We start from the raw sequence: 100285 nt of genomic DNA, 5'->3' as shown, positions 1-100285 counted from the left end.
TTCCCCGTCGAGATCAGCCTCAGCCCCCTGGAGACCGCCGACGGCCTCCTCGTCTCCGCCGCCGTACGCGACGTCAGCGAACGCAAGGCGGCCGAAGAGCGCATCAACGAACTCGCGGCGCTCGTCGAGTCCTCCCAGGACGCCATCCTCGCCAACACGCTCGACGGCCACATCACGTACTGGAACGCGGCGGCCCAGCGGCTGTACGGGTTCACGGCGGACGAGGTCCTGGGACGGCACGTGTCCGTACTGGCGCCGGCCGAGCGCCGGGACGAGATCACGGTGCTCCTCCAGCGGCTGCGCCAGGGCGAGAAGGTCGAGCACTTCGAGACGCTGCGGGTCACCCGCTCCGGGGAACTGCTGGACGTGGACGTCACCCTGTGGCCGACGCGGGCCCGCAACGGCAGGGTGGTCGGGGCCTGCGCGATCGTCCGGGACATCAGCGACCGCAAGCGCGCCGAGGCCGAACTGACGGAACTGTACGAGCAGCAGCGGCACATCGCCCTCACGCTCCAGCGCAGCCTCATGGGCACGCCGCCCGCCATACCCGGTCTCGCCACCGCCAGCCGCTACCGCCCAGCGACCCAGGGCGCCGGTGTGGGCGGCGACTGGTTCGACCTGATCCCGCTGGGCGCCGGCCGGGTGGGCGTGCTGATCGGCGACGTGATGGGCCGCGGCCTGGAGGCCGCCGCCGTCATGGGCCAACTCCGGTCCGCCGCCCACGCACTGGCGAAGACCGGGGTGCAGCCGCGGCAGCTGATGCAGACGCTGGAGAGCGTCGTCGCCGACCTCGACGTCCCCGACCAGCTGGTCACCTGCTGCTATCTGGTGATCGCCGCCGACACGGCGGAGGTGACGATGTGCTCCGCCGGTCATCTGCCGGTCCTCGTCGCCTCCCCCGGCCGCTCCGTCCAGGCGCTTCCGGCGCCCGTGAACGCCCCGCTCGGCGTCGGCGGCGTGATCTACGAGCAGTGCTGCGCCACGGTCGCGCCCGGCTCCACCCTGGTGCTGTACACGGACGGCCTGATCGAGACCCCGGGCACCGACATCGAGGACCAGCTCACCCAGCTGATCGCCACGCTGGACTCGCTCCCGGGCGCGCCGCCCGACCTGGAGGCCGCCGCCGACCACGTCCTGTTCTCGCTGCTCCCGGACGCGGACGGGCACGACGACGTCACGCTGCTGCTGACGCAGCTGCCCGCGGCCCCGCTGGCCACGGTCGCGACGGACCTGCCCGCCGCCGCCGAGTCCGTGCCCGCGGGCCGCGACTTCCTGGACAAGGCGCTCGTCTCGTGGGGCTGCGCGCACTCGGCGGACGACGCGCTCCTGCTGCTCTCCGAGGTGCTGACCAACGCCGTCCAGCACGCGCAGGGCCCGATCGGGGTGCATGTGTGCCGCACCGACACCGCCCTGACCGTGGAGATCAGCGACCGCAGCCTGCACCTGCCCCAGCCGCGCATCGCGGCGGAGGACGACGAGTCCGGGCGCGGGCTGCTGCTCGTCCGCGCCCTGGCCCACGACTGGGGGGTGCGCCCCACGGACGAGGGCAAGACGACCTGGTTCAGCCTGAAGCTGTGAGCCCGGCGCCCGCGGGGTGACGGCCGGGGGGCAGGCGGGTCAGCCCACGGCGGCCGGTACGCGGGCGCGCCAGGGGATCCAGGTCGCGGTCAGCGTCACCACCAGCGCCGAGGCCGCGACCGTCGCCATGCCCGGGGTGAGGCCCGCGGCGCCCGCGACGAAGCCGATCAGGGCCGGCCCGGCCAGCAGTCCCGTGGTGCCCATCGCGGCGACCAGGGCGAGGGCGTCGGAGCCGCGTTCGGCGGCGGCGACGTACACGCACGGCGTGACGGCGGCCGCGCCGAGGCCCACGCAGGCGAAGCCGAGGAGCGTGGGCACCACCCCGCCGGCGAGCAGGGCGAGGGCGAGACCGACGGCGGCCACGGCGCTGCCGACCCGGACCACCTGGCCGTCGCCCCAGCGGGTGCGCCAGCGGTCCGCGCACACGCGGGCCAGCAGCATCATCACGGAGACGACCGCGATACCGAGCGGGGCCACCGTCGCGGACGCCCTGACGACGTCCTTGAGGTAGAGCGTCGACCAGTCGTTCATCGCCCCCTCGGTGATGGTGCCGAACGCCATGGCGCAGCCCATCAGCAGGGTGGTCCCGGAGGGCAGGGCCGGGCGGCGGCGTTGCCGCGGCCCCTTCGCGGGACCGGCCTCGGCGTGGGTGAGCAGGCCCGGTCGGGCGCCGGTGAGCAGGAGCAGCAACAGGGCTCCTGCCACGGTGAAGTGGGCCGGCACGGACGCGGTCAGAGTGGTGACGCCGGAGGCCAGCAGGGCGGCGGCGAGCAGTCCGCCGCTGAACGTGGCGTGCAGCTGGGACATGGCCGTACGGCCGTACTCGGTCTCCAGGGCGGCGCCCTGCGCGTTCATGGCGATGTTCAGGCAGCCCACCGCGACGCCGTCGGCGCAGACCGCGAGCAGCGCGAGCGGGTAGTTCGGCACGACGGACAGGGCCGCGAGCACGGCGACCAGGCCGAGCGCGGAGACGAGGGACAGGCGCCGGGAGCCGAGGCGGCGCATCAGCACGGCGACGAGCGGGAACGCGGCCGCCGCGCCCGCGCCGCAGGCCATCAGCAGCAGGCCCACCTCCCCGGCGCCGAGGTCCAGCCGGGACTTGAGCGCGGGGATGCGGGAGACCCAGGTGCCGTACTGCAGGCCGAGGAAGCAGAACAGCGCCGCGATCGACCACTTGGCGCGCCGGAAGGAGGGGGTGGTCATCGGCCCGCCTTCCGCGCCGCGGCCGGCCGCGCCGACATGTACACCGCGCCGCTGCCGTAGCCCGCGGGCACCCGCGCCTCGGGGTGGGGGCGGTAGCCGTTGGCCCGCCAGAAGGGCTCCTTGCCCGCGACGGCGATCAGCGACATGGTCTCGAAGCCGTGGGTGCGGGCCACGTCCGTCAGATGGCGGACCAGCCGGGTGCCGAGCCCCCTGCGCCGCAGCCGGCCGGTGACGACGAGGTCGTGCAGGTGGAGGTTGGAGGAGCGGTGCACCGCCGGCTCGGACCGGGTCAGGTCGGGGCAGCGGAACCTCGGGTAGGGCAGGGCCAGTACGTAACCCGCGAGCCGGCCGTCGACGTCGAGGACGAAGCAGGTGCCCGCCGCGGCCCGGGCGCGCAGCGCCGCCTCGCCCTCCGTGAGCGAGGTGTCCGCGTACGCCCCGGCCTCCAGGGCCGCGACCCCGGGCCAGTCGGTCTCGGTGACGTCCCGTATGAGGGCTCTCATGTCAGTGGTGTCCTTCCTGGGCGCGGGTGCACACGCACGGCAGCGGGCGGACGCCGTTGAAGCCCTGGGTCATGTAGCTGGTGGCGTACGCGCCGGCGGAGAGGATCCACACGGGGTCGCCGGAGGCGACGTCCCGGGGCACCCGCACCTGGTGCAGGCCGCCGCCGTAGGCGTCGTCGCTGTCGCAGGTGGGGCCCGCGACGATCGCGGGGACGTACTCCCGCGTCCGCGGGTGACCGGGGAAGACCAGGCGGTGTGTCACCTGGTCCATCTCGTAGAGGCCGTTGAACTTGCCGCAGCTCAGGTAGAGCCAGTGCGCCTCCTCCCCGTCCGGCTGCCGGCGCCGGGTCAGCCGGGAGACGTGGGCGCGCACGGCGCCGTGGTCGGCGACCAGGTGGCGGCCCGGTTCCATGACGAGGGCGAGCGGTGCGGGGGTGAGGGAGTCCAGGCGCTCCATGCCCTCGCGGAGCACGGCGAGCATCTTGTCGAGCGGCGGGTCGAGGGGGTTGCCGTGGCGGTCCTGGTAGCCGAGCGCGGGCAGGCCGCCGCCGAGGTTGACGTGGTCGGGTACGATCCCCCGCCCGGCCAGGGCCGTCAGGGTCTCGGTGAGCGTGTCGAGGGCCTGCTGCCAGGCCTCGCACGTCATCTGCTGGGAGCCGACGTGCACGGACAGGCCCGCCGGGGCCAGACCGGCCGCGCGGGCGGTCGCCAGCACCCGGACGGCGTCCTCGGGGGCGCAGCCGAACTTGCGGCTCAGGCCCCACAGGGCGCCCTCCCCGCTGGTGGCGAGGCGGCAGAACACCCGGGCTCCGGGGGCGTGCCGGGCGATCGCGGTGACGTCCTCGACGCTGTCGGTGGCGAAGGTGCGGACCCCCAGGCGGTGGGCCTCGGCGATGTCCCGGTCGGACTTGACGGTGTTGCCGTAGTGGACGCGCTCGGGCGGCGCGCCGGCGCGCAGGGCCTGGGCGATCTCGGCGGGGCTCGCCGCGTCGAATCCGGCGCCCCTGGCGGCCAGGCAGCGCAGGACCTCGTCGACCGGGCAGGCCTTGAGCGCGAAGCGGACCTGGATCCCGGGGAGTTCGGCCAGCAGGGAGTCGTACTGGCCCTCGATGCCGGTGAGGTCGTAGACGATGCGGTCGGTACCGGCCGCGGCGAGTGGTGCGGCGAGTGCGCCCCAGGGCACGCTCATGTGCGGGCCCCCTCCACCAGTGCGGGCCAGGACTCGACCAGGTACGCGAAGTCCTCGATGTCCCGCTCCGCCTGGTCGAGCAACCCGGCGCGCTGTAACGCCAGTTGCTCGGCGAACAACGTGTAGCGGCCACCGAGCTTGCGGTACGCGGTGTCCACCCGGTCCAGGCGCCAGACGTTCTCCGCGCGGTCCAGGATGGTGCTCTCGCGCAGGAGGTCCACGATCCGGCCGGGCAGTACCCGGTGCCGCTCGTCCAGCAGCGCGGCGCCCTCGGCGGTCATCCGGTCGTAGACGTGGTGGAAGTAGAGCATCGACAGCAGGAACTTCACGAAGCGCCGCTGGTAGGCGGGGAAGCCGGTGTCACTGCGCCGCTCGGGGGTGTGGAAGTTCTCGATGTGCCGGTTGTGCAGGATGCCGGGCAGTCCGGCGTCGTGGACGAGGTGGAGGAGGAAGTAGTCGCTGCCGATGGTGTCGGTGGCGGGCGGCAGCGGGACGCGTTCGTACACCGCGCGGTCGAAGGCGATGTTGCACATGTCGACACGCATGGGGTCGACCACCGTGAGGGTCGCCCGATCGCCGGTGAAGGGCGTCGTGCCCGCGCCGGTGAAGGACTCCTCGACCAGGTCCCGTTTGCGGTCCTCGGGCCAGTCGCCGGGCGCCCAGAGGCCGACGACGTCGTGGTACACACCCGCGTCCAGGCCGCGCATCTCGGCGATGTCGACGGAGAGTTCGCCGATGAAGGAGGCCCCGGCCATGGACACCGGGCGGTGGGCGAGGGCCGGGTCGAGGTCGGTGCGCAGACCGGCGGCCGTGGCCTCGGCGGCGGGCCTGCCCAGCCACGGCAGCTCGTGGTGCACGGGGAACACCGGTTGCCCGGCGTGCCGTTGGTAGGCGCTGTCGGAGTCCCTGCGGTGCACCGAGTCGCAGCCGAGGGCGGCGGCGAACAGGAAGGCGCGGTTGGTGCAGGCGCCGTAGGACACGGCGGGCGGGAGCATCATGCGCAGCAGCCGGCCGGGCTCGGGCAGGCCCGCCCGGGCGATCGTGCGCCGCAGCCGGTCGCGCTGCAGTTCCTCGTCGAGGTGGTGGACGCGCACGTGCGGCGCCGGGGGCAGCCCGGCGACCGTGCGGCCGTGTTCCGCGCGGGTGCGGGCGTCCGAGGAGTCGAGGACCAGCAGCTCGACGTCGGCGCCGAGGTGGCGGGCGGCGTGGGCGGCCTCGGCGTGCAGGGCGGTGACGGTGGCGGAGCAGGCCCGGTTGGTGGGCAGGGCGAGGCAGATCCGGTTCACCGTGCCTCGTCCCCGGTGGTCCAGGAGTCCAGGCCGAGCAGCCTGCGGCCCAGGCCGTTCAGTTCGGCGGGGCCGTAGCGCAGGGCCTCCGGCCGGCGGGCGTCGCCGAGCAGGGTGGCGTTCCAGTCGGGGGTGGCGAGGGTGCGCCAGGAGGCCACGCGGGAGTCGCGCAGGGCCGTGTGCTCCTCCAGGGCGGGCATCATCGACAGGTACTGGACGGCTCGGACAGCGTTGTCAGAGAGGTTCGGTGCCACGCCGTGCGCCAGCAGCCCGTTGAAGATCAGCAGGTCGCCGGCCTGGAGGTCGGGGCGGACGACGGGGAACTCGGAGCGGTCGGCGCCGGGGCGGACGGGGTCGCGGCCGGGTGGCTGGGCCACGCGCCACTCCTCGAAGCGGCGGAAGAGTTCCGGCGCGCACTGGAAGCCGCCGAGTTCGGGGCGGGTGTCGTTGAGGGCGATGATGCCCTGGACGCGCTGCGGGAGGACGGCGCGGGTGGTGTCGACGTCCCAGTGCAGCTCGATGTCGAAGCCCTCGTCGGTGGGCTCGATCAGGGAGCGCGAACGGGTGTGCCGGTTGGGCGGGTTGAGGTTGAGCCGGTCGAGGGTGACCCACAGCTCCGCGCAGTCCCACACGTCCGCGAAGGCGTCGTGGACGCGCTGCGTCTGGCGGCTGTCCCAGATGAGCTGGTGGTGGTAGGCCTCGACGAAGCCGTAGATGAAGAGGTGCCGGTCCAGCTCGGAGCGGAACTCCGGCTCCGTGTACCAGGTCTCGGGGCGGTCGGGGTCGAGGCCCTGGAACTGCCAGGCGAGGTCGAGCAGCCCCTTCGCCTCGCCGGGGGTGATGGCCTCGCGGACGACGACGTAGCCGTACGTCTGCCAGAAGGCGAAGTCCTCCTCGGACAGCACCCTGAGGGGCTGGGTCTTGTCGATGTCGCGTAGGGGCGTCGGCGTGAGGTACGTCTCGCCGTCGGCGCTGAAGTAGGGGCGGCCGGACGCCGCTCGGTGGAGATAGGGGGCCTTCGTCTGCATGCGATCACTCCGGGGTGACAGGCGGTGAGACATGTGCCGGTGGCATGCGCGAGGGCGCGGGAGAGCCACCAGGTTCCCTGGGAAACGGAGAGGTCGGCCGCCCGCGACGGGGGCGGGCGGCCGGGGGTGCGGGGGGGGTCAGCCCGCGACGACGGCCTCGGCCGCGGCCGTGCCGCAGACCCGGGCGGCGCCGTAGGTGGCGATGTGCAGGGCGCCGCGCGGCGGTGCCTGCGGCAGGCCCATCTCCACGACGACGGTGTCGGGGCGGGCGGCGAGCAGGGTGTCGAGCGCCGAGCGCATCCAGTCGTGGCGGTGCTCGTCGCGGACCACGGCGACGATCCGGCGGTCGCCGGCGGCGGCGAGGGCGGCGGCGCCCGCACCGGCGCCGCTGAAGGAGCCCGCGGTGCTGCCGGGCAGCAGCCGCGCCAGCTCGTCGGCCACGCCCCAGGGGGTCTGGTCGCCGACGGCGATGTTGGGGGCCGGGTTGAACTGGGCGACGTGGACCGGTCCGTGCACCGGTACGGCGGCGCCGGTGCGGGTCACGCTCAGCGCGCGGCGGGCCGCGACCAGGCCGATCTCGGGCGCGGGTTCGGCGTCCGACGCGCCGCTGCGGGCACCGGCGGTCCAGCGGGCCAGCGCGCGCACCCGGGCGGCCGCGTCGGCGAGCCGCTCCTCGGGCAGTTCGCCGGAGCGCACGGCGGCCACGAGGGCGTCCCGCAGCCCCAGTACCGTGCCCTCGTCGCACAGCCCGCCGCCCACGCAGATGGCGTCGGCACCGGCCGCGATGGCGAGGACCACGCCGTGCTCCAGGCCGTAGGTGCCGGATATCGCGCGCATCTCCATGCCGTCGGTGACGATCAGGCCCTGGTAGCCGAGTTCCTCGCGGAGCAGCTCGGTCAGGATCCGGCGGGAGAGGGTGCCGGGGCGGTCCGGGTCGAGCGCGGGGACGAGGATGTGCGCGCTCATGATCGCGCGGGTGCCGGCGGCGATGGCCGCGCGGAACGGGGGCAGTTCACGCGCGTGGAGGGTCTCGGCGTCGACGTCGATGCGGGGTACGGCGTGGTGGGAGTCGACGTTGGTGTCGCCGTGGCCGGGGAAGTGCTTGGTGCAGGCGGCGACGCCGGTGGACTGCAGGCCCTCGACCCAGGCGGCGGTGTGCCGGGCGACCAGGTCGGTGGCGGCGCCGAAGGAGCGGACGCCGATGACGGGGTTGTCGGGGTTGGCGTTGACGTCGGCGGAGGGCGCCCAGTCGAAGTTGACCCCGCAGGCGGCCAGGCGCCGGCCCAGCTCGCGGGAGACGGCCCGGGTGAGATCGGGGTCGTCGACGGCGCCGAGGGCGTGGTTGCCGGGGAAGGAGGAGCCGGTGCGCACGTCCAGGCGGGTGACGTCGCCGCTCTCCTCGTCGATGGCGACCAGCAGGTCGTCCCGCTCGGCGCGCAGTTGCGCGGTGAGGGCGGTGACCTGCTCCTCGGTGACGACGTTGCGGCCGAACAGGGCGACGGAGGCGAGGCCCTCACCGAGGCGGCGGCGCACCCAGTCGGGCGCGGTGGTGCCGTCGAACCCCGGCTGCAGCACCGCCAGCGCGTCCCGGGTGAGCGCGTCGCCCGCGGCGGAGCCGCTGTCGGAGGCGGTGGTGGCGAGTGTGGTCATCGGGGGCGTCATCCCTTCACGGCGCCGTCGGTCAGACCGCTGACAGCCTTGCGTTGCAGGAAGATGAAGAGGATCAGGATGGGCAGCGCGAACAGGGACGAGGCGGCCATCGTGGCGCCCCAGTCGTCGCCGAAGGCGGTCTGGAACTGGGACAGCCACAGCGGCAGGGTCTGCTTCTCGATGTCCTTGTTGAGGATCAGCACGAGCGGGAACTCGTTCCAGGCGGTGATGAACCCGAACAGCGAGGTGGCCATGAGGCCGGGCGCGAGCAGCGGGAAGATCACCTTGCGGAAGGCCTGGACACGGGTGCAGCCGTCGACCATCGCCGACTCCTCCAGCTCCTTCGGCACGGCGGCGATGTAGCCGCGCAGGGTCAGGATGGTGAGGGGCAGCACCATCATCGTGTAGAAGACGGTGAGGGGGACGAGGCTGTCCAGCATGTCGTCGTCGCGCACGATCATGTAGATGGCGATGATCATGACCTCCCAGGGGGCCATCTGCGCCAGCATGAACGTGACGACGAGTCCGCGCCGGCCCCTGAACCGCATCCGCGCCAGGGCGAAGGCGGCGAACAGGGCGATGAGGAGCGAGCACAGCACCGAACAGACCGTGACGGTGACGGAGTTGCCGACCAGTGTCCAGAAGTGGTCGGCGTCGACCGCCTTCTTGAAGTGGCCGACGGTGACGTTCGTAGGGAACCACACCGGGGTGTCGGCGATGATGTCGCCGGTGGGCTTGAAGGCCGTGGCGAACATCCAGTAGACGGGGAACACGAAGCCGACGAAGAGGACGACGGCGGTCGCGTTGGGCCAGATGCGGCCGATGAGCGAGCGCTTCACAGCTCGTCCTCCTCTTGCTTGAGCACCATGCGCAGGTAGTACGAGGTCATGACGAGCAGCACCAGGATGGTCAGGAAGGAGATCGCCGCGCCGACCCCGAAGTGCTGGTTGCCGACGCCCTCGACGTAGGCGTAGACCGGCAGGGTCTCGGTGAGGCGGTCGGGGCCGCCCTCGTTCATGGCGAAGACCTGCGGGAACGCCTTGAAGACCCAGATGACCTCGAGGAAGGTCGTGGAGTAGAGGAACGGCCTGAGGAAGGGCAGGGTCACGGAGGTGAAGCTCTGCCAGGCTCCGGCGCCGTCCAGGGACGCGGCCTCGTACAGCTCCCTGGGGATGGTCGTGGTGGCGGCGTAGAGGTTGATCGCCACGAAGGGGATCGACATCCAGACGATGAGCAGGGTGATCACGGAGAACGTGGAGAACTGGGTGCCCATCCAGTTGTAGTCGGCCATGGAGTGCCAGCCGAGCTTGTCCAGGACCCAGTTGACGACGCCGTAGCGCTGGGCGAACAGCCACTGGTAGACGGTGGTGGCCGCGATGACGGGCATGGCCCAGGCGAGGACGAGCCCCACCAGGAGCAGCAGCCGCATCTTCTTGCCGAGGCGGGCCAGCAGCAGCCCGATCAGGGTGCCGGCCGCCATGATCAGGACGACGTTGACCGCGGTGAACAGGATCGAGCGCTCGACGACCTTCCAGAAGTCCGAACCGGTCAGGACCTCCTTGTAGTTGTCGACGCCGTTCCATTCGGTGAGGTGCTGGATGAGCTGCCGGGGGTTGAGGTTCTGGAACGACAGCATGCCGTTCTTGACCAGGGGCCAGCCGAGCAGGATGAGTGTGGCCAGCAGCGCCGGCAGCAGGAGCAGGTAGGGGGCGGCGACGGCGCGGCGGCCGGCCGGGGACCCGGAGGTGCGGTCCTCACCTCGTGGCGGCGCCGGTACCCGGGCCCCCCGGACAGCGGGCTCCCCGGCCGTGTCCGTGCCTTCGGTCTGCACTGACATGAGTCGTCATCTCTTCCGTGGCCGTACGAATCCGTGTGCCCTGCGCACGGCAAGGAACGCGCACGGCACATGTGAGCCGGGGGCGTCCGTGCGACGCCCCCGGCGCGGGTCTAGTTCTGCTGGGCCAGGCGCTTGTCGATGTCGCCCGAGACGTCCTTGGCGGCGTCCGCCGGGGACTTACCGCCCAGGACGGCCGTCATGTACGACTTGATCGGGTTGGGGGTGTTCTCCACCGCGGCCCACCCGGGGATCAGCGGGGTGGTGCCGCCGGCGGCGGCGCCGGGAGCCGCGGCCTCGGCTGCGGCGTTGCCCTTGAGGTTGGTCTCCAGGGACGTCTTGTTCGGGACCACGCCGTTGATCTTGGCCAGTTCGCCCTCGTACTGGTCGGACAGGGCGATCTTCAGGAACTCCTTGGCCAGCGACTGCTTCTTGCTGTTCTGGGCGACCGCGAGGTTGGAGCCGCCGAGGAAGACGCCCTCGGGCTTGTCGGCGGTCGCGCCGGGGATGGTGAAGTAGCCGAGGTCCTTCTCGATGGCCTTGTTGGCCTGGATGGCGGTGCCGGCCTCCCAGCCCATGCCGATGATGGCGCCGGTCTTGCCCTTGGCGAAGATGGTGGCCTGCTGCGGGGTGGCCTCGTCCTTGTCCTTGGGGGCCTTGGAGTAGGAGGCGTACTTCTTGTAGATCTCCATGGCCGCGGAGACCTTCGGGTCGCCGAGGTTGGAGACGTACTTGTCGCCCTGCTTCTTCACCAGCTCCCCGCCCTGGCCGATGATCAGGCCGTCGAGGAAGTACCAGTTCTGGCCGGGGAGGTAGATCGGCTCGGCGTCGGTCTTCTTGCCGATGGTCTCCAGGTCCTTGTAGAACTCGTCCCGGGTCTTGGGGGTGTCCTTGATGCCGGCCTTGGCCCAGACGGCCTTGTTGTAGATGACGACGCGGTTGGCGAAGTACCAGGGGGCGGCGTACTGCTTGCCGTCGTAGACGGAGGACTGGGAGACCGAGGGGGTCCAGTCGGCGCCGATCGCCTGCTTGACGTCGCCCAGGTCGGCGAGGCCGCCGGTGGCCGCGTAGGCGGGGGTCTGGGTGTTGCCGACCTCCAGGACGTCCGGCGGGTTGTCCTCGGAGAGGGCGGTGGTGATCTTCTGCTGGATCCCGTCCCACTTCTGGATCTCGAACTTCAGCTTCGCGCCGGTCTTCTTCTCGAAGGCGGCCTGGACGTCCTTGCTCCACTGCGGCGGCGCGGAGCCGTCCATGGTCCAGACGGTCAGGGTCTGGCCCTTCCAGCTGTCCGGGCCCGCGTCCTTGCCGCTGTCGCCGCCCTTGCCCCCGCCACACGCCGAGACGGAGACCATCATGCCCGCGATCACGATCGCGGCCGCAAGCTTGCGCTTCACGCCACCCTCCTCAGGGATGCCACTAACCCCCCACGCCCTCGGCGGTGACCTGCGTACGACGCTGTTGCACGTAGGGCTCGGGACCTGGCCACTAATGGTGTAGACCAGTACGGTGGAGCTTGGCCTAGACCTTTCGGGGTGTCAAGGGTGGTTCGGGAAGCCGGTCGAGGCCGTTACGAGAAAGTCATCGGAGCGCGTCCGTCCGCCCGTCCGTCCATGTCCGCCCCTTTCGCCCGTCCTGTTCAGTTGGACTAGACCATAGGGCAGTTGGTCGCTATAACGGGAGCCCACCGACACAGCCGGAAGGCAGGCATGACCACCGACGTCAGCAGCGCCCAGCCGCGCGGAAGGACGCCCGGCCGCACCGCGCGCGTGCCGAAGTACTACCGGATCAAGCAACAGCTCCTCGCCATGACCGAGGCCCTGCAGCCCGGTTCGGCGATGCCCGCGGAACGTCTGCTCGCCGTCCGGTTCGACACCTCCCGGACCACCGTCCGCCAGGCGCTGCAGGAACTCGTCGGGGAGGGCCGGCTCGACCGGATCCAGGGCAAGGGCACCTTCGTCGCGCAGCCCAAGCTGTACCGGACGCTCCAACTGACCTCGCACACCGAGGACATGAGGGCCCAGGGGCTCACCCCCGCCTCGCGGGTGCTGGACATCGGGGAGGTGCCCGCCGACGAGAGGCTGTCGGGTCTGCTCGGCATCGGCATCGGCGAACGGGTGCTGCGCATCGAGCGGCTGCGGCTGGCCGGCGGCGACCCGATGGCGATCGAGACGACGCACCTGTCCGTCGGCCGTTTCCCCGGCCTGCGCCGGTCCCTGGCCACGTACCCCTCGCTGTACACGGCGCTCTCCGAGGTGTACGGCGTCCATCTCGCGGAGGCCGACGAGACCATCGAGACCTCGCTGTCGACCCCGCGCGAGGCCCAGCTGCTCGCCACCGACGTGGGCCTGCCGATGCTGCTGCTGTCCCGGCACTCGCGGGACGCCGAGGGCGGCCCGGTGGAGTGGGTGCGCTCGGTGTACCGGGGCTCCCGCTACAAGTTCGTGGCCGCGCTGCGCCGGCCGGCGGGCGGCGCCGTGGTCCGGCGGTCGCGCCCCGCACACGAGCGGGGGGAGCTGGGCCCGGGGTGAGCCGGCCGCTGCCCGCGGCCGGGCCAACTATGCTGGTCCGCAACGGCAACGGGGGAAGGGGCAGCCGGTGGACTGGTTCTGGTGGGTTCTCATCGTCTTCTGGACGGGCGGCTTCGCGTGGGCGGCCGACAACGTCCGCGGCGCGCTGCGCAACCGGCACGAGCGCAAGATGCAGCTGCTGGAAGCGGCGAGGCAGGAACGTCTGTCCGTGGAAGCGGCGCACAAGGCGCCCGAGCCGGTGTGCGGATGCACGCACCACCTCGCCAAGCACGACAAGCAGGGCCGGTGCCACGAGCGGGTCGAGGTGCCGACGGCCTGGGACGAGAACAAGAAGCCGCTGCGCTACGAGGCCGGCGAGTGCAACTGCCAGCAGTACGTGGGACCGCAGCCGCTGTCGCAGGTGTTCGCGGAGGATCTGACCGACCGCGCCTGACCGCGGGGCCCGCGGCCGGCCCGGCCGCGGGTCAGTCCAGGAACGCCGTCTCTATCCAGCGGCGTACCGCGCGCGGGCGCATCCGGTGGAGGCGGTCGACCGTGTCGGCGACCTCCTGGGAGCCGCCCACCGACAGGAACTTCTCGCGGACCAGGTCCGCGTGGCCCGCGCGGGTCTCGGGGCCGGCCGCGCCGATCGGGATGAGGCGGGTGCGCGAGGCCGTACGGCCGTCCGTCAGACGTACGGTGACCCGGGCACCGGTGGCCTTGGTGGACCGGGAGAAGTCCCGGCCGTCCGCGCGCACCGCACCCACCAGGTCCACGAGTTCGTCCCCGCCGAAGCCGCGCAGCCACGGCACGGCCCGCTCCCCCGCCTCGCGCACGGCCTCCCCGAACGGCGCGTCGGACAGGAAGAGTTCGCGGGTCATCTCGGTGTCGTGTTCGAGCCGGACGCGCCGCGCCAGCGCCCACCGGCCGGGGTCGTCCAGGTGCGGCGAGGAGAAGTCGTCCACCGAGAACTCCCCGGTGAGCAGGGTGGTGGCCACCGGGTAGGGCACGTCCAGGACCAGCGCGCCCAGCGGGGAACCGGGCCCGGTCACGTACTGGGCGGCCCGCTCCCCCGCGAACAGCGTGTACAGCGAGGCCTCGACGACGACTTCGGCCACGTCCTCTGCCCGTACCCCGCCGAGTTCCCGGTGGATCTCCGCCGCGCAGTCCACGGCCGCGTCGATGCCGGGGCCGCCCGGATGCACCTTGAACGACAGGGTGTCGGTGTGCCAGCGGCGCCCGAGGCCCTTGGCCACCGCCTCGGGCAGGGGCACGGTGGCGAAGCGGGCCAGGAAACCGTCCTGGTGCTCCATGATGTCGGGCGCGCCGCGCAGCCCGGCGTACGCCGCGTCGCAGGCGTCCATGGCGGTGCGCACCGGCGTGAAGGTGTTGAACAGGCGGGCGTCGCTGGCCAGGAAGGCGCGCATCAGCGGCCAGTTGGGCATGGCGAAGGCCAGCCCGAAGGCGTTTTCGAACAGGCTCGCCGACGCCCGGTCGCAGTGCAGCCGGCCCGCCACCGCGCCGGCCAGGTGGGTGTGCACGGCGCTCTGGCCGCGCAGCGGTCCGAGGGTCGCCGAGGCGGTGATACGGGCCGCGCACTCGTTGGCCGCGACCACCGCCGTGAGCAGCGACAGGCCGTCCAGCTGCCGGGCGTAGGCGAAGGCGAGCGGCACGGCGACCGTGGAGTTGGACAGGTGCCCGGCGTATGCGGTGTCGTCCAGGTTGAGCCAGGAGCCGAGCGCGGCGAAGACGCCGGCGGCCTGCCGCGGGTCGCGCTGCATGGGGTGCCCGAAGGCGGCCACCAGCTTTCTGCCGAGCGGGTGCTGGAGCCCGGCCCGGATGGAGGCGATCTGCGACAGCACCTGGCTCGCGGCGAGCTTCAGCACCCGGCAGGGCACGGCCCCCGGGCGCAGGGTCGCGGCCCAGTGCGACAGTTCGCGCAGCGGCGTGTCCGCGGGGGTACGGCCGCGGGCGGGCCGGGGCGTGCTGCGGACCTGCTCGGCCCAGTCGGTGCACAGCGCCCGGGCGACGCTCTCCGCGAGGACGGCGGTCATGGCGGCTACCTTCGGTTGCGTCGGGAGTGAACACGACCGCGGGAGCACCGGGCGGCCCGGTGCTCCCGCGGTGCGTGGGGTGTTACGCGGCCGGGACCTTGTCCAGGAAGCCGTAGACGCCCTTGATCCGGCCGGCCTCGTCGGTGACGAGGACGTCGAAGCCGATGGCGATCGGCTCGGCGCCCGGCTCGGTCACCAGGCCCCACTGGAAGCGGGCCTGGTTGTGGTGGGCGTCGACGGTGCCGTGCAGCTCGAAGAGCAGGCCCTTGAACTGGTCGCGGGCGCCGGCCACCACGGCCCCGAAGCCCTCGGGGCCCTCGACCGCGGCCAGCGGGTCGATGTACGGGGCGTCGGCGGTGAACAGCTCGGCGATGGCCGCGGCGCGCTTCTCGGCGTCCGCCTCGTTCCAGATGTCCAGGTAACGGGTGACGGTGGTGGTCAGGTCGCTCATGCGGGCGTTCTCCTTGGTCGCTTGCTCGGTCGGTTCTTCGGACAGATGGCTTCGTACGTGCTTCAGGGGTTCGCCGGCGCCCATACCGGCAGCGCTCCGGGCAGCACCTCGAAGGTGGCCGAGGCGCCGATGCCGTGCTGGTACTCGCCGTCGTGCTCCAGCGGCAGCCGGCGCCCGTCGGTCCGCTCGACGGTGATCCTGCGGCCGCGCGCGTACACGGTGGCCGCGTGCGCCATGTGCGCGGCGGTCAGCGTGAGTGCGGGCACGTCCGCCGCGGCGACCTCGCCGCCGATCACACAGACGTCGAGCAGTCCGTCGTCGAGGAGCGAGTCGGGCAGTACCAGGTACCGGCCGCCGCGGTAGCGCCCACCGCCGACGTTGGCGAGGACCGTGGGACCCTCGTGCACCACCCGGCCGTCCACCGTGACCCGGCCCGGGTACGGCTCGTAGCCGGCGGCCGTGTCGGCGAAGGCGCGGGCGTAGCGCTCGCGGCCGGACAGCGGCACCTCCCGGGCCGTGATCAGCGCGTCGGCGATCACTCCCGAACAGGCGCCCAGATAGACGTAGTTGCGGGTCTCGGCCAGGCGGGCCAGGTCGAGACGGCGCAGCCGGGCGCTGCCGCCGATGCCGCAGTCGGTCAGAATCGCCTTGAGGGACTCGCTCCAGGGCCGCTCGCCCCACAGCATCTTGTAGCCGGAGTTGCCGGTGCCGCCGGGCACCACCGCGAGGGTCGCGTTCCCGGTGACGGGGACGAGTCCCTGCACGGCCTCCCGGACGGTTCCGTCGCCGCCGATCACCACGACCAGGTCGGGCGCGCCGTCGGGGCGCTGCAGCGCCCGGCGCACGGCGACGGTGGCGTCCCCCGGCCCCGTGGTCAGGTGCACCTCGGTGCGCTCCAGGTAGGAGAGGCACAACTGGCGCACCTCCTCGACCAGTTCGGGCGAATGGCTGCCGGAGGCGGGATTCCCCAGGACGAGGGCCCGGGTGGGTGCCGGAGCTGCGGTGTCTGCCATGTCGGCGTACTCCTTCTCCTCGGACGCTCGTCGGACGACTCCCGCGGGGCCGGGCGGGGGAAGTGCCCGGCGCCGCGGTGATCCCCACTCTGCCGGGGGCCGCTGTCACGGCGCTGACGCGTGACTGACGCCGGGACCGGGGTGACGGAAGGGGCCGGGATCGGGGCCCCGGGGCCGTGGTGGCGGCCGGCCCTGGGGGCTCTCGCCGCCGGGGTGCGGCCGTCACCAGGTGACGGGGAGCTCCTCCAGGCCGTACACGATCGTGTTCTCGCGGAAGCGGATCCGGTCGGGCGCGACGGCCAGGCGCAGCGTGGGGAAGCGGGCGAACAGGGCGTTCAGGCACACCTCCAGCTCCATGCGGGCCAGCGAGGCGCCGGGGCACAGGTGCGCGCCGAAGCCGAAGGCGAGGTGGCCGGAGGCGTCGCGGTGGATGTCGAGCCGGCCGGCGCCGGGGTAGACCGACTCGTCGTGGTTGGCCGCGGGGATGGCGAGGACGACGCCCTCTCCCTTGCGGATCACCGCCCCGCTCAGTTCGACGTCGTCGACGGCGGCTCGCACCTGGTTGTCCTGCGAGATGGACCAGTAGCGCAGCAGTTCCTCCACGGCCGGCTTGAACAGGGCCGGGTCGGAGCGGAGTTCGGTCAGCAGGTCCGGGTCCTGCAGCAGGCTGAGGACGCTGAGGCTGATCTGGTGGGCCGTGGTCTCGTGCCCGGCGACGAGGAAGAACCGGGCCATGGCGACGAGGTCCTGGTGAGTCAGCTCGCCCGTCGCGAGGTAGCGCGTGGCGAGCCTGCTGATCAGGTCGTCCCGGGGGTCGGCGGTGCGCTGGGCGACGAGCCGGTCGAGGAACCGCGTCATCTCGAGGAACGCCGCGTACGTCTCCTCGGGGCCGGCCTCCTGGGAGAGGACGACCTGGCTCTGCTCGGTGAAGTCCGCCTCGTCCTGTTCGGGGACGCCGAGCATCCGGGCGATGACGAGCGCGGGCAGCCGGACCGCGAAGTCGCGCACCAGGTCCACCGGTCTGGGCCCCCGCTCCAGCTCGTCGAGCAGACCCTCGACGAGGAGTTCGACCTCGGGGCGCAGGGCGCGGGTGCGGCGTGCGGTGAACTCGGTCATCGCCATCCGGCGCAGCCGGCCGTGCTCGGGGTCGTCCATGCGGCTGAAGGACATCACGCCGGGCTCGGGCGGCAGCTGGATACGGATGGGGAAGCCGGGCCGCTGGTCGTCGGCGCTGAAGCGGTTGTCGTTCAGCACCTGGCGGACGTCCGCGTGCCGGGTGACCAGCCAGGCCTCGCCGCCGCGGATGCGCACTCTCAGCGGTGGTTCCGCGCGGAGTCTCGCGTACGCGTCCGGGGGTGCGTAGGGGCATGAGCGGGGCATGGGCCACTCCGGCAGCTGCCGCTGATCACATGCGGACATGGGGTTCCCTCCGTTGGCTGGATCTCAGCGTTGGAAGGACATCCTGGTGATCGGGGCTGACGGCGATCTGATGGGTTACTGATGTGCTTTCGGCCAGTAAATGACGGGTTTCCGAAGGGTAAAGGGGGAGTCGGGCACGGGGCCCGGAAACGGCGGAAGGGGGCCGGCGCGGGTGCGCCGGCCCCCTTCGGGGCGTTGCGGGAGGGCGTCAGTCGGCGGTGGCCGGGGCCCCCGCGGCCCCGTCGGCCGCCGTCGGCCGGGGCAGCAGCTGGACCATGCACGCCACCACGACGCAGATCGCCGCCTGGACCAGCAGTCCGGCACCGAAGGCGTGCGAGTAGGAGTGCGCGGTGACGTCGTGCCCGGCGACGCCGAAGAAGACGACACCGATCACCGCGACGCCGATGGCGTTGCCCATCTCCTGGGCGGTGGAGAACACACCGGACGCGGCGGCCGCGTGGTGCGGGGCCACGCCCGCCAGGACCAGCGAGGCCAGCGGGGCGACGACGAGGCCCATGCCGATGCCGGCGAGCACCATGGCCGGGATGCACCAGGCCACGGACCCGGAGCCGCCCAGCTCCCAGGCGGTGGCGGCCAGGGCCACGTTGCCCACCGCCTGCAGCAGCGCGCCGACGGCCAGGACCTGCCTGCCCAGCTTGGCCGCGACCTTCGGCGACTGCGCGGAGCCGAGGAAGAAGCCGAGGCCGAGGGGCATGAACAGCAGGCCGGACCGCAGTGCCGACAGACCGCGGCCCTCCTGCAGGTACAGCGCGAGGACCAGGAAGAAGGAGGCCATCGCGGCGAAGAACACCAGCAGCGAGACGACACCCACGCCGAAGGCGCGGTCCTCGAACAGGCTCGGGTGGACCAGCGGCGACTTGTCGCGGGACGCCTTGCGGCGCTGGGTGTACCAGAACGCGGCCAGCAGCGGGACCGCCGCCCCCAGGCACTCCCAGGTCCAGGTAGGCCAGCCCTGCTCGCGGCCCTGGACCAGCGGCAGCACGATGGCCGTGAGCCCGGCGGTCACCAGGATCACACCGGTCCAGTCGAGTCCGGTGCGGCCCTCGGCGCGGGACTCGGGCACCGTCTTCGGGGTGAGCAGCAGGACGATCGCGCCGATCGGGGCGTTGATCAGGAAGATGGTCCGCCAGTCCCAGCCGAAGATGTCGGCCTTGATCAGCAGACCGCCGATCAGCTGGCCGAACACGGCCGAGGCGCCCATGGTGATGCCGTAGGCGTTGAACGCGGCGACCCGGGCCTTGCCGGTGTAGGCGGTGGTCAGGATGCCGAGGACCTGCGGGATGACCAGCGCCGCGGCCGCGCCCTGCACCGCGCGGGCCGCGATCAGTTCGGCCATGTTCGGTGCGATGCCGCAGGCCAGCGAGGCGAGCGTGAACAGGGCGAGGCCGATGGAGAAGACCTTCCGGCGGCCGTACAGGTCACCGAGCCGGCCGCCGGTGATGAGCATGGCGGACAGGCCGATGTTGAACGTGGCGGCCACCAGCTGGATCTCGGCGCTGGTGGCGTGCATGTCCCGCTGCAGCGAGGGGATGGCGACGTTGACGATGAAGAAGTCGACGTTGGCGATGAACAGGCCGGCCAGCACCACCAGGAGCGCGCCCCAGGCGGGTCTGCCCTCGGGCTCCGCGACGCCTGATGGTGCGGCCGCGGCCGCACTTCCGGTCAGTTCCGCTTCGGTGGTCATGGACGAAACTCCTTCGTGGTGCGTGCTGATGACGCGTCCGCGGGGCGGATGCGCGGGACGGTGCCTGGGCCGCGCGGCTCAGGACGTGGGGGTCTTCCTGGGACGTGGGAACAGCTGGACCAGGGCGGCCACGGCGAGCGCGAACGGCACCAGGAGGTAGACGCTGGCCCGGAAGGCGTCGGCGAAGGCGTCGGGGCCGGTGCCGTGGTTCAGGACGTGGTAGAAGACCACGCCCACCACGGCCACGCCGACGGCGCCGCCCACCTGGTTGGCGGTGGACAGCACGCCGGAGGCCGCGCCCGCGTAGCGGGGGTCGGTGCCCGCGAGGGCCACGGTGGCCAGCGGCGCCATCACCATGGCCATGCCGGCGCCGCCGACCAGCAGCCCCGGCACCAGCCAGGCGACCGGACCGTGGGTGCCGATGTGCTCCACGGCGGCGTACAGCCCGGCCAGTGATGCCGTCAGCACCAGCGCGCCGACCGCCAGGGTCTGCCGGCCGAGGACGGCGGCGATCTGCTTGGCCGTCATCGAGACGGCGAGGAAGCCCACGCCGAGCGGCAGGAAGACCAGTCCGGAGTTCAGCGCGCTCAGGCCGCAGCCCTGCTGGAGGTAGAGCGCGAGCACCAGGAAGAAGGACGCCATCCCGGAGTAGTAGACGAGGGCCGTGGTGACGCCGACGGTGAACGAACGCTGCCGGAACAGCGCCGGGTTGACGAGCGGGCCGCGGTCCGCGGCCGCCAGCCGCCGCTGGTACCAGGCGAAGACGGCGAGCAGCACGGGCGAGGCGGCCAGGCACACCCAGGTCCACAGCGGCCAGCCCTTCTGCTGCCCCTCGGCGAGCGGCAGCACGACGGCGACCAGACCGGCGGAGACCAGCACCATGCCGAGCGGGTCCAGCCGGGACTTGCCCTGCGCCCTGGACTCCGGGACGACGCGGGGGGCGAAGACCAGGGCGGCGATACCGACCGGCACGTTGACGAGGAAGCAGGTGCGCCAGCCGAGCCCGGCGATGTCCGCGTGGATCAGCACGCCGCCGATCAGCTGGCCGAACACGCCGGCGAGGCCCATGGTCAGGCCGAAGGCGTTGAAGGCGCGGAGCCGGGCGGGCCCGCTGTAGACGACGCCGATGATGGCGAGGACCTGCGGGCCCATCAGCGCCGAGGCCAGGCCCTGGGCGACGCGCGCCGCCACCAGCTGCCCGGCGGTGGGCGCGGATCCGGCCCAGGCCGAGGACAGGGTGAACAGCGCGACGCCGATCAGGAACATCTTGCGCCGGCCGTACAGGTCGCCGAGCCGGCCGCCGGTGATCAGTCCGGCCGCGTACGCGAGCGCGTACCCGGCGACGATGAACTCCACGGCGGAGGAACTGGCGTGCAGGTCGCGCTGGGTGGCCGGGATCGCCACGTTGACGATGAAGACGTCCAGGGTGATGACGAAGGTGCCGATGAGGATGATCGGCAGCATCGCCCAGTGCGGTGCCGCGGGCTCCTGCTGTGCGGCAGCAGCCCGCGGTGTGCTCCGTCCGGTCGCCCCGGACGGGTTCCCGTTCTCGTCCGGGGCGGCTTCCCGGGGTTCTTGTAAGGCCATGGCGGCCGTTCCTTTCGTGCGTCGGTGGGGGTTCCCTGGAGCCGCCCCGCCCGTCACCAGGACGGGACGTGCAGAATCTCCAGTACGGCTGCGGAGAAGCTGAAGCCCGCGCCCGCCGCGACGACCAGGACGAGGTCGCCCGGTCCGACGGCGCGTTCGAGGACGAGGTGCTCGATGCCGAGGAACTGGTCACCGGGGCCGATGTGCCCGTAGCGGCGCCCCACCTCCCAGGTGCTCTGCTTCTCGGTGAAGCCGAGCAGGTCGAAGTTCTCGGGCGCCTTGTTGCGGTGCACGTTGGGCGTGACCACGCGGGAGACGTCCTGCGTGCTCACCCCGGCCTCGGCCAGGACGCGCGAGGTGGTGGCCATCAGGGCGGCCTCGTACCGCTCCCAGGAGCCCTCCGCCTCCTTGGTCACCGCGTGCTGGGCGCCGCGCTCGCGCAGCCGCACCTCGGAGCCGGGCGCGACGCCGAACGGCTCCAGTCCGCGGTTCCACCGCTCCAGCGAGTTGTCGGCGCTCAGCGTCGCCGCCACCAGCCGGGCGAACCCCGTGCGCCCGGAGAGCATCAGCGCGCTGCCGCCGTCCGCGAAGATGAAGTTGATCTGGATGTTCCAGCGGTCGACCCAGGGAGCCGCGAACCGGTCGCCGGTGGTGATCAGCACCTCGGTGGCCAGCCCGGAGGCCAGGTAGCCGGCGGCCAGGCTCACCGAGCCCAGGGCGCCGTTGCAGCGCTGCTGGAGGTCGAAGCCGGGCGCGGCGGGACCGACGGTCTCGTTCGCGACGTAGGCCGCGGTGGGCCACATGTCGTGGCCCTGATAGCTGCTGGACGCGTGCAGGACCAGCCCGACGTCCTCCGGGCCGACACCGGAGCGCGCCACGGCCAGCCGTCCCGCGCGTACGGCCATCTCGGGTGCGGAGAGGTCGTCGGAGACGGCGATGTGCTCGAAGCCCAGGTCGCGGTGGTCCTCGTCGAGGAGGCCCTCCGCCATGGCCCGGGTGACCGGGACCGTGTCCGGTAGCCAGGACGCGGCCGACGCGATGTAGAGGTCGTTTTCGAATTTCATGCCGTTCTCTCTCTCGGGTGGGATGGCCTCGGCTGTTCGTCGGGGAGAGACCGACGGACGCCGTGTCGGCGGGCCGCCTTGCAGCTTCTCGCGACCCGCTGACACGGCGCTGACGCGCCTTCGCCCCGGTCAGCTCACGGCGGTGGCCACGGTCCGCTGGAGCCGGTGTGCGAAGTGGGCGGTGACCGCCTGTGCGTGGGTGTCGATGTAGAAGTGGCCGCCCTCGTACTCGTTGTGTCCCAGGTACGACGGGGTGCGCCCGGCCCAGTGCGACATGGCGTCCGCGGCCTCCTGGAGCGGGTCGCTGCGGCCGCCGTAGGAGGCGAGCGGGCAGCTGACGCCGGCGCCGTCGTCGTCGTAGTCCCCGGCGACCCGGAGGTCGGAGCGCAGCGCGGGCACGACGAGCGCGAGCATCTCGGGGTTGTCGTAGACCTCGGCCGGGAAGGACCCCAACTTCTTGATCCACTCGATGAGTTCGGGTTCCGGCATCCGGCTCTGCTCCTCGGTGGGCTTGAAGAAGCCCACCGGCGACCAGCCGGACATGCCGACCATGGCCGGGACCGGGCCGCCCTCCTCCTCCATGCGGATGGCGAGCCGGAACGCCAGCTGGGCGCCGAGGCAGTGGCCGAAGAAGGCGAACGGCCTGTCGTCCAGGTCGTTGAGCACCGCGTCGTGCAGGGCGTCGAGCAGCGGCCAGAAGTTCTCGTACGTCTGCTCCTCCCGGCGGTTGTGACGGCCGGGCAGGGTGACGGCCTGCGGGGAGATGTCCGGCGGCAGCAGGCGTTCCCAGTCGCGGTAGATGATGGCGCCACTGCCCGCGTGGGGCAGCAGGAACAGCCGGATCGAGGCGTCGGGCGAGGGCTCCACGGGGTGGAACCAGTGCCCCTCGCTGGACATCTGGCTGCCGATGGTGCCGGTGGCGGTGGTCACGACTGCGTACTCCCAACGGTGGTGGACGAACCGAGGGCGCGCACGGCGGGCAGCAGCACCTCGGCGATCTCCTTCAACTGCGGTTCCGGGTCGAGGGATCCGATCCGTACGACCAGGTGCCGGGCGCCGGCGCGGACGTAGCCGCCGAGCCATTCGGCGCACTTCTCGGCGCTCCCCCAGGCGTAGGCCTGGATGGTCCGCATCTGCTCCAGGGAACGGCCGTAGTAGTGGCTGATGTAGTGCTCCAGCTCGGCCCTGGCCGCGCTCTCGTCGGCGTTGACCGTGACCGTGGCGTACAGCGCGGGTGTCACCTCGCGGCCCGCCTCCCGGGCGAGTTCCCCGAGCCGGACGCGGGCGCGGGCGTAGGCGTCGACGTCCGGCAGGAACGGCAGCCAGCCGTCGTAGCGGGTCGCCGCGCGGGCGAGCACCTTCGGTGTGTCGCTGCCGGCCAGCCACAGCGGCGGGCCGCCGGGGACGGCGGGGGACGGCAGCCGGTCGAGGTTCTCCGCCTGCCAGAACCGGCCCTCGAACTCGGTGGGTTCGCCGTCGTCGCCGGAGCGCCAGGCGGTGCGCCACAGCGCGGTGATCTCGTCGAGGCGGCCCACGCGGCCCTGGAAGGAGGCGCCGACCGAGGCGAACTCCTCCTCGGTCTCGGGCATCGGGAAGCCCGAGCCGAGGCCGAGGACCAGCCGGTCGGCCGCGACGTGGCTGAGGCTCGCGATCATGTTCGCGCCGATGAGGGGGTGGCGCAGGGCCGGGGTGAGGGCCGCCGTGCCGACCGTGATGGTGCGGGTCGCCGCCGCCGCCGCGGAGAGGACGACCAGGGGGTCGAGCCGGGGGCGGGCGGTGAGCGAGTCACCGGCCCACAGCGAGTCGAAGCCGAGGGCTTCCGCGCGCCTGGCGAAGTCGAGCAGCGGGGCCGCGGCGTAGCTGCCGTTGATGGCCTGCTCCCGGGTGGGCAGGAGGATGCCGATCCGTGGTGAAGTCACACTGTGCTCCCAAGTGGGTCCCTGGCGGGCGTGGTCAGCTGTTCCCGCACCGCGCGGCGGAGGATCTTCCCCGAGGGGTTGCGCGGCAGGGACTCGGTGAAGTGGTAGGTGCCGGGGATCTTGTAGTCGGCGATGCGGCCCCGCAGGGACAGCAGCAGCTCCCGGGGAGTGGCCCTGGCACCGGGCCGCAGCACCACCACGGCGTGGACGCTCTCGCCCCAGCGCTCGTCGGGCAGGCCGACCACGGCCGCGTCGGCGACCGCCGGGTGCGCGGCGAGGGCCTTCTCGACCTCCGCCGGGTAGATGTTCTGGCCGGCCACGATGATCGTGTCGTTGATGCGGTCGCACAGATGGAGGTAGCCGTCCTCGTCGAGGTAGCCGGCGTCGCCCATGTGCAACCACTCCCCCACCAGGGTGCGGGCGGTGGCCTCGGGCAGGTTCCAGTAGCCGAGCATCCGGGAGGGGGCGCGCACGCAGATCTGGCCGATGGAGCCGGGCGGCAGCATCTCGCCGCCCGGGCCGACCACCTTGATCTCGTTGCCGGGGCAGGCCTTGCCCACGGAGGTGAGGACCGCGCTGCCGGGGTGGTGCGCCTCCGGCGGGAGGCAGACCGCGACGCTGCCGGTCTCGGTGCTGGCGTAGATCTGGGCGAACTCGCAGCGGTAGGTCTCCAGGCACTGCTTGAGCAGCGTCTCGGACATGGGCGCGGCACCGTAGGCGATCTTGCGCAGCGAGGTGAACGCCTCGGGCCCGGCCTCGCGTTCGGCGGCCATCGCCTGGAGCATCGCGGGGGCGGCGAAGGTGGTGGTGACGCCGTGGGCGCGGATGAGGCGTACCGCCTCCTGCGGGTCGAACTGCGGCATGATCACGTTGGTGCCGCCGGCGTTGAAGGTGTGCAGGAACCAGCCGATGCCCGCGACCCCGAAGCCCGGCAGGGAGATCAGGGCGACGTCCTCGGGCAGCCAGTCGATCCAGTCCAGCCCCTGTTCGCGGCTCGCGTGCGGCAGGGTGAAGAAGCTGCGGTGGGCGAGGACCGCGCCCTTGGGCAGGCCGGTCGTGCCGCTGGTGTAGATCTGGATGACGGCGTCGTCGGGGCCGGTGCCGGGCGCGAGGTCCGTGTCGGGCTGGTCTGCGGCCCAGGCGAGCAGGCCCGCGCCGCGCGCCGGCTCGCCGTCGGCGTCGGTGCCGTCGACGCGGATCACCCGGCGCAGGCCGCGCAGTTGGTGGCGGACCGTGGCGACGGTGTCCCAGAACTCGTCGTCCACGAAGATCAGCGCGGCGCCGGAGTCGCGCAGGATGTGGTCGACCTCGTTCGGGGTGAGCCGCCAGTTGACCGGCACGAGGACCGCGCCGGCCTTGGCGCAGGCGATCATCACGAGGTAGTAGTTCGCCGACTCGCGGCCCAGGTAGGCGACCCGGTCGCCGCGCCGTACCCCGCTGGTGTGCAGGGCGTGCGCGGCCTGGTTGCTGTCCCGGTGCAGCTTGTCGTAGGTGGTGACGCGGCCCTCGCACACGATCGCCGGGTGGTCGGGGCGGGTGCCGGCGTGGGCGCGGGCGGAGTGGTGGAGCGTCCAGCGCTCCCTCGGTGTCTCGTTCATGGTGGTTTCCCGTCCCTTGCGTGACGTCAGGCGGTCGCTACCGGGCCGAGCTGCCCGTCGACGAAGTTGGCCAGCGCGCGGACCGTGGGGTGGTCGTGGGTGAGGGAGGCCGGCAGGGGCAGCCGGAAGGCCTGTTCCAGCCCGGCCTTGACCTGCTGGGCCATCAGGGAGTCCAGGCCCAGCGAGACGAACTCGTTGGTCATGTCCAGCTCGTCGCCCTCCTCCAGGTGCAGCACGGCGGCGACCTTCTCGCGGACCGCGGAGGTGACGGCGGCGAGGCGGTCGGCCGCGGGCAGCGCGGTCAGCGCGCCGAGGTCGAGGCCGGTGCCGTCGTCGTCGGTTGCCTGCCGGGCGAGCCGGTCGTAGAACAGGTCGCCGGTGACGCTGCCGGAGACATAGCGGTCCCAGTCGAACTCGCCGACGATCCGCTGGGTGCGGGGCCGGCCCCAGAGCCGGGCGAGGGTGTCCAGGGCGCGGGTCGGGGAGAAGAAGCGGACGCCGCTGCGTTCGATCTCCTCGCTGAGGTGCTCCTCCAGGCGGGCGGACATGCCCACCCTCGCCCAGGCGCCCCAGTTGACCGAGAGGCCCGGCACCCCGCGCCGGCTGCGCCACTCGGCGAGCGCGTCGAGCCCGGCGCTGGCGGCGGCGTAGTGGCCCTGGGTGGCGCCGCCGAGCACGGAGGCGATCGAGGAGTAGGTGACGAAGAAGTCCAGCTCGGGGAAGGAGCTGTCGGCGGCCTCGTGCAGCAGCCAGCCGCCGTAAACCTTGGCGGCGAGCTGGGCGTCGATGGACTCCCAGGTCAGCTCGGAGACCAGCTTCTTGTCGTAGGAGCCGGCCGCGTGCACGATCCCGCCGAGCGGGTACGGGCCCGCCTCGATGTGCCGCACCAGCCGCTGCACGTCCTGCGGGCGGGAGACGTCGGCGCGCACGACGTCGATCTCGGCCTCGGCGGCGAGGTCGGCGAGGACCGGTGAGGCCTCCTCGGTGGCCCGGCCGCTGCGGCTGACCAGGGTGAGGTGCCGGGCGCCGAGCGCGGCCAGCTTGCGGGCGGTGACCAGGCCCAGGCCGCCGAGTCCGCCGGTGACCAGGTAGGTGCGGTCGGGGCGGAGCCCGGTGGGGCCCTCGTCCGCCGAATCCGGCCGTCCGGGCTGCTCCTCCGGGTCCTCCGGCAGGGTCACCCAGGTCTGTCCCGCGGGGTCGGACAGGGCGGTGCGCAGGGCCTCGCCGGTCTCGTCCAGCCGGAAGCCGGGCGCGGTGTCGTCGGCTCCGCCGGCGTGCACGACGGCGACCGCGGGCACGGTGAGCGTGGCGCGGAAGGTGCCGTCGTGGCGGACCAGGACCTCGTCGCCGGGCGCGAATCCGGTGCCGTCGGCGGTGGCGAGGACCGTGCCGCGCGCCAGCCGACCCAGCAGCGGCGGGGGTTCCTCCTCGCCCTCCTCCGCGCGTTCGGCCCGGCCGGTGTCCAGGGCCGCGCGGGCGTCCTCGGCGGTCAGGCCGACGCTGCGCACCCGGACCTGGACCTCGTCCGCGCCCGGTGCCCGGTCGGTGACCGGGGCGAGCGCCAGGTCGGACAGGTCGCCGGAGTCGGGGGCGCGCAGTTCGAAGCCGCCGGTCCAGGTGAGCGTGGCGTCACCGGCGAGCAGCCGGCGGACGTAGCGGCGGCCGGGGCGGTGGGCGACCTGGTACTCGCCGGGCGGCTCGGCCCGCCACTCCTCGGCCAGCGGGGCGAGGCCGCTGCCCGGGGCGAGGTCCACCAGGGTGGTCCGGTACTGCGGGTACTCGGTCAGCAGCACCCGGCCGAAGCCCCACAGGGTGGCGGCGCCGAGGTGGCCGCCGTCGCCGGCCGGGTCGCCGGGCAGCCACTGGGCGCCCTCGGTGGCCAGCCACAGCCGGGGCGGGCGGGCCGCGGCCTCCAGGGCGCCGGTCAGCGTGAGGAGTTCGCGGTAGTTGTCCTCGCACTCGGCGCGCAGCCGGTCGGCGGACATCGGCTCCTGGCGCCGGCGCCACAGGCGGCAGACGTCGGTGACGGTGGGGTCCTCCAGGGCGGCCTTGAGGTCGGTGAGGTCGGGGAGCCAGGTCACCCGCAGGCCGGGTTCCGCGGCCAGTTCGGCGGCGCGCTGGGCGGAGGGGTCGATCAGCACGACGTGCCGGGCGGGGGCGCCCTGGCGGGCCGGCAGGGCGCGGCGCACCCAGTCGGGCCGGTGCAGGAACTGGCGGCGGCCGTGCCGGCCCTCGGGGCGGGCCATGCGCACCCCGAGGAGTTCGGCGACCGGGTCGCCGTTCTCCAGCAGCAGCACGTCGGCGAGGCGCCGGTCCTGGTCGCCGCGGACGCGGGCCAGCACCCGCAGGTTCTCGCCGCGCGGCTTGCGGAAGTGCCGTACGGAGGCGATCTCGCGGGGCACGAACACCGGTCCCTCGGGGTCGAGGACGACCAGCGCCTGCACGGCGGCCTCCAGCAGCTCGGCCGGGACGTGCTCGACGGCGGTGGCGTCACGGCCGGTCAGCTCGCCGGAGACCAGGCCGTCACCGTGCCGGGTGGCGCTCAGCAGCAGGCGCATGCGCGGGCCCTGGGGGCGGCCGACGGAGGCGAGGTCGGTGTAGATGTCCTCGTCGTCGATGTGCTGGGCGGCCGGGGCGAGGGTGGCGTCCAGCTCGGCCAGTTCGGAGACCGGCACCAGGGGTTCGGGCTCGGCGGCGACGACGGCGGTGGCGTGCACGTTCTCCTCGCCGCCGACGATCGTGAACACCTCGACCTCGGCGCCGCCGCCGTGGCGGGGCCGCCAGCGGGTGGTGAGCGCGGTGACGGTCTCGGCGGGCAGCTCAAGCGGGGCGAGCAGCCGCAGGTCTCGGACGGCGTGGCGGGCGTGGCCCTGGACCGCGTCCTGCACGGCGAGCAGCAGGTCGACGTAGGCGCCGGCGGGCAGCACCGTGAGGCCGCCGTCGGCGAGGTCGGCGAGCGCGCCCAGTTCCTCGGCGGTGAACTCGGCGGTGAACTCCCGTACCCCGCTGGCGAAGCGCTCCTCGGTGCCGAGCAGCGGGTGGCGTGCGCTGCCGCCGGCGGCGGAGCGGCGCGGGGTGACGGAGGGCAGCCAGTAGCGCTTGCGCTGGAAGGCGTACGTCGGCAGGTCCACGCGGGCGGGCGCCGGGTGGCCGGCGTGGTAGCCGTCCCAGGCGACGGCGAGGCCGGCCGCGTAGTACTCGGCGAGCGCGGTCAGGGTGGTCGTGGTCGTGGTGTCGCGGCGGCGCAGGCTGGCGAGCCACAGGTGGTCCTCGACCGTGACCGAGCGCCGGGCGAGCGCGGTGAGCCCCGCCTGCGGGCCGACCTCGATCAGGGCGTGCCGGCCGCGCTTGGCGACGGCCCGGATGCCGTCGAGGAAGCGCACGGGCTCGCCGATGTGCCGCACCCAGTAATCGGGGTTGCCGATCTCGCGGAAGCGGGCGAGCCGGCCGGTGACGTTGGAGATGAGGCTGATCTGCGGCTCGTGGAAGGCGATGCCGTCCAGGGCGGCACGGAAGTCGGCGTAGACCTCGGCCATCAGCGGCGAGTGGAAGGCGTGGGAGACCTTGAGGCGTTCGACGCGCACGCCCCGGTCGGTGAGGATGGCGCTGACCTCGTCGAGGGCGGCGGTGGCGCCGGAGATCACGGTCTGGTCGGGGGCGTTGACGCCGGCGACGGCCAGGTCGTCGCGGCCCTCCAGGAGCGGGGCGACCTCGTCCAGGGGCGCGCTGACGGCGGCCATGCCGCCCTCGGCGGTGACGGCCTGCATCAGCCGGGCGCGGGCGGCGACCAGCCTGACCGCGTCCGGCAGGCTGAACAGCCCGGCCACGGCGGCGGCGACGACCTCGCCGATGCTGTGCCCGATCAGCACGTTGGGGCGCACCCCCCAGGCCATCCACTGCTGGGCGAGGGCGTACTCGAGCGTGAACAGGGCCGGCTGGGTGTACTCGGTGCGGTCGATGACCTCGGGGTCGTCGGCGGTGCCGAGCAGCAGCTCGCGCACGGAGCGGCCCAGATGCGCGGCGAACAGCTCGTCGCACTCGTCCACATGGGCGCGGAAGACCGGGAGGGCCTCGTACAGGGCGGCGCCCATGCCGGCGTACTGGGAGCCCTGGCCGGTGAACATGAACGCGGTCTTGCGGATGCCGGACGGCCCCTCGTGCTCGGCCTCGGCGGCACGGTCGAGGAGCTTCACGAGCGCGGCCCGGTCGGCGACGGGGGCGGCGGTCCGGTACGGGTGGTGGGCGCGCGTGGTGTTGGCGCTGTGGCAGAGCGCGGCGACGGAGACCTCGGGCCGCTCGTCGAGCAGCTGCCGGTAGGAGGCGGCGAGTTCACGCAGCGCGCCGGCGTTCTTCGCCGACAGGGTGAACAGCGGTGCGGCTCCCGGCGCCCCGTCCCGTACCGCGGTCTGCGGCGCCTGCTCCAGGACCACGGCGCCGATGGTCCCGGCGAACCCGAAGCTGTTGACGACCGCCCGCCTGACCTCGGCCTCCCACGGCTCGGGGGCGGTGGGCACCCGCATCGGGTACAGGTCCCAGGGGATGCGCCCGGAGGGGGTGTCGAGGTTGAGGTGCGGGTAGACCGTGCCGGACCGCAGCTGGAGCACCGTCTTGATGACGCCGACGATGCCGGAGGCGGGCTCCATGTGTCCGAGGTTGGTCTTCACCGAACCGACCAGGACCGGACGGTCCTTGGTGTGGGAGTCGACGAAGACGTCGCCGATGGCGCCGAACTCGATGGGGTCGCCGAGCGGGGTGCCGGTGCCGTGCGCCTCGACGTACTGGATGTCCTCGGGCGCGAGGTGGGCCGCGGCCAGGGCGGTGCGGATGACCTTCTCCTGCGCGGGACCGTTGGGCACGGTCAGGCCGGCGCTGTCGCCGTCCTGGCCGACGGCCGTGCCGCGCACCAGGGCGAGGACGCGGTCGCCGTCGCGCTCGGCGTCGGAGAGCAGCTTGAGCACGACGACGCCGCAGCCCTCGGCGCGCGCGTAGCCGTCGGCGGCCTCGTCGAAGGTCTTGCACTGCCCGTCCGGGGAGAGCATCTGGGCGTTGGAGAACATCACCGGGATGCGCGGGTGGTGCAGGGCGTTGACGCCGCCGCACAGCGCGATGTCGGTCTCGCCGGCGCGCAGCGCGTTCACGGCGAGGTGCAGGGCGACCAGCGAGGAGGAGCAGGCGGTGTCGACGCTCATGCTCGGGCCGCGCCAGCCGAGGAAGTAGGACAGCCGGCCCGACAGCGGGAACATGGTGATGCCGGAGGCCAGATGGCCGTCCAGTTCCTCGAACGGGAGCGAGTCCAGTTCGAGCGCGTAGTCGATGGAGCTGGCCCCGATGTACACGCCGCCGTTGCCGCGGCGCAGCGGGGCGGGGTCGATGCCCGCGTGCTCCAGCGCCTGCCAGGCGGTCTCCAGCAGCAGCCGCTGCTGGGGGTCCATGTAGCGGGCTTCCTTCGGGGAGATGTTGAAGAAGCCGGCGTCGAACAGGTCGATGCGGTCGAGGAACCCGCCGGCCGAGGCGCGGATCTTGCCCTTGTCGTCGGGGCCCTCGGGGGTGAACGCGTCGACGTCCCAGCGGTCCCGGGGGATCGGGCCGATTCCGCTGCGGCCCTCACGGAGGAAGGCGTCGAACTCGTCGGGCGAGCCGCTGCCGCCGGGGAACCGCAGACCGATTCCGACGATCGCTACCGGCTCGGGCGCCTGCTCTGATTCCTTACGCGGCATGGAGCTACTCCTCAAGCTTCCTGGATGGCCTGGGTCAGGTGGTCCACGAGATGGGCGATCGTCGGCTCGTTGAAGAGCACGCTGACGTTGATGGACAGGTCCAGGAGCTGTTCCAGGGTCTGCCGTATCTCGGTCAGGCGCAGCGAGGTGAGCCCGAGATCGAAATAGCTGATGTCGAGGGGAAGATCCTCGGAATCGTCCATGAGGAGAACGGCCTTGAACTTCTCCAGGACGATCGTCTCTATTTCCTCGGCGAGTTCACTGCGCGGCAGCTCGCGCAGTCTCTGGAGGGTGCTGTCGACAGGTGGCATGCGCCTCATGCAAGCAGCGCCGGCTGACGCCCCACTGACGGGTCGGGCCGGCCCGTTTGGCTGGATCAGTCCGGTGTCAGCGCGGGGTCAGATTCCGCTGCCACGCTCGGCCTTGCTTCAAGAAATCCACACGCCATATCCGAAAGGCTGAAGATGCTTCGCGAAGCCGCGCAGGAGGAGAGTGCTGAGGCACCTTCCGGATTGAAGAGTTACGACCTCTACATCGCGGGCAAGGACGTCGCCGGGGACGGCTGGGTCTACACCGTCAGCGGGCGTTCGCTGCTGGAAGACGTGTTCACGAGCGTGAGCCTGAAGCGCTCCCTCGAACAGGACCCGGAGTCCGAGGCGGCCAAGCACCCCTATGTCGTCGGGCGTTGCGCGATCGCGGACGACGCCGCCATCGACGTGGCCACGCAGGCGGCCGCGGCGGCCGCTCCCGAATGGGCGGCCGTACCGCTGGAGCGGCGGATGCGGCTGGGCACCCGGTTCCGCGAGGAACTCATCAAGCACGAGGACGAGTTCCTGCGGATGCTGGTCGCCGAGTCCCACCCGGTCAAGCTGGCCCGCTGGGAGCTGAGCTGCCTGCTGCAGATCTACGCGCCGGGTTCCCTGCGCTGGTACGCCAAGCAGATGCGGGTGGAGAAGGAGTACAACGGGCGCCGGCTGATCCTTCAGCGCCAGCCCGACGGTGTGGTCGCCTTCAACCCGCCGCAGAACGCCCCCCTGCCGAGCGCCGCGCTGTGCGTGCTGGCGCTGATGGCCGGCAACGCCGTGGTGGTGCGGGCGCCGCGGAGCATCGCGCTGTCCACGATGTGGCTGCTGCGGGACGTCGTCGCCCCGCTGCTGGAGGAGATCGACGCGCCTCCCGGGGTGCTGAACGCGGTGTGCTCCAACCCGAAGCAGACCATGGACCGCTGGATCGCCGATCCGCTGATCAACGACATCTTCTACATCGGCGGCAGCCAGGAGGGCCTGCGCTTCGAGCAGAGCTGCGTGGCGCACGGCAAGAAGCCGATCCTCGAACTCGCCGGCAACGACGGGATCGTGGTGTGGAAGGACGCCGACGTGAAGTGGGCGGCCGAGGCGATCACGGAGGCGTTCTACGGCTCCGGGCAGATCTGCATGGTGCCCAACTACGTGCTGGTCCACCCGGAGGTCGCCGACGCGCTGATCGCCGAGGTGAAGGAGCAGGTCAAGGGCATCAGGCCGGGCCTGCCCGAGGAGGAGGACGTGCTCCTGTCGCCGGTGCGGCGCAGCGAGCGGTTCTTCCGGCTGCTGCGCCAGGCCATCGACAACGGCGCCGAGCTGGTCACCGGTGGCAACCGCACCGAGCTGGACGGCACCGTCTCCGAGACGGGTGTGTTCCTGCAGCCGACGGTGGTGCGGGTGGACGGCCTGGACCGGGCGCGGACGTACGACGTGGTGCGTGAGGAGACCTTCTTCCCGCTGGTCCCGATCGTGGTGCCCGAGCGCGACAACGACGACGCCCTCCTCGAGGCGTTCCTGCAGTTCGTCAACAGCAACGACTACGGGCTGCGCAACTCGCTGTGGTCCCGCTCGGACCACGTCGTGGAGACCTTCGTGCGGCGCACGGTCAACGGCGGCCTGCTGAAGGTCAACGACTCCCACATCGGCTTCCTTCCGTACCTGCCGAGCCACGGCGGCACCGGCCGCACCGGTGGCGCGTTCGGCGAGGCCAACTACCCGATGCTCAAGACCTCCCACGTCCAGGGAGTCAGCATCGCCCGCGACGTCAGCCCGTACGACGCGGTCTTCGGCGCCTGATCCACCGCCCTCGAAGTCTTCCGGAGGTTCCCCGTGCGTTCCCTCGATGCCGCCCGGACCGTGTGCGAGCGGTTCCACCCCGGCCTGCTCAAGGAGCTGGAGCAGATTCCGTACGCCGAGCGGGAGCAGCCCGGCAGCCCGGTGATCGACCTGTTCCGCATCCACGGCGGGGTGGGTCTGCTGATACCCGAGTCCTACGGCGGTCACGGCGCGGCCCCGCTGGAGGCGCTGAGGGTGCAGCTGGCCCTCGGCGCGCTGTCGCCGTCGCTGGTCGCTGCCGTGTCCATGCACCACTTCACCGCCGCCATGCTGTACTCGCTCGCCGTCAAGGCGAACCGGCTCACCCGGGCGCAGACCGAACTGCTGCACCGGATCGTGCCCGAGCAGCAGGTGCTGGCCTCCGGCTGGGCCGAGGGCCGGACCGCGCAGAACATCCTCAAGCCGGCCGTCACCGCGCGCCCGGTGGAGGGCGGGTTCCTGCTGTCCGGGTCGAAGAAGCCCTGCAGCCTGTCCCGTTCGATGAGCCTGCTGACCGCGTCCATCGCCATCCACGGCGAGGACGGCGGGGAGCCGGAGCTGGCGCTCGCGCTGGTCCCGGCGGAGGCGCCCGGCCTGTCCGTGCACCCGTTCTGGGGCAACGACCTGCTGGCCGGCGCCGAAAGCGACGAGGTCCGGCTGGAGGACGTGTTCGTCCCCGTCGAGATGGTCGTGCGGGCCGGCGACGACGACCCCACCCGCCTCGACGACCTGCAGTCCGCCGGGTTCGTCTGGTTCGAGATGCTGATCTCCGCCGGGTACGCCGGCGGCGCCGCCGCGCTGGTCGAGCAGGTGCTGGAGCGCAAGCGGGGCGGTGCCGAGGAACGGGCCGCGCTCGCTGTCGACATGGAGGCGGCGCTGGCCCTGCTGGAGGGCGTGGCCCGCGGCACCGGCCAGGAGCCCGGCGACGAGGAGTCGGTGGCCCGCGTGCTGGTCGCCCGGTACGCCGTGCAGAACGCGCTGCCGGACATCGTGGGCCGGGCCCTGGAGCTGCTGGGCGGGCTGGAGTTCATCAGCAATCCGGGGAGCGCGCAGGTCGCCGCCGCGACGCGTGCGCTGGCCTTCCACCCGCCGTCCCGCATCGCCGCGGCCGAGGCGCTTCTCACGTATTTCGACGGGGGGCCGCTGGTCCTGGCATAGCCGACCGTGCCGGTTCGGTCTCGCGCCCCTTCGGGCGCTCCCCCACCCACCCTCTTTGGAGTGAGCGACACGTGACCGTCATCCAGGAATCCCCCCAGGCCGCGGCGGCTTCGGCCGCCGACGACGAGGCGGAGATCCTCAACCTGTACCGCGCCCACCTCAGCAAGGGCCGGGCCACGCTCGCCGAGCTGTTCGGCAGCCACATGGAGACGGCGTCCGAGGGCGCCTGGCTCACCACCAGCGACGGTGAGCGCTTCCTGAACGCGGGCGGCTACGGCGTGTTCATCATGGGCGCCCGCCACCCGATCGTCATGGAGGAGGTGGAGCGCCAGCTGCGCACCCACCCCACCGCGACCCGCATCCTGCTGGAGCCGACGGTGGCCCGCGCCGCCGAGTCGCTGGTCTCCGTGATGCCGGCCGGCCTGGACCGCGTGCACTTCGCGCTGTCCGGCGCGGAGGCGGTGGAGACCGGACTGAAGCTGGCCCGCGCGGGAGGCTTCAAGCACACGGTCTCGATGCGCGGCGGCTACCACGGCAAGACCCTGGGCGCGCTGTCGGCGACCGCGAAGGACGTCTACCAGGCGCCGTTCCGCCCGCTCGTCCCCGGCTTCCAGCACCTGCCGTACGGCGACGCCGACGCCCTGGAGGCCGAGCTGAGGGCCCACCCGGGCGAGGTCTGCGTGATCCTGGAGCCGGTCCAGGGCGAGGGCGGCGTCATCATCCCGCCCAAGGGCTACCTCAAGCGGGTCGAGGAACTGGTCCGCGAGTACGAGGGGTTCCTCATCCTCGACGAGGTGCAGTCCGGTTTCGGGCGGCTCGGCGAGTGGTGGGGCGCCGACATCGAGGGCGTCGTCCCGGACGTCCTGCTCACCGGCAAGGCGCTCGGCGGCGGGGTGATGCCGGTGTCCGCGGCCGTCGCCACCCGCAAGGCGTTCCGCCCCTTCGACAAGGACCCCTACGTCCACACCGCCACCTTCTCCGGGCAGCCGGTGCTGATGGCGGCCGTGCAGGGCGCGATCCGGGCCGTCAAGGAGGAGCGCCTGGTCACCCGGGCCATGGACCTCGGTGCCCGGCTGCTGCCGAGGATCGCGGAGGTCGCCCACCGCAACATCCCCGAGCTGGTCGTGGACGTGCGCGGCCGGGGCCTGCTCATCGGCGTGGAGCTGGTCGAGGCGGGACTCGCCGGCGAACTGCTGATCGAACTGTTCAACCACGGCGTGGTCGCCAACCACTCCATGAACGGCAGCTCGGTGGTGCGGTTCACCCCGCCCGCCGTGCTGGAAGACACCGACCTGGACTTCCTCGTCGACTCCTTCGACCTGGCCACCCGCGACCTGATCAAGGGCGCGGCCAAAATGCCGGAAGGCGGTAACTGATCGTGCGGCACGTCGAACTCGATGCCCTGATACCCGCGGAGCAGGCCGAAACGGTCCTGCACGCCGTACGGCGCTGGGAGAAGTACCCGGACCTCGCGCCCCACGTCAACGCGACCACGGTGCACGCCTCCTACCCCGACCCGAAGGCCTCCTCCAGCTGGGAGCTGCACTTCCGCAGCGGCCTGCTGCGCTGGACGGAGGACGACACGGTGCTGCCGGAGAGCGGCGAGGTCCGCTTCGAGCAGTCCGACGGCGACTTCGACTCCTTCACCGGGGTCTGGTCCTTCCAGCAGTCCGGGGCGGACGTCGCCGTCCGGTTCGACGCCGACTTCGACTTCGGCATCCCGAGCCTGGAGGGCATCCTCGACCCGATCGCCGAGCGGGTCATCAAGGAGACCGTCGCCTGGGCGCTGACCGGCCTGTTCCCGGCCGTGCGCATCCAGGGCGGCATCGAACTCACCACGCCCGCCGCGGTCGGCGCCTAGGACCCGCGCGAGGAGCTGACCATGGACCAGGCGAACCCCTTCGAGACCCCGCGCACCTACTCGCTGCACCGCGCCGAGTACCTGGTGGGCCTCGCCGTCACCACCGGCATGATCGTCTACCACTTCGGCGACATCCGCTGGCTGCCGGCGCTCGGACTGTTCCTCTACATCGACCTGATCGGCTACATCCCGGGCGCCATCGCGTTCCGCAAGAGCGGCGGGCGGCCGATCCCCAAGGCGTACTACGTCCTCTACAACGTCATGCACAGCCTCATCACGCAGGGCGCGGTCGCCGCGCTGTGGTGCTGGCTGGTGAAGCCCGAGTGGGCGCTGCTGGTGCTGCCGTTCCACCTGTTCGGCGACCGCGGCCTGTTCGGCAACTTCATGAAGTCCTTCGCGCTGCCCTTCGAACCGGTCCGCCAGGAGGGCTATCTGCGCCTCCTCGACGACCTGGGGCTGTCCCACCCGAAGCCCGTGGGCCACGCCATGGACCCGGTGCCGGTCGGGCACGTCCCGGCGCGGCCCGCCGTGCGGGAGACGGAGGCCGTGCGATGACCACCGCAACCGTACGCCGTACGGTCCGCCAGGACCCGGCCGAGCGCCGGCGCGCCCTGTACCACCTGGCCTCCCCGGTCTCCGTGCTGACCACGGGCCCCGAGGAGCGGATGCACGGCACCACCGCGAGCACGGTCACCCTGGTCTCGCGGGCGCCGCTGCTGGTCGGGGTCGTCCTGCGGGCGGGCTCGTCCTTCGCCCGGCTGGCGGCCGAGGAGGGCCGGTTCGCGATCAACGTGCTCGGCGGCGAGCAGGCCGACGTGGCCCGCCGGTTCGCCGACAGCGCGCGGCCCGACGGTGCCTCGGCCTTCGAGGGCCTGGCCTGGACTACCGACCGGTACGCGCACGCCCCGCTGATCGCGGGCGCGCTCGGCCACTACGTCTGCCGGTTCCACTCCGCGCACGCGGCGGGCGACAGCGAGCTGCTGCTCGGCCATGTCGTCCGCGCCACCGCGGACGAGGGCCTCCCGCTGTTCAGTTACACCGGCGGTCTGTACGCCGGATCCCTGCGCCCGGCGAAGGAGGCCGCCGCATCATGACCGCACCCGTGGCACCGGAGGCGGACTGGGACAAGGCACCCGGTCTGCTCGACGGCGCGAAGGAACTCACCCTCGGCCCCGAGGAGTGCGACCTCGCCTACTGGATCACCTCGGTGGCCCAGGGCACGCTGCGCGACCGCGGGGTGACCGGCCACCACGAGAACGCGCCCACGCCCGACTTCCTCAAGGCACCCGGCCCGCTGCGGCAGGCGCTGGTGCTGGAGTTCGGCTTCCGGGCGCTGGCGGAGGAGCTGGCCACCCGGCTGCTCGGCCACTACGTCTCGATCGCGCCCGGCATCCCCGAGATGGAGTTCTACGCCACCCAGCTGATCGACGAGGCCCGGCACGCCCGGGTCTTCCGGCAGCACCTGGTGGAGCTGGGCGTCCCGGCGGGCACCCTGCTCAAGGACATCGAGGAGATGGCCCGGGACTACCGCAGGCGGGTGCTGGACCCGGTGGTGGACTTCACCCTGGACATCGTCCGCGACCAGGCCGACTTCCCCGGCGGGGTGGCCGTCTTCGCTATCATCATCGAGGGCGTGCTCGCCCCGGCCGCCGAGCTGAGCGAGCGCAAGTGGACCCCGCTGTCCCCGGCGACCGGCGAGATCTCCCGAGGCACCGCCATCGACGAGATCCGCCACCTCACCGTGGCCAGCACCATCCTGCGCGACCACGTCGCCGCGCACCCGGAGTACAGGCCCAGGCTGCTGGAGATCCTGCGCTCCGGCGTGAAGCTGTGGGACGAGATCCCGGACCGGGAGTTCGTCATCCACCGCGAGGAGCTGTTCCAGGAAGGCATGTTCGAGCACGCCGACCTGATCGGCGACTACGAGGTGTGGCCGGGCGTCCGCCTCCTCGACACCACCGCCGAGCAGCGCTACGACATGGCCGAGCGGTGGACCGACGAGATGGCCGAGGTCCGCATGGCGTACATGGGCCTGCCGGTGGAGGTCCTCGCCTCGGAGGCCGGCGCATGAGCACCGGGCGGGCCGCGGTCATCAGCGGGATCGGATCGTACGTCCCGCCCAACGTCGTCACGAACGACGACCTGTCGCGGCGGCTGGACACCTCCGACGCCTGGATCCGGACCCGGACCGGGATCGCCGAGCGGTGCTTCGTCTCGCCGGGCACCTCCACCGGCGACCTCGCGGTGGAGGCGGGTCTGAGGGCGCTGAAGTCGGCGGGCGACGAGCAGGTCGGGGCGGTGGTGCTGGCCACCACCACCCCCGACCAGCCCTGCCCGGCGACGGCGCCGCAGGTGGCCGCGCGGCTGGGGCTCGGGCAGGTGCCGGCCTTCGACGTGGCGGCGGTCTGCTCCGGGTTCCTGTACGGCCTGGCGTCCGCCGCCGGGCTGATCGCGGCGGGGGTCGCGGACAGCGTGCTGCTGATCGCGGCCGACGCCTTCACCACGATCATCAACCCCGAGGACCGCACCACCGCGGTGATCTTCGCGGACGGTGCGGGCGCGGTCGTCCTGCGGGCCGGCTCGGCCGGTGAACCGGGGGCGATCGGGCCGCTGGTGCTCGGCAGCGACGGCGAGCTGAGCCATCTGATCGAGGTACCGGCGGGCGGTTCCCGGCAGCGCTCGTCGGACCGTCCGGCCGCCCCGGAGGAGTACTTCTTCCGGATGCTCGGACGGGAGACCTACCGGCACGCGGTGGAGCGCATGACCGCCGCGTCCACCGAGGCCGCCGAGCGGGCCGGCTGGCGTCTGGACGACGTCGACCGGTTCGTGGCGCACCAGGCCAACGCCCGGATCCTGGACGCCGTCTCGGACCGGCTCGAGGTCCCCGAGGAGCGGCGGCTGAGCAACATCGCGCGGGTCGGCAACACCGGTGCCGCGTCGATCCCGCTGCTGCTCGCCGAGGCCACCGCCGAGGGACGGCTCACCGCGGGCCACCGGGTGCTGCTCACCGCGTTCGGCGGCGGGCTGTCCTGGGGTGCGGCCACCGTCGTCTGGCCGGAGCTGCAGACCATCTGACAGGCCGTCAGCAATAGTCCGTAACTCATATCGATTCAGCGGTACGCCGGGCGCGTACACCTTCGAAAGGAACCGACATGCTGGAGCAGCTCAAGGAAATCCTGTCCAACAAGCTCAAGGTGTCGCCCGAGGCCATCACCCCGGAGGCCACCCGGGAGGACATCGAGCTCGACTCGCTGGCCGTGGTGGAGCTGTCGCTGCTGCTGAAGTCCGAGCTGGACCTGGACATCAGCGACGACGACCTCCTGGAGGCCGAGACCGTGGCCGACATGGTCCGGCTCATGGAGGAGCGGAGCGCGACGGTCTGATGGCCGGCATGGACATCGCCGTCACCGGGCTCGGTCTGGTCACCCCGGGTGGGATCGGGGTCGGGCCGAGCTGGTCGGCGGTCTGCGACGGCAGGCCGGCCGCCGCCCTCGATCCGGTACTGGCGGACAACCCCGTACAGATCTCCTGCCGGGTGCCCGGCTTCGACCCCGAGACACTGCTGAGTGCGCGGCGCGCGCACCGCCTGGACCGGTTCGTGCAGTTCGCGCTGGTCGCCGCCCACGAGGCGGTGGCCGACGCGGGCCTCGACCCGCAGACCTGGGACGGCGCGCGGGTGGGTGTGGTGCTGGGCTGCGCCGACGGCGGTCCGGGCACGGTCGAGGACCAGCACCATGTGCTGCGCGAGCACGGCGCCGACCGGGTGTCGCCGCTGCTGCTGCCGATGCAGCTGCCGAACATGCTGGCCGGACAGACGGCCATCGAGTTCGGGGCGACCGGGCCCAACCTGGTGGTGGCGACCGCCTGCGCCTCGGGCGCGACCGCCATCGGCACCGCCCGGGACCTGCTGGTCCTCGGCCGCTGCGACATCGTGCTCGCGGGCGGCAGCGAGGCCATGATCACCCCACTGGTCATGGCCGGCTTCGCCCAGATGGGCGCGCTGTCGAAGCGGCACGACGACCCGGCGTCCGCGTCCCGCCCGTTCGACGTCGACCGGGACGGGTTCGTCGCCGGTGAGGGCGCCGGGATCCTCGTGATGGAACGTGTCGCGGACGCGCGCGCCCGGGGCGCGCACATCCATGGCCGGATCATCGGCTACGGCGCCACCGCCGACGCCCACCACATGACGTCGCCGCATCCCGACGGCGCCGGCATCGAGGCGGCGGTACGGGCGGCTCTCGCGGACGCGGGCGCCGACCCGGACGACGTGCAGCACGTCAACGCGCACGGCACGTCGACACCGCTCAACGACCTGTCCGAAGCCCGCATGATCCAGCGGACCCTGCGCGGGGACCCGCTGGTCACCTCCACGAAGGGAGTCACCGGGCACCTGCTCGGCGCCGCGGGAGCGGTCGAGGCCGCGTTCGCCGTGCTGAGCGTGGAGCACGAACTGATCCCCCCGACCGCCAACCTGGTCATGCCCGATCCCCGGGCCGAGGTGAAGCTGGCCCAGTCCCTGACCGAGATGCCTGTCGATCTGGCGCTGAGCAACTCGCTCGGTTTCGGGGGGCAGAACACCGCGTTGGCCATCGCGCCGGCGTGATGCCCGCCGTCCGACCGCGTGGCCGGCCACCGGCCGGCCACGCGGTCCCCGCGCCCCCTTCCGGGGCGCTCCCAGCAGCCGTCCGCAGAAACCCACTGCGGGCGGCTGTTCCCCGTACGTCCCCTTTCTGCTCTGGAGTCCCCATGTCCACCAGTGGTTCCCCGCCCCCGGCCGGCCGGCTCGGCACCGGGCACATCCTCTTCCTCATCGTCGCCGCGGCCGCCCCGCTGTCCGCCATGGTCGGCACGGTCCCGCTCGCGTTCGCCTTCGGGGACGGGGCCGGCGTTCCGGCGGCCTTCGTGTTCGCCGGGGTCACCCTGCTGTGCTTCTCGGTCGGTTACGCGGTCAGCGCCCGGCGCACCGGCGGGTCCGGCGGGTTCTACGCCTCCGTCGCCGACGGGCTCGGCCGGCCGCCCGCGGTGGCGGCCGGCTACGTGGCCCTGCTGTCGTACAACTGCGCGACCATCGGTCTCGCGGGCGCCCTCGGCTACTTCACCCAGCTCGTCCTCGCCGCCCACGGGCTGACGGTCTCCTGGGAGTGGTGCGCGGCCGTCGGCCTGGTGCTGACCGCCGTTCTCGGCTACCGGGAGATCGCGCTCAGCGCCCGGGTGCTCGCCCTGCTGATGCTGGGCGAGATCGGGGTGCTCGCGGCCCTGGACGTGGCGATCCTCGCGCGGCACGGGCTGCACGCGCTGCCCACCGCCTCGTTCTCCCCGCACACGGCCGTCGGCCCGGGCGTCGGTGTCTCGCTGATGTTCGCGTTCGTGTCCTTCATCGGCTTCGAGTCGGCCGCCCTGTACGGCAAGGAGGCGCGCGACCCCGCGCGCAGCGTGCCGCGGGCCACCTACGCGGCCGTCCTCCTGATCGCCGGTTTCTACGCGCTCACCAGCTGGCTGGCGGTGGGCGCGATCGGCGGCGACCGGGTGCGGGAGGTCGCGGGCAAGCAGATGGGCGACCTGTTCTTCGGGCTCGGCGACGACTTCCTCGGCAAGGCGGGCAGCACCGGGCTGCAGGTCCTGCTGTGCACCAGCCTGTTCGCGGCGACGCTGGCCCTGCACAGCGCCGCCAACCGCTACGCCCAGGTCCTCGCCGAGGACGGGCTGCTGCCCGCCTCGCTGGCCGCAGAGCACCCCAGGCACCACTCCCCGCACCGGGCGAGCGTCGCGCAGAGCGTGCTGACCGCGCTGGTGGTCGCGGGCTTCGCGATCGCGGGCCTGGACCCGTACGCCGACCTGACCACCAGCATGCTCGGCCTCGGCACCCTCGGCATCGTGACCCTGCAGGCGCTGGCCGCGCTGTCGGTGCTCGGGCTGCGGCTGCGCGCGGGGCGCGGGCACTGGTGGCGGGAGACCGTCGCCCCGCTGCTCGGCTTCGCGGGGCTCGCCGCCTCGGTCTGGCTGGTGGTCGGCAACTTCGACATGCTCACCGGCTCGCCCTCGCAGGTGATCGCCGCGCTGCCCTGGCTGCTGCCGCTGGTCGCGCTGGGCGGCCTGGTGTACGCGGCCCGGCTGCGCTCGGCCCACCCGCTGCGCTACCGGCTGCTCGGCACCCGGCACACCGCCGTTCCCGTACCCGACCACTCCCCCGCCCTGTCAGGAGACCGTCATGCACGATCCCAATGAGCTGATCGAGGCCGGCGAGGACGCCGTACGGCGCCTGGCCCGCCGCCGCTACGACCTCGACCTCGACGCGGTGACCGGCGCGCTGCGCGCCCGCTCGGCCACCCAGGCGGAGGTCACCCGGCTGCGCACCGAGCTGAACCGGACGGCCAAGGCCCGCCGTTCCGGGCCGCCCACCGAGGCCGAGAAGGAGGCCGCCCGCGCCCTGCGCGCAAAGGTGCAGCAGGCGGAGACCGCCGCCCGCACGGCCGCCGGCGAGCTGACCGGCCTGCTGCTCGGCATCCCCAACCTCCCGCTGGACGCGGTCCCGGACGGCGACTCGGAGAAGGAGGCCGTGGAGATACGGCGGGGCGGCCCCGACCCGCGTCCGGCGCAGGGGGCCCGGCACCACGCGGAGATCGGCGAGTCGCTCGGCATCCTCGACTCCCCCGCCGCGGCCAGGCTCTCCGGCGCCCGGTTCAGCGTGGCCCACGGCGCCGGCGCCCGGCTGGAGCGCGCCCTCGGCGACTTCTTCCTCGACCTGCACACCCGCGAGCACGGCTACACCGAGCAGTCGGTGCCGTTCCTGGTCGGCCGCGACACCATGACCGGCACGGGGCAGCTCCCCAAGTTCGAGGAGGACCTGTTCCGCACCCAGGTCGGCGACCGGGAGCTGTTCCTGATCCCGACCGCCGAGGTGCCGCTGACCAATCTGGTGGCCGGACAGCTGCTGGACGCGCGGGCGCTGCCGTACGCCTTCACCGCCCGCACCCCCTGCTTCCGCGCGGAGGCGGGGGCGTACGGCCGCGACACCCGGGGCGTGCTGCGGCTGCACCAGTTCGAGAAGGTGGAGCTGGTGCGGATCTGCGCGCCGGAGCAGGCGCAGGAGCAGCTGGAGCTGATGGTGGGGCACGCCGAGGAGTGCCTCGGCCGGCTCGAACTCGCCTTCCGCACGGTGCTGCTGCCCGCCGGGGACATGGGCTTCTCGGCGCGGATGACGTACGACATCGAGGTGTGGCTGCCCGGTGGCGGCGCCTACCGGGAGATCTCCTCGGTCTCCGACTGCGGCACCTTCCAGGCCCGCCGCGCGGACATCAGGGTCAAGCGTGCCGACGGCCGCAAGTCGCCGGCCGCCACCCTGAACGGCTCGGCGCTGCCGATCGGCCGCACGGTCGCGGCCCTGCTGGAGCAGGGCGCCCAGGACGACGGTTCGGTGCGGCTGCCCGAGGCGCTGGTCCCGTACACCGGGTTCCGGCGCATCCTGCCGGGCGGCGGGACCGAGTGACACACGGGAAGGGGGCGGGAGCCGGTCCGGCTCCCGCCCCCTTCCCGTCGGCGCTCACGCGCCCATCATGTGCACCCCGCCGTCCACGTGGACGATCTCGCCCGTGGTGCGCGGGAAGAAGTCCGAGAGCAGGGCGACGACCCCGCGGGCGGCCGGCTCGGGGTCGGTGAGGTCCCATCCCGCCGGGGCCCGGCCGGTGGTCCAGACGTCGGCCAGCTCGGAGAAGCCGGGGATGGACTTGGCGGCCATGGAGCGCAGCGGTCCTGCCGCGACGAGGTTGCAGCGCACGCCCTGGCCGCCGAGGTCGCGGGCGAGGTAGCGGCTGGTGGACTCCAGCGCGGCCTTGGCGACGCCCATCCAGTCGTAGTGCGGCCAGGCCACGGCCGCGTCGAAGGTGAGGCCGACGACGGAGCCGCCGCGCGGCCGCAGCAGCGGGAGGCAGGCCGTGGTGAGGGACTTGAGGGAGTACGCCGAGACGTGCACGGCCGTCGACACGTCGTCCCAGGTGCCGTCGAGGAAGGAGAAGGCGCCCTGGGGTCCGTAGGCGATGGAGTGGACGACGCCGTCGAGGGAGTCGGTGTGGGCGCCGATCCGCTCGGCCAGGGTGTCCAGGTGCTCCTGGTCGGTGACGTCCAGCTCGATCACCGGGGCGGGCCGCGGGAGCTTGCCCGCGAACCGCTCGATCAGGGAGAGCCGGCCGAAACCGGTGAGCAGCACCTCGGCGCCCTCCTCCTGGGCGATCCGGGCCACGTGGAAGGCGATGGAGGCGTCGGTGACCAGGCCGGTCACCAGGATCCGCTTGCCGGCGAGGATGCCGCTCATGCCACCGTCACCCCCTTGGGCAGCGCGCTCACCAGCGGCGAGTCGTGGTCCTGGGGACCGACCGCGCCACCGCCGCCGGGCGAGCCGAGATGCGCGAAGAAGGCGGCGTTGGAGGCCGCGTGGTCGCCGCCCCACTCCTCGGGCATGTCGTCCTCGAAGTAGATGGCGTCGACCGGGCAGACCGGTTCGCAGGCGCCGCAGTCCACGCATTCGTCCGGATGGATGTAGAGGGCGCGGCGGCCCTCGTAGATGCAGTCCACGGGGCATTCGTCGATGCAGGAGCGGTCCTTGACGTCGACGCAGGGCAGTCCTATGACGTAGGCCATGTTCAACTCCTCGTGAGGTGGGGTCGGTCGAGCGGGACGCCGGTGGTGCGCTCGCCGAGCGTCAGCACGGTGGCGGCGAGGACGGCCATGGCGGCGGCGATGACACCGAACAGGGCGCCGGGGCCGTGCGCGTCCAGGACCGGCAGCAGGACGAACGGCAGCGCGGCGGCGCTCAGTTTGGACAGCGAGTAGGCGGCACCGGAGGCGGTGGCGCGGATCGCGGTCGGGTACTGCTCGGACAGGTAGACATGGGAGACGCTGGAGAAGACGTTGCTGAACAGGGTGTACGCGAAGCCGCACACGACGATCAGCGGCGCGGAGCCGGCCCAGGCGAAGCCGAGCCCCGCGGCGACCATCGCGGCGGCCGACAGGGCGACGAGCGTCCGGCGCTCCATCCGGTCGACGACCGGCAGGGCGAGGGCGGAGCCCACCGGGTAGCCGAGGAAGGACAGCGCGGTGAAACCGAGGCCGGCGACGATGCCGTAGCCCTTGGCGGCGACGATCTGCGGGGCGAGGGTGCCGAAGCCGTAGTAGCCGACGACCGACAGCACACAGAAGACCCACAGCACGAGGGTGCGGCGCAGCAGGCCGCGCCCGAGGACGTCCCGAAGGCGCGGCTGGTCACCGAGGGCCTCGGTGGCCGGTGCGGGCCTCTCCAGCGGCAGCCCGCGGCCCGCCGCCTCGGCCTCCAGCCGGGCCACCAGCCGCTCCGCCTCCGCGGTGCGGCCGGTGGCGGCCAGCCAGCGCGGGGACTCGATGAGCTGCCGGCGCAGGAACCACACCGCGGCAGAGCCGAGGGCGCCGAGCACGAACAGCCAGCGCCAGCCGGCCACCCCGAGCGGGGTCAGCGGCACCAGCCACAGGGCGGCGAAGCCCACCGCGGGCACCCCGCAGAAGGCGAGCGTGTAGGCCCAGGCGATGAACCGGCCGCGCTTGGCCGCGGGCAGCACGTCGGCCAGGTAGCAGTCGGACAGGGCCTGTTCGGCGCCGATGCCGAGCCCGGCGAGGAAGCGGGTGACGATCAGCCAGGCAGCGTTCGGGGCGAACGCGCCGAGCAGCGAACAGGCCGAGTAGAGCGCGAGGTTGATCAGGAAGGCCCGGCGCCGGCCGAACCGGTCCGCGATCCGGCCGAGCGTCAGGGAACCGATGAACTGGCCGACGAACGCGGAGGCCAGGACGAGCTTGAGCGAGGTCGTGCCGAAGCCGAAGTCGCTCTGCAGCACCTTTCCGATGGTGCCCGACAGGTTGTTCTCGAAGGTGTCGAAGAACAGGCCGACGCCGATGACCGCGGTGAGTCTGCGGTGCAGGGGAGTGATCGGCATGCGGTCCAGGCGGGCGCCGATCGGGGCGGGAGCGGTGAGACCGCCCGCCGCCGCGGTGGTCTGGGACATGGGGCTGGCTCCTTGTGTGCGTTGCTCCTGGGGAAGGAACCGCCCGGGCCACCGGCGGGCCCGGGCGTGCGGCCCGGGGGCCGGGTGTGGGGGAAGGTGGGGTGTGCGGTGGGGGTGGAGGGTCAGGCCACCTCTTCCATGGCCCGGCGGCGGAGCTGCTCCTCGACGTCGCCGCGCCGCACGGGCGCGCTGACCTCGTGCAGGTAGGACGCGACCTCGCGGTACGAGGCCCAGAAGCCGACCTCGTGGTAGGGCACGCCCCGCTCGGCGCAGTACTGCATGGTCAGTTCGCGGGCGCGGGGCAGGCTCTTCTGCGGCATGGCCGGGAAGAGGTGGTGCTCGACCTGGTAGTTGAGCCCGCCGTAGAGGAAGTCGACCAGCAGGTTGGGCCGGATGTTGCGGGAGGTGAGGACCTGGCGCTCCAGCCAGTCCAGGGTCTCCTCCTCGCCGTCGCGGATCTGCATGCCCTTGTGGTTCGGGGCGAAGATCATCCCGAAGTACACGCCGAGGGCGGCGTGCTGCACCACGATGAAGGCGACCGCGAGCGCCGGGGACAGGACGGTGAAGACGCAGGTGAGGTAGACGGCGGTGCGCAGCACGATCAGGAACGTCTCCAGCGCGGGCCGCTTGGTCTTGCCCTGGACGATGGACAGGACCGCGGTCTTCAGCATCTTGAAGCCCTCGAGCACGAGCAGCACGAAGAACAGCACGCTCTGGTAGCGCACGACGAACTTCTGGGTGCCCTTGCGGCTCGCGTACTGCTTGATGTCGAAGATGGCGGTGCGCCGGCCGATGTCCGGGTCCATGTCGAGGTGGTTGGGGTTGCTGTGGTGCCGGTTGTGGTGGTTGACCCACCAGCCGTAGCTGACCCCGTTGACCAGGTTGGCGTGGACGTAGCCGACGGCGGAGGCGGCCTTCTTGCTGCGGAACATGGACTTGTGGCCGGCGTCGTGCCACATGAACGCCGACTGCCCGCCGCACAGGCCCATCCACAGGGCCGTGACGAGCTGCCACCAGGAGTCGCCGAGTTCGAAGAAGGCGGCGAAGCCGATCAGCAGCAGAGTGGTGTTGAGGGCCAGCTTGCCCACGTAGTACCGCGGGTTCAGGTCGAGGAGCCCCTCTGCCTTGACCCGTTTGAGCAGTTCGGCGAACGTGGCCGACGCGCCGGTGCGTTCGCCGCCCGGTGCGGCCGCGGCCACGGCTTGTTGGATGTGCGGACGCTGCATGCGTTGCTCTCCTTGGAGAAGTGCCCGGATCGGGCGGCGGCGCCGGGGCCCCGCGGACCTGCGGGCGCCGCGGGTCGACTTCGGCTCCCGCGGCCGGTCACCGTCGCGGGCTGCCGCCGCCCGGCGGACCCGGGCGACGGGGGCACAGTGCGGTACCCCCGGGCCCGGACCGCCGGGCGAACGTACGTCCAGCGTTCCGTGCCGCACTGATGTGGCACTGATGCCGGTCTGATCGGGTGCCGTGCGTCCCGGCCGCCGGCGGACCGTTGCGCACTCAGGCGGCCGCCTCGGCGTGCAGCCGCTCGTCGAGGGCGCGGACGACCGCGTCGGCGGCCTCGGCGACCTGCTCGTCGTCGGGCGCGCCGATCACGGCCATCAACTGCCCGATCATGGCGTGCTGGAGTTCCTCGGTGGACTGGCTCATCTCGTCGTCTCCTGTTCGGTGAGGGTGCGCCGCGCGGGGCGCGGGGCGGGTGTCAGAAGGCGTTGCAGGCGCGGAAGATGTGCGCGAAACCGGGCAGCGAGGCCCCCGGTCCGTCGAAGGCGACGTACTCGGGGATGACCACGTCGGGGGCCCACTTCTGCTTGTACGACAGCTGGGTCTGCGCCGGGTACAGCGCGGCGCCCTCGGCCCACAGGGCGTGCATCATCCACTGGAACGCGGGGCTGTGGCCGTCGATCTCGTGGCTCGCGTCGAGCCCGGTGAAGGGCGTGAACCCGAAGTGCAGCCACTCGACGCCCTCGGCCCGGAACACCTCGATGGCGTGCGCGTTGATGGCCTCCATCAGGCCCGGGGAGCCCTCGGGGATGCGTCGGCTGAGGTCGTGCATCCAGCCGGCCCGGCTGCCGTAGACCGGCGAGTACGAGATGTACGCGACGGGGGCGCCGTCGATGGTGCCGGTGAACAGGCGGCGGTGGGCCTGGGCCGGGCCGCCGATCTGGCCGACCAGGAACTCCAGTTGCTGGGCGCCGCCCTTGGAGCCGAGCCAGGCCTGGTCGATGGTGGCGATGGCATCCTGCACGTCGGCCGCGTCGACCTCCTGGATCTGCAGCCCGTTGCGGTGGGCGCGGGAGATCTTGTTGCGCAGCTGCATGAACTTCGTGCCGCGCAGGGTGAACTCGGCGAGGCGCACCGCCCAGGAGGCGCCGACCTGGTTCACGGTGCAGCCCAGCCTGGCGTACCGCTCGGCGTCGGTGCGCTGGAGCTGCACGCCGACGAGGCTCAGGCCCTCGTCCCGGACATGGCTCCGGAAGGCGTCGACGAGGGTGTCGTAGTCGCGTTCGGCGACGAAGGGGCCGCCGAACTGGACGGCCCAGCGGCCGGTGCGGCGGTACACGACGACACCGTCCGCGCCCGGGACGGTGAAGGCGCTGTTTCCGCTGTTGAGTGCCAGGAACGAACTCGGGTTCTCGCTCGTGGTGTGGGCGCGTATCGCGTCGAGGATCTGGCTGTCAGTGCCGGTTTCGGTGGTGGTCGCGGTCATTCCCGTACCCCTTTCGGGAGCGTTTTCCGTCGAAGGGAGTACAGCACCACGAGGTTGTTCTGGAAAAGGGCAACCGGAAATTAGTTGCCTGCGTCAGAAGCGTGTCAGCATTCCGTCAGCAGCTACTGCCAATGTGGTCCATGTGAACGGCACGGGGAACCGGGGCCGGGAGCGAGGAGAGGTGCCCGGAGTGGCCGATCGGGGACCCGGAGCACAGCTCTGGTCGGGCCTGAAAAGGCCCACGCAGGTTCGAACCCTGCCCTCTCCGCCAGCAGCCGGAATCGCGTCGGGATGAAATTCCCGATGGGGGTGAACGGAAATTCACCGACCCGGCGCGCGGCATCAGATCACAACCGGCCGGTGCATCGCAAAGGCGCTGGAGCACCGGATCACCCAGGAACCGCCGGCCGCCCCCCGTCCCGGCGGAGCAGACGCCCCGGCGGGCCGCCGTAGGAGTCGAGGCCCGCCGGGGCGCGGCGCGTTCGGTCTCCTTGTCTTTCACCGCAGCACCACCCCAGGAACACCGTCGCCGAGGAATTGTCATCAAGGGGGAAAGACATGCTGAGGTTCTCCGTTCTCGGGGCACTGGAGATACGCACCGCCGCGGGCCCCGCGGATGTCTCCGGCGATCTGCAGCGCACCCTGGTGCAGACGCTGCTGGTCAGCGAGGGCCGGCCGATCTCCGGGGAGAGCCTGGCCGAGGAGATGTGGGGCGACGCCGTACCCGACAACCAGGCCAACGCCCTGCAGGCGCACGTCAGTCGGCTGCGGCGCAGGCTGCGAGCGCTGGAGCCGGACCGGCCGTCCTCCCGGGTCACCATCCACCCCGCCGGTTACCGGCTCGGCGTCGGTGAGGGGGAGCTGGACGCCGCCGAGTTCGTGCGGGCCGTGCGGCAGGCGGAGACGGCCTCGCCCGACGACGCCCCGCGTGTCGCCCGGCTGCTCGGTGAGGCGTTGGCCCTGTGGCGCGGGCCGGTGTTCGGCGGCTTCCCCGGCGGGACCCTGTGCCAGCTGGCCGGCGCCCGCTACGAGGAGTACCGGATGCGGGCCATGGAGCTGCGCTTCGACGCCGAGCTGCGGCTCGGCCACCACGCGGCCGTGCTCGCCGAACTGGCCGAGGCACACTCCAACCACCCACTGCGGGAACGGTTCTGCGAGCAGCTGATGATCGCCCTGTACTGCTCGGGCCGGCAGGCCGACGCCCTGGACGTCTTCCGGCGCATGCGCCGCCAGCTGGACGAGGAACTCGGCATCCAGCCCTCGCCCGCCCTGCGCAAGGTCGAGAGCGCCATCCTCGCCCACGACCCGGCCCTCACCGGCGACCCGCGGGTCCCCTCGCTGCTCCAGCCGGTGTGACCGAGCGGCGGCCGGGGCCTGTAAGCGGTCCGTCAGCGCCCGGTCAGCCCGCGTTGCCACGATCGTGCCCACGCACACCCGGCCCGACGGCCCGCGCGGGCCCCGTCCGATCTCACGTCACCTCACGCGGAGGCAGGGAGACATGAAGTCCCATGTCGCGGAACTGGCCGGGATACGCGAAAGCGTGCTCGCCGGCCCCAGCGAGAAGGCGACCGCCGCCCAGCGGGCCAAGGGCAAGCTCACCGTGCGCGAGCGGATCGCCCTGCTCCTCGACGAGGGCTCGTTCCAGGAGGTCGAGCCGCTGCGCAGGCACCGGGCGACCGGGTTCGGGCTGGAGGCCAGGAAGCCGTACACCGACGGTGTGGTCACCGGCTGGGGCACGGTCGAGGGCCGTACGGTCTTCGTCTACGCCCATGACTTCCGGATCTTCGGGGGCGCGCTGGGCGAGGCCCACGCCGCCAAGATCCACAAGATCATGGACATGGCCCTGGCGGCGGGCGCGCCCCTGGTCTCGCTGAACGACGGGGCGGGCGCCCGCATCCAGGAGGGCGTGACCGCCCTCGCGGGCTACGGCGGCATCTTCCGCCGCAACACGGCGGCGTCCGGGGTCATCCCGCAGATCTCCGTGATGCTCGGCCCGTGCGCGGGCGGCGCGGCCTACAGCCCCGCCCTGACGGACTTCGTGTTCATGGTCCGCGAGACCTCGCAGATGTTCATCACCGGCCCGGACGTGGTCAAGGCGGTGACGGGCGAGGAGATCACCCAGAACGGGCTCGGCGGCGCCGACGTCCACGCGGAGACCTCCGGCGTCTGCCACTTCGCGTACGACGACGAGGAGACCTGCCTGGAGGAGGTCCGCTACCTGATCTCCATGCTGCCCGGCAACAACCGCGAGACCCCGCCCGCGGCGCCCTCCGCCGACCCGGCCGACCGCCGGTGCGAGGCGCTCTGCGACCTGGTGCCGGTCGACGGCAACCGGCCGTACGACATGACCCGGGTCATCGAGGAGATCGTCGACGACGGCGAGTACCTGGAGGTGCACCAGCGCTGGGCGCGGAACATCATCTGCGCGCTGGCCCGGCTGGACGGCCAGGTGGTCGGGATCGTCGCCAACCAGCCGCAGGCCCTGGCCGGCGTCCTGGACATCGAGGCCTCGGAGAAGGCCGCACGGTTCGTGCAGATGTGCGACGCGTTCAGTATCCCCCTGGTCACCCTGCTCGACGTGCCCGGCTTCCTGCCCGGTGTCGGCCAGGAGCACGGCGGCATCATCCGGCACGGCGCCAAGCTGCTGTACGCCTACTGCGAGGCCACGGTCCCGCGCATCTCCCTGATCCTGCGCAAGGCCTACGGCGGCGCCTACATCGTCATGGACAGCCAGTCCATCGGCGCGGACCTCACCTACGCCTGGCCCACGAACGAGATCGCCGTGATGGGCGCGGAGGGCGCCGCGAACGTCATCTTCCGCCGCCAGATCGCCGAGGCCGACGACCCGGAGGCGAAGCGGGCCGAGCTGGTCAAGGAGTACAGGGCCGAGCTGATGCACCCCTACTACGCGGCCGAACGCGGCCTCGTGGACGACGTGATCGACCCCGCCGAGACCCGCGAGGTGCTGATCCGGGCCCTCGCGATGCTCCGCACCAAGCACGCGGAGCGCCCCGCACGCAAGCACGGCAATCCCCCTCAGTGACGGAGGTACCCCATGTCCGTGTCCCCCGCGTCCGCCCCCACTCCCCCCATCCGCGTCGAGAAGGGCGAGGCCACCGACGAGGAGCTGGCCGCCCTCACGGTGCTGCTGCTCAGCCGCGGCGCGCTCGCCGACGCCGGTGTGGAGCCCTCCACCCCCGGCACCACCTGCTGGCGCCCGCACGCCTTCCACGCGCCGCACAGCTGGCAGCGCTCCTGAACGGTGCGCGTCCGGCGCCGGGCGGCCCGGTGCCCCCCGCGTCCGGACGGCTCGGCGCGCGCCCGCCGCTCACTCCTGGGTGAGGGTGATGTCCTGCTCGGCCACGGCGTGGAAGGCCGGCAGCGGCGCGATGCCCAGCGGGCGCAGCTCCATGAGCGTGGCCTCCACATGGGCGGCACCCTCCTTGAGCGGGGCGGGCGAGACCTTCCCGATGTCCGTCCACCGGTGCTCGGCGCCGTCGCACAGGGCCATGCTGCCGCCGATGCCGTGCTCGACGCCGAGGTCGCCCTGGCTGACCGAGGAACTGACGAACACCGGGCCGGTGCCGCCGGTGCAGCGGTAGCTGCCGGTGAGGATGATCGTTCCGTCGGGGGCGATCCGGCCGGTCGCGTCGACCGTGACGGTCTCGGCGGGGTCGGCGCCGGCCGGGCCGGCGACGGCGCACAGCAGGGCTGCGGCGCCGAGGGCCGCGGCGAGGGCGTGGCGTAGGGGCATGGTGTGCCTCCCGGTTCCGTGGGGATGGGGGCTACCACTGGTACCCGGCGGCCCTGCCGGTGGCCGTGACCTTCACCCCATCGGTGGCGCGTCATCGGACCGTCCGTGAGTTGTCCGGGTGTTGTCACGCTTCCCGGCGGGCGGTTCCGGTGCGTTCACACCGGGGGCATGGTCTGTGCATACCGGGCGGCGGCCGTATCCGCCGGTCTTCAGCATCCGATGTGGAGGTGCGCCATGTGCTCCTGTTCCTCCTCGGTCTCCGGGTATCCCGCCACCCACGGCCCGCACCCGGTGGCCGCCCACCCCGAGCAGGGCTGGACCCTGCTGTGCGACGGCTCGATCGTCTTCGACGACAGCGGGGAGCTGCACGCGGACGGCAGCGTGGTCCCGCCCCGGCGGGTCCCGGCCGCGCGGCCCGCCGTGGCGGCCTGAGCCGGCCGCCGCGGGTCTGCCGGGCGGCGGGCCCCTACGGCAGGACGGCGAACCCGTCCAGCTCGACCATCGCCTGCTCGTCCCACAGCCGTACGACCTCGACGACGGCCATCGCCGGGTAGTCCCGGCCCGCCGCCCGGTGCCAGATGCGGCCCAGCTCGCGGGCCCGGGCGCGGTAGTCGGCCACGTCCGTGGCGTAGACGGTGACGCGGGCGAGGTCCGCGGGGGTGCCGCCGGCCGCGCGCAGGGCGGTGAGGAGGTTGCCGAGGGCCCGCTCGAACTGCTCCGGGAGGGTGGCGCCGGTGACCTTGCCGTCGCCGTCGAGGGCGGTCTGGCCCGCGAGGAACACCACGCGGGAGCCGGTCGCGACGACGGCGTGCGAGAAGCCCGTGGGCGGGGACAGCTCGGGCGGGTTGACGCGCTCGGTCGTCACCGGACCTCCCGGTCGTGGGTCGTGGCGTACAGCTCCTTGGCGATGATGCCCCGCTGGACCTCGCTCGCCCCCTCGTAGATGCGCGGGGCGCGCACCTCGCGGTAGAGGTGTTCGAGCAGGTGACCGCGGCGCAGGGCCCGCGCCCCGTGCAACTGGACGGCGGTGTCGACGACGTACTGGGCGGTCTCGGTGGCGAGCAGCTTGGCCATCGCGGCGCGCCGGGGCACGTCGGCGGCGCCCTGGTCGTAGGCGCTCGCCGCCGCGTACACCATCAGCCGGGCCGCCTCCGTGCGCAGCGCCATCTCGGCGACCTGGTGGGAGACGGCCTGAAGGTCCATCAGCCGGCCCGAGAACGCCTCGCGGCTCCGGGTGTGGTCGAGCGTCGCCTCCAGCGCCGACTGGGCCATGCCGACCGCGAACGCGCCGACGCTGGGCCGGAACAGGTTGAGGGTGCCCATGGCCACGGCGAAGCCGCGGTCGGCCTCGCCGAGCACGTCGTCGACGGAGACGGGCACGGCGTCGAACTCGAGGGCGCCGATGGGGTGCGGCGAGATCATCTCCAGGGCGCTGCCGGTGAGTCCGGGCCGGTCGGCGGGGACCAGGAAGGCGGTCACGCCCCGGGCCCCGGAGCGGGGCGCGGTGCGGGCGAAGACGGTGTAGAAGTCGGCCTCGGGGGCGTTGGAGATCCAGCACTTCGCGCCGGTGAGCCGCCAGCCGTCGCGGCCGTGGGGCTCGGCCGCGAGGGCCAGTGCGGCCGCGTCCGAACCGGCACCCGGCTCGCTCAGCGCGAAGGCGGCGACCGCGCTGCCGTCGGCGACACGGGGGAGCCAGCGCTCCCGCTGGGCGGGGCTGCCGTGGGCGTGCACCGGATGGGCGCCGAGTCCCTGGAGGGCGAGGGCGGTCTCGGCCTCGGTGCAGGCCTGGGCCAGGGACTCCCGCATCAGGCACAGGTCGAGCGCCCCGGATGTGAACAGCCTTCGCAGCAGGCCGAGTTGGCCCAGTTCGGCGAGGAGCGGCCGGTTGACGCGCCCCGGTTCGCCCTTGTCGGCGAGCGGGCGCAGCCGTTCGGCGGCCAGCGTGCGCAGCTCGGCGCACCAGGCGATCTGCTCCGGTTCGAGTGAGAATGCGGGCACTGCCGGTCCTCCCTCCGGGCCGGGCCACCCCGGCCCCTGGCCGTCACCTGCCGGGCCGGGCTTCCCCGCCCCCACCGGGACGGGACGTCGCGGCCCGCTCCGTCATCCACGACGTTATCGCGCAAGGTTGACTGCCGTCACCAACACGATACGCTCGAACCGCGAGCGCACCAGAGAGCCCGTCCGGACGTCTGTCACGGCAAGGGGGCGAACCGCCATGCACCTCTCGGCCCACGTCGACACCTTCGCGCGCGATCATCTGCCGCCGCCGGACGAGTGGCCCGAGCTGTGCTTCGACCTGCCGGAGCTGCACTACCCGGACCGGCTGAACTGCGCGGAGCAGCTCCTCGGCCACGCCGACGCGGCCCGCCCGGTCTTCCACACCCCGAGCGGCCCCACCTGGACCTACGGCGACCTGCGCGCCCGGGTCGACCGGATCGCGCACATCCTCACCGGCGACCTCGGGGTGGTCCCCGGCAACCGGGTCCTGCTGCGCGGCCCCACCACCCCCTGGCTCGCGGCCTGCTGGCTGGCGGTGCTGAAGGCGGGCGCGATCGCGGTCACCGTGCTGGCCCAGCAGCGTCCGCACGAGCTGGCGACCATGTGCGAGATCGCCCGCGTGGAGCACGCCCTGTGCGACATCCGGGCGGTGGACGACCTGGCCAAGGCCGAGATACCCGGGCTGCGCATCACCACGTACGGCGGTGACGCCCCCGACGACCTCCTGCACCGCCCCGCGCCCGGCACCCCCTTCACGGCGGTCGACACCGCGGCGGACGACATCGCCCTGATCGCGTTCACCTCGGGCACCACGGGCCGCCCCAAAGGGTGCATGCACTTCCACCGGGACGTGCTGGCGACGGCGGACACCTTCTCCCGGCACGTACTGCGCCCCCGCGAGGACGACGTCTTCGCCGGCAGTCCCCCGCTGGGCTTCACCTTCGGCCTCGGCGGGCTGGTGATCTTCCCGATGCGGGCCGGCGCCAGCTCCCTCCTGCTGGAACAGGCGGGTCCCCGCCAGCTGCTCCCCGCCGTCGCCGAGCATGGCGTCTCGGTGCTGTTCACCGCCCCGACCGCGTACCGGGCCATGCTGGACGAGCTGGACGGCCAGGACGTCTCGTCGCTGCGCCGCTGCGTGTCGGCGGGCGAGAACCTGCCCGCGGCCACCTGGCGGGCCTGGCACGAGCGCACGGGGGTGCGCATCATCAACGGCATAGGCGCGACCGAGCTGCTGCACATCTTCGTCTCCGCCGCCGACGAGCACATCAGACCCGGCACCACGGGCCTGCCGGTACCGGGCTGGCAGGCCCAGGTCCAGGACGCGGCGGGCGCGCCCGTGCCGGACGGCGAGCCCGGACTGCTGGCCGTGCGGGGCCCGGTCGGCTGCCGGTACCTCGCCGACCCGCGCCAGCGCGTCTACGTGCGCGGCGGCTGGAACATCACCGGCGACACCTACGTGCGCGAGCCCGACGGCTACTTCCGCTACGTGGCCCGCGCGGACGACATGATCATCTCGGCCGGGTACAACATCGCGGGGCCCGAGGTGGAGGACGCCCTGCTGCGGCACCCGGACGTGGTGGAGGCGGCCGTCGTCGGCCGCCCCGACGAGTCACGCGGCCAGGTGGTGGTCGCCTACACCGTGCTGCGCGACGGGGCCCCGCGCGACCCCGAACCGCTGCGCGCGTTCCTCACGTCCGAACTGGCGCCCTACAAGTGCCCGCGCGAGTTCGTCTTCCTCGACGCCCTGCCCCGCACGGCCACCGGAAAGTTGCAGCGGTTCCGCCTACGCACCCGGGGTGACCAGCAGTGATACCGACGACCTAAAATGATCAACGTGTCCGACCAGCACGCCCCCAGGTCCCTCATCGTCACGCTCTACGGCGCGTACGGCCGCTCCATGCCCGGCCCGGTGCCCGTCGCCGAGCTGATCCGGCTCCTGGCCGCGCTCGGTGTGGACGCGCCCTCGGTCCGCTCCTCCGTGTCCCGGCTCAAACGGCGCGGACTGCTGGCGCCCGCCCGCACGACGTCCGGCGCCGCCGGGTACGAACTCTCGGCCGAAGCACGCCAGTTGCTGCAGGACGGCGACCGCCGCGTCTACGCCACCGCGCCCCCCGAGGACGCGGGCTGGGTCCTGGCGGTCTTCTCCGTGCCCGAGTCGGAGCGGCAGAAGCGGCACGTGCTGCGCTCCCGGCTGGCCGGCCTCGGCTTCGGCACGGCGGCGCCCGGGGTGTGGATCGCCCCGGCCCGGCTGTACGAGGAGGCCGAGCACACGCTGCGCCGTCTGCGGCTGGACCCGTACGTGGACTTCTTCCGCGGCGAGCACCTCGGCTTCGCCCCGACGGCCGACGCGGTCGCCCGCTGGTGGGACCTGGCCGCGATCGCCAAGGAGCACGAGCGGTTCCTGGACGCGCACGCCCCCGTCCTGCACGCCTGGGAGCACCGCCCGGACACCCCGCCCGAGGAGGCCTACCGGGACTACCTGCTCGCCCTCGACTCCTGGCGCCACCTGCCCTACACGGACCCGGGGCTGCCCACCCGGCTGCTCCCCGCCGACTGGCCGGGGGTGCGCTCGGCGGAGGTGTTCCGGGGGCTGCACGAGCGGCTGCGGGACGCGGGCGCGGAGTTCACCGGGGTGGTGTGAGCGGCCGGTGGCCCCGGCGGCTCAGAAACGGCGCAGCCGCATGGCGACGCCGTGCCCGACCGCCAGGTAGACCACCGCGGGCAGACCGTAGTCGAGCAGGACCCGCAGGCTCTCCGTGTCCATCGTGAAGATGTCCTGCGACCACCAGGCCAGCGAGTCGGCCACGTCTCGCACGAAGCCCACGAAGACGTTCGCGTGGTTGGCCTCCAGCAGGTACAGCAGGATCCACAGCCCGAGGAACGCCGCCGCGACGTCGGCGACGGTGTGGATGACCAGCGCGGCGCGCCGGGTGCCCGAGCCGTCCCGGGGGCGGGTCCTGGCGGGCGCGACCGGCTGCGCCACGGGTCCCCGGTACTGCGGTGCCGGGGCCGGCGCGTGGCCGTGTCCGTATCCGTGTCCGTATTCGGGGTCCTCGGGCAGCGGCCTGGTGTCAGTCATCGCGGTCTCGATCCCTGTGGTCTTCGTAAATGGCTCGAAAGAACCTAGTCAGACGGCGGTGACAGGGCGGTTCAGGAACCGTGCGAATCGCGTGGAAGGGGTGTGACCGCACCCCCGCACGACTCCTCCCCGGTCCTTCTCAACCGAGCGAGAGCCGGGGCTTCGGGGCGTCCGTGCGGCCCGTCTGCGGGCGGCGGCTGCCCGCCCGGTACGGCGCGGGCCAGCCGGTGCCCGGCCCCTCGTAGCCCTGCTCGGCCGCCGCGTGCAGGGTCCAGTGCGGGTCGTACAGGTGCGGCCGGGCCAGCGCGCACAGGTCCGTACGCCCGGCGAGGATCAGCGAGTTCACGTCGTCCCAGGAGGAGATCGCGCCGACCGCGATCACCGGGACGCCCACCTCGTGCCGGATCCGGTCGGCGAACGGCGTCTGGTACGACCGCCCGAACTCCGGCCGCTCCTCGGCCACCACCTGCCCGGTGGAGACGTCGATCGCGTCGGCGCCGTGCGCGGCGAAGGCACGGGCGATCTCCACGGCGTCCTCGGCGGTGGTGCCGCCCTCGGCCCAGTCGGTGGCCGAGATGCGTACGGTCATGGGCCGCTCGGCCGGCCACACCGCGCGTACGGCGTCGAAGACCTCCAGCGGGAACCTGAGCCGCCTCTCCAGCGAGCCGCCGTAGGCGTCGGTGCGCCGGTTGGTGAGCGGCGAGAGGAAACCGGACAGCAGATAGCCGTGGGCACAGTGCAGTTCGAGCAGGTCGAAGCCGACGCGGGCGGCCCGCCAGGCGGACGCCGCGAACTGCTCGCGGATGTCGGTGAGCTGGGCCCGTGACAGCTGGCGCGGGGTCTGGCCGCCGGGCCGGTACGGCAGCGGGGAGGCGGCGACGAGCGGCCAGTTGCCCGCGGGCAGCGGCTCGTCCATGCCCTCCCACATCAGTCGCGTGGAGCCCTTGCGGCCCGAGTGCCCCAGCTGCACGCCGATCGCGGTGCCGGGCGCCTGCTGGTGCACGAAGTCGGTGACGCGCCGCCACGCCTCCGCCTGCCGTCCGCTGTAGAGGCCGGCGCAGCCCGGGGTGATGCGGCCCTCCTCGCTCACGCACACCATCTCGGTCATGACGAGCCCGGCCCCGCCCAGGGCGCGGGCGCCGAGGTGCACGAGGTGGAAGTCGCCGGGGACGCCGTCGGTGGCGGAGTACATGTCCATCGGGGAGACGACGACGCGGTTGCGCAGGGTCAGTCCGCGCAGCCGGAACGGGGTGAACATCGGGGGCGTGCCGGGCGGGCAGCCGAACTCGCGCTCCACGGCCCCGGTGAAGCGGGCGTCGCGCAGGCGGAGGTTGTCGTGGGTGACGCGGCGGCTGCGGGTGAGCAGGTTGAACGCGAACTGGCGGGGCCGCTGGCCGAGGTAGCGGCCCACGTTCTCGAACCACTCCAGGCTGGCCCGGGCCGCCCGCTGGGTGGAGGCGACGACGGGTTTGCGCTCCTCCTCGTACGCGGCCAGCGCGGCGGGCACGTCCGGCTGTTCCTCCAGGCAGGCGGCGAGCGCCAGCGCGTCCTCGACGGCGAGCTTGGTGCCGGAGCCGATGGAGAAGTGGGCGGTGTGGGCGGCGTCGCCGAGCAGGACGACGTTGCCGTGCGACCAGTGCTCGTTGACCACCGTGCGGAAGGTCGTCCACGCGGACTTGTTGGAGCGCAGCTGCCGGCCGCCCAGCGCGTCCGCGAAGATCTTGGCGCAGCGCTCGACCGACTCCTGCTCGCCCAGCTCGTCGAAGCCGGCCGCGCGCCACACGTCCTCGTGCATCTCGACGATGACGGTGGAGGCGTCGGCCGCGTACGGGTAGCCGTGCAGCTGCATCACGCCGTGCTCGGTCTCGGCGATCTCGAAGCGGAAGGCGTCGAAGGCGAAGTCGGCGGCGAGCCAGATGTAGCGGCAGCGGTGGGTCTCCACCCGCGGCCGGAACACGTCGGCGAAGGCCTCACGGGTGGCGCTGTGCACACCGTCGGCGGCGACCACGAGGTCGTACGCGGCGGACAGCTCGTCCCGCGGCGGTGCCCCGGTCCGGAAGCGGATGGCGACGCCGAGGGCGTGGCAGCGGTCGTGCAGGATCTCCAGGAGGCGGCGCCTGCCGAGCGCGGCGAAGCCGTGACCGCCGGAGGTGTGCCGGGTGCCTCGGTGGACGATGTCGATGTCGTCCCAGCGGACGAAGTCCCGCTGCAGGGCCTCGTAGACGACGGGGTCGGCGTGCTCGATGCCGCCCAGGGTCTCGTCGGACAGGACGACGCCGAAGCCGAAGGTCTCGTCCGGGGCGTTGCGCTCCCAGACGGTGATCTCACGGCCGGGGTCGAGTCGTTTCAGGAGCGCCGCCGCGTACAGCCCGCCCGGGCCGCCGCCGACGATCGCGATGCGTGCGGACCGGCTTCGCGCGGACGGCGGCCGCGGCTCCGTCGCGGCCTGCCGCGCGGTTGCCCGCGCCCCTTCGGCCGGCATGCCCGAGGTCGGCATCGGGGGTCACCTCCCCCGCCACTTCGGCGGGCGCTTCTCGGTGAAGGCCGCGTGGAACTCGGCGTAGTCCTCGCCGTTCATCAGCAGGGCCTGGGTCGAGGCGTCCAGCTCCACCGAGGCGGCCAGGGGCATGTCCAGCTCGGCCGTCAGCAGGGCCTTGGTCTGGGCGTACGCCAGCGCGGGGCCGTCGGCCAGGCGGCGGGCCAGCGCCCGGGCGGCCTCGTCGGCCCGGCCCTCCTCGGTCAGCTCGCTGATCAGGCCGATGCGCTCGGCCTCGGGGGCCCGGACCGGCTCGCCCAGCATCAGCAGCCGGGTGGCGTGCCCGAGGCCGACGACCCGGGGCAGCAGGTAGGCCGCGCCCATGTCGCCGCCGGACAGTCCGACGCGGGTGAAGAGGAAGGCGAAGCGGGCGCTCGGGTCGGCGATCCGGAAGTCGGCGGCGAGGGCGAGGACGGCCCCGGCGCCGGCCGCGACGCCGTGCACCGCGGCGATCACCGGGAAGGGGCATTCGCGGACCGCCCGCACGACCTGGCCGGTCATCCGGTTGAAGTCGAGCAGCTGGGCGGTGTCCATCGAGAGGGTGACACCGATGATCTCGTCGACGTCACCGCCCGAGCAGAAGCCGCGGCCTTCCCCGGCCAGCACCAGGGCGCGCACCGAGCGCTCCCGGGACAGCTGGGCCAGCAGGTCGCGCAGGTCGGCGTAGGCGCCGAAGGTGAGGGCGTTGAGTTTCTCGGGTCGGGCCAGGGTGACCGTGGCGACCCCGTCGGCGAGGTCGACCCGCAGGTGCTCCCAGTCGGCGGTGCGGGCGGCGGAGCCGGTGAAGGGACTCATGACGTGCGGCCTCCTAGGGCGGCGGTGCCGTACGTTGCGCTGTCCCATGAAGTTATCACCTGTTTGTGACTGTCGTCACGAGCGCGCGACAAGAAGGGGCCGTCCGGCCGGTCCGGCCCCTTGTGTCACCGGTCGGCGACAGCGCCGTAACAGTGGGCCCCGGCGTGCGAGGCGGGCCGTCCGGCGGGGTAAGCCGCCCGTTGCCGGGGCCGGTGGTTCCGGCCGAAGCCCGCCGAAGGCCTCCGTGGCCGGGCCCGTACCATTCCTACAGTCGAAAGCAGGACAGCCTGCTCCATGAACGGACTCGCCTTGCACGAACGCCCCACCGAACCGGCCTCCTGGCGCATCGCGCTGCCGCACACCACCGCGGCGGTGCCCGTGGCGCGTGCGCTGGTGCGCACGGCGCTGGCCGAGGTGGAGCACCCGGCCGACAGCGACACGGCCGAGCTGCTCACGGCCGAGCTGGTGGCCAACGCGGTGGAGCACACCGCCGGGCGCGGCCCGATAGAGCTGGTGGTGCGGCTGCTGCCGACCGGCTGCCAGGTCGAGGTGCACGATCCGGACCCCTCCCCGCCCGGCCATCTGACCCGGCCGGTGATCGAGGAGCCGGACTGCTGGCAGGAGGGCGGGCGCGGGCTGCTGCTGATCCGCGCCCTCAGCTCCTCGTGCGGGCACCGCCCCACCCCGTCGGGCAAGGCGGTGTGGTTCAGACTGCCCGTCGTTCCCGCCCAGCGCCGGCCGGCGTGACCCCGGGGGCCGCCGGCACGGGGTCCGGGCGGCCCGGTGGACCGCGGGCGGTCACGCCCGTCCGGTGATCACTCCCGCGACGCGGCGAGGAGCGGGCCGGCCCCACGGGCGTCGGCCGTGGCCCGCCGTCACAGCATGCGGGGCCGTACCAGACGGGCCGCCGACGCCGCGTTGTACAGGGCGAGTTCGGGCGTCGGACCGTGTGCCACGACGGAGCCCACACTGCCGCGCCAGTCGGTGGTGCAGTCCACGGTCTGACCGCGCGAGCGGGAGGCGACCAGCCGGGGGGAACCCGGGTGGCCGGCCAGCAGTTCCTCGCCGTCGAAGCCGTCGAACACGCCGGTCCGGTCCGCGATGAGGTGGACCTCCGACATGCCCCGCACGGGCGTGAGCGCCGTGTCGAGCAGGGCGGGGCGCTGCCCGAGGGCCATGTCGATGAAGGCGTGGCAGAGGTTCGTGTCGTACGCGCCGTTGACGAGGGCGCCCACCATGCCGCCGCCCAGCCGGGGATTGATCTCCACGATCTCGAATCCCTCGTCGGTGAGGATGAACTCGGTGTGGGAGAAGCCGGAGTAGCCGATGCCGTCCAGTGCGGCCTGGACCAGGTCGGTCAGCTCCTCGGCCTGGAGCGCGGGGAAGGGGACGGGGAACGCCTCGGCCTCCTCGCGGAAGTACGGGAGCGGGGACAGCAACCGGCTGCTGACGCCGAGCAGCCGGGTCTCACCGTCCCAGCTCAGCGTCTCGGCGCTGTACAGCGGACCGCGGAAGTAGGGCTCGGCCGTCAGCACGCCGCCACGCAGCGAGGCGGCCCGGGCGGCCTCCAGCACGCCCGGTACGTCCTCGGGTCCCCGCGCCAGCCACACGCCCTGGCTGCCGGTGCCCGAGACGTCCTTCAGGATCACCGGGTAGCTCAGGGTCCGCGCGAGGGTCTCGGCATCGGCGGTGGAGGGGTCGACGGTCCGCTGCGAGGCGCGGGAGAGACCCGCCTCGTGCAGATGGCGGCGCAGCGCGGCCTTGTCGCGCACCAGCCGTACGGCGTCGGCGGGCTGGGCCGGCAGCCCCAGCTCGGCGGCGACCCGCGGCGACACCAGACTGCACACGTCGGTGGTGCTGATGAGCCCGGCCAGTCCGCCGATCTCGCGCAGCTCCTTGACCACCCGGTCGGGGTCGGAGGTGTCCGTGTCGTGGACGACGAGCGAACCGGGGGCGCACCGGTCCAGCTCGAAGGCGTATTCGGAACGGTCGGCGGTCAGCAGATGGAAGGTGACGCCCCGTTCCTGCGCGGCGGCGACCGCGTCGGCGAGGCCGAAGGTGAGCCATTCGAGAGCTGCGACGTGCACGCCGGTGTCTCCGATCGTAGCGGGTGGGGGGAAGGACACGCCGAGTATGGGTCCGCGGCCGAACGGCTCTCCAGAGGCTGCCGGACCCATGAAACTGCAGCGCAGGAAGCTGAGGGGCACACCGTCCGACGGGCCGTTGACAGTGCCCTGTTCGCGGTGTTTTCGTGGCGGTCCGTTCCAGGCCCCGCCATGGGCCGGCCGCCTCCCGGAGCCCGCGTGGACCGCGCCGGCCGGTCACCGCGGCGCACCTCGCTCGTCGCCCCCCCACGCATGACGACCCGTGCCGCGGCCCCCGGCCCGGTCCCGCTCCGTCCCACCGCCCTCCCGCCGAAGGAGAACCTCATGCCCGCGCAGCCAGCTGCCGCACCGACACCGGCGGGGCATTCCCCGCACCCCCTGGAATCAGAGGTCCGGAGTTATTCGCGGAAGTTCCCCGCCGTGTTCGCGACGGGCCGGGGCTCCCTCCTGTACGACGAGCGGGGCCGGGCGTTCATCGACTTCTTCTGCGGATCGGGAGCGCTCAACTACGGGCACAATCCGGCCGCCGTGAAGGAGCGGCTGCTCCGGTACCTGGCCGACGACGGCCTGGCCCACGGGCTCGACCTCTTCACCGTCGCCCGGCGGGAGTTCCTGGACGCGCTGCACGAGACGGTCCTCGCTCCCCGCGGGCTTCCGCACAAGGTCCAGTTCTGCGGCCCCACCGGCACCAACGCGGTCGAGGCCGCGCTGAAACTGGCCCGCAAGGCGACCGGCCGCCGCGGAGTGGTCTCGTTCTACGGCGGGTTCCACGGTGTGTCCGCCGGCTCCCTGGCGGTCACGGGTGATCTCGGCGCCCGCGCGGCCCTGGGCACCGATCCCGGCGGCACCGTCTTCGTGCCGTACCCCGAGGGACCGACGGGCCCCTTCGACTCCCTGTCGTATCTGGAGCGGATGGTCGCCGACCGTTCGAGCGGGTCTCCGCTGCCTGCCGCCGTCATCCTGGAGACCGTCCAGTCCGACGGCGGAATCTACTGCGCCTCCCCCGAATTCCTCAGAGGACTGCGGGAGTTCACCCGTCGCCACGGCATCGTGCTGATCGTGGACGACATCTTCGCCGGCTGCGGACGCACCGGGGACTTCTTCAGTTTCGAGCAGGCGGGCATCACCCCGGACGTCGTCACCCTGTCGAAGTCCATCAGCGGCTACGGGCTGCCCCTGGCGCTCGTGCTGATCTCGCCCGAGCTGGACGTCTGGCTGCCCGGCGAGCACAGCGGCACGTTCCGCGGCAACCAGCTGGGCTTCGTCGCCGCCACGGCGGCCCTGGACCACTGGAGGGATCCGGACTTCCTGGCGCGGCTCGACGACAACGCCGCCGTCCTGCGCCGCTTCGCCGAGCGCGTCACCGCCGAGCGGGGGCTGCCCGTGCGGGGCCGCGGACTGGTGGCGGGAGTCGACACCGGGGACCCGGAACGCGCCCGGCGGGTGCAGGAACTGTGTTTCCGGGACGGCCTGGTCATGGAGCGCTGCGGCCGAGGCGACGAGGTTCTGCGGGTGCTGCCCCCGCTCACCATCGGCCGCGAGGAACTCGACCGGGGGCTGGACATCGTCCGCTCTGCGCTCGCCGCCACCGACGTCCGAGGGGCGGGCCATGCTGCGGACGCCGCCTGAACCGAGGACCCGGACCGCGCCCCGTACGGCCACCCCGGCCCGGACGGGACAGGCCCTGTACAGCGGTGTCAGCAGAGGGACCCTGGGCGAGCTGTACCAGGGACCGCACTGGGAGGCCGGGCTGCCCCACATCTCCCTCGTCTCGCTGCCGGTCGACAAGTTCAGCTGGTGCCACGTCACCCTCGACCCCTCGGCCGGCGGGTTCGACGCCTCGGCCCTTCGGGCACGGCCCAAGGCTGCCCGGGCCATGGAACTCTTCCTCGACCGGTACGGGGTCGGCATGCCCCCCGGCAGCATGGCCTTCCACACCGAACTCCCGTCGGGCAAGGGGATGGCCAGCTCCACCGCGGACATCGTGGCCACGCTCCGCTGCCTGTTCCGGCTGTTCGCCCTGCCGTACGAGCAGCGCGCCGTCACGGACATCCTCTCCCGGATAGAACGGGCCGACAGCGTCTTCCTCGACGAGTACGCGCTGTACCTGAGCGCCGCGCAGCGGGTGGTCCGCCGGCTCGGAGCCCGGGTCGGCCTGTACGCGTGCTACATCGTGGAGGAGGGGTCCGTCGACACCGAGGCGGCCGGGGCCGCCCTGCTGGCGCACTACGCCCGGCACCGGGAGGCCTACCGCGTCTGCGTCGACGAACTCCTCGCGGCCTTCGGGCGCTGCGACGCCGCCGCCGTCGCGGAGGCCGCCATGCGCAGCGCCGCGCTGTCCCAGGGCGTCGTCCCGAAGCGCACCTTCGAGGCCCTGTACGAGCACCGGGCCGAGCTCCGTGCGGACGGGATCGTGGTCGCCCACACGGGCACCGTCGTGGGGTACCTGTTCCGGGAGCGCCCCGACCAGCAACGCCACGCGGAACTGTCCGAGTTCTTCATGGGGTTGGGGTACCAGTGCCGGTTCTCGCACGTCGGGTGGGGACGAGGGTGACACCGGGTGCGCGGAAGCGACGGAGTGCCGCCGCGCCCGGACGGGCGGACGGTAGCATGGTCGCAGGGTTGCATCTCGTACGTGTCGGCCGAGGCCGGCGAGTAGTTGGCCGGACATGGAAGGAAAACGGACGCGCATGGGCGGAGCCCAGTCCCGCCGCTCGGGTCCACCCTCTGAGCGCAAGATCGACCGTCGGCTCACCACCCTGATCGCCGCCGTCTACCCAGACGAGCGCCGACGGCCGGGCTACGCGAAGCTGGCGCAGGAGATACGCGACACCACCGGACGCGCGATCTCCGGCACCTATCTCTGGGAACTCGCCACCGGCAAGAAGTCCAACGTCACCCTGGACCATCTGGAAGCGCTCGCGGAGTTCTTCGGCGTCCCGACGGAGTATTTCGTCAACGACGACGTGGCGGACAAGGTCGACGGCCAGCTGGCCCTCGTCTCGGCGCTGCGGGATGCGCAGGTGCGCAACCTGGCGCTGCGCGCCCATGGACTGTCGCCAGCCAGCCTCGACGCCCTGCTGGGCATGGTGGAGGAGGTCCGCCGGCTCCAGGAGCTGACGGTGGCGGACGCACCGGGCGCCTCCCGGCCGTCCTGCGCCCCCGATCCCGGCGCGCCACGTCCCGAGCGCTGACCCGGCGCACACCCGACCGGGTCCCCGCCACCTCTTCCTCTCCCCGCCGCCCGCCGGGCGCCGTGACCCCACCCGGCGCCCGGCCCCTCGACACGCCGCGTCCGCCACAGGACGCGGCGTTTTCCCGTTCGCGCCCCGGCGACAACGGCCCGCCGTCCGCTGCGCGGCGGACGGCGCACAAGTGCCCCCGGGTTCCCGGCCCGGAGAGATCATCCGCCATCATGGACAGCGGAGACCTTCTCAACCGGCTTCTGATCCGCTGTAGTTGACGACCAATGAAGTGCGTGCGATATTAAGTACGTTCAAACATTATAAGCGACGCCCTCGGGTCGGCGCGTTACCCCGGGGGCACCATTCCGAGCGCCGCGCGGAGTCCTTCCGCACGGTCGTGCCATCGGCTGCGCCAAGGGGGATACATGCAGTCAGGTCTCACGGCTCCGTACGCCGAACCGTTAGTCGAGACCGGCGATCCGGAGGAGCTGTACAGGCTGGCCATCCGCACCCAGATACTCGACGTCGAACAGTCCGCGCAGGAACTCGGCTGGGATCACGCCCGCACGTCCCGTGCGGTCGGCCTCCTGATGGAGGGAGGGCTCCTGCGGCCACTGGCCGCCGACCACGGGGCGCTCGTCCCGGTCGCGCCGCGCGCCGCCGCCTCGCGCAGACTGGCCCCGCTGCACTCGCAGATCGCGCGGATGGAGCGCATGTCGGAGGAGATCCAGGCGGAACTCGCCGTCTTCCAGGAAGTGCACGAACGGGCCGTGCGCGAGACCCGGCTCGCGGAGCCGTTGCAGACCATCACGGGCGCGGACTCCGTCGCCGCGGAGATCGCGGCCGCCATGGAGGCGGGCCCCTCGGAGATCCTGGTCGTCTGCCCCGGGGGCGGCCATGGCGCGACCGCCCGGCGCAGCGCCTGGGAGCTGCCCGAGTCCGCCCCGCGCCGGCTCGCGGGGGCCCGGTTCCTCTACCAGCACGTCACCCGCTTCGACAGCCTCGCCAGAAAACGGGTGGAACGGATCTGCGCGGCCGGCGCGGAGGCGCGCACGCTCGGCGACTCGTTCGAGCGGATGATCGTGTTCGACCGGGAGCTGGCGTTCGTGCCGGCCGCCGGCGACGCCGACGCGGCGGTGGCCATCCGCCAGCCGGCCATCGTGGACTTCCTGGTGACCGTCTTCGAGCGGGCCTGGGTGGGCGCCCGGCCGTTCGAGACCCACAACCGCTCCGCGGATGTGAGCGAGGTGGTGTCCAGCGTCCGGATGTCGATCATCCAGCTGCTCGCGCAGGGCGAGACCGACGTGGCGATCGCCCGCCGCATCGGGCTCAGCGTGCGGACCTGCCGCGCCCATGTCGCCAAGATCTACCAGGGACTCGGGGCCCGCAGCCGGTGCCAGCTGGGCGTGCTGATCGCCCAGTCCGGACTGCTCGATGAGGGGTGAGCCCTTGCACCAACTGGGAGATGGGGCGCGGGGCCCTCTAGGATGCGGGCATGACTGACCCGGACTCCCCTGCGCTGTCGGCTGCTCCGCGGGATCCGGAACTCGGTTTCCCGCCACCCGGCGAGGTGCTGCACCGGCTCCGCACCCACAAAGGGATGTCACTGCGCCAGGTGGCGGCGGAGTGCGGGCTGTCCGTGTCCTTCCTGGCCGCCCTGGAGCGCGGCGAGACCGACATCGCGCTGGAGCGGCTCGGCCGGCTCGCCAAGGTGTTCGGGCACGACGTCGGCTCGTTCCTCGGCTTCTCCCGGGGCCGGGCCACCCCGTCCGTCTTCCCCAGGGACGAGCAGGACGTCCTGGAGCGCGCCCCGGGGGTCGTCTACCGGGTCCTGCGCTCCCCCGAGCTCGGATACCAGGTGGTCACAGGGGATTTCGCACCGCACAGCGGCCTGGCCGAGGACCTCCAGCACGAGGGTTCCGACCTCATCGTGGTGACCCTCGGCACGCTGGTGGCGCGCTACAACGGCGTGGACCACGTCCTGTCGGCCGGCGACTGCATCCAGTGGACGGCGGGCTATCCGCACAGCTTCCGCAACGACAGCGACGAGCCGGCCCGGATGGTGGGCATCCTCTTCTCCAGTCTCTACTGACCCTTCCGCTCCGCGCCGAAGCCCCACGGACCTCTGTCCGTGGGGCTTTTCGCTGCCCACGGCGGCGAGGCCGGACCCGGACGACCCGTTCCCCACTCTCGCGCTGAACGATATTTTGCTCTACAGTGCTTTTTACTGCACAGAGAAGGGTCACCGTGACGATGCCGAACTCTCCCGTCGAGGGCTCCGGGCGAGCCCCGGTCCTCAGCCGCTCACCCCTCCCCACCGATGAGCCGTCCCGCGCCCGGCACCCCGCCGATCTGGCCGCCCGCGTGGCGCTCGTGGTGGTGTGGAGCTCCGGTTTCGTGTCCGGCAAGTTAGGGCTGCGCCATGCGGCGCCCTACACATTCGCCACGCTGCGCTTCGCCATCGCGGGCGCGGTCCTGCTGGGCGTCGCCGCTCTGCGCCGTGAACGGCTCCCGCGCGGCCGCCGCATGGCCCATCTGGCGGTGGCCGGAACACTGGTCCAGGCCGTGCAGTTCTCCAGCATCTACATGGGCATGGACCTCGGCGTGCCCTCCGGGCTCGCCGCACTGATCATCGCCCTCTACCCGCTGACGGCCTCGCTCCTCGCCGTACCCCTGCTGCACGAGCGGGTCACGGCGGGCCAGTGTCTGGGACTGCTCCTGGGTCTGGGGGGCGTGGCCCTGGCGGTCGCCGACGGGATCGACCTGTCGGGCCACGACCTGCTCGGGCTGGGCTTCCTGGTGTTCGGGCTGCTCGGCATCTCGGCCGGCACCGTCTACCAGAAGCGGTTCTGCGGCCGAATGGACCCGGTGGGCGGCAACGCGGTCCAACTCCTGGCCGCCGCAGGGGTGGTACTCGTCCCCGCGCTCCTCGTCGAGGGCTGGGACGTCGACTTCACCGCCTCGTACGCCCCGGCACTGCTGTGGAGCGCGCTGATCAACTCCATCGTCGGCGTCGGCCTCCTCTACCGCCTTCTGCAGCGCCACGGGACGAGCCAGGTGAGCAGCCTCTTCTACCTCGTCCCGATGTGCACCGCCGTCCTCGCCGCGCTGCTCCTGGGACAGCCGCTGCATTCCCTCACTCTCGGAGGGCTCCTGCTGGCCACCGCCGGCACCCTCCTCGCCAGCCGTGTCCGCCGCTGAACGCACGGAGAGCCGGACCACCGGCCCGGCTCTCCTGTCACGTCACCCCGACGCCTGGCTGTCCATCCGCTCCGCGATCAGGTCCTCGATGTCGAAGGCGCAGTCGCCGCAGCCGGTGTTCGCCCCGGTGGCGTCCCGCACGGCTTCGAGGTCGCACGCACCCGCCGCGACGGCGGCGAGCACCTCACGCTCCGTCACGTGCAGGCACATGCAGAGCAGCGGGCTCCGCTCCCCGGAGTGCTTCTCCATCACCGTCCTCCTCCCATACGGCGGGCAACCGGTGCGTCATGCCGGCGACCTGCGGCCGTTCCCGCAGCTCGGCGCGGCGGATCTTGCCGGACGGCGTCAGCGGCAGCCGGTCGACGAACTCCAGGACGCGCACCCACTTCTCACGCGGCAGCACCTCCACCGAGTCACGGAACGCGGTCAGGGCGGTCGCCTCGTCCGGGGCATGGCCGCCGGAGGGCACCACATAGGCCTTGGGCTCCCACATCCCGACCGGGTGGGGCACGGCCACGACCGCGGCGTCGGCGACCACCGGACTGCGCAGCAGGGCCCGTTCCAGCTCCAGCGGCGAGATGCGGTGGTCGAAGGACTTGAACATGTCGTCGGTCCGGCTGACGTAGGCGTAGCCGCCGTCCCGGTCGCGGACCACCAGGTCACCGGTGTGGTAGACACCGTCGTCGAAGGCGCGGGCCGTACGCTCCTCGTCGCCGGCGTAGCCCGTCATCATGCCGGCGGGACGGGGCGAGAGCCGCACACACAGCTCGCCCGGGGTACCGTCCGGAACCTCCTGCCCGGTCTCCCGGTCGATCAGCACCAGGTCGTATCCGGGCAGGGCCCAGCCCATGCGCCCGGGGACGACCTCGCGGCCGGGCGGGTTGCCGATCTGGGCCGTCGTCTCCGTCTGGCCGAACCCGTCCCGCACCGGCAGGTCCCAGGCCCGGCGCACCGCGTGGAACAGCGCCGGCTCCAGCGACTCCCCGACGGCCGTCGCCTCGCGCAACCGTGCGGGCCGCTCGCCGAGCCCCAGGTCCACCATCGCCCGCCAGACGGTGGGCGGAGCGCAGAACGTGCTGATCTCCCGGGTGCGCAGCACATCGAGGACGGCCGCCGCGGACGGGCGCGGATCGGCCAGGGCGACCACGGTGGCCTCGGCGTTCCAGGGGACGAAGAACGAACTCCAGGCGTGCTTGGCCCAGCCGGGCGCGGAGACGTTGAGGTGGACGTCCCCCTGACGCACGCCGTTCCAGTACATGCCGGACAGGTGACCCACCGGATAGCTGAGGTGGGTGTGCGCGACCATCTTCGGGCGCGAGGTGGTGCCCGAGGTGAAGTAGCAGAACAGCGGATCGTCGGCGGACGACCAGCCGCGCGGGCCGAAGTCGGCGGGGGCGTCCGCCGAGTCGTCGTACGGCACCCAGCCGGGCCGCGGCGCGCCGACGGCGATGCGGGTCCAGCCGCCGGGGATGTCCGCGAAGCGGTCCGCCAGTTCGGACGCGGCGACCACGTGCCGGACCCCGGCCCGCTCGACGCGGTCGACCAGCTCGGCCCGCGTGGTCGTGGTGTACGTCGGGACGACGACCGCCCCGAGCTTGATGGCGGCGAGCATCACCTCCCACAGCTCGACCCGGTTGTCGAGGAGCAGCAGCAGTGGGTCCCCGCGGCGGACGCCGAGGTGCTGGAGCCAGGACGCCACCTGGTCGGAGCGGCGCCGCAGGGTGTCGAAGGAGTAGTCCCGGTCGCCCTCGGGGCCGATCACCCGAAGCGCCGGCGCGGTGTTGTCGCGGGCCACCACGTCGAACCAGTCGAGTGCCCAGTTGAAACGGTCCGGTCGCGGCCATCGGAACAGCCGGCGGGCCGTCTCCAGGTCGTCGCGGTGTTCGAGCAGGATGTCGCGCGCCTGACGGAACTCCAGGTGCGCCTGTGTGGGCTGCGCGGTCATTGCCGGTGGAACCTTTCGTGGAGGGGAACGGGTGGCCTAGCCGTGGGACCCGCGGTCGGGTCCCACCAGAACGGCCCGTGCGGTGTCGCGTCCCGGTGCCTCGTCCTGGGTGTCGTCGTCGGTCAGGCCCGAGAGGACGTCCCGGGCCACCGTGTCGGCGACCTTCATGAAGTCGGTGGCCACGCCCGGGCGTCCGTTGCCGATCTGGGTGAACCAGCGCACGTGCTCGGTGGGGATGCCCAGCGCGTACAGGCCCGGCTGCACACGCCCCGCACCGTCCCGGACCTGGAAGGAGCCCTGGACGATGTCGATGCCGCCGGTGGCGTACGACGTCCCCGATCCGGCGTCGGTGTGCACGAACTCGCGGATCAGGCCCTCCGCCAGCAGCTGCCGGGTGAGCGGGGAGCCGTCACGCGGCAGGGACGGGGTGGGTATGCGGGCGTCTATCAGCACCTCCGCGGTCCTCTCGGAGCCCGCGACCTGGGGGGACACCACCGTGAACCGGCCGCGCGCCGCGTCGGCGCCGAACCGGGTGTCGGGACCGGCGATCTCCACCACTCCCCGCTCCATCAGCGCGATCAGCTGCTCGCTGCGGACCATGGGCGGTCCGGCCGAGAGCAGCGCGTTGACCGGCGCGTAGTCGCGCAGGAAGTCGTCGCGGTGGGAGTGCGGCAGCAGGCCGCCGTAGTCGATGGCCGACCGCACGATCCCGCGCAGGTCCCGCAGCGCGTCCAGAGCCGCCTTGAGCGGGCCGTCGAGGGTGCCCCGTACGGCCTCGGCGAGATCCTGGCCCATCACCCCCAGCAGCCGTTCCTGCCAGGCGCCGGGTCCGGCGAAGGTCTCGCCGGCGAACGGGCGGGCCAGCGCCCGCAGATCGAGCGGGGGCAGGTGGTCCAGGCCCGCCTCCTTGAGCAGGACGGAGGTGTCGTCGTCCGCGTGCAGCTTCTCGGCGTGCTGCCGCGCGAAGTCCCGGGCGGCCGCGGCGCCGGACAGGGCCCGTACATGGGTGGTCCAGTAGACGTGCTGAACCTCCTTGCGCAGCAGCGGCAGCAGGTCCTGCGCGAAGTCCAGCAAGGGGCTGCCCGTCGCCTCCCTGCGGCGGGCCCGGGCGGACGCCACCGCCTCCTGGGTGAGGAAACGGGCCGGATGCACGTACCCGGGTGCCTTCTGGTTGCGCCCGCGTGCCGGGATGGGCAGTCCACTGCGCGATCCGGCCACGACACGGGGCTCCAGCCCGCTCGGCACGTACCGCAGGGTGCCGTCGTCGTCGCGGACGAACGCGCCGCCGCGGCCCACGGTCAGCGACAGCAGGACGTCGTAGAAGGTGAGACCCAGTCCGCGGATCGCCACGGTGGATCCGGGGCGCACGGCCCCGTCCAGGTCCATGTCCGCTGCGGAGTCCCCGCGGACGTAGCGCAGGGCGGGACGCGAGGCCGTGAAGTCGAGCATGGCCCGGTCGAAGGCGTCGGGATCGTTGCGCGGGTGTCCGGTGGCCAGCACGACCTTGTCGGCCGTGATCGTCCGGGTGCCGTCGTCCAGGGTGAGCCGGTAGCCGCCGCGCGGGTCCGGTCGTACGGCGGTCACCCGGGCCTTGACCGGGAACAGGCTGACGTGGTCAGGGAGTTCGGCGGCGATGGTGCGGTGGACGAACCGGAGGTAGCGCCCGTAGTCGCGGCGCGAGGCGAAGTCGTCGGGGCCGAGCGCCGGTCGCCGGTCGCGGTCGGGGGCGTACCGGTCGAGCCACTCGCCGAGCGAGGGTCCGGCGCCGGGCCTCGGGCGCTTCCCGTCGGGCTCGCCGGAGAACATCGTCACCTGTCCGACGACGGTGTTCATGGTGAACCAGTCGTCCTGGTCGGACCGCCACACGCGGCCGGCCCCGACCTCGACCGCGTCGATGGCGTAGAGGTGGACCGGAGTGGCGCCCGGGCCACGGTCGCGGAGCAGGGCGGCGAGGCGTTCGAGTACGGAGATGCCGCGGGGGCCGGTGCCCACGACGGCGACGGTGTGGGCGACGGGCGGCTGCTGGGAGTCGGTCATGAGGTTTCTCCTTGAGCCCGTTCGGCGGCAGCGGGTGCCGCACGGGACGGAAGCGACGAGGGAAAGGAAGGGAAGGCCGGTGCCGGCGGGAGGCGCGGCGGGCCGGGGCGGCGGCTCCGCCTCAGACCCGGGCGAGCGCGGCACGGTCGAACTCCGACTGGGTGTACGAGAGCATCCCGAGGAAGTCGTCCGCGCCGAGCCGGGCCCGGCCGGGCGCCGCCGTGGGGCGGATCGGCATGGCGCCCACGGACAGCCAGGCGAGGCGCCCGTCGCCGTCGACGAAGGCGCGCGAGCGCTGGGCGTTGTCGGCGTGCAGGCAGTAGGGGACGTCGAGGTGCCCGCGGGCGAACGCGATGGTGAGCGCGCGCCCGATGTCCGGGTGCAGTTCGAGGACCGCCTCGACCAGGGTGCGGGCCTCGTCGTACACCCCGTCGCCCGCGTGCGGGCGGGCCGCGGCCAGGGTGTCCGCCGCGGACGTGTGGCAGGCGGCCGCCCGGGCCGCCTCCCGCAGGGCCCGTGTGTTCTCCTCGACCGTGGGGATCCGGTGCGCCTCGGCGGGCGTCTTGACGATCAGCCGCTCCGCTCCGGTCGCGGCGGCCAGCCGGGCGCTGTGCCGCAGCAGGGCCAGCGCGCCGGCCTCGGTCCGCGGGAAGACGCCCATGTAGGTGTAGAGGACGACGTGCCAGGAGGCCTCCCGCAGCATCTCGCCGGCCAGCCGGCGCAGGGCGGCGATCGCCTCGACGTCCTGCCCGAAGTCGGTCTGCTGGGCGTAGCTCAGGGAGATGTCGCGCAGTCCGTGCTGCTCGAAGAACAGCCCCTCCAGCACGCTCATCGCCACCAGCAGACCCGGCGGACACAGCTGTCCGAGCAGACAGCCGCCAAAACTCTCCAGATGGGCGGTCGGCGAGCCGGCGGCCAGCAGTTCGCAGCAGCGCGCCCACGCGTCCACGGACCGGCGCAGCGGGGTGCGGCTGTACGGCAGGCAGTACGAGACCGGTCCGCCCTCGGTGGCGTCCAGACCCGAGTCGAGCAGTGCCCGGACGATGTCCAGCGGCAGTGCGGAGCCGTGCCGCACCTGGACCGCGAACGGCCGCTGTGCGCCGACGGACGCGGTCAACTCCCTGGTGCGGGAGGCGCCGTGGGCGACGAGGGGGTAGCCGTTGAGCTTCTCGCCCCGGACGAGCGCGCGGCGGGCGGAGTCGTGATCGCCGACCCGGGTGTAGCTGTCCAGGGTGATGGTGCCCACCGTGCGCGCCGGCACGTCACGCACGGCCTCCAAGCCGTGCCGCATGGCCGCCACGGTGGCGAATCCCATGCGCGGCTGGACCACCAGTTCGCCCGCCGCCCGGGCCGCGGCGACGGTGGCGCCGAACGGCGCCGGGCCGGTTCCACCGGGCGGCCCATGCGGTGCGGGGCCGCTCATGCGGCCGCCACCGCCAGGGCGGGCGGCGCGGTCCGGGCCGCAGCGGGCGGCCGGCGCATGTACGCGCGGAACTCCGTGATCGCGGCATCGCCCTCGAACACGGCGGTGAAACCCGCCACCCGCAGGGCCGGGCCGTGTGCGCCGTCGTCCGCGCCGCCGGTGCCGAGCTTTCCCCCGATCACGACGGGGAGTCCGGCGAGGTCCGGCTCCGCCCGCAGCCGGATGATCAGCCGACGGCCGTCGAGGAAGCCGTGGCCGTTGACGCTGCTGATCAGGACCAGGTCGGGGCGGTGGCTCCGGCACTCCCGAAGCAGCAGCTCGTCCGGCACGCAGGCACCGAGGTTGTGGACCTCGTGACCCAACTCCTCCAGCAGCAGCTGGAGATAGACCAGATTCCAGGTGTGGGAATCGGACGACACGCTGGAGAGGATTATGCGGCGCCCACGTGGGGGAGGGGCGAATTCCCGGTCGGATATGACCGCAGAAGAAGGCATGGAGGTTCTCTCCTGAGCAAGGAAGGGGGTGAGGGGAGCCGGAAGCCCAACTCTCCGGCTCCGCAGGACCGTTCACGCCTCCATTGCTGCTCGGCGACGGCGGGCGGCCCGGAAGCGAGAATACGCACCGCACCCCCGGTGATCGCTCCTTCATCAACCTGCAATGCAGCTACATGAGCATTGCCCGCACTGGATACCGCGCACTTCGCCGTCCCAGAATCGAGGCAACGCCGACCGAAGAGGGAGCTCCGGCAGATGAGTTCGATACGAGCAAAGAGTGAAGTGAAGCCGTTCGACGTGGACGAGAACGGTATGCGTCCGGTGGAGGTGCACTGTCACGGATTCGGGGACGTGGACTTCTCCGACTTCACCCGGGTGGATCTGAACCGGCTCGACGAGTGGTGCGCGAGCGAGGGCGTGCTGGCCCTGCCCACGATGTATCTGCACCGCGACCGGCTGACCGAGTTCGAGGCGTTCATGCGCCGCTACGCCGAGATGCGCGAGGACGGGCTGCTGCCGCATGTGCCGGGTGTGGCCCTCGAAGGCCCCCTGCTGTCGCACCGGGGCGGCACCCCGACCTCCACCGTGTGGGCGCCGAGCCGGCAGGAGTGGGAGCGGCTGGCCGCCCTGGGGCAGCACGGCCTGGTGTACACGGTCGTGTCCCCGGACGCCTATTCCCCGGAGTCCGTGCTCCAGGACGACCCCAACCTGCGCACCAGCGACTTCTCGTGGATCGTGCCGACGCTGCTGGCCCAGGGCGTACGCCCGGCGCTCGGCCACTTCACCCGGGACGACCCGCGGCGCAGCGCCGACAACGTCGACGCCATCGTGGAGATCGCCTACCAGTCGGAGTGGAACGGCACGGGCGTCCGGGTCACCACGGACCACCTGTTCAACGACATGCCGCTGAACATCCGGCACGCCTTCCGGACCGAACGGGCCCGCCGCGAGCGCGACCGCGTCATCGAGTCGTACGAGCTGCCCAACTGGACCCTGGACAACATCAGCGAGATCGCCGGGCCCGTGCCGGGCGCCATCATCAAGCAGGCTGTCAACTGCCGCATCTCCGCCTGCGTCAACTTCGACGGCGAGCACGTCGACCTGGCGCTGGCCGCGCGAGCCGTACAGCTGATGGGGCCGCGCAACGCCATGATCATGACCGACCGGTGCGACTCGGCCCGGCTCGGTGGCCGGCCGCTGCACCACACCGGTGACAACGGCCTGTGGTACGAGGAGAACGGCGTCGTCGCGGCCGGATCGCAGCCGCTGGCCCTGCACATCGCGAACGCCAAGGCCCATGGGCTGTCCGACGCGGACGTCCGGCACCTCACCACGCGCACCGCGCACCGCACGTTCGGCATCCCCGTGGCCGCGGAAGCGGTCACCGCGGCGGCCTGACGGACACCGGGGCCCCATGACGGACGCGGCCGGCCCACCCCCGCTCCGGCCGCGTCACTCCCGGTACGCCAAAACCGGAAAACAGAACACCCCCGCACGGTGAAAAACGTCGGCGCTCACTGGGGAAGCACCGCGGCACACACGGCTCCTACCACCGCCAAGAGAACGGGACAGGCATATGTTTGATCACGCCGCCGACGCGATGAAACAGCCGGACATCATCCGTCTGGACAGCAATCTGCATGTCCTGCGTTTCGAGATGATGAAACTCTACTCGGCCCTGGAAGCCGTACGACACCTGCTGGTGACCGGAGTCGTCAAACCCGGCGACACCTTGATGGACAGCTCCAGCGGCACCTATGGCTATTCCCTCGCGATGGCCTGCCACAAATACGGAATGCGGTGCCGCATCGTCTGTTCCACCAAGGTCGACGAAAAACTGCGCCGTCAGCTCGAGATGCTGGGCGCGCGCATCGAGCGGGTGACGATTCCGCCGGGCCCGCTGGTCGACAAGATGGATCAGGCGGCCCGCATGGAACGCGTCGCCCACATCCTGGACACCGAGCAGAACGTCCACTGGATGCAGCAGTACCACGACGCGGTGCACTACCTCGGCTACCGGGAGGTCGCCCAGACGCTCCACAAGGAGTTGGGCGGCGAACCGTTCACCCTGGTGGGCGGGGTCGGCTCCGGTGCATCCACCGGCGGGCTGACCAGCAGCCTGCGCGAACTGGGCGACGACGTGGAACTCGTCGGCGTGGAGCCCTTCGAGAGCGTGACCTTCGGCAGCGAACCGGTCGAGGACCCGGTGGCCTCGATCTCGGGCATCGGCAGCCCCATCCGCATGCGCAACGTGCGCCACGAACTCTACGACCGCGTGCACTGGATCGACTTCGACAGCGCGGTGACGGCCACCGTCGACCTGTTCCGCCGGCACGCGCTGTACGCCGGCATGTCCGCGGGCTGCACCTATCTGGCGGCCCGCTGGGAGGCGGCCCGCGCCCCCGGGCGGCCCTGTGTGTTCATCGCCGCCGACACCGGGCACCGCTACGCCGACAGCGTCTACGCCCGCCCGCAAAGCGCCACCCGTGTCGAGGACCTGGCGCCCCGGCACATCGACACCCAGGACGGCCTGGCCCTGCCGTGGTCCGTCATGGACTGGGGCCGCCGCTCCTTCACGCCCCGCGCCGGGGAGAACGCGCGGTGACGCCGCCGACAGGACGCAACCTCATCGCCCTGGAATGGCTGCAGTTCGGCCTCGGCCGGCTGGTGAACGCCGCCGACGACGCGGGCCTGACCGTCCATCTCCTCACCCGCGACCGCACGGAGTACCTGCACGAACTGGCGACCGCCGACCGGCACCGACTGGTCGTGCACGACGTGGACACCTTCGACGTGTCCGAGGTCGTCCGCACCGCCCGGCGGATCGGTGACGTCACCGGGCTGGCCGACACGACCGACACCTGGAGCCTGGTGGCGCTCGCCGCCCGCCGGGAACTCGGGCTCGCCGGGCGGGACCCGGGGTCCGTGCGCCTGGTCCGCGACAAGGCCCTGCTGCGTCGGCGCCTGTACGAGCACGGGCTCTCCCGTGCCGCCGGCGGACCCGTCACCGGTGCGGACGACGCCGAGTCCGTGGCCGCCCGCACCGGCCTCCCCCTCATCGTCAAGGACAGCGCGGGCACGGGCAGCAAACACGTCTGGATGGCCCGTACCCCCGAGGAACTCCGCGCCGTCCTGGAAGTGGCGAGGGGCTCCTCGCTGCGCGGCCGGCCGGTCGCGGAGCCCTACTTCCAAGGGCCGCTGTACAGCATGGAGACCCTCACCTGGGAGGGCGGCACCCGGCTGCTCGCGGTGAGCAGCCGCGTCCTGTCCCCGCCCCCCGCGTTCCGGGAGGAGGCACTCGCGCTCCCGGTCGCGCTGCCCACGGGCCTGGCGGAGGAGGCCGCCCAGTGGATCGAACGGGTACTCAAAGCGGTCGGCTACACCGAGGGGTTCGCCCACACCGAGTTCATCCTCACCGACCGGGGCTTCGAGGTCGTCGAGATCAATCCCCGGCTCGGTGGCGGCCTGGTCGGCGAGGGGCTGTGCCGGGCCCTGGGCGTCAACGTGTACTCCGCCTTCGTCGACCTCGCCCTCCGCCGGCGCCCCGCCCTCATGGACCTGCCCCTCGCTCCCCGGTGCGGTGCGGCGCACGCCCGGCTCTACGCGCCGCGCACGGGTGTCCTCCGCGCCGTCGAGGGCGCGCAGCTGCTGGCGGACCACCCCGGGGGCCCCGCCGTGCGCCCCGCCCTGCCGGCCGGCACCGCCGTGCGCACCGTGGCCGACCAGGACGGCTGTGTCGCCGTGGTGTCCGCCACCGGAGCCACCTCCGAACTGGCCCTGCAGAACGTGCTGTCCGCCGCCGGCCAGCTGAGCGTACGAATGGAAGGAGACCGCCGTGACTGAGCCGAGGCCCCACCTCCTCGTCCTCAGCGGCTGGGCCGGAGTGATCGAGACCGCCCTCTCGCTGGGCTTCGACGTCAGCTTCATCGGCAACACCGCCGACTTCGGCCCCCACGATCTGGAGGTCCTCGACCGCTGCCGGTTCGTCCGTCCCCTCCCGGCCGAGCAGGTCGTCGCCTGTCTGGCGGCGGCCCGCGCCATGCACGCCGAGCATCCGCTCGACGCGGCCGTCTCCTTCGGCGAGCTGGGCCTGGAGAGCTGCGCCGTCATCGCCGACGCCCTCGGCGTCAGGGGACTGCCCCTCGCCTCGGTCGCCGCCACCCGCTACAAGGACCGGATGCGCGCCATCCTCGCCGAGCACCCCGAACTCGGCCTCGGCTGGGCCCGCGTCGCGAGCGCCGAGGACCTGGCGAAGTTCCACGCCCGTCACGGCCTGCCGCTCGTCGTCAAGCCCGTCGCCGGCGCGGGCAGCGTGGGAGTCCACCAGATCACCACCGAAGAGGAACTGCGCGCCGCCCTGGAGGACTCCCGGCTCTGGATGGGGGAGCCCCATCTGGCGGAGGAGTTCATCGAGGGCGACGAGCTGTACAGCGTGGAGACGGTGACCCTGGCCGGCCGGCACGCCGTCGCCGGGATCTCCCTGTGCCGTCTCGCCCGGCATCCCAATCCGGCCGTCACCGAGATCGTCGTACCGCCCCCCTCGCCGTACGACCGGCATGTGCCGCGCGTCAGCGACGCGGTCCTGGCCTTCCTCGACGCGATCGGTCACACCTGGGGTCTGACCCACACCGAGGTCAAGGTCGCCCGCGACGGACGCCCGGTGATCATCGAGTCGCAGACCCGGATCGGCGGCTATCGCATCTTCCGCATGGTCGAGCACGCCGGCGGCGTCGACGAGATCGCCACCGTCCTGCGCAGCCTGCTGCCCGGCGGCGAGAGCGTGACCTCCCCGCACCTGCCCTCCACGCACGCCGTGGGCATGGTGGTCTCGCTGATCCCGCCCGCCAGACGCGTGCTGCGCACCGCCGACCCCGAGTTGCTGCGGGGGATCGAGGGCGTCGAGGACTTCGAGATCGACATCCGTCCCGGGGAGGTCCCGCTGCCCGTCGCCGCGAACACCAGACGCCCCGGGCTGATCTGGCTGCGGGTGCCGGACCACGCGGCGGCCGTGCGCACCAAAGAGGACATCACCCGTACCTACTGGGTGGAATTCGAGGACGGCGATGTCTGGCACCCGTCGTTCTGAACTGAGGGCCGGTCTGGCCGGTCTTCCGCCCGCTCTCCGCTTCCTCCTGGCCACCTCGTTCGTCATGCCGCTCGGCAGCTTCATGGTGCTGCCGTTCCTCGCGATCCTGCTGCACGAGCGCCTGGGCATGGCGATGGGCCCGGTCGGTGTGCTGCTGGGGGCCACCTCCCTCCTGCAGTTCGCCGGCTGCCTCGGCGGCGGACTGGTGGCGGAGCGGATCGGGCTCAAGCCGGCCATGGTGACCGGGCTCGTCGTCCGCACCGGCGGGTTCGGCCTGTTCCTGCTGGGGCTGTCCAGCCCCGGGCCGGCCGTCGCCGCGGTGCTGCTCGCCGCGACCGGTGACGCCCTCTACTCCCCCGCCAACAAGGCCTTCCTCGTCCGGGAGGTCCCCGAGGAGCACCGCTCCGTGCTGCTGTCGCTGAACAACTCGGCGCTGAGCAGCGGCATGGCGCTGGGCACGCTGATCTCCGGGCTGCTGATCGTCCACATGCCCCTGGTGGTGTTCTCGGTCGTCACGGTCCTGTTCGCCGCGCTGACGCTGCTGCACGCGGTGCTGTTGCCGCGCGGCAAGCCGGCGCGACCCGAGAGCGGCGGCAGCGGCACCGACTGGGTCAGGGCCTTCCTGACCCCGCCGGCCCTGATGGCCTCGGTCAGCGCCTACCTCTACTGGTTCTTCCAGAACTACCTGGGGGTCTTCGTCACCGCCTCCCACTCGGCGGTGGTCTACAGCCTCGCCCTCGTCGTCAACAGCGTGCTCGTCATCGTCGGACAGCCCCTGGCCGCCCGATGGATCGGGCGCGTGCGCTACTCGGCGGCCGCGCTGGTCGCCTTCCCCGCCTTCGGACTCGGACTGCTGGCCATCGGCCGCCCCGGTGTCCCGTTCGTCCTCCTCGGCACGGTCCTCATGAGCGTGGGCGAGGCGGTCATCTTTCTGAAGAACGAACTGGAAGCGCTGCGGGCCGTTCCCGGGCGGCCCGCGCTGGCCGTCGGAAGCCAGCGGATGGCGCTCGGCCTGGGCTCGTTCACCAGCGGCATCGTCGGAGGCCGGCTCTACGCCCTCGCCCAGTCCCACGGCGCCACCGCGCACTTCTGGCTCTACGCCGCCCCGCAGGCGCTGCTCGTCGCCGTCCTCGTGCTGCCGGCCTCCCGCCTCGTGCTGGCCCGCCGCAGGGCCACCGGCACCCCGGGGCCGGCCCCCGAGCCGGCGACCGGTGCCCCGGAGCCGGGGCACGTGAACGCCGCCGCGGCACCGGCGCACGACGATCCCACCGACGCGCGCCTCACCGCCGAGGCCCCTCACGGAAGCGGGTGAAACCACCCCATGGACCAGCTCCTGAGTACCGGCCGGCGGCAGTCGGCCCCCGCCGGACTGCCGGTGGCCCGCCTGCGCTGGGCGATCAGCCTCTTCTTCGCCCTCGACGGCTTCGTGTTCGCCGGATGGGTCGTCCGCATACCCGCGATCAAGCAGCAGATCGACGCCTCACCCGGCGTGCTCGGACTGGCCCTTCTCGGCGTGTCGGTGGGATCGGTGACCACCATGCTGCTGGCCGGGCGGCTGTGCCGGCGGTACGGCAACCACCCCGTCACCGTCGTCACCGCGGCCCTGCTGTCGCTGTCCGTCGCACTGCCCCCGCTCACCCACGACGCCGTCCAACTGGGTCTGGTCCTGCTTCTGTTCGGCGCCGCGTACGGCGGCCTGAACGTCGCCTTCAACGCGGCGGCCGTGGACCTGGCCGAGGCGATCGGGCGCCCCATCCTCCCCTCCTTCCACGCCGCTTTCAGCGCGGGAGGACTGGCCGGAGCGGGGCTCGGCGGGCTGCTCGCCCCGCATCTGAGCCCGCAGCGCCATCTGCTTCTGCTGACCGTCGCCGGGCTCCTGGTCACCGCCGGCGCCGGCCGGGTGCTGCTGCGCTCCCCCGTGCCCGAGGGCCCGGACTCCCCCGCTCCGGACGGCACCGCGGGCAGCCGGCCCCACGGCCCGGGCGGCACCGGCCGGCTGCGTCCGTTCATCGTGGTCTACGGGCTGATCACCCTGTGCACGGCCTACGGCGAGGGGGCGCTCGCCGACTGGGGCGCGCTGCACCTCTCCGACGACCTGCACACCGGGCCGGGCGTGGCGGCGGCCGGGTACTCCTGCTTCGCCCTGACGATGACGGCGTCCCGGGCGTCGGGCACCTGGCTGCTGGAACGGCTGGGGGACACGAGGGTCCTGGTGGCCGGCGGTCTGCTCGCCGCGGCGGGCATCCTGGCCGGCGCGCTGGCACCGGTGACCTGGCTGGTCCTCCTCGGCTACGCGCTGACCGGGACCGGCCTGGCCAACGTCTTCCCGGTCGCCGTCGGTAACGCCGGTGCTTCCGGCGGGTCCCACGGGGTCGCCGTGGCGTCCACCCTCGGCTACACCGGCATCCTGCTCGGGCCGCCGTCCATCGGCTTCCTCAGTGAGGCCTTCGGTCTGCCGACGGCCATGACCACCATCGCGCTGCTCGCCGCGCTGGCCGCGCTGCTCGGCCACCTGGTGCGCCACGGCCGCGACCGTTCCCGGACCCGGCACCCGTCCACCTGAAGCGTGCCCCCGGCCGAGGGCCCGCTCGCTCCGGCCCGCACCCCCCGCCACCCACGAAGGAGCCCCATGGCCGTCAAAGGATGCATGTTCGACTTCTCCAGCACGCTCTTCCACCTGGAGGACGCCGAGAGCTGGCTCCGCGCCGTGGCCGAGGCATCCGGCCGCCCCTTGGAGGAGGCCGAACTCAAGCTCTGGGCAGGGCACTTGGAGGAGTGCGGGGCGGTCCCCGGCGGGCCGGCCCCGCGCACGGCCGACCCCGGACTGTTCGCCCTGTGGCAGGAGCGGGACCTGGACGCCGTACGGCACCGGGCGGCCTACACCGGGCTGCTCCGCGCCGCGGGACTCCCCTGGCCGGAGCTGACCGACGCCCTCTACGAACGCCATATGACCCCGCCCGCCTGGCAGCCCTACCCGGACACGGAGGAGGTGCTGCGGACGCTGCGCGAGCACGGCGTGCGGGTGGCCGTGGTCAGCAACATCGGCTACGACCTGCGTCCCGTCCTGCGCCACCACGGGGTGGACGGCTACGTCGACGCCTTCGTGCTGTCGTACGAGCACGGGGTGCAGAAGCCCGACGCGCGGCTTTTCACGATCGCCTGCGAGCGGCTGGGACTGGCCGGACCCGATGTGGCGATGGTCGGCGACGACCGGGTGGCCGACGCCGGCGCGGCCGCCCTCGGTTCGCCGGTGCACTTCGTCGATCCGTTGCCCGTCACCCAGCGGCCCGACGCCCTGCGGAGACTGCTCGACCACCTGCTGTGAGCCCTGCCCCCGGACGCACCCGACCCGACCCACGGACGGAGAACGAGCACCATGCCCCTCACACCCGGCGACAGCGCGCCCCGCATCACCCTGGTGGGAGCCACCGGCGCCGTCGGCACCACCCTGATCCGGCTCGTCGAGGAGCGCGGCTTCCGCTACCGGGAGGTGCGCCTCGTCGCCTCCGCTCGTTCGGCGGGCCGTGAACTGACCGTGGACGGCCGTACCCGGCGCGTCGAGGCCCTTGACACCTTCGACTTCTCCACCACCGACATCGCCTTCTTCTCGGCCGGCGGTTCGGTGAGCCGGAAGTGGGTGCCCTCCGCGGTCGCCCAGGGCGCTCTCGTCATCGACAACACCAACGCCTTCCGCATGGCCCCCGGCACGCCCCTGGTCGTGCCGCAGGTCAACGCGGCGGAACTCGGCGTCCGTCCGGCCGGTGGCGTCGTCGCCAATCCCAACTGCTCCACGATCCCGCTGGTCCGGCTGCTGCGGCCGGTGGCGCAGAGGTGGGGCATCCGGCAGGCCGTGGTGAGCACCTACCAGGCCGCCTCCGGGCGGGGCCATTCGGGCATGAGCGAGCTCACCGAGGCCAGCAGCGTCAGCCTGGCGGACCCCGCGGCCACCCCGCCCGCGAGCGCCTTCTCCCCCACCCTCGCCTTCAACGTCATCCCCTTCATCGACGAACTCCTCGACACCGGCTTCACGCTGGAGGAGCAGAAGATGGTCCAGGAGTCCCGCAAGATCCTCGGCCTGCCGCACCTCGACGTGACCGCCACCTGCGTGCGGGTGCCGGTGCTGAACGGCCACTCGGAGGCGGCCTGGATCGAGTGCGGCGACGTCGTCGACCGCGCGGAACTGGTCCGGCTGCTCGCCGCCGAACCCGAGGTCACCGTCCACGACCAGGACGTGCCGGGAGCGTTCCCCACGCCCCGCACGGCCGGCGACCCCGATCGTGTGCACGTCGGGCGCATCCGGGTCAGCCCGCACAACCCACGCGGCTTCTGGCTGTGGGTCGTGGCGGACAACCTCCGCATCGGGGCCGCCCTCAACGCCCTCCAGATCGCCGAGGTACTGGTCGAGCGGGGTGTGCTGTGACGGCCCTCGCACCGCCCGTGGTCCTCAAGTTCGGCGGGTCCAGTTTCGCCACACCCGCCGCCTACGGGGAGCTGGCGCGGTCCCTGTCCGCCCGGCTCGACACCGGAGGGCGCCGGCTCGCCGTCGTCGTCAGCGCGATGCCCGGGGAGACCGAGCTGCTGCGGGAACGGCTGCACGCCGTCGACCCCAGCCCCTCGGGGGACCGGGTGGCCGGGCTGCTCACCCTGGCGGACACCGTCAGCGCCCAGCTGCTGGCCGCCGCGCTGCACCGCCTCGGCCGCCGGGCCACGGTGCTGGCCGGACACCTGACGGGGTTCACGACCGAGGGGCCCTTCATGTGGGCGCGGCTGCACCGGACCGACCCGCGCCCGCTGCGGCGCGCCCTGGACGCCAACGAGGTGGCCGTCGTCCCCGGCGGCCAGGCCGTCGACGCCGAGGGCCGCCCCACGTGGCTGGGCAAGAACAGCTCGGACCTGTCCGCGCTCGCGGTGGCCGTCGCCGTGGGCGCCACCGAGTGCGAGATCCACTCCGACGTCGCGGGCATCCACAGCTGCGACCCGAACCAGGTCCCCGGCACCCGGCTGCTGGACCAGGTCTCCTACGCCGACGCCGCCGCCATGTCCCGGCACGGCGCGAAGGTGCTCCACCACCGTGCCGTGCGGCTGGCCGAACGGCACGGTGTCACCATCGTCTGCCGGCACAACACCCGGCCGTTCTCCCGGGGCACGGTCATCGGCCCCGGCCACCCCGCCGTCGACGCCGTGGTGCTCAATCCGCGTTCCGTCGTCCTCACCTACCCCGACCCCGCGTCCGCCGACCGGGCGCACCGGGCGTTCGGCGTCGAGGGCGTGGACGCGATCCGGTTGGACGACGCCCGGAGTGTCGCGGTGATCGGCGGCTACGTCGACCTGGCGGAGGTCCAGTGCCGGCACGGTGTGGGCCCCGGCCGGGCCGTCGGCATCCCCGTGACCGTGCTCCGGGACGGGCTCGCCACCGTCCATGTCGCCGCCGACGAGCAGGAGGCCGTGCTCCTCGCACGTGAGCTGCACGCCGGCCTCCCCGCGTCCCCCGTCCACCCGCACGCCGAAGGAGTACGCGCATGACCGTCCACGCGTCCGCCCCGACCGCGCCGGAGACCCTTGCCAGGATCGATGTGCCGGACCACGTCCGCGACACCCTCGGCGCTCATCTGGTCGCGGAGCCCGACCCGTCCGGCGACATCGACTGGGCGATGTCCCGCTATCTGCAGATCTTCGCCCGCATGCCCACCGAACTGCTGCGCGACGTACTGGACTTCGGCCGGCACCCGGACACCCCGGGCCTGGGCCACGTCCGGAACCTCCCCGTGGATCCGCGGCTGCCGGACACACCGCGCGACGGCAGCCCGAGCCCGGCCAAGGCCACCTTCGTGGCCGAGGGCGTCCTGCTGGGCCTGAGCGGGCTGCTGGGCGAGCCGGTCGGGTTCGCCACCGAGAAGAGCGGGCAGCTGGTGCACGACGTGGTCCCCGTGGCGAGCGGCGCCCGCACGCAGACGAACCAGGGCTCCGCGGTCTTCCTCAACTTCCACAACGACATCGTCCACGACCCCTGTGGCCGCTACGACCTCGCCAGCCCGGACTTCCTCGTCCTCAGCTGCCTGCGCGCCGACCCGGAGGGGGTGGCGGGCACGTACTACGCCGACGCACGCGACATCTGCCGCGTCCTCGACGACGCGGCGCTGCGGACGCTGCGCGGCCCCCGCTTCCGGATGAACGCGCCCGGCAGCTACGTCCGCGACGTCGCGCGGGGCGCCGAAGTGCTGTCCGACCCGGTCCCGATGATCAGCGGCCCCGAGGCCTGCCCCGAGGTGTCCGCCGCCGCCAACGGCGTCCGTCCGCTGGACGACGAGGCGCGGTCCGCCCTGGACCGGCTCCAGGCCGCCTGCCGGACGGTCGCCCACCATGTGCTCCTGCGGCCCGGCCAGGCCCTGCTGATCAACAACCGCAAGGGCCTGCACGCGCGTTCGCCGTTCACGGCGCACTACGACGGACGCGACCGCTGGCTGCAGCGGACCTACGTGCGCCGCAACCAGTGGGACATCCGCCACCGCGCCGCCCCCGGCACCCGCCGGCTCCACTGACGCACCGCACGACCAGGCACCACACGACCCGAGGCCGACACCCATGACCAACATCGCAGTGATCAACTACGGTCCGCGGCTGGACTACCCCGCCATGTTCCCCGACGTGGCGGACACGCTCCACGTGTTCAGCCATCACGAGCTGGCCCACACGCGGGGGCTGGGCGGATACGAACACGTGCCGGAGTGCGAGGCCGTTCCCTACCCGGAGCTGATGATCCGCCGGATGGCCCGGGAACGGCCGTTCAGCCACATCATCACGGACAACGAGTACGACCTGGAACGGGTCGCGCGCATGCGGGAGGACCTCGGCGTCCCCGGCCAGTCCGTGGCCAGCGCCCTGTCGTTCCGCGACAAGGTGGTCATGAAACAGGTCGCAGGGCGCACGGTCCCCACGGCCCGCTTCGCCCGCCTCGCCACGTTCACCGACCTGACGGACTTCGTCGAGAAGCACGGCTTCCCGGTCGTCGTCAAACCCGTCAAGCAGGGCGGGGCGCGCGACATCACCGTCCTGCACGGCGACGACGAACTAATCGCCCTCAGCCGCAGACCGTGGCGGGAGGACCTGATGGCGGAGGAGTTCGTCAAGGGCCCGATGTACCACGTGGACGCCGTGCTGGGCCCCGGCTACCGTTTCGTGGCGTCCTCGCGCTATCTGCGCAGCTGCCTGGGCGTCTTCTCCGGGGACAACAACGGCTCCGTCCAGCTGCGGCCCGACGACCCGTTCGCCGTGCGGCTGGAGGACTTCCTCGACCGCGTCCTCGAAGCCTTCGACACTCCCGAGGCCGGGGCCTACCACCTGGAGGTCTTCCACACGCCCGAGGACGAACTGGTGATGTGTGAGATCGCCTCCCGGGTGGGTGGCGACCGCATCCCCGCCCTCACCCGGGCCACGTACGGCGTGGACCTGCACACCGCTTCGCTGCGGCTGTCCTGCGGTCTGCCCTGCGAGGCGCCCCCGGCCGACCCGCCGGCCGAGGTGCACGGCTCGGTCTCCGTCCTGCCGCAGGGCCGCCCGGTACGGCTGCCGGGCAGGCCGCCGTTCCCGTGGGTGCGGCACTACGAGGTCAACGAACAGATCGCGCCCGACGCGGTCACGCTCTACAGCGCTTCCCACCTGTGCTTCGTCATCGTCGCCGGCGGCGACGCCGCCGAGGTGGAGCAGCGGCTGCTCCAGGCCGAGGCCTGGCTGATGGAACACATCGAGGAACTGCCGCCCGCCTGAACCGCACAACGAGGTGACACCCATGTCCTACAGGATCCTGGTCCTGGTCTCGGAAGCCCACAAATTCAAGCTCGACAACCACTCGATCATTCCCAGCGCCCTCCACCGCGAGGGCCACGAGGTGCACATCGGGGACATCGACACGCTCGCCGTCCACGACTCGGTCGTCGTGTGCGACCGGATGCGGGTGTCGGAGGAGTTCGTCGCCGGCGGCGAGTTCCCGAAGCTCAGCGAGTCCTACGCCTCGGCCGAGGACTTCGACCTGGTCTGGGTGCTCGCCGGCACCCATCCGGAGGCCACCACCGACTACTTCCAGCTGCTCTGGCTGCTCAACCGGAGGGTGCCGTTCGTCAACGACGCGACCGCCCTGTTCTACCTCAACGCCAAGAGCAACCTGGGCGCCGTGGTGCCCCCCGGGAACCTGCCCGCCTCGTACGTCTCGAACGACTACGAGTTCCTCAACACGCTCGTGGAGTCCGACCCCGACCGCTCCTGGGTCACCAAGCCGACCAACGGCGGCTGCGGGCAGAACGTCTACGTCGTCAACGAGAAGGACCGCAACCGCTCGGCGATGCTGGCCGCCGCGACCGGCAACGCCACGTCCCGGTACGTCAGTTACGGCCGCGACATCATCGGGATGGCCAAGCGGTACACCGCGGTGCAGGAGTACATCCCGAACGTGCGGGAGAACGAGAAGCGGGTCATCCTCGCCGGCGACGTTCCCGTGACCGGCTTCCTGCGCTTCCACCGCGACAACGACCACCGCGCCAACGCGACCGTCGGGGCCCGCTTCGCCCGCCTCACCCTCACCGCCGACGAGGAGGCGTTCCTGCGCGGCCTCGGCAAGCGGCTGATGGACCACGGCATCTTCTACGTGGGCGTCGACCTCGCCTATCCGTACGTCATCGAGCTGAACATGGAGAACCCCGGTGGGCTGAACTACCACCGGCGGGCCACGGGCGAGGACAAGTCCTCCGAGGCGGTGGGCGCGGTCCTGAGCGCCCTGCGCACCGCGGGCAAGCTGCCCTGACCGTCCCCGGGAGGCGAGTTGTCCTGAAGTCGCCGCAGCCCGCGGGTCAGGGCCGCTCGGGCCGGACGAGGACGGTCGTGGCCGGGAGCGGGCGGCCCGGGGGCGGCCATGTCCGGGCGATCGCCAGGAGCGTCTTTAGGCTGCCGCGGTCGATGCCGGGCAGTGCGCACGGCTCGGCCGGCGGCGCGCCGGCGAGCTTGGCGCGCCGGGCCTGGTCCAGCGCGCCGGCGAGTGCGGCCGCCGCGAGCCGCTCCCCTCGCAGCCCCGCCCGCACGGCCTGCCGGTGCGCTCTGCCGTACGCGTCCGGCCGTACGTAGTGCTGCAGTTCCAGGAGCGCGTCGTACGTCTCGATGGTCTGCCGGTGCGCCTGCAGGGCGTAGGGGGAACGAGGGCGCAGCACCTCCCGGAGCCGGCTCCGCTGCGGCTGGGCGAGGACCACGTGCGGAACCGCGAGCACGAGGTCGCGCCACAGCGGCCACAGCCGCCAGGTGGTCCGCAGGGCCGTCAGCCACCGGGTGACGGCGGTCGCGGCGGGGACCAGCAGCGAGGCCGCGCGGAAGAAGCCGTGGGCGCTCATGACCAGTGACAGCCAGGGGAGCGCACCGGACGTCCGGATGTAGAGGTGGCACAGATAGCCGCACCAGAAGACGATGGCCAGGACGCTTCCCACCGCGAACAGCCGCAGCGACCAGAGGAGATCGCGGTCGTCGGTGCGCGTGCTGTACCGCAGGCACACGACCACCGCGACGGCGTCGCCCGCCAGGTGGGCCACGGCGAGGATCGCGCAGTAGAGGGACGAGGGATCGGCCGGCCCCTGTGAGGCTGCCCGCGGGACCGTGCGTCCGGCTCCGAGGAGATAGAGGGTGAGCAGCGAGCCCAGGGCCACCGCCAGCCCCGCCGCCACCGCGCGGTGCGGGCGGCGGGCGTGCGTGGAGTCGACGATGAACAGCAGGACCAGTCCGGCGCTCAGGACGCCGATCATGTTGCGGGCCAGTGAGAGGGCCTGGTAAGTGCAGCCGATGTCCGTCAGCGACGCGACGACGGTCGGCTGGAACAAGGTGATGGCGACGGTCGCGGCGAAGACGGTGAGCCAGAGTCCCCGCTGGGCGGAGAGCCGCAGCGCGGGCACCGCCCGTAAGCCGAGGGCGGTCCACAGGGCGAGGACGCTGCACACGCCGACGTGGTCCGTCAGCTCACTCATCGCCGCCGGCCGTCACTCCCAGGAAGGCACCGAGCCGTCCCAGCACACCGGCACCGCGGCCGGGTCTTCCCCCGCTCCGTATCAGGCTGGCGATCATCTCGGCTTCCTGCTCCTCGGCGGTGGTGTAGCTGGTGCGGGCCATGAGCCGCCGGACGAGACGGGGCTCGATACCGTCGAGCAGCAGGCCGGCCAGGTCGCCGGCGGTGAGGCCGCGATGGTGGTCGCACAGCACATGGCCGATCTCGTGCAGGATGATGTGCTCCCGGTGCAGCGGAGCCGTCCGGGCCTCGTAGAACACGTAGTCGGCGGTGTCGGTCCCCAGCCACAGCCCGCACATCCCGCTCCCGGCCGTCTGCTCGGGCAGTTCCCGCAGAACGAGCGGCCGGCCGCGGAGTTCCTCCACCCGTTCGCGGACCGACTCCAGGGACACGGACCGCTGTACGCCCAGCTCACTCAGGATCGCCTTGCACCTGCGTTGCAGCTCGGCGTATTCGCCGGTTCTCCTCACTGGCCGTCCTACCTCCTTGCGCTGAGCACAGCACGACGGAAGGCCGAGGCGCGCTGCCACCGGCCGGCGCCGCCCGGTGTCCAAGCCGTCCGCAGCTCCGAAGAAGGCCGAGCCACCCGCTGCCCGCCCGCGGCTCAAACCTATCCCCGTTGTGCGCGAGGACGGCTGGTCGAGCACGTGATCAGGCCAAACCGGGCGGCGCACCCGGCGGACGACGGCATGCCCGCCGGTCCGCCGGGTGCGCCGCCCGGTTCGGGGTCCTGTGGTTCAGACCGCCTGTGGTTCCCGCTCGGCGTCGGCCGGCGTGACCTCGGGGGCCGCCGCGCGGGCCAGCGTGGAGTGCCGGCGCCCGTAGGCGGCGTAGACGGCCAGGCCGACCACGAGGAACACCGCGAACTGCAGCCAGGTCCGCCAGCCCGTCTCGTACATCAGGTACAGGCAGAAGGCGATGCCGAGCAGCGGGCCCACCGGGTACAGCGGCACCCGGAAGCTGCGGCCGAGGCCGGGCTCGCGGCGGCGCAGTGCCATCACCGCGATGTTGACGACGGCCATGATCGCGAGGGTGCCGATGGTGCACAGGTTCATGACGGAGTCGAGCGAGGCGAAGGCCGCCGGGAGCGCGAAGACCAGCGCGACGATCAGGGTGCCGGCCACCGGGGTCGAGGTCTTCGGGGAGACCTTCTCGAAGACCCGCGGGATCAGGCCGTCCCGGGACATCGACATCAGGATGCGGGTCTGGCCGTACATCACCGCGAGGACCACGGAGGCGATGGCCACCACCGCGCCGAAGGCGATCACGCCGCCGCCGATGGTCGAGCCGGTGACCTCGTTGACGACGTAGGACAGGGCCGCGGGCCGGCCGGCGACCTGCTTGCCGCCGATGGCGCCGATCGCGGCGACCGCGACGGCGCAGTACAGCAGCGTCACGATGCCCATGCAGACCATGATCGCGATCGGGATGTCCCGGCGGGGGTTCTTGGCCTCCTCGCCGGCGGTGGTGATCGCGTCGAAGCCGATGTACGAGAAGAACGCGGCGGTGGTGCCCGCGCCGATGCCGCCGAGGCCGGCCGGGGAGAACGGCGTGAGGTTGCCGTGCTTGAAGGCGCTGTAGCCGATGGCGCAGAAGGCGACCAGGATCACGAGCTTGACCGCGGCCATGGCCGCGGTGGCCCGGGCGCTCTCGCGCACGCCGCGCACCAGCAGCATGGAGGCCATGGCGATGACGATCACGGCGGGCAGGTTCAGGATGCCGCCGTCGCCGGGACCGGCGGACAGGGCGGTCGGCAGCTGCCAGCCGGTGAGGCTGTGCAGCAGCTCGTTGACGTACTGGCTCCAGCCGACGGCGACGGCCGAGATGGAGATGCCGTACTCCAGCAGCAGGCACCAGCCGACCAGGAAGGCGGTGGACTCGCCGAGGCCGGCGTAGGCGAAGGAGTACGAGGAGCCGGAGACCGGGATCGCGCCGCCCAGCTCCGCGAAGGAGAAGGCGGTGAACACGCAGGTGATCGCGGCGAGGACGAAGGAGACGACGACGGCGGGCCCGGCCTGGGCGACGGAGTCGGAGAGGCCGACGAAGATGCCGGTGCCGACGATGGCGCCGACGCCGAAGCAGATGAGCTGGAAGAGGCCCATCGTGCGCTGCAGACCGTGTCCCTCGCGGTCGGCGCCGGATTCGGCGACCAGCAGGTGGGGGGACTTGATGCGGGGAGCGGGCATTGCGGGTGGTGCTCGTTTCTCGGTGGTGCGGGCGACGGGATGACTGTCGCGGCGGCGGCGCCGGATGGGGTGTTCCGGGGCCGCCCGCCAGGATACGGCCTGGTCGGGCCGTCGGACTACGGTTGTCCGGCGAGTGTGGCGACCAGCACGGCCTTGATGGTGTGCAGGCGGTTCTCGGCCTCGTCGAAGACGACGGAGTGTCCGGACTCGAACACCTCGTCGGTCACCTCCAGCGAGGTCAGGCCGTGGGCCTCGAAGATCTCCTGTCCCACCTTGGTGCCCAGGTCGTGGAAGGCCGGCAGGCAGTGCAGGAACTTCACGTCCGGGTCGCCGGTGGCGCGCAGGACGTCCATGGTCACGGCGTACGGCGCGAGGGCCTTGATCCGCTCGGCCCAGACCTCCTTGGGCTCCCCCATGGAGACCCAGACGTCGGTGGCGACGAACCCGGCGCCCCGGACGCCCTCGGCGATGTCCTCGGTCAGGGTGACGGCGGCGCCGCTGCCCTCGGCCAGCTTGCGGGCCCGGGCCACCACCTCCTCGCCCGGCCAGTACTGCTCGGGGGCGACGATCCGCACGTCCATGCCGAGCAGGGCGCCGGTGATCAGGTAGGAGTTGCCCATGTTGAAGCGGGCGTCGCCGAGGTAGGCGAAGGCGATCTCCCGGGGCGGCCGGCCGCTGTGCTCGGTCATGGTGAGCACGTCGGCGAGCATCTGGGTCGGGTGCCAGTCGTCGGTGAGGCCGTTGTAGACCGGCACACCGGCGTGCCCGGCCAGCTCCTCCACCTTGGTCTGGCTGTCGCCCCGGTACTCGATGGCGTCGAACATCCGGCCGAGGACCCGGGCGGTGTCCCGCACGGACTCCTTGTGCCCGATCTGCGAGCCCGAGGGGTCGAGGTAGGTCGTGTGGGCGCCCTGGTCGGCGGCGGCGACCTCGAACGCGCAGCGGGTGCGCGTCGAGGTCTTCTCGAAGATCAGCGCGATGTTCCGGCCCCGCAGGTACTGGGTCTCGGCCCCGGCCTTCTTGGCGGCCTTCAGCTCGGCGGCCAGCTCGATCAGGCCGCGGAACTCCTCCTCGGTGAAGTCCACCTCCTTGAGGAAGTGGCGGCCGGCGAGGGCGGTCGGGACTGTCGCCATGGGGGCGCTCCAGGGGTACGGGTGAAGGGACTCTGGAATTCTATACGAACTTCAGCATTTCTATACGGCCCAGCATCCCCACCGTGCGCCCGGTCACACCGCCTCCCGCTCGACCGGGCAGCTCATGCACCGGGGGCCGCCCCTGCCCCGCCCCAGCTCGCTGCCCGGGATCTCGATCACCTCGATGCCCTGCTTGCGCAGATGGGTGTTGGTGGTCGAGTTCCGCTCGTAGGCGACGACCACCCCGGGTTCGACGGCGAGCACGTTGCAGCCGTCGTCCCACTGCTCGCGCTCGGCCGCGTGCACGTCCTGGGTCGCGGTCAGCACCCGGATCTCGCCGAGCCCGAGGGCCGCGGCGATCGCCCGGTGCATGTGCTCGGGCGGATGGTCGGTGACCTTCAGCTCCCGTTCGCCGGCACCGGGCTCGATGGTGTACGAGCGCAGCATCCCCAGCCCGGCGTACTGGGTGAAGGTGTCGCCGTCCACCATGGTCATCACCGTGTCGAGGTGCATGAAGGCGCGCCGCTTGGGCATGTCGAGCGCGACGATCGTACGTGCCGAGCCGGCCGCGAACAGCTGGTGCGCGAGCATCTCCACGGCCTGCGGGGTGGTGCGCTCGCTCATGCCGATCAGGACCGCGCCGTTCCCGATCACCAGCACGTCGCCGCCCTCGATGGTGGAGGGGTGGTCGGACTGCCCCCGGGACCAGACGCGGAACGTTTCGTCACGGAACAGCGGGTGGTGCCGGTAGATCGCCTCGAAGTGCACGCTCTCGCGCTGCCGGGCGGGCAGGCGCATGGCGTTGATGGCGACCCCGTCGTAGATCCAGGCGGAGGTGTCGCGGGTGAAGAGGTGGTTGGGCAGCGGGTCGAGCAGGAAGTCGTCGAGGTCCATCACGTGGAACCGCACGGAGGTCGGCTCCGCGTGCGCGTCCAGGAACTCCCGCTTGGTCATGCCGCCCACCAGGGCCTCGGCCAGCTCGCGCGCGGGCAGGGTCTCGAACGCGGCGCGCAGATGGTCGGTGGCCAGGGGGCCGTACTCCTTCTCGTCGAAGACGCGGTCCAGGACGAGGGTGCGGGCCTGGGGGATCGCCAGGGTGTCGGTGAGCAGGTCGCCGAAGAGGTGTACGGCCACTCCGCGGTCACGCAGCACGTCGGCGAACCCGTCGTGCTCGGCGCGCGCCCGGCGCACCCAGAGCACGTCGTCGAAGAGGAGCGCGTCCTTGTTGCTGGGGGTGAGCCTTTTGAGCTCGAGATCCGGCCGGTGCAGGATGACGCGGCGCAGCCGCCCGGCCTCGGAGTCGACGTGGAAACCCATGCCACCATCCTGACCACCGGCGACCGGATTCACCCTCCTCTCGGCCATTTCCGGGGCTTCTTGTTTCCCACGCCGTCACCCCGCACGGTTTTCGTCCACTTGACGACAAGCGGATCACGGGATTATCGTCTCATTGACGAGAACAACGAGGGGGGCCGCATGGCCGACATCACCCGGCGCCTGGGCTGGCGCCATCTGCGCGGCGCGCCGACCGCGCACATCCGGTACCACCGCTCCGGCCGGCTGGTGCACGACGGCCCCGGGCTCAGCTTCTGGTTCCGCTCGCTGACCGCCGCGCTCTCCGAGGTCCCGGTGGACGACCGGGAGCTGGCCATGACCTTCCACGCGCGCACGGCCGACTTCCAGGACGTGACGGTGCAGGCGACGGTCACCCATCGCATCGGCGACCCGGCGCTCGCCGCCGCCCGCCTCGACTTCTCGGTCGACCCGGACACCGGCGTGTGGCGCGGGACGCCGCTGGAGCAGCTGGCCACCCTGCTCACCGAGACCGCCCAGGAGCACGCCCTGGACGTGCTGGCCCGCACCCCGCTGTCGGCCGCGCTGACCGACGGCGTGGCCGCGGTGCGCGAACGCCTGGCCGCCGGACTGGCCGCCGAGCCCCGGCTTCCGGCCACCGGCATCGAGGTGGTCGCCGTCCGCGTGGTGGCGGTGCGCCCGGAGCCCGAGGTGGAACGGGCCCTGCGCACCCCGGCCCGCGAGCAGATCCAGCAGGAGGCCGACCGGGCGACCTACGAGCGCCGCGCGGTGGCCGTCGAGCGGGAGCGGGCGATCGCCGAGAACGAGCTGGCGAGCCGGATCGAACTGGCCCGCCGCGAGGAGCAGTTGGTCGAACAGCGCGGCACGAACGCCCGCCGCGAGGCCGAGGAGCAGGCGGCCGCGGACGCGGTGCGCGCCGACGCGGAGGCGGCCCGTACGGTACGGCTGGCCGAGGCCGAGGCGGCCCGCACCGAGCGGCTGGCCGAGGCGGAGGCGGCCCGGGCGGTGCGGCTCGCGCGTGCGGAGGCGGAGAAGGCCCGCGAGGTGGGCGCGGCCCGGGCCGAGGCGCAGTCGGCGTGGCTGCGGGCGCACGCGGAGGCCGACGTGGCTACCCTGCACGCCCTCGCCGGGATGCGGGTGGCCGAGAACCTGCCGAACATCGACAGCGTGACCATCTCGCCGGACGTGCTGACGGGGCTGTTGGCGAAGCTCGGCGGCGCCGCGGAGCCCGGGGCGTGAGCCTCGCCCCGCGGGCCGTGCTGGTCCACCGCACCACGGAGTACGAGGAGTTGGTGGCCCGGCACGGCACCCACGGCCAGGCCGCGTTCTTCCTCGCCTCCCGGGGCCGGGACATCGCCGAGGTCGCCGAGCGCCACCACCGCTCCCGGCGGGCGCTGGCGGAGGTGACCGCGGCCGTGCCGCTCACCTGGCGGCAGGCCCGGGTCGAGCGGGCGGACCTGGACCGGTTCCTCTTCGCGCCCGAGGACGTGGTCGTGGTGATCGGGCAGGACGGGCTGGTCGCGAACGTCGCCAAGTACCTCACGGGCCAGCCGGTGATCGGCATCGACACCGATCCCGGGCGCAACCCCGGGGTGCTGGTGCGGCACCGCCCGCGGGACGCGACGCGGCTGCTCGCGGCCCCGGCCGGCGGGTGCGAGGAGCTGACCATGGTGGAGGCGGTGGCCGACGACACGCAGCGGCTGGTGGCGCTCAACGAGATCTACCTGGGCACGCAGGGCCACCAGACCGCCCGCTACCGCCTGGGCCTCGACGGCGACGGGGGTGTCGCCGAGGCCCAGGCCTCCTCAGGGGTGCTGGTGGGCACCGGCACCGGTGCGACCGGCTGGCTCCGCTCGGTGTGGCAGGAGCGGGGCGGCCGGCTCGCGCTGCCCTCCCCCACCGAGGAAAGGCTGGTGTGGTTCGTCCGCGAGGCCTGGCCGTCCCCGGTCACCGGTACGGATCTGGTGGCGGGCGAACTCGGCGCCGCGGCGGCGCTGACCCTCACCGTGGAGTCCGACCGGCTCATCGCCTTCGGTGACGGCATCGAGTCCGACGCGCTCCAGCTCACCTGGGGGCAGACGGTCCGGATCGGGGTGTGCGGGCGGCGGCTGCGGCTGCTCGGGTAGGCGCTCAGATCGCGGTGCAGGGGACCGGCCAGCGCCGGATGCGCGGGGGCAGGGACACCGCCCAGCCTCCGGTGACCAGCACCAGCCGCTCGGCGGCCAGCAGGTCCGCGGCCGTCCGCCGGGTCGTGTCGAGGGCGTCCAGCGGGGTGGGCTCCAGCAGCCGCAGGAACGTGTCGAGCAGGTCCGGGTGGTCGAGGGTGAGGCGCGCCGCCGTGCCGGGCAGCCGGCGGTCGAGGACGGTCACGAAGCCGGGCCCGCGCCGGTGGTAAAGGCGGCCGTAGGAGTATCCGTCTCGCCAGTCGGCCAGCTCCCCCTCGCCGCCCGGCAGTTCCTCGGGCGGGGACAGGTGCCGCAGCAGGCCGGTGCCGTACGGCGGCCGGTCCGCCGCCCGCCAGCCCACGCGCAGGCCGAGGCCCTCGCACTCGCGCAGGAAGCGCACCGCCTCCGCCGCTTCCCGGCCGGGTCCGGCCAGGCTCAGCGGCCCGGTCACCTCGACCCGGCGCCCGTCGATCCGGTGCGGCACCGTGCCGGGCGGCCCGCTCATCCGGCGCCCTCGGGCAGCCGGACCGGCTCGCCCCAGGTGGGCAGCGCGACCAGGGTGTGGCCGTCGCGGAACAGCAGGCCCAGCGCGAGGACGTCCCTGACCCAGCGTTCCAGGACACCGGCCGTGACCTCGTGCCCGTCGGCCCCCAGCAGCCGGTGCAGGGCGGGCACCGTGCGGCCGTCCTCCAGATGCCGAAGGGCCCGCGCCGGCCAGCCGGTGAAACGGTGGGCCGCCGGGGTGCGGCCGTGCCGCCGGTCGTGCACCAGCAGGTCCTCGCCGTCCTCCTCGAACAGCAGCCGGGAGTCCGCGTGCCCGGCCCGCCAGGCCGCCACGGCCTCCTTGAGGCGCCGCTCGACCGGCCCGCCGATGCCCGCGTCGTCGGTGTCGAACAGGTAGACCAGGTCGGCGAGTTCGGACTCGGGCAGGTCGTAGACGTGCTGGTACATCTCGGCCGGGCGGCGCTTGGCGAAGCCGAGCCCGGGATCGGTGAAGTGGGGGCTGAAGCGCTCCAGCTGGATGCGGTGGGCGCCGCTCGGCGGCTGGAGGTGGACCAGGGCGGGGAGCTGCTCGATCACGGGGAGGTAGTCGTCCGCACTCTCGCCGGGGAAGCCGTAGAGGAGGTTCCAGGAGCAGGTCAGGGCGTGGTTCTCGCACTCGCGCAGGGTGCGGACGTTGCGGGCTCCGGTGACGCCCTTGTCCATGAGGTCCAGGACGCGGCTGCCCAGGCTCTCGATGCCGGGCTGGATGTGCACCGTGCCGGACTCGCCGAGGAGTCCCAGCTGTGCGGGGGTGAGGTTGGACTTGACCTCGTAGTGCAGCCGCAGGTCCCAGCCGCTCGCGGCGACGCGGGGCAGCAGGTCGCGGAAGTAGGCCATGTCGATGATGTTGTCCACGGTGACCAGGTCGAGGATGCGGTGCCGGCGCACCAGGCGGTCGATCTCGGCCCACAGCCGCTCCCCCGGCTTGGCGCGGAAGGCCATCGCGGAGCCGTTGAGCCCGCAGAAGGTGCAGTGGTGCTTCTCGCCCCACCAGCAGCCCCGGGCGCCCTCCACGACCAGCTTCGGATGGACGTACTCGCGCACCGAGGAGGCGTCCAGGGCGGCCTGCCACTGGTCGTAGTCGGGCGAGGGGATGTCGGCGGGGGCCACGGTCCGCCGGGACTCGGGGTTGGCGCGCGAGACCCCGCCGTCCCACCAGCACAGGCCGGGCACGTCCGCCGGCGCGGTGCCCGCTTCCAGGTGGTTCAGCAGCGCCGGGAAGGCGTACTCGGCCTCGCCGCGGACCACGTGGTCGACGAAGGGGTGGTTGCGGTGCAGGGCGTGCCCCATGGGCCCGTCGCAGTTGCTGCCGCCGAGGACGATCGTCACCCCCGGGCGTCTTCGCTTGAGTTCGCGGGCCAGCGCGAGGGAGGCGACGTTCTGCATGAACGTGGTGGTGAAGCCGACCACGTCCGGCTCGGCGGCCAGAATCCCGGTGGCGCAGGCGTCGACGAACCCGGCGGCGTGGGGGCGCATCGCGACGGCGGTGTCGACGGGCACGTCCCGGGCGCCCGCGTAGTCCCGCAGCCGGGCCAGGCCCCAGCCCGGGTCGTCGTACAGGACGCCGGAGAACACCCAGTCGCCGAGGCCGTGGAAGATGGCGTCGCTGCCGACCGCCACACAGTCACCGGGCCGCAGCCGGCCGCCGGAGTGCTCCAGCAGGTACTCGGCCCAGCGCAGCGAGCCGTGGCACTCGGCCACCTCGTCGGCGGGGCGCGCCCCGCGCACGATCCGGTTCAGCAGGCCCAGTTGCAGCGAGGGCAGGTCGAGCGGCTGCCAGGGCATGGTCACGAGGTGGACGCGCATGGTCAGCGGGTCGGCCGCTTCTCCAAGATCGCCGGGCGCCGGGTGGTGCTCCGGTCCTCCCGCACCACGACCTTCTTGATCTCCATGGCCCGTGCTCCCCTCCGGACGTGTCAACACCCTTGTGCCGCACGGCCGTCCACCATATGGACGGATGTGTGTGCGGCACAAGGGCGTTCTGTGACGACGTCTACAGACGAGGGTCGACCGGCTCCGACTCCAGCGCCAGAACCCCGAACACGGCCTCGTGCACCCGCCACAGCGGCTCCCCCTCCGCCAACCGGTCCAGGGCCTCCA

The 100285-nt window shown here is 72.7% G+C and carries 89 protein-coding genes and 1 tRNA gene (1 of these 90 cut by a window edge); 43 read left to right on the top strand and 47 right to left on the bottom strand.

All coding sequences use genetic code 11. From position 1 onward, the window contains the following. Window positions 1-1578: ATP-binding SpoIIE family protein phosphatase (locus ACZ7FF_RS20095; protein WP_470813576.1), on the top strand; the 1578-nt coding region annotated here is incomplete at its 5' end. A 39-nt stretch (window positions 1579-1617) separates the two neighbouring features. On the opposite strand, the gene ACZ7FF_RS20090 is transcribed toward ACZ7FF_RS20095, so the two are convergent. The 9 genes from ACZ7FF_RS20090 to ACZ7FF_RS20050 form a co-directional block, all read right to left on the bottom strand. Then, a complete protein-coding gene (locus ACZ7FF_RS20090; RefSeq protein WP_470813575.1) occupies window positions 1618-2781 on the bottom strand; it encodes an MFS transporter in 1164 nt (387 codons plus the stop codon). Continuing rightward, entirely contained in the window at window positions 2778-3284 is a 507-nt protein-coding gene (locus ACZ7FF_RS20085; RefSeq protein WP_470813574.1) for a GNAT family N-acetyltransferase, read from the bottom strand. Before ACZ7FF_RS20085 ends, ACZ7FF_RS20090 begins: the two co-directional genes overlap by 4 nt. A gap of 1 nt (window position 3285) precedes the next feature. Continuing rightward, on the bottom strand, window positions 3286-4473 hold the full coding sequence (locus ACZ7FF_RS20080; protein ID WP_470813573.1) for a type III PLP-dependent enzyme: 1188 nt from the start codon (window positions 4471-4473) through the stop codon (window positions 3286-3288). Further along, window positions 4470-5759 (bottom strand): DUF6271 family protein, encoded by a 1290-nt coding sequence (locus ACZ7FF_RS20075; RefSeq protein ID WP_470813572.1) that lies wholly within the window; start codon window positions 5757-5759, stop codon window positions 4470-4472. The genes ACZ7FF_RS20080 and ACZ7FF_RS20075 overlap by 4 nt, the downstream gene beginning before the upstream one ends. Next, a complete protein-coding gene (locus ACZ7FF_RS20070) occupies window positions 5756-6787 on the bottom strand; it encodes a phytanoyl-CoA dioxygenase family protein (protein ID WP_470813571.1) in 1032 nt (343 codons plus the stop codon). Before ACZ7FF_RS20070 ends, ACZ7FF_RS20075 begins: the two co-directional genes overlap by 4 nt. A gap of 138 nt (window positions 6788-6925) precedes the next feature. After that, the gene (locus tag ACZ7FF_RS20065; RefSeq protein ID WP_470813570.1) at window positions 6926-8437 is read right to left on the bottom strand and encodes a glycoside hydrolase family 3 protein; all 1512 of its coding nucleotides are present in this window, start codon (window positions 8435-8437) and stop codon (window positions 6926-6928) included. 8 nt (window positions 8438-8445) lie between these two features. Beyond that, complete coding sequence (locus ACZ7FF_RS20060; protein WP_470813569.1) at window positions 8446-9276, bottom strand: carbohydrate ABC transporter permease; 831 nt, start codon at window positions 9274-9276, stop codon at window positions 8446-8448. After that, window positions 9273-10274 carry a carbohydrate ABC transporter permease gene (locus ACZ7FF_RS20055; RefSeq protein ID WP_470813568.1) on the bottom strand — a complete coding sequence of 334 codons (1002 nt, stop codon included), beginning with the start codon at window positions 10272-10274 and terminating at the stop codon, window positions 9273-9275. Before ACZ7FF_RS20055 ends, ACZ7FF_RS20060 begins: the two co-directional genes overlap by 4 nt. Window positions 10275-10384: 110 nt before the next feature. Next, entirely contained in the window at window positions 10385-11665 is a 1281-nt protein-coding gene (locus tag ACZ7FF_RS20050) for an extracellular solute-binding protein (protein WP_470813567.1), read from the bottom strand. Between the two features lie 312 nt (window positions 11666-11977). Here ACZ7FF_RS20050 and ACZ7FF_RS20045 point away from each other — a divergent pair, with 312 nt between their 5' ends. Together ACZ7FF_RS20045 and ACZ7FF_RS20040 are read left to right on the top strand one after the other, a co-directional pair. After that, window positions 11978-12799 (top strand): GntR family transcriptional regulator, encoded by an 822-nt coding sequence (locus ACZ7FF_RS20045; RefSeq protein ID WP_470813566.1) that lies wholly within the window; start codon window positions 11978-11980, stop codon window positions 12797-12799. A 67-nt stretch (window positions 12800-12866) separates the two neighbouring features. Beyond that, the gene (locus ACZ7FF_RS20040) at window positions 12867-13232 is read left to right on the top strand and encodes a hypothetical protein (RefSeq protein ID WP_470813565.1); all 366 of its coding nucleotides are present in this window, start codon (window positions 12867-12869) and stop codon (window positions 13230-13232) included. 31 nt (window positions 13233-13263) lie between these two features. On the opposite strand, the gene ACZ7FF_RS20035 is transcribed toward ACZ7FF_RS20040, so the two are convergent. The 12 genes from ACZ7FF_RS20035 to ACZ7FF_RS19980 all read right to left on the bottom strand — a co-directional run bounded on the left by ACZ7FF_RS20035 (window position 13264) and on the right by ACZ7FF_RS19980 (window position 31616). Next, on the bottom strand, window positions 13264-14832 hold the full coding sequence (locus ACZ7FF_RS20035) for an MmgE/PrpD family protein (RefSeq protein WP_470813564.1): 1569 nt from the start codon (window positions 14830-14832) through the stop codon (window positions 13264-13266). Window positions 14833-14914: 82 nt separating this feature from the next. Then, on the bottom strand, window positions 14915-15283 hold the full coding sequence (locus tag ACZ7FF_RS20030) for a nuclear transport factor 2 family protein (protein ID WP_470813563.1): 369 nt from the start codon (window positions 15281-15283) through the stop codon (window positions 14915-14917). A 62-nt stretch (window positions 15284-15345) separates the two neighbouring features. Continuing rightward, window positions 15346-16296 (bottom strand): diacylglycerol/lipid kinase family protein, encoded by a 951-nt coding sequence (locus ACZ7FF_RS20025; RefSeq protein WP_470813562.1) that lies wholly within the window; start codon window positions 16294-16296, stop codon window positions 15346-15348. A 222-nt stretch (window positions 16297-16518) separates the two neighbouring features. Further along, window positions 16519-17715 (bottom strand): cytochrome P450, encoded by a 1197-nt coding sequence (locus tag ACZ7FF_RS20020; protein ID WP_470813561.1) that lies wholly within the window; start codon window positions 17713-17715, stop codon window positions 16519-16521. A gap of 208 nt (window positions 17716-17923) precedes the next feature. After that, on the bottom strand, window positions 17924-19420 hold the full coding sequence (locus ACZ7FF_RS20015; RefSeq protein WP_470813560.1) for an MFS transporter: 1497 nt from the start codon (window positions 19418-19420) through the stop codon (window positions 17924-17926). A 78-nt stretch (window positions 19421-19498) separates the two neighbouring features. Beyond that, window positions 19499-21007 (bottom strand): MFS transporter, encoded by a 1509-nt coding sequence (locus ACZ7FF_RS20010; RefSeq protein WP_470813559.1) that lies wholly within the window; start codon window positions 21005-21007, stop codon window positions 19499-19501. Between the two features lie 53 nt (window positions 21008-21060). Then, on the bottom strand, window positions 21061-22071 hold the full coding sequence (locus ACZ7FF_RS20005; RefSeq protein WP_470813558.1) for a ketoacyl-ACP synthase III family protein: 1011 nt from the start codon (window positions 22069-22071) through the stop codon (window positions 21061-21063). Window positions 22072-22200: 129 nt separating this feature from the next. Next, window positions 22201-22968, bottom strand: coding sequence for a thioesterase II family protein (locus ACZ7FF_RS20000; protein WP_470813671.1), 768 nt, complete (start codon window positions 22966-22968; stop codon window positions 22201-22203). Window positions 22969-22997: 29 nt separating this feature from the next. After that, on the bottom strand, window positions 22998-23990 hold the full coding sequence (locus ACZ7FF_RS19995; protein ID WP_470813557.1) for an LLM class flavin-dependent oxidoreductase: 993 nt from the start codon (window positions 23988-23990) through the stop codon (window positions 22998-23000). Then, window positions 23987-25588: a fatty acid--CoA ligase gene (locus tag ACZ7FF_RS19990; protein WP_470813556.1), complete on the bottom strand. Its 1602-nt coding sequence runs from the start codon at window positions 25586-25588 to the stop codon at window positions 23987-23989. The genes ACZ7FF_RS19995 and ACZ7FF_RS19990 overlap by 4 nt, the downstream gene beginning before the upstream one ends. A gap of 26 nt (window positions 25589-25614) precedes the next feature. After that, window positions 25615-31305, bottom strand: coding sequence for a type I polyketide synthase (locus ACZ7FF_RS19985; RefSeq protein ID WP_470813555.1), 5691 nt, complete (start codon window positions 31303-31305; stop codon window positions 25615-25617). A gap of 11 nt (window positions 31306-31316) precedes the next feature. Continuing rightward, window positions 31317-31616, bottom strand: a complete 300-nt coding sequence (locus ACZ7FF_RS19980; RefSeq protein ID WP_470813554.1) for an acyl carrier protein — start codon at window positions 31614-31616, stop codon at window positions 31317-31319. Between the two features lie 153 nt (window positions 31617-31769). Between ACZ7FF_RS19980 and ACZ7FF_RS19975 the strand changes: the two genes are divergently transcribed. The 12 genes from ACZ7FF_RS19975 to serS all read left to right on the top strand — a co-directional run bounded on the left by ACZ7FF_RS19975 (window position 31770) and on the right by serS (window position 43924). Next, entirely contained in the window at window positions 31770-33401 is a 1632-nt protein-coding gene (locus tag ACZ7FF_RS19975; protein WP_470813553.1) for an aldehyde dehydrogenase family protein, read from the top strand. Between the two features lie 33 nt (window positions 33402-33434). Further along, window positions 33435-34577 (top strand): acyl-CoA dehydrogenase, encoded by a 1143-nt coding sequence (locus ACZ7FF_RS19970; RefSeq protein WP_470813552.1) that lies wholly within the window; start codon window positions 33435-33437, stop codon window positions 34575-34577. Window positions 34578-34648: 71 nt separating this feature from the next. Beyond that, complete coding sequence (locus ACZ7FF_RS19965) at window positions 34649-35953, top strand: aspartate aminotransferase family protein (RefSeq protein ID WP_470813551.1); 1305 nt, start codon at window positions 34649-34651, stop codon at window positions 35951-35953. Window positions 35954-35955: 2 nt separating this feature from the next. Next, window positions 35956-36438, top strand: a complete 483-nt coding sequence (locus tag ACZ7FF_RS19960) for a type II toxin-antitoxin system RatA family toxin (protein ID WP_470813550.1) — start codon at window positions 35956-35958, stop codon at window positions 36436-36438. A gap of 21 nt (window positions 36439-36459) precedes the next feature. Continuing rightward, window positions 36460-36993 (top strand): hypothetical protein, encoded by a 534-nt coding sequence (locus ACZ7FF_RS19955; RefSeq protein ID WP_470813549.1) that lies wholly within the window; start codon window positions 36460-36462, stop codon window positions 36991-36993. Then, complete coding sequence (locus tag ACZ7FF_RS19950) at window positions 36990-37532, top strand: flavin reductase family protein (RefSeq protein WP_470813548.1); 543 nt, start codon at window positions 36990-36992, stop codon at window positions 37530-37532. The genes ACZ7FF_RS19955 and ACZ7FF_RS19950 overlap by 4 nt, the downstream gene beginning before the upstream one ends. Next, on the top strand, window positions 37529-38509 hold the full coding sequence (locus ACZ7FF_RS19945) for a ferritin family protein (protein ID WP_470813547.1): 981 nt from the start codon (window positions 37529-37531) through the stop codon (window positions 38507-38509). Before ACZ7FF_RS19950 ends, ACZ7FF_RS19945 begins: the two co-directional genes overlap by 4 nt. Further along, on the top strand, window positions 38506-39513 hold the full coding sequence (locus tag ACZ7FF_RS19940; protein WP_470813546.1) for a beta-ketoacyl-ACP synthase III: 1008 nt from the start codon (window positions 38506-38508) through the stop codon (window positions 39511-39513). The genes ACZ7FF_RS19945 and ACZ7FF_RS19940 overlap by 4 nt, the downstream gene beginning before the upstream one ends. Before the next feature lie 77 nt (window positions 39514-39590). After that, window positions 39591-39821, top strand: coding sequence for a phosphopantetheine-binding protein (locus ACZ7FF_RS19935; protein ID WP_076095786.1), 231 nt, complete (start codon window positions 39591-39593; stop codon window positions 39819-39821). After that, on the top strand, window positions 39821-41041 hold the full coding sequence (locus ACZ7FF_RS19930; protein WP_470813545.1) for a beta-ketoacyl-[acyl-carrier-protein] synthase family protein: 1221 nt from the start codon (window positions 39821-39823) through the stop codon (window positions 41039-41041). Before ACZ7FF_RS19935 ends, ACZ7FF_RS19930 begins: the two co-directional genes overlap by 1 nt. 143 nt (window positions 41042-41184) lie before the next feature. Then, entirely contained in the window at window positions 41185-42663 is a 1479-nt protein-coding gene (locus ACZ7FF_RS19925) for an APC family permease (protein ID WP_470813544.1), read from the top strand. Further along, entirely contained in the window at window positions 42647-43924 is a 1278-nt protein-coding gene (gene serS, locus ACZ7FF_RS19920) for a serine--tRNA ligase (protein WP_470813543.1), read from the top strand. The genes ACZ7FF_RS19925 and serS overlap by 17 nt, the downstream gene beginning before the upstream one ends. A 54-nt stretch (window positions 43925-43978) precedes the next feature. Here the strand turns inward: serS and fabI are convergent, their stop codons facing one another. The 6 genes from fabI to ACZ7FF_RS19890 all read right to left on the bottom strand — a co-directional run bounded on the left by fabI (window position 43979) and on the right by ACZ7FF_RS19890 (window position 49173). After that, complete coding sequence (fabI, locus tag ACZ7FF_RS19915; protein WP_470813542.1) at window positions 43979-44746, bottom strand: enoyl-ACP reductase FabI; 768 nt, start codon at window positions 44744-44746, stop codon at window positions 43979-43981. Next, window positions 44743-45072 carry a ferredoxin gene (fdxA, locus tag ACZ7FF_RS19910; RefSeq protein WP_470813541.1) on the bottom strand — a complete coding sequence of 110 codons (330 nt, stop codon included), beginning with the start codon at window positions 45070-45072 and terminating at the stop codon, window positions 44743-44745. Before fdxA ends, fabI begins: the two co-directional genes overlap by 4 nt. Window positions 45073-45074: 2 nt before the next feature. Continuing rightward, window positions 45075-46463, bottom strand: a complete 1389-nt coding sequence (locus ACZ7FF_RS19905; RefSeq protein WP_470813540.1) for an MFS transporter — start codon at window positions 46461-46463, stop codon at window positions 45075-45077. Between the two features lie 122 nt (window positions 46464-46585). After that, window positions 46586-47689 (bottom strand): fatty acid desaturase family protein, encoded by a 1104-nt coding sequence (locus ACZ7FF_RS19900; RefSeq protein WP_470813539.1) that lies wholly within the window; start codon window positions 47687-47689, stop codon window positions 46586-46588. Window positions 47690-47963: 274 nt separating this feature from the next. After that, window positions 47964-48113, bottom strand: a complete 150-nt coding sequence (locus tag ACZ7FF_RS19895) for a hypothetical protein (protein WP_470813538.1) — start codon at window positions 48111-48113, stop codon at window positions 47964-47966. Window positions 48114-48165: 52 nt separating this feature from the next. Next, window positions 48166-49173, bottom strand: a complete 1008-nt coding sequence (locus tag ACZ7FF_RS19890) for a DUF2156 domain-containing protein (RefSeq protein ID WP_470813537.1) — start codon at window positions 49171-49173, stop codon at window positions 48166-48168. Window positions 49174-49348: 175 nt separating this feature from the next. Between ACZ7FF_RS19890 and ACZ7FF_RS19885 the strand changes: the two genes are divergently transcribed. The 4 genes from ACZ7FF_RS19885 to ACZ7FF_RS19870 all read left to right on the top strand — a co-directional run bounded on the left by ACZ7FF_RS19885 (window position 49349) and on the right by ACZ7FF_RS19870 (window position 52432). Further along, window positions 49349-49444: transfer RNA gene (locus ACZ7FF_RS19885), tRNA-Cys, on the top strand. A 287-nt stretch (window positions 49445-49731) separates the two neighbouring features. Next, window positions 49732-50529 carry an AfsR/SARP family transcriptional regulator gene (locus tag ACZ7FF_RS19880; protein WP_470813536.1) on the top strand — a complete coding sequence of 266 codons (798 nt, stop codon included), beginning with the start codon at window positions 49732-49734 and terminating at the stop codon, window positions 50527-50529. A gap of 142 nt (window positions 50530-50671) precedes the next feature. After that, window positions 50672-52216 carry an acyl-CoA carboxylase subunit beta gene (locus ACZ7FF_RS19875; RefSeq protein ID WP_470813535.1) on the top strand — a complete coding sequence of 515 codons (1545 nt, stop codon included), beginning with the start codon at window positions 50672-50674 and terminating at the stop codon, window positions 52214-52216. Between the two features lie 12 nt (window positions 52217-52228). Then, the gene (locus ACZ7FF_RS19870) at window positions 52229-52432 is read left to right on the top strand and encodes an acyl-CoA carboxylase subunit epsilon (RefSeq protein WP_470813534.1); all 204 of its coding nucleotides are present in this window, start codon (window positions 52229-52231) and stop codon (window positions 52430-52432) included. 69 nt (window positions 52433-52501) lie between these two features. Here ACZ7FF_RS19870 and ACZ7FF_RS19865 read toward each other — a convergent pair whose 3' ends face one another. Then, window positions 52502-52927, bottom strand: a complete 426-nt coding sequence (locus ACZ7FF_RS19865; RefSeq protein ID WP_470813533.1) for a DUF6299 family protein — start codon at window positions 52925-52927, stop codon at window positions 52502-52504. Between the two features lie 234 nt (window positions 52928-53161). Between ACZ7FF_RS19865 and ACZ7FF_RS19860 the strand changes: the two genes are divergently transcribed. Beyond that, window positions 53162-53359, top strand: a complete 198-nt coding sequence (locus tag ACZ7FF_RS19860; RefSeq protein WP_470813532.1) for a DUF5999 family protein — start codon at window positions 53162-53164, stop codon at window positions 53357-53359. Window positions 53360-53393: 34 nt separating this feature from the next. On the opposite strand, the gene ACZ7FF_RS19855 is transcribed toward ACZ7FF_RS19860, so the two are convergent. Both ACZ7FF_RS19855 and ACZ7FF_RS19850 read right to left on the bottom strand, forming a co-directional pair. Continuing rightward, the gene (locus tag ACZ7FF_RS19855) at window positions 53394-53792 is read right to left on the bottom strand and encodes a RidA family protein (RefSeq protein WP_470813531.1); all 399 of its coding nucleotides are present in this window, start codon (window positions 53790-53792) and stop codon (window positions 53394-53396) included. Next, window positions 53789-54925 (bottom strand): acyl-CoA dehydrogenase family protein, encoded by a 1137-nt coding sequence (locus ACZ7FF_RS19850; protein WP_470813530.1) that lies wholly within the window; start codon window positions 54923-54925, stop codon window positions 53789-53791. Before ACZ7FF_RS19850 ends, ACZ7FF_RS19855 begins: the two co-directional genes overlap by 4 nt. A gap of 217 nt (window positions 54926-55142) precedes the next feature. On the opposite strand from ACZ7FF_RS19850, the gene ACZ7FF_RS19845 reads away from it, so the two are divergent. Beyond that, the gene (locus tag ACZ7FF_RS19845; RefSeq protein ID WP_470813529.1) at window positions 55143-56735 is read left to right on the top strand and encodes an AMP-binding protein; all 1593 of its coding nucleotides are present in this window, start codon (window positions 55143-55145) and stop codon (window positions 56733-56735) included. Between the two features lie 15 nt (window positions 56736-56750). Further along, window positions 56751-57566: a PaaX family transcriptional regulator gene (locus ACZ7FF_RS19840; RefSeq protein WP_470813528.1), complete on the top strand. Its 816-nt coding sequence runs from the start codon at window positions 56751-56753 to the stop codon at window positions 57564-57566. A gap of 21 nt (window positions 57567-57587) precedes the next feature. Here the strand turns inward: ACZ7FF_RS19840 and ACZ7FF_RS19835 are convergent, their stop codons facing one another. The 3 genes from ACZ7FF_RS19835 to ACZ7FF_RS19825 form a co-directional block, all read right to left on the bottom strand. Continuing rightward, the gene (locus ACZ7FF_RS19835; protein ID WP_470813527.1) at window positions 57588-58004 is read right to left on the bottom strand and encodes a hypothetical protein; all 417 of its coding nucleotides are present in this window, start codon (window positions 58002-58004) and stop codon (window positions 57588-57590) included. Window positions 58005-58143: 139 nt separating this feature from the next. After that, window positions 58144-60501: a bifunctional salicylyl-CoA 5-hydroxylase/oxidoreductase gene (locus ACZ7FF_RS19830; RefSeq protein ID WP_470813526.1), complete on the bottom strand. Its 2358-nt coding sequence runs from the start codon at window positions 60499-60501 to the stop codon at window positions 58144-58146. 6 nt (window positions 60502-60507) lie between these two features. Continuing rightward, window positions 60508-61335: an enoyl-CoA hydratase family protein gene (locus ACZ7FF_RS19825; protein ID WP_470813525.1), complete on the bottom strand. Its 828-nt coding sequence runs from the start codon at window positions 61333-61335 to the stop codon at window positions 60508-60510. A gap of 294 nt (window positions 61336-61629) precedes the next feature. Between ACZ7FF_RS19825 and ACZ7FF_RS19820 the strand changes: the two genes are divergently transcribed. Further along, window positions 61630-62082: an ATP-binding protein gene (locus tag ACZ7FF_RS19820; protein WP_470813524.1), complete on the top strand. Its 453-nt coding sequence runs from the start codon at window positions 61630-61632 to the stop codon at window positions 62080-62082. 128 nt (window positions 62083-62210) lie between these two features. Here the strand turns inward: ACZ7FF_RS19820 and ACZ7FF_RS19815 are convergent, their stop codons facing one another. Next, complete coding sequence (locus ACZ7FF_RS19815; RefSeq protein ID WP_470813523.1) at window positions 62211-63422, bottom strand: ATP-grasp domain-containing protein; 1212 nt, start codon at window positions 63420-63422, stop codon at window positions 62211-62213. A gap of 342 nt (window positions 63423-63764) precedes the next feature. Here ACZ7FF_RS19815 and ACZ7FF_RS19810 point away from each other — a divergent pair, with 342 nt between their 5' ends. The 6 genes from ACZ7FF_RS19810 (at window position 63765) to ACZ7FF_RS19785 (ending at window position 69826) form a co-directional block, all read left to right on the top strand. Next, window positions 63765-65069 carry a diaminobutyrate--2-oxoglutarate transaminase gene (locus tag ACZ7FF_RS19810; RefSeq protein WP_470813522.1) on the top strand — a complete coding sequence of 435 codons (1305 nt, stop codon included), beginning with the start codon at window positions 63765-63767 and terminating at the stop codon, window positions 65067-65069. Further along, window positions 65050-65994, top strand: a complete 945-nt coding sequence (locus ACZ7FF_RS19805) for a GHMP family kinase ATP-binding protein (protein ID WP_470813521.1) — start codon at window positions 65050-65052, stop codon at window positions 65992-65994. Before ACZ7FF_RS19810 ends, ACZ7FF_RS19805 begins: the two co-directional genes overlap by 20 nt. Before the next feature lie 136 nt (window positions 65995-66130). Beyond that, a complete protein-coding gene (locus tag ACZ7FF_RS19800) occupies window positions 66131-66634 on the top strand; it encodes a hypothetical protein (RefSeq protein ID WP_470813520.1) in 504 nt (167 codons plus the stop codon). 416 nt (window positions 66635-67050) lie between these two features. Beyond that, window positions 67051-68070, top strand: coding sequence for a helix-turn-helix transcriptional regulator (locus tag ACZ7FF_RS19795; RefSeq protein WP_470813519.1), 1020 nt, complete (start codon window positions 67051-67053; stop codon window positions 68068-68070). A 50-nt stretch (window positions 68071-68120) separates the two neighbouring features. Further along, on the top strand, window positions 68121-68717 hold the full coding sequence (locus ACZ7FF_RS19790; RefSeq protein ID WP_470813518.1) for a cupin domain-containing protein: 597 nt from the start codon (window positions 68121-68123) through the stop codon (window positions 68715-68717). A 161-nt stretch (window positions 68718-68878) separates the two neighbouring features. After that, window positions 68879-69826 carry a DMT family transporter gene (locus ACZ7FF_RS19785; protein ID WP_470813670.1) on the top strand — a complete coding sequence of 316 codons (948 nt, stop codon included), beginning with the start codon at window positions 68879-68881 and terminating at the stop codon, window positions 69824-69826. A 42-nt stretch (window positions 69827-69868) separates the two neighbouring features. On the opposite strand, the gene ACZ7FF_RS19780 is transcribed toward ACZ7FF_RS19785, so the two are convergent. The 5 genes from ACZ7FF_RS19780 to ACZ7FF_RS19760 form a co-directional block, all read right to left on the bottom strand. Beyond that, window positions 69869-70024, bottom strand: a complete 156-nt coding sequence (locus ACZ7FF_RS19780; protein WP_470813517.1) for a (2Fe-2S)-binding protein — start codon at window positions 70022-70024, stop codon at window positions 69869-69871. Further along, complete coding sequence (locus ACZ7FF_RS19775) at window positions 70011-71771, bottom strand: AMP-binding protein (protein WP_470813516.1); 1761 nt, start codon at window positions 71769-71771, stop codon at window positions 70011-70013. Before ACZ7FF_RS19775 ends, ACZ7FF_RS19780 begins: the two co-directional genes overlap by 14 nt. 36 nt (window positions 71772-71807) lie before the next feature. Beyond that, window positions 71808-73808, bottom strand: coding sequence for an FAD/NAD(P)-binding protein (locus ACZ7FF_RS19770; RefSeq protein ID WP_470813515.1), 2001 nt, complete (start codon window positions 73806-73808; stop codon window positions 71808-71810). Between the two features lie 121 nt (window positions 73809-73929). Then, window positions 73930-75231 (bottom strand): methylaspartate mutase, encoded by a 1302-nt coding sequence (locus ACZ7FF_RS19765; protein WP_470813514.1) that lies wholly within the window; start codon window positions 75229-75231, stop codon window positions 73930-73932. Further along, window positions 75228-75725: a cobalamin B12-binding domain-containing protein gene (locus ACZ7FF_RS19760; protein ID WP_470813513.1), complete on the bottom strand. Its 498-nt coding sequence runs from the start codon at window positions 75723-75725 to the stop codon at window positions 75228-75230. Before ACZ7FF_RS19760 ends, ACZ7FF_RS19765 begins: the two co-directional genes overlap by 4 nt. 255 nt (window positions 75726-75980) lie before the next feature. Between ACZ7FF_RS19760 and ACZ7FF_RS19755 the strand changes: the two genes are divergently transcribed. From ACZ7FF_RS19755 to ACZ7FF_RS19700, 12 genes are all read left to right on the top strand, one after another. After that, a complete protein-coding gene (locus ACZ7FF_RS19755) occupies window positions 75981-77123 on the top strand; it encodes a hypothetical protein (protein WP_470813512.1) in 1143 nt (380 codons plus the stop codon). 178 nt (window positions 77124-77301) lie between these two features. Then, a complete protein-coding gene (locus ACZ7FF_RS19750) occupies window positions 77302-78330 on the top strand; it encodes a pyridoxal-phosphate dependent enzyme (RefSeq protein WP_470813511.1) in 1029 nt (342 codons plus the stop codon). After that, window positions 78327-79568: an ATP-grasp domain-containing protein gene (locus ACZ7FF_RS19745; RefSeq protein WP_470813510.1), complete on the top strand. Its 1242-nt coding sequence runs from the start codon at window positions 78327-78329 to the stop codon at window positions 79566-79568. The genes ACZ7FF_RS19750 and ACZ7FF_RS19745 overlap by 4 nt, the downstream gene beginning before the upstream one ends. Beyond that, the gene (locus ACZ7FF_RS19740) at window positions 79561-80811 is read left to right on the top strand and encodes an ATP-grasp domain-containing protein (RefSeq protein WP_470813509.1); all 1251 of its coding nucleotides are present in this window, start codon (window positions 79561-79563) and stop codon (window positions 80809-80811) included. Before ACZ7FF_RS19745 ends, ACZ7FF_RS19740 begins: the two co-directional genes overlap by 8 nt. Further along, the gene (locus ACZ7FF_RS19735) at window positions 80789-82123 is read left to right on the top strand and encodes an MFS transporter (protein ID WP_470813508.1); all 1335 of its coding nucleotides are present in this window, start codon (window positions 80789-80791) and stop codon (window positions 82121-82123) included. Before ACZ7FF_RS19740 ends, ACZ7FF_RS19735 begins: the two co-directional genes overlap by 23 nt. A gap of 9 nt (window positions 82124-82132) precedes the next feature. Next, a complete protein-coding gene (locus tag ACZ7FF_RS19730) occupies window positions 82133-83374 on the top strand; it encodes an MFS transporter (protein WP_470813507.1) in 1242 nt (413 codons plus the stop codon). 66 nt (window positions 83375-83440) lie between these two features. Continuing rightward, the gene (locus tag ACZ7FF_RS19725) at window positions 83441-84136 is read left to right on the top strand and encodes an HAD family hydrolase (RefSeq protein WP_470813506.1); all 696 of its coding nucleotides are present in this window, start codon (window positions 83441-83443) and stop codon (window positions 84134-84136) included. A 51-nt stretch (window positions 84137-84187) separates the two neighbouring features. Further along, window positions 84188-85231 carry an aspartate-semialdehyde dehydrogenase gene (locus ACZ7FF_RS19720; RefSeq protein WP_470813505.1) on the top strand — a complete coding sequence of 348 codons (1044 nt, stop codon included), beginning with the start codon at window positions 84188-84190 and terminating at the stop codon, window positions 85229-85231. Further along, complete coding sequence (locus ACZ7FF_RS19715; protein ID WP_470813504.1) at window positions 85228-86334, top strand: amino acid kinase family protein; 1107 nt, start codon at window positions 85228-85230, stop codon at window positions 86332-86334. The genes ACZ7FF_RS19720 and ACZ7FF_RS19715 overlap by 4 nt, the downstream gene beginning before the upstream one ends. Beyond that, entirely contained in the window at window positions 86331-87350 is a 1020-nt protein-coding gene (locus ACZ7FF_RS19710) for a TauD/TfdA family dioxygenase (protein WP_470813503.1), read from the top strand. The genes ACZ7FF_RS19715 and ACZ7FF_RS19710 overlap by 4 nt, the downstream gene beginning before the upstream one ends. 43 nt (window positions 87351-87393) lie before the next feature. Beyond that, window positions 87394-88575 (top strand): ATP-grasp domain-containing protein, encoded by a 1182-nt coding sequence (locus ACZ7FF_RS19705; protein WP_470813502.1) that lies wholly within the window; start codon window positions 87394-87396, stop codon window positions 88573-88575. A 22-nt stretch (window positions 88576-88597) separates the two neighbouring features. After that, the gene (locus ACZ7FF_RS19700; protein WP_470813501.1) at window positions 88598-89605 is read left to right on the top strand and encodes an ATP-grasp domain-containing protein; all 1008 of its coding nucleotides are present in this window, start codon (window positions 88598-88600) and stop codon (window positions 89603-89605) included. A 46-nt stretch (window positions 89606-89651) separates the two neighbouring features. Here the strand turns inward: ACZ7FF_RS19700 and ACZ7FF_RS19695 are convergent, their stop codons facing one another. The 5 genes from ACZ7FF_RS19695 to ACZ7FF_RS19675 all read right to left on the bottom strand — a co-directional run bounded on the left by ACZ7FF_RS19695 (window position 89652) and on the right by ACZ7FF_RS19675 (window position 95480). Beyond that, entirely contained in the window at window positions 89652-90806 is a 1155-nt protein-coding gene (locus ACZ7FF_RS19695; RefSeq protein WP_470813500.1) for an MAB_1171c family putative transporter, read from the bottom strand. Then, window positions 90799-91314: a regulator component gene (locus ACZ7FF_RS19690; protein ID WP_470813499.1), complete on the bottom strand. Its 516-nt coding sequence runs from the start codon at window positions 91312-91314 to the stop codon at window positions 90799-90801. The genes ACZ7FF_RS19695 and ACZ7FF_RS19690 overlap by 8 nt, the downstream gene beginning before the upstream one ends. 267 nt (window positions 91315-91581) lie before the next feature. Beyond that, entirely contained in the window at window positions 91582-93030 is a 1449-nt protein-coding gene (locus tag ACZ7FF_RS19685) for an amino acid permease (protein WP_470813498.1), read from the bottom strand. A gap of 116 nt (window positions 93031-93146) precedes the next feature. After that, window positions 93147-94163, bottom strand: a complete 1017-nt coding sequence (gene argF / locus ACZ7FF_RS19680) for an ornithine carbamoyltransferase (RefSeq protein ID WP_470813497.1) — start codon at window positions 94161-94163, stop codon at window positions 93147-93149. A 93-nt stretch (window positions 94164-94256) separates the two neighbouring features. Further along, on the bottom strand, window positions 94257-95480 hold the full coding sequence (locus ACZ7FF_RS19675) for an arginine deiminase (protein ID WP_470813496.1): 1224 nt from the start codon (window positions 95478-95480) through the stop codon (window positions 94257-94259). A gap of 159 nt (window positions 95481-95639) precedes the next feature. On the opposite strand from ACZ7FF_RS19675, the gene ACZ7FF_RS19670 reads away from it, so the two are divergent. Beyond that, a complete protein-coding gene (locus ACZ7FF_RS19670; protein WP_470813495.1) occupies window positions 95640-96716 on the top strand; it encodes an SPFH domain-containing protein in 1077 nt (358 codons plus the stop codon). Continuing rightward, entirely contained in the window at window positions 96713-97603 is an 891-nt protein-coding gene (locus ACZ7FF_RS19665; protein ID WP_470813494.1) for an NAD(+)/NADH kinase, read from the top strand. Before ACZ7FF_RS19670 ends, ACZ7FF_RS19665 begins: the two co-directional genes overlap by 4 nt. A gap of 4 nt (window positions 97604-97607) precedes the next feature. Here the strand turns inward: ACZ7FF_RS19665 and ACZ7FF_RS19660 are convergent, their stop codons facing one another. The 3 genes from ACZ7FF_RS19660 to ACZ7FF_RS19650 all read right to left on the bottom strand — a co-directional run. After that, the gene (locus tag ACZ7FF_RS19660) at window positions 97608-98147 is read right to left on the bottom strand and encodes a DUF5825 family protein (protein WP_470813493.1); all 540 of its coding nucleotides are present in this window, start codon (window positions 98145-98147) and stop codon (window positions 97608-97610) included. Continuing rightward, window positions 98144-99991 (bottom strand): RiPP maturation radical SAM C-methyltransferase, encoded by a 1848-nt coding sequence (locus ACZ7FF_RS19655; RefSeq protein ID WP_470813492.1) that lies wholly within the window; start codon window positions 99989-99991, stop codon window positions 98144-98146. Before ACZ7FF_RS19655 ends, ACZ7FF_RS19660 begins: the two co-directional genes overlap by 4 nt. A gap of 187 nt (window positions 99992-100178) precedes the next feature. Then, window positions 100179-100285: the 3' portion of a polynucleotide kinase-phosphatase gene (locus ACZ7FF_RS19650; RefSeq protein ID WP_470813491.1), read on the bottom strand. The gene runs 2434 nt beyond the window's last position; only the last 107 of its 2541 coding nucleotides appear in the window; the start codon falls outside the window, past its right edge — the gene reads right to left on this strand; its stop codon occupies window positions 100179-100181.

The sequence above is a fragment of the Streptomyces sp. NPDC037126 genome, assembly GCF_055605965.1.
The sequence above is the reverse complement of the archived record's forward strand: the minus strand, read 5'-3'. Positions and strand labels throughout refer to the sequence as shown.

Coding starts and splice junctions, on each gene's coding strand:
- ACZ7FF_RS20090 (WP_470813575.1), bottom strand. CDS start 2,781: ATGACCACCCCCTCCTTCCGGCGCGCCAAGTGGTCGATCGCGGCGCTG.
- ACZ7FF_RS20085 (WP_470813574.1), bottom strand. CDS start 3,284: ATGAGAGCCCTCATACGGGACGTCACCGAGACCGACTGGCCCGGGGTC.
- ACZ7FF_RS20080 (WP_470813573.1), bottom strand. CDS start 4,473: ATGAGCGTGCCCTGGGGCGCACTCGCCGCACCACTCGCCGCGGCCGGT.
- ACZ7FF_RS20070 (WP_470813571.1), bottom strand. CDS start 6,787: ATGCAGACGAAGGCCCCCTATCTCCACCGAGCGGCGTCCGGCCGCCCC.
- ACZ7FF_RS20065 (WP_470813570.1), bottom strand. CDS start 8,437: ATGACCACACTCGCCACCACCGCCTCCGACAGCGGCTCCGCCGCGGGC.
- ACZ7FF_RS20055 (WP_470813568.1), bottom strand. CDS start 10,274: ATGTCAGTGCAGACCGAAGGCACGGACACGGCCGGGGAGCCCGCTGTC.
- ACZ7FF_RS20045 (WP_470813566.1), top strand. CDS start 11,978: ATGACCACCGACGTCAGCAGCGCCCAGCCGCGCGGAAGGACGCCCGGC.
- ACZ7FF_RS20035 (WP_470813564.1), bottom strand. CDS start 14,832: ATGACCGCCGTCCTCGCGGAGAGCGTCGCCCGGGCGCTGTGCACCGAC.
- ACZ7FF_RS20030 (WP_470813563.1), bottom strand. CDS start 15,283: ATGAGCGACCTGACCACCACCGTCACCCGTTACCTGGACATCTGGAAC.
- ACZ7FF_RS20025 (WP_470813562.1), bottom strand. CDS start 16,296: ATGGCAGACACCGCAGCTCCGGCACCCACCCGGGCCCTCGTCCTGGGG.
- ACZ7FF_RS20020 (WP_470813561.1), bottom strand. CDS start 17,715: ATGTCCGCATGTGATCAGCGGCAGCTGCCGGAGTGGCCCATGCCCCGC.
- ACZ7FF_RS20015 (WP_470813560.1), bottom strand. CDS start 19,420: ATGACCACCGAAGCGGAACTGACCGGAAGTGCGGCCGCGGCCGCACCA.
- ACZ7FF_RS20010 (WP_470813559.1), bottom strand. CDS start 21,007: ATGGCCTTACAAGAACCCCGGGAAGCCGCCCCGGACGAGAACGGGAAC.
- ACZ7FF_RS20005 (WP_470813558.1), bottom strand. CDS start 22,071: ATGAAATTCGAAAACGACCTCTACATCGCGTCGGCCGCGTCCTGGCTA.
- ACZ7FF_RS20000 (WP_470813671.1), bottom strand. CDS start 22,968: ATGTCCAGCGAGGGGCACTGGTTCCACCCCGTGGAGCCCTCGCCCGAC.
- ACZ7FF_RS19990 (WP_470813556.1), bottom strand. CDS start 25,588: ATGAACGAGACACCGAGGGAGCGCTGGACGCTCCACCACTCCGCCCGC.
- ACZ7FF_RS19985 (WP_470813555.1), bottom strand. CDS start 31,305: ATGCCGCGTAAGGAATCAGAGCAGGCGCCCGAGCCGGTAGCGATCGTC.
- ACZ7FF_RS19980 (WP_470813554.1), bottom strand. CDS start 31,616: ATGCCACCTGTCGACAGCACCCTCCAGAGACTGCGCGAGCTGCCGCGC.
- ACZ7FF_RS19975 (WP_470813553.1), top strand. CDS start 31,770: ATGCTTCGCGAAGCCGCGCAGGAGGAGAGTGCTGAGGCACCTTCCGGA.
- ACZ7FF_RS19955 (WP_470813549.1), top strand. CDS start 36,460: ATGGACCAGGCGAACCCCTTCGAGACCCCGCGCACCTACTCGCTGCAC.
- ACZ7FF_RS19950 (WP_470813548.1), top strand. CDS start 36,990: ATGACCACCGCAACCGTACGCCGTACGGTCCGCCAGGACCCGGCCGAG.
- ACZ7FF_RS19945 (WP_470813547.1), top strand. CDS start 37,529: ATGACCGCACCCGTGGCACCGGAGGCGGACTGGGACAAGGCACCCGGT.
- ACZ7FF_RS19940 (WP_470813546.1), top strand. CDS start 38,506: ATGAGCACCGGGCGGGCCGCGGTCATCAGCGGGATCGGATCGTACGTC.
- ACZ7FF_RS19935 (WP_076095786.1), top strand. CDS start 39,591: ATGCTGGAGCAGCTCAAGGAAATCCTGTCCAACAAGCTCAAGGTGTCG.
- ACZ7FF_RS19930 (WP_470813545.1), top strand. CDS start 39,821: ATGGCCGGCATGGACATCGCCGTCACCGGGCTCGGTCTGGTCACCCCG.
- ACZ7FF_RS19925 (WP_470813544.1), top strand. CDS start 41,185: ATGTCCACCAGTGGTTCCCCGCCCCCGGCCGGCCGGCTCGGCACCGGG.
- serS (WP_470813543.1), top strand. CDS start 42,647: ATGCACGATCCCAATGAGCTGATCGAGGCCGGCGAGGACGCCGTACGG.
- fabI (WP_470813542.1), bottom strand. CDS start 44,746: ATGAGCGGCATCCTCGCCGGCAAGCGGATCCTGGTGACCGGCCTGGTC.
- fdxA (WP_470813541.1), bottom strand. CDS start 45,072: ATGGCCTACGTCATAGGACTGCCCTGCGTCGACGTCAAGGACCGCTCC.
- ACZ7FF_RS19905 (WP_470813540.1), bottom strand. CDS start 46,463: ATGTCCCAGACCACCGCGGCGGCGGGCGGTCTCACCGCTCCCGCCCCG.
- ACZ7FF_RS19900 (WP_470813539.1), bottom strand. CDS start 47,689: ATGCAGCGTCCGCACATCCAACAAGCCGTGGCCGCGGCCGCACCGGGC.
- ACZ7FF_RS19895 (WP_470813538.1), bottom strand. CDS start 48,113: ATGAGCCAGTCCACCGAGGAACTCCAGCACGCCATGATCGGGCAGTTG.
- ACZ7FF_RS19890 (WP_470813537.1), bottom strand. CDS start 49,173: ATGACCGCGACCACCACCGAAACCGGCACTGACAGCCAGATCCTCGAC.
- ACZ7FF_RS19880 (WP_470813536.1), top strand. CDS start 49,732: ATGCTGAGGTTCTCCGTTCTCGGGGCACTGGAGATACGCACCGCCGCG.
- ACZ7FF_RS19875 (WP_470813535.1), top strand. CDS start 50,672: ATGAAGTCCCATGTCGCGGAACTGGCCGGGATACGCGAAAGCGTGCTC.
- ACZ7FF_RS19870 (WP_470813534.1), top strand. CDS start 52,229: ATGTCCGTGTCCCCCGCGTCCGCCCCCACTCCCCCCATCCGCGTCGAG.
- ACZ7FF_RS19865 (WP_470813533.1), bottom strand. CDS start 52,927: ATGCCCCTACGCCACGCCCTCGCCGCGGCCCTCGGCGCCGCAGCCCTG.
- ACZ7FF_RS19860 (WP_470813532.1), top strand. CDS start 53,162: ATGTGCTCCTGTTCCTCCTCGGTCTCCGGGTATCCCGCCACCCACGGC.
- ACZ7FF_RS19845 (WP_470813529.1), top strand. CDS start 55,143: ATGCACCTCTCGGCCCACGTCGACACCTTCGCGCGCGATCATCTGCCG.
- ACZ7FF_RS19840 (WP_470813528.1), top strand. CDS start 56,751: ATGATCAACGTGTCCGACCAGCACGCCCCCAGGTCCCTCATCGTCACG.
- ACZ7FF_RS19835 (WP_470813527.1), bottom strand. CDS start 58,004: ATGACTGACACCAGGCCGCTGCCCGAGGACCCCGAATACGGACACGGA.
- ACZ7FF_RS19830 (WP_470813526.1), bottom strand. CDS start 60,501: ATGCCGACCTCGGGCATGCCGGCCGAAGGGGCGCGGGCAACCGCGCGG.
- ACZ7FF_RS19825 (WP_470813525.1), bottom strand. CDS start 61,335: ATGAGTCCCTTCACCGGCTCCGCCGCCCGCACCGCCGACTGGGAGCAC.
- ACZ7FF_RS19820 (WP_470813524.1), top strand. CDS start 61,630: ATGAACGGACTCGCCTTGCACGAACGCCCCACCGAACCGGCCTCCTGG.
- ACZ7FF_RS19810 (WP_470813522.1), top strand. CDS start 63,765: ATGCCCGCGCAGCCAGCTGCCGCACCGACACCGGCGGGGCATTCCCCG.
- ACZ7FF_RS19805 (WP_470813521.1), top strand. CDS start 65,050: ATGCTGCGGACGCCGCCTGAACCGAGGACCCGGACCGCGCCCCGTACG.
- ACZ7FF_RS19800 (WP_470813520.1), top strand. CDS start 66,131: ATGGGCGGAGCCCAGTCCCGCCGCTCGGGTCCACCCTCTGAGCGCAAG.
- ACZ7FF_RS19795 (WP_470813519.1), top strand. CDS start 67,051: ATGCAGTCAGGTCTCACGGCTCCGTACGCCGAACCGTTAGTCGAGACC.
- ACZ7FF_RS19790 (WP_470813518.1), top strand. CDS start 68,121: ATGACTGACCCGGACTCCCCTGCGCTGTCGGCTGCTCCGCGGGATCCG.
- ACZ7FF_RS19785 (WP_470813670.1), top strand. CDS start 68,879: ATGCCGAACTCTCCCGTCGAGGGCTCCGGGCGAGCCCCGGTCCTCAGC.
- ACZ7FF_RS19775 (WP_470813516.1), bottom strand. CDS start 71,771: ATGACCGCGCAGCCCACACAGGCGCACCTGGAGTTCCGTCAGGCGCGC.
- ACZ7FF_RS19770 (WP_470813515.1), bottom strand. CDS start 73,808: ATGACCGACTCCCAGCAGCCGCCCGTCGCCCACACCGTCGCCGTCGTG.
- ACZ7FF_RS19765 (WP_470813514.1), bottom strand. CDS start 75,231: ATGAGCGGCCCCGCACCGCATGGGCCGCCCGGTGGAACCGGCCCGGCG.
- ACZ7FF_RS19760 (WP_470813513.1), bottom strand. CDS start 75,725: ATGCCTTCTTCTGCGGTCATATCCGACCGGGAATTCGCCCCTCCCCCA.
- ACZ7FF_RS19755 (WP_470813512.1), top strand. CDS start 75,981: ATGAGTTCGATACGAGCAAAGAGTGAAGTGAAGCCGTTCGACGTGGAC.
- ACZ7FF_RS19750 (WP_470813511.1), top strand. CDS start 77,302: ATGTTTGATCACGCCGCCGACGCGATGAAACAGCCGGACATCATCCGT.
- ACZ7FF_RS19735 (WP_470813508.1), top strand. CDS start 80,789: ATGTCTGGCACCCGTCGTTCTGAACTGAGGGCCGGTCTGGCCGGTCTT.
- ACZ7FF_RS19730 (WP_470813507.1), top strand. CDS start 82,133: ATGGACCAGCTCCTGAGTACCGGCCGGCGGCAGTCGGCCCCCGCCGGA.
- ACZ7FF_RS19725 (WP_470813506.1), top strand. CDS start 83,441: ATGGCCGTCAAAGGATGCATGTTCGACTTCTCCAGCACGCTCTTCCAC.
- ACZ7FF_RS19720 (WP_470813505.1), top strand. CDS start 84,188: ATGCCCCTCACACCCGGCGACAGCGCGCCCCGCATCACCCTGGTGGGA.
- ACZ7FF_RS19710 (WP_470813503.1), top strand. CDS start 86,331: ATGACCGTCCACGCGTCCGCCCCGACCGCGCCGGAGACCCTTGCCAGG.
- ACZ7FF_RS19705 (WP_470813502.1), top strand. CDS start 87,394: ATGACCAACATCGCAGTGATCAACTACGGTCCGCGGCTGGACTACCCC.
- ACZ7FF_RS19700 (WP_470813501.1), top strand. CDS start 88,598: ATGTCCTACAGGATCCTGGTCCTGGTCTCGGAAGCCCACAAATTCAAG.
- ACZ7FF_RS19695 (WP_470813500.1), bottom strand. CDS start 90,806: ATGAGTGAGCTGACGGACCACGTCGGCGTGTGCAGCGTCCTCGCCCTG.
- ACZ7FF_RS19685 (WP_470813498.1), bottom strand. CDS start 93,030: ATGCCCGCTCCCCGCATCAAGTCCCCCCACCTGCTGGTCGCCGAATCC.
- argF (WP_470813497.1), bottom strand. CDS start 94,163: ATGGCGACAGTCCCGACCGCCCTCGCCGGCCGCCACTTCCTCAAGGAG.
- ACZ7FF_RS19675 (WP_470813496.1), bottom strand. CDS start 95,480: ATGGGTTTCCACGTCGACTCCGAGGCCGGGCGGCTGCGCCGCGTCATC.
- ACZ7FF_RS19670 (WP_470813495.1), top strand. CDS start 95,640: ATGGCCGACATCACCCGGCGCCTGGGCTGGCGCCATCTGCGCGGCGCG.
- ACZ7FF_RS19660 (WP_470813493.1), bottom strand. CDS start 98,147: ATGAGCGGGCCGCCCGGCACGGTGCCGCACCGGATCGACGGGCGCCGG.
- ACZ7FF_RS19655 (WP_470813492.1), bottom strand. CDS start 99,991: ATGCGCGTCCACCTCGTGACCATGCCCTGGCAGCCGCTCGACCTGCCC.